Here is a 115,343-nt window from a genome sequence, read left to right as displayed (position 1 = left end):
GACAAATAAAAAAGGCACATCTTGCGATGCGCCCTTGTACTTCGTCACAGACCCCAGTGGGGAAGTCGATCAGTTTACCGCGTCTTTCAGCGCTTTACCTGCACGGAAACCCGGTACTTTAGCAGCAGCGATGGTGATTTCTTTACCTGTTTGCGGATTGCGGCCTGTACGGGCAGCGCGCTCTTTAACAGCAAAAGTACCAAACCCTACCAGCGCAACATCATCCCCAGCCTGCAGAGATTCAGTAACAGAAGCGATTAAAGCATCTAACGCACGTCCAGCTGCGGCTTTAGAAATGTCCGCACCGGCAGCAATCTTGTCAATCAGTTGAGATTTATTCACTGTTCTCTTCCTCTCTTTATAATTTATATCGCACCAGAATCCTTCATGGCGCGACCGCGCAGCAGTTATATCAGGACTGTCATGCCCTTACAACAGAGTTGTAATTGACCCCCTGCCAGCGATCTAAGTTAGCTACACAAAAAAAGGCTGGCAAGTACGAATTTACTCACCAGCCCTATTTTTCTTAGCGCTATTTGCGCGAAATCACTATTTTGCGCCGACGACTTCCATGCCAAACGGCTCGTTCTGCAGTGCAAGTGCCAGAACTTCCTCGATTCGTTTCACCGGATGGATATCTAAATCGGCGATAACGTTATCCGGAATTTCTTCAAGGTCGCGTTTATTTTCGTCAGGAATCAGAACAGTCTTAATGCCACCGCGGTGTGCGGCCAGCAGTTTCTCCTTCAGACCACCGATTGGCAACACCTGACCGCGGAGGGTAATCTCCCCGGTCATCGCCACATCGGCACGCACCGGATTACCCGTCAGGCAGGAAACCAACGCGGTACACATGGCGATACCGGCGCTTGGGCCATCCTTCGGCGTTGCGCCTTCAGGTACGTGAACGTGGATATCGCGTTTTTCGTAAAAGTCTGAGTTGATACCCAGCTTATCCGCACGCGAACGAACCACGGTAAGCGCTGCCTGAATAGACTCCTGCATAACCTCGCCCAAAGAACCGGTGTAGGTCAGCTTGCCTTTACCCGGAACGCAGGCGGTTTCAATAGTCAGCAGATCGCCGCCCACTTCCGTCCATGCCAGACCGGTAACCTGGCCTACGCGATTCTCGCTATCCGCACGGCCATAGTCATAGCGCTGCACGCCGAGGAAATCATGCAGGTTATCGCCGTTAATCTCGATATGTTTCAGTGATTTATCCAGCAGCAGCTGTTTAACCGCTTTACGGCACAGTTTCGAGATTTCACGCTCCAGACCACGCACGCCCGCTTCGCGGGTGTAGTAGCGAATGATGCCGATAATCGCGCTGTCATCAACCGTCAGCTCGCCTTTCTTGAGCGCGTTACGCTCAATCTGTTTCGACAGCAGGTGGCGCTTAGCAATATTCAGCTTCTCATCTTCGGTGTAACCGGAGAGACGGATCACTTCCATACGATCAAGCAGCGGTGCCGGAATGTTCATGGAGTTAGAGGTCGCCACAAACATTACGTCGCTGAGATCGTAATCGACTTCCAGATAGTGATCGTTAAAGGCCACGTTCTGTTCCGGATCTAACACCTCCAGCAGCGCTGATGCCGGATCGCCGCGCATGTCCGAAGACATTTTGTCGATCTCATCGAGTAAGAACAGCGGGTTTTTAACGCCCACTTTGGCCATTTTTTGGATCAGTTTGCCCGGCATAGATCCAATATAGGTACGGCGGTGACCGCGGATTTCCGCTTCATCACGTACGCCGCCCAACGCCATGCGCACGTACTTACGTCCGGTTGCTTTGGCGATGGATTGGCCCAGCGAGGTTTTACCTACCCCCGGCGGCCCTACCAGGCACAGGATTGGCCCTTTGAGCTTATTAACACGGCTCTGCACCGCGAGATACTCAAGGATACGATCCTTCACGCGTTCCAGACCGTAGTGGTCGGTATCGAGGATCTCCTGAGCCTGACGCAGATCTTTTTTAACCTTGCTGCGCGCATTCCACGGTACCTGCACCATCCAGTCGATGTAGCCGCGAACGACGGTCGCTTCCGCCGACATCGGGGACATCATTTTCAGTTTTTGCAGTTCCGCTTCGGTCTTCTCTTTTGCCTCTTTAGGCATTTTCGCCGCGTCGATCTTACGCTTCAGCGCTTCGTTCTCGTCCGGAGCGTCGTCCATCTCACCGAGCTCTTTTTGAATGGCTTTCATCTGCTCATTCAGATAGTACTCACGCTGAGACTTCTCCATCTGCTTTTTGACGCGGTTGCGAATGCGCTTCTCAACCTGCAGCAGATCGATTTCTGACTCCATCATCGCCATCAGATATTCCAGACGCTCGTTAACGTCGGACATCTCCAGCACGGACTGTTTGTCCGCCAGCTTCAGCGGCATATGCGCAGCGATGGTATCCGCCAGACGCGCCGGATCGTCGATGCTATTCAGCGACGTCAGCACTTCCGGAGGGATTTTTTTGTTCAGCTTGATGTAGCCTTCAAACTGGCTGATAGCGGTACGAACCAGCACTTCCTGCTCGCGTTCGTCAATCGCCGGCGATTCAAGGTATTCCGCCTTCGCCGAAAAATGTTCGCCATTATCAGACAGCGCAGTGATGCGCGCGCGCTGCAAGCCTTCGACCAGCACTTTAACAGTACCGTCCGGCAGCTTGAGCATTTGTAAAATAGACGCCACGGTCCCGACGGTGAAAAGATCGTTTACACCCGGCTCATCCGTCGAGGCTTCTTTCTGCGCAACCAGCATGATTTTTTTATCATGGTCCATGGCAGCTTCGAGACAACGGATAGATTTTTCCCGCCCTACAAACAGGGGTATGACCATGTGCGGATAAACCACCACATCGCGCAAAGGCAATACGGGGATTTCAATGCGTTCAGAACGCTCAGGATTCATAGAGCTCTCTCTTAGTTTAAAGTCCGCCAGGTAGCCGACGACGCAACTCAACGACGCGTCGCCGTTAATATGTAATCCAGTATATGGGGATGTATTCCATACATTCAACGGCGGGAATGCATGAAAAACAAAAGGGGAGATAAAATCCCCCCTTTTTGTTAACTGCTTGAGCAAACTGGTTAATTATTCACCAGATGCCTGCTGTGCTTCTGGTTTACCGTAAATCAGCAATGGCTTGCTTTGACCATCAATGACTGAAGCATCGATCACCACTTTTTCGACGTCTTCCATAGATGGAAGATCGTACATGGTATCCAGCAGCGCGGCTTCAACGATAGAACGCAGGCCACGAGCGCCGGTTTTACGCGCCATCGCTTTCTTAGCGATAGCGTCCAGCGCTTCATCACGGAACTCCAGTTCCGCGCCTTCCAGACTGAATAACGCCTGATACTGCTTGGTCAGGGCGTTTTTCGGCTCTTTGAGGATCTGAATCAGCGCTTCTTCGCTCAGTTCGCTCAGGGTCGCCACTACCGGCAGACGACCAATGAACTCAGGAATCAGACCAAACTTGATCAGATCTTCCGGTTCAACCTGAGACAGCAGCTCGCCTTCGCTGGCTTTATCAGACTTCGCTTTAACCGTCGCGCCGAAACCAATACCAGAACCAGTCTCTACGCGATGGGAAATAACCTTATCCAGACCAGCGAACGCGCCGCCGCAGATAAACAGAATCTTTGAGGTATCAACCTGCAAGAACTCCTGCTGCGGATGCTTACGACCACCCTGCGGCGGAACGGCAGCAACGGTACCTTCGATGAGCTTCAGCAGCGCCTGCTGCACGCCTTCGCCGGACACATCGCGGGTGATCGACGGGTTATCCGATTTACGGGAAATTTTGTCGATTTCATCGATGTATACGATGCCGCGCTGGGCTTTCTGCACGTCGTAGTCGCACTTCTGCAGCAGTTTCTGGATGATGTTCTCAACGTCTTCACCCACGTAACCGGCTTCGGTCAGCGTGGTGGCATCGGCCATGGTGAAAGGAACATCCAGCAGACGCGCCAGCGTTTCAGCCAACAGCGTTTTACCGGAGCCGGTCGGCCCGATCAGCAGAATGTTGCTTTTACCCAGCTCAACGCCGTTGCTGGTATCGCCGTTACGCAGACGTTTGTAGTGATTGTATACCGCAACTGCCAGCACTTTTTTCGCCGGCTCCTGGCCGATAACGTAATCGTCCAGATGGTGGCGAATTTCGTGAGGAGTCGGCAATGCACTGCGCTCGCGATGCGGCGCGACTTCTTTAATTTCTTCGCGAATGATGTCGTTACATAAATCAACGCATTCGTCGCAGATATACACGGATGGCCCGGCGATTAGCTTACGCACTTCATGCTGGCTTTTGCCGCAAAAAGAGCAGTACAACAGTTTGCCCGAACCATCTTTGCGTTTATCTGTCATGAGTCCAAACCTCTTATTAAGTTCTTTGTGCCGCACACGACGACGCAAATGCCATTCTCAGGCGCAAACCGCTGGTAAGCGTTGTGCCGCCCTCTTACAAACAAGTATAGCGGCACCCTTGCGCCTGGGGCATCAATTACGATGAGTCAAAATGGAGTCGACGAGGCCGTATTCCACTGCTTCTGAGGCAGACAAGAAGCGATCGCGCTCGGTATCACGCTCGATCTGCTCAAGAGACTGACCCGTGTGATGTGCCATCAGTTCATTCATGCGACCTTTCACTTTCAGAATTTCGCGAGCGTGGATTTCGATATCCGTCGCCTGACCCTGGTAGCCGCCCAGCGGCTGGTGAATCATGACGCGAGAGTTCGGCAGGCAGAAACGCTTGCCTTTCGCACCGGCGGTCAGCAGGAATGCGCCCATAGACGCCGCCTGGCCCATACAAATGGTGCTCACGTCAGGCTTAATGAACTGCATGGTGTCATAGATAGACATCCCGGCGGTAATCACCCCGCCCGGAGAGTTAATGTACAGATAGATATCTTTTTCCGGGTTTTCCGCTTCCAGAAACAGCATCTGCGCCACGATCAGGTTAGCCATGTGATCTTCTACCTGGCCGGTCAGAAAAATGACGCGCTCCTTGAGCAGACGGGAGTAAATATCAAATGAACGTTCGCCGCGTGAGGTCTGTTCGATGACCATCGGCACCAGGGCCATATGGGGTGCAAAGTTGTCTCGTTCGCCACTGTATGACATTTCCGTCTCCTGGATTAATTTGAAAAAAACCGCTGCACTGATTGTAACCTTACGGACGGATTATCAGCCAGAATTTCTGCTGTCGGGCAGAAGTGCATAGATGCACGCTTCGTTACGGCGCATGATTATGCCAATGCAGTTACGTCTCCCGGTTATGGGGATGACGTTGCCATAATTCAAGCATAACAATCTTTTGTCGTAACGCTATCACTGAAATCGCCTTTTCGCATCCATCCTGAGGCTATCATTGCAATAAAAAAACCCGCAGCCTTTCGGCAACGGGTTTTTACTCAAACCTTAAACCTTGAGGCGAGATTACGCCTGCTGGTTCATCAGCTCGCTGAAGGAAGTGGCTTTTTCAGACACTTTAGCTTTCGCCAGCACGGCTTCAACAGCCTGCTCTTCCAGCGCAACGTTGCGCATGTTGTCCATCAGCTCTTTGTTTTTGCTGTAGAACTCAACCACTTCTTTCGGATCTTCGTACGCGGAAGCCATCTCTTCGATCAGGCCTTTTACGCGCTCTTCGTCAGCTTTCAGCTCGTTGGTACGAATCACTTCGCCCAGCAGCAGACCAACGACAACGCGGCGCTTAGCCTGCTCTTCGAACAGCTCACGCGGCAGTTCCAGAGCTTGTTTCTCGTTACCACCGAAGCGCTGAGCAGCCTGACGGCGCAGAACGTCGATTTCGCTGTCAATCAGAGCGGCCGGAACGTCGATATCGTTAGCTTTTACCAGACCTTCGATAGCCTGGGACTTAACGCGGTTACGCACGGCGCCTTTCAGCTCGCGCTCCATGTTTTTACGTACTTCAGCGCGCAGACCCGCTACGGAACCATCTTCAACGCCAAAACGTTTGATGAACTCTTCAGTCAGCTCTGGCAGCTCGCGTTCTTCAACTTTCTTCAGGTTGATAACGAACTTCGCCGCTTTACCTTTCAGGTTTTCAGCGTGGTACTCTTCCGGGAAGGTCACGTCGATGGTGAACTCTTCGCCAGCTTTGTGGCCTTTGATACCGTCTTCAAAGCCCGGGATCATTCGACCCTGACCCATCGCCAGTACGAAGTCAGTCGCTTTGCCGCCTTCGAACTCTTCGCCGTCAACGGAACCGGTGAAATCAACGGTAACGCGATCTTCTGCATCAACAGCGCCGTCTTTGTCTTTCCAGTTAGCCTGCTGCTTACGCAGGGTTTCCAGCATGGTGTCAACGTCCGCGTCGGTCACTTCAACAACCGGTTTTTCAACTTCGATCGCTTCCAGACCCTGCAGCTCAACTTCCGGATACACTTCAAACTCTACCGCATAGGTGAAGTCTTCACCCAGCTTGTATTCGCCCGGAACGTAGTTCGGCGCGCCGGCCGGATTAATTTTTTCTTTGATGATCGCGTCAACGAAGTTACGGCTCATCAGGTCACCCAGCACGTCCTGGCGAACAGATGCGCCATAACGCTGAGCAACAACATTCATCGGCACTTTGCCTTTGCGGAAGCCGTCAATGCGAACTTTTTTCGCTACGTTGACCAGCTCGCTTTTGACAGCATTCTCGATGCTGTCAGCGGCGATAGTAATCGTTACACGGCGCCCAAGGCCCTGAGTGGTTTCAACTGAAACTTGCATCTTGTTACCTCAAAAAAATCACAGTGCTCGGTCAACTCTGGAAGCGCGAACAGGTTGCTTCGCAGAACCGGGATGCCCTCTTCAAATCAGAAACACATTCCCTGTCGTCAGAATCATCCCGAAGACATTCATAATAAAAGACGCGGCATTATAGCGGCATCACTTTTATGAGTCGAGAACGGTTGTCACCCACTGCTGCGGCTTTTTTCACATTTCCCGAGCAAATTTGCCTGTAAAAATGCGCGAAACGCATATTTTTCAGACAAAACAAAACGGCCCGCAGGCCGTTTTCTCATAAATCTTCACGCAACATACTGGAAAAGCTCCAGCGGTTGCAAATGCGATTTCTACGCGATGCTTCCTGCTCCGCGACAAGGAGGAGAAGCAAAGACGGTATCCTGTAGCCCTTCCCACTCTTTGCTTGTGTAGGTATGCAGCGCCAGAGCGTGCACGGTGCTTGCCAGTTCCTCACTCAATGTTCCGTAAATCATACGGTGACGATTAAGAAAACGCTCGCCGAGGAAGCGATCGCTCACCAACACCACTTTAAAATGACTTTCAGAGCCCGCAGGAACGTTGTGGCGATAACTTTCATCCACGACTTCAAGATACACCGGGTCGAACGCTGCCCTAAGTTTTGCTTCGATCTGTTCACGTATCATCATGAATTTTCTCCTCCGACAACGCTGTATTGCCGCCATTCCCTTTAAATGTTAGCCGCTTTTACCGCTTCCATCGGGCGAAAACAACAAAAAATTAGCATTCCTCCGATATTTTCGTACAAAAGCATCGGCTTTACTGATTCTGCGTTCCGTAAGCTCCGCCTGAATTGCGAGAACAGATGCTGCAAGGACAGAAAACGCACAAGACGATGAATTTACATGCGTTGCCACTTCCCCTTGCCGTTGGCGATGTTATGATGGCGGGAATTTTCCTCATTATTACTCCCATGCGTTGAGACCCTGAATATGTTTAAGAAAATTCTTTTTCCTTTGGTCGCGCTGTTTATGCTGGCCGGATGCGCCACTCCGCCGACCACGATTGATGTTTCACCGAAAATCACCCTGCCGCAGCAGGACCCAAGCCTGATGGGCGTTACGGTCAGTATTAACGGCGCCGATCAGCGTCCGGATCAGGCGCTGGCAAAAGTGACTCGCGATAACCAGCAGGTCACCCTGACCGCCTCCCGCGATCTGCGTTTTTTACTGCAGGAAGTGCTGGAGAAGCAGATGACCTCGCGCGGCTATATGATTGGTCCGAACGGCGCCGTTGATCTGCAAATTATCGTCAATAAACTCTACGCCGACGTATCTCAGGGCAACGTACGCTACAACATCGCGACCAAAGCCGATATCGCCATCATCGCCACCGCCGCAAACGGCAACAAGATGACCAAAAACTATCGTGCCAGCTACTCTGTTGAAGGCGCTTTCCAGGCTTCAAACAAAAATATCGCCGATGCGGTTAATAGCGTTATGACCGACACTATCGCCGATATGGCCCAGGACACCAGCATTCACGATTTCATCAAGCAAAACGCTCGTTAATATGAGTAGCAGACCCGGCCTCGCGTCGGGTCTGCACGACATGACATGCCCAATCATTACTTACGCATTTTTACGCAGCCAAAATCAGCCATTCTGCTGATCCTCGGTTTTGCCTCTGGATTACCGCTTGCCCTGACCTCAGGTACGCTGCAGGCGTGGATGACCGTTGAGAATATCGATCTGAAAACCATCGGTTTTTTCTCACTGGTCGGTCAGGCTTACGTCTTTAAATTCCTCTGGTCACCGCTGATGGACCGCTACACGCCGCCGTTTCTTGGCCGTCGTCGCGGCTGGCTGCTGGCGACTCAATTCCTGTTGCTTATCGCCATTGCGGCAATGGGATTCCTTGAACCCTCGACTCAATTGCGCTGGATGGCGGCGCTGGCGGTCGTTATCGCCTTCTGTTCCGCGTCTCAGGATATCGTATTTGACGCCTGGAAAACTGACGTGCTGACCGCCGAAGAGCGTGGAACCGGAGCGGCCATCAGCGTCCTGGGCTATCGTCTGGGGATGCTGGTTTCCGGCGGGCTGGCGCTATGGCTGGCCGACCGCTGGTTAGGATGGCAGGGAATGTACTGGCTGATGGCCGCGCTGCTGATCCCCTGCATTATTGCAACGCTGCTGGCCCCGGAACCCAGCGACGTCATTCCGGTGCCGAAAACGCTGGAACAGGCGGTTGCCGCGCCCCTGCGCGACTTCTTTGGCCGCAACAACGCCTGGCTCATTCTGCTGCTAATCGTCCTTTATAAGCTTGGCGACGCTTTTGCCATGAGCCTGACCACCACGTTCCTGATTCGCGGCGTCGGTTTCGACGCTGGCGAAGTGGGGATGGTCAATAAAACGCTCGGCCTGTTCGCCACCATCGTCGGAGCGCTTTATGGCGGCGTGCTTATGCAGCGCCTGACCCTGTTCCGCGCGCTACTGATCTTCGGTATTCTGCAAGGGGTCTCCAACGCCGGGTATTGGCTGCTATCTGTTACCGATAAGCACCTTTTCTCTATGGCAACGGCGGTGTTTTTCGAAAACCTGTGTGGCGGGATGGGTACCGCGGCGTTCGTCGCGCTGCTAATGACGCTATGCAATAAATCATTTTCAGCCACCCAGTTTGCTTTACTCTCGGCGCTTTCCGCCGTCGGGCGGGTTTACGTCGGGCCAATCGCCGGATGGTTTGTTGAGGCTCACGGCTGGCCAGCCTTCTACCTCTTTTCCGTAGTCGCCGCAGTACCAGGCATTGTGCTGTTGTTAATTTGTCGACGTACCCTGGAGCACACCCAAAGATCTGAGAGCTTTATGCCGCGTACGCTTTTTCCTCAGTCTTACGGGGTAGCATTAATCATTCTGGCCGCTGGCTGCCTGATGCTGGCGATTTGGCTGCTACTGCTGGTGCTGAACGCGCTGGATTACACCAACTTTTCCTTCCTTGCCAGCCTGCTGGAAATCGGCGTATTCACCGCCGTTATGGGTATTTTACTCGGGGCCATTCTCGACTATCTGGCTTTACGCAAAACTGAGCTGATTTAAATCACGCCGAAACGTTAGTGGGCGTTGTAATTACGAAACGTAATTATAACGTCTTATTAACGTTTTTATTTTCCCCAGCACAGTTTTGTTGTTTTGTGCGTTTTAGATTTCTGGAAATTATTGGCATTTTTAATTCGAATCTTTAAATAATTTAACCGATTCAGCTCAGCTGATTTTATTTTCCATTTTTATAATGTCTGTTATTTGATAATTAATTGTTAATTAATTGTGTTGTTTTACGGGCCGTTATGCTCTTTCTCTTATAAACACTTTCGTTCTTATCCCTTTCGGGATGGATCCCGCGCAAATCAAGGTTTGCAAGCGATTACGTCATACTTAGTAACATATGTGACAAACCAAGCAGAAGCCGCTAACACAGAACAGACACAGCTCCAACGATGTTTACAGTAATGCAACCTTCCCGTAAAATGCCCGTACACTTTAAGCGCCACCAAATTCCGTGGAATTGAGGTCGTTCAATGAGACTTAGGAAATACAATAAAAGTTTGGGATGGATGTCATTAATCGCAGGAACTGTATTACTCAGTGGCTGCGATTCTGCGCTCCTCGACCCAAAAGGACAGATTGGACTGGAGCAACGCTCTCTGATTCTGACGGCTTTTGGCCTGATGATGATCGTCGTTATTCCAGCCGTCTTGATGGCAGTAGGATTTGCCTGGAAGTATCGTGCGAGCAATAAAGATGCGAAGTATAGCCCGAACTGGTCACACTCCAACAAAGTTGAAGCGGTGGTCTGGACGGTTCCTATTCTGATCATTCTGTTCCTGGCCGTTCTGACCTGGAAAACAACTCACGCATTAGAGCCGAGCAAACCCCTTGCTCACGATGAAAAACCAATTGTTATCGAAGTCGTTTCGATGGACTGGAAGTGGTTCTTCATCTATCCGGAACAAGGTATTGCTACCGTCAACGAAATCGCCTTCCCGGCGAACGTACCGGTACACTTTAAAGTGACCTCCAATTCCGTGATGAACTCGTTCTTTATCCCACGTTTAGGCAGCCAGATTTACGCAATGGCCGGGATGCAAACTCAGCTGCACCTTATTGCGAACGAACCTGGTACTTACGACGGTATCTCCGCCAGCTATAGCGGCCCGGGCTTCTCAGGAATGAAGTTCAAAGCTATCGCCACGCCGGATCGTGCAACCTTCGATCAGTGGGTAGCGAAAGCCAAACAGTCTGCGAATGCCATGGACTCTATGGATACATTCGACAAACTGGCTGCGCCTAGCGAATACAACAAAGTGGAATACTTCTCTAACGTGAAGCCTGATTTGTTTAAAGATGTTGTTAACAAATTTATGTCTCACGGCGAGAGCATGGATATGTCCCAACCGGAGGGCGAGCACTCAGCGCACGAAGGAATGGAAGGCATGAACATGAGCCACGCGGAAACCGCTCACTAAGGGGCCGAGGAAGAAAACGATGTTGGGAAAACTTACACTGGATGCAGTGCCCTACCATGAACCCATTATTATGGTCACGGTGGCTGCAATTATCATTGGGGGACTGGCGCTTGTGGCTGCCATCACTTACTTCGGTAAGTGGTCCTACCTTTGGAACGAGTGGCTGACTTCGGTTGACCACAAACGTCTCGGTATCATGTACGTCATCGTAGCAATCATCATGTTGCTGCGTGGTTTTGCTGACGCCATCATGATGCGTAGCCAGCAGGTGCTGTCATCAGCCGGGGAAGCAGGCTTCCTGCCGCCTCACCACTACGATCAGGTCTTTACCGCCCACGGCGTTATCATGATCTTCTTCGTAGCGATGCCATTCGTTATCGGCCTGATGAACCTGGTGGTTCCACTTCAGCTCGGCGCGCGAGACGTTGCTTTCCCGTTCCTCAACAACCTGAGCTTCTGGTTCACCGTTGTGGGCGTGATCCTGGTTAACCTTTCTCTGGGCGTCGGTGAATTCGCGCAGACCGGTTGGCTGGCCTATCCGCCGCTATCGGGAATTGAGTACAGTCCGGGAGTCGGGGTCGATTACTGGATATGGGCTATACAGCTATCCGGTATTGGTACAACGCTAACTGGTATTAACTTCTTTGTAACGATTATCAAGATGCGTGCCCCTGGCATGACGATGTTCAAGATGCCGGTATTTAGCTGGGCATCTCTGTGCGCCAACATCCTGATTATCGCCTCCTTCCCAATTCTGACCGTCACCGTCGCGCTGCTGACCCTGGACCGCTACCTGGGCACCCATTTCTTTACCAACGATATGGGTGGCAACATGATGATGTACATCAACCTGATTTGGGCCTGGGGTCACCCTGAAGTGTACATTCTGGTTCTGCCGGTATTCGGGGTCTTCTCTGAAATCGCTGCAACCTTCTCGCGTAAGCGTCTGTTTGGCTACACCTCGCTGGTATGGGCAACAGTATGTATTACCGTTCTGTCGTTCATCGTTTGGCTGCACCACTTCTTTACTATGGGTGCGGGCGCGAACGTAAACGCCTTCTTCGGTATTACTACCATGATTATCGCTATCCCGACCGGGGTTAAGATCTTCAACTGGCTGTTCACCATGTACCAGGGCCGCATCGTCTTCAACTCCGCAATGCTGTGGACGATTGGCTTCATCGTGACCTTCTCCGTAGGTGGTATGACCGGCGTTCTGCTGGCGGTACCGGGCGCAGACTTTGTACTGCACAACAGCCTGTTCCTGATCGCGCACTTCCATAACGTCATCATCGGCGGCGTGGTATTCGGTTGCTTCGCGGGTCTGACCTACTGGTGGCCGAAAGCCTTTGGCTTCACCCTGAACGAAACCTGGGGCAAGCGCGCTTTCTGGTTCTGGATCGTCGGCTTCTTCATCGCATTTATGCCGCTGTACGTGCTGGGCTTCATGGGTATGACCCGTCGTCTCAGCCAGCAGATTGACCCGCAGTTCCACTCGATGCTGGTTGTTGCAGCCTGCGGCGCAGCGCTGATCGCGTGCGGTATCCTCTGCCAGCTGATTCAGTTCTACGTGTCTATCCGCGATCGCGAGCAGAACCGTGACCTGACCGGCGACCCATGGGGCGGCCGTACTCTGGAGTGGGCAACCTCTTCACCTCCGCCATTCTATAACTTCGCTATCGTTCCTGTCGTTCACGAGCGTGACGCGTTCTGGGAAATGAAAGAAAAAGGCGAAGCGTATAAGAAACCGGCTGGCTATGAAGAGATTCATATGCCGAAAAACAGCGGCGCGGGCATCGTCATTGCTGCTTTCGCAACGGTGTTTGGTTTCGCAATGATCTGGCACATCTGGTGGATGGCGATTGCTAGCTTCGCCGGTATCCTGGTGGCCTGGATTATTAAGAGCTTTGACGAGGACGTGGATTACTACGTGCCGGTTGCAGTAGTCGAAAAACTGGAAAATCAGCATTTCGATGAGATTAACAAAGCAGGGCTGAAAAATGGCAACTGATACTCTTGCGCATAACGCCCACGCGCACGAACACGGGCACCATGATACAGGACCGATGAAGGTTTTCGGTTTCTGGATCTACCTGATGAGCGACTGCATTATCTTCGCCACTCTGTTCGCTACCTATGCCGTTCTAGTGAACGGCACGGCGGGCGGTCCGACTGGTAAAGATATTTTCGAACTGCCGTTCGTTCTGGTTGAAACCGCGCTGCTGTTATTCAGCTCCATCACCTACGGCATGGCGGCTATCGCCATGTACAAAAACAACAAGAGCCAGGTGGTTTCCTGGCTGGCGCTGACCTTCCTCTTCGGGGCAGGCTTCATCGCGATGGAACTCTATGAATTCCATCACCTGATTGTTGAAGGTATGGGCCCGGATCGCAGCGGCTTCCTGTCAGCGTTCTTTGCGCTGGTCGGTACCCACGGTCTGCACGTGACCTCAGGTCTGATCTGGATGGCAGTGTTGATGGTACAGGTTTCTCGTCGTGGCCTGACCAGCACCAACCGCACCCGTATCCTGTGCCTGAGCCTGTTCTGGCACTTCCTGGACGTCGTGTGGATCTGCGTGTTCTCTGTTGTTTATCTGATGGGGGCGATGTAATGAGTCATTCTACCGATCATAGCGGCGCTTCTCACGGCAGCGTGAAGAGCTACATGACAGGTTTCATCCTGTCGATCATTCTGACGGTTATCCCGTTTGCAATGGTGATGAGTGGCTCCGCATCGCATGCGGCTATCCTGGGAACCATCCTGGTCACTGCGGTTGTGCAGATTCTGGTGCACCTTGTGTACTTCCTGCACATGAACAGTAAATCGGACGAAGGCTGGAACCTGACCGCATTTATCTTCACCGTAATCATCATTGCTATCGTAGTTGTCGGTTCCATCTGGATTATGTGGAACCTGAACTACAACATGATGATGCACTAAGAGCGGCGAGTATGTTTAAGCAATACCTGCAAGTAACGAAACCAGGCATCATTTTTGGCAACCTGATCTCCGTAATTGGCGGTTTTCTGCTGGCCTCCAAGGGCCATATAGACTATCCGCTTTTTATCTGGACGCTCCTCGGAGTATCCCTGGTGGTCGCCTCGGGTTGTGTTTTCAACAACTATATCGACCGCGATATCGATCGTAAGATGGAGCGGACGAAAAACCGGGTGCTGGTCAAAGGGCTGATCTCGCCAGAAGCTTCGCTGGTATACGCCACCTTGCTGGGTATTGCTGGCTTCATGCTCCTGTGGTTTGGCGCTAATCCCCTGGCCTGCTGGCTGGGGGTGATGGGGTTCGTGGTTTATGTCGGCGTTTACAGCCTGTACATGAAGCGCCACTCCGTCTACGGCACGCTGATTGGTTCTCTCTCCGGCGCTGCGCCGCCGGTGATTGGCTACTGTGCGGTAACCGGCGATTTTGACAGCGGTGCCGCTATCCTGCTGGCTATTTTTAGCCTGTGGCAGATGCCTCACTCTTACGCTATCGCAATTTTCCGCTTCAAGGATTATCAGGCGGCGAATATTCCGGTACTGCCGGTAGTGAAAGGTATTTCAGTGGCTAAAAACCATATTACCGTCTACATCATCGCCTTTACCGTTGCGACGCTGATGCTCTCTCTGGGCGGCTACGCTGGATATAAATATCTGGTTGTCGCTGCGGCAGTGAGCGTCTGGTGGCTGGGGATGGCGCTGCGCGGTTACAAAGTGGCCGATGATAAAGTCTGGGCGCGTAAGCTGTTCGTCTTTTCCATCGTCGCCATTACCGCGCTGTCGGTGATGATGTCCGTCGACTTTATGGTGCCGGATTCACATAATCTGCTGACGATGGTCAGATAAGACCACCTTCTGCAAACGCTCAGCAGCCTCCGCTCGCAAGACCGGGGGCTGTTTTTTTTATTACGCAGCCTATTGTCCCTCCCCTCCTCCAGGTTCACTTCAGATAAAATCATCTTTATCGCTTCATCTCCAGTCCGGCGTTATTAACCATTCACGGATGTGTTCATATAAAAATGATAAAGAAATCAGCATCCTGAGACGGTCGCCGTCTGGTTTGCCTCTATTTAGCAATGTTAGCCTTTCGCGGTGAGTACGGTGCTCACTGATAACAATCCGTTAAATAAAGGAATAAAAATGAAAGAGTTAACTTTTAACGAAATGGAATACATTTCCGGGGGTTTTAATCTGCTGAATGCGGTTACTGGCTTTACCAGCTTTGTCGTCAACTCCGGGCTTGGCTTCGGATCTTTTGTCGCTACCTCAGGAGCCTCTTTCGCCAACTTTGTGATTGACAGCGCTGTTGAGTTTGGCAAGTTCGTTATCGGTCAGTCTAACTGGAACACCTTTGTGTCTGCGGGGTTAGATAACTGGAACGGCTTTGTGAACACTGCCGCCAATAGCTGGTCAAACTTCGTGAACAACGCTGGAGCGGACTGGAATAGCTTTATCGACGGCGCGAAAGCCTGATATATCGGGCAGGTTCCGTTCAGAACCTGCCCGCCTCTTCCGGGGCTACCCAACCAGCATCGCCTGAGCGCTGTACAGCAAATCCAGATGATCGCGACACAGTGCCTCAATTGAGGTTCTTGACTGATGACTGGTTAAACTCAGCGCTCCCCAATAGAGCCCTTCTCTGTCTGACAGCGGCACCGCCAGTACCAGCATGCCAATCTCAAATTCCTGCTCAATCACGGCATAACCCTGACGACGCACCAGGGCAATGTTATCCATCAGCGCTGGTACGTCCGTTACCGTATAAGGCGTACGCTGTTCGCGGCGGATCCTCCACAGCACCGCTTCACACTCCGCTTCAGGTAATGAAGCAAGCCAAAGCCTCCCCCCGGCAGTACAATAAATCGGTACCCTCTCCCCCAGCCGCACTGAGGTCGAGTTAAACGGCGTGTGCCTACTGCGGGCGATATAAACCAGTTCATCTTCGTCGATCACGCCAACAGAAGCATGCTCTTCCGTCCTGCTGGCAATGTACTCCACGATCGGCCGCACCATGCGCGGAAACTGTGCCGAATCAACATAGGCCTGCCCCAGCCTGAGCGCTTTAGGCGTCAGCCAGTAGTGGCGGCCGTCGGTTTGCAAATAGCGCTCATGCAGCAGCGTAAGGAAAAAGCGTCGCGCAGCGCTCTGCGTCAGACCGCTCATTTTTGCCGCCTGCGGCACCGTCAGCCTTGGGAACTCTTTTGAAAATAACTGGATCAGCGCCAGCCCCTTTTGCAGGCCGACGATCAGATCGCGGGAATGAATCTGGTTTTGCATAGTTGTTCACACTTTTGCAACAATACAATCAGTTTAACGCGATTATCGCAGTGATGGTGCGATTAACAACCAGTATGGCCGAATTCTGCGTTGTCGCTCCCGGCTCCCACTGAAATACTTTCACAACATTCATTTAACAAAATGAGGTTTGAAATGGTCAGTGGATTCACTCAGGTCGTCGCCGTTATCGGTCATCCGATTACCCAGGTTAAATCGCCGGAAAATTTCAACCGCTACTTTGCCGATCGGCAGATGGACAGCGTTATGATCCCGGTGGACATAGCTCCGCAAGCCGTTGCTGACTATCTGCAGGCGCTACGCGGCTGGCATAACATGAGCGGTGTGCTGGTCACCGTTCCGCATAAACAGCGGGCCGCCGCCCTGGTCGATGAGCTGACCCCGCGTGCTCAGCACCTGAATGCCGTCAACGTCATTCGTAAGCTGGCCGACGGCCGTTTACAGGGTGATATGCTCGATGGCGTCGGCTTCCGGCTTGCCGCAGAGGCGCATGGATTTAGCGCCGCGGGAAAAAAAGCGCTGCTCTCCGGATGCGGCGGCGTCGGCAGCGCAATCGCCTGGGAGCTTTGCGAAGCAGGCATCAGCCAGCTGGCGCTTTATGACCAGAACTCCGCGACTCTTCAGCTCCTGCATAATCGGCTGGCAACCCATTTTCCGCAGGTTCATCTCATCGAGCTGCCCGCTACGCTTAACGGCATGGATTTAGTGGTCAATGGTTCTCCGGCGGGAATGGCCGGTTTTGCCCCTTTACCGCTGCCGCAGGCGCTGCTGGAAACGCTTCAGGCATCGACACATGTCGCGGATGTCGTAACCGCACCGGTTATCACCCCGCTCCTTTCCTTCTCCCGGGAGCGCGGCTGCACGATCCAGACCGGACCTGAAATGGCGCTGGCGCAGATGAAACTGATGGGTCAGTTCATTGGCGCAATGGCGCAGGAACAGGGAGCGGCGGCATGAAAAGCTGGGATGTCATCGTTATCGGCAGCGGCGCCGCAGGCTTTGCCGCGGCGGTAACCGCCTGCTGCAAGGGGCTATCGGTGCTGATGCTGGAAAAAGCCCCGCAGTTTGGCGGTACCTCGGCCATTTCCGGCGGCGCGGTGTGGATCCATGATAGCGATCAGGCGCGCAAAATGGCCAGCAGCGGCCCCGCGAAGGATATCGAAACCTATCTGCGAACCATTATCGGTGAAGCCAACTATCGTCAGGATCTGGTCAGTGCCTTCATTCATTCTGGCCGCGAAGCGCTGGCGTTTCTTGAAAAAGAAGGAGCGGTGAAATATAGCCTGCGCCCGCTCTCTCCGGATTATTACCCGGATGAGCCCGGCGCGGTCGATTCCGGGCGAGCGCTGGAAGCGGTGGAGTTTGACGGCCGGGAGCTGGGAAAACATTTTCGCGATCTCCGCTCTCCCCCGCCGGGAATGCTGCTGTTCGGCGGGATGATGGTTAACCGGGTTGATATTCAGCACTTTCTTGATATGCGCCGTTCTCTGCGCTCGATGGCACACTGCAGCAGGCTGCTGCTGCGCTACGGTCGCGACCGCATCAGGCACCATCGGGGAACGCGTCTGGCGATGGGCAACGCGCTGATCGCCCGCATGGCGACGCTCGCCTTTCGCAAAGGCATGCAGCTTCAGCTCAACGTCAACGTGCTTTCGCTGACCGAACGCAACGGCGAGGTGACCGGCGTTGAAATTGAGCATGCAGGGCAGACACAGACTCTTGAAGCACGCTGCGGCGTAGTGCTGGCAGCAGGAGGTTTCGCTGCCGGTAAGCTGGCTGAACGCTATCGGCCCAATACTCGTGAGCACTACACCATGTCGCCCGCCGCTAACGACGGCATCGCGCTGCGTCTTGCCGCCGCGGTCAACGCCCGCACGGGCGCTGACCTGCCGTCCAACTTTTTCTGGGCGCCGGTCTCGGTTTTACGTCGTCATGACGGCACGCAGGAGCGCTTCCCTCACCTGGTAACCGATCGCGCCAAACCCGGCGTAATTGCGGTCAACCAGCGCGCGGTGCGCTTCGTGAATGAATCAAACTCTTATCACCATTTTGCCAGCGCCATGCAACGCCGGGCAGAAAACGCCCCCTGTTTTCTGATTTGCGACGCGCAGGCCATCAAGCGCTACGGTCTCGGTCTGGCGCGCCCTGCCCCGGTAAATAACGACGCGCTGGTAACAGCAGGCTATCTGCACAAAGCCGGTACCCTGGCGGAGCTGGCAAAGCAGCTCGGGCTGGACCCGCATACGCTCGAAGACACGGTGGCCCGCTATAACCGTGATGCCGTGGCGGGTCTTGATCCGGCGTTCGCCAAAGGCGGCAACAGCTACAACCGCGCGATGGGCGACCCTGGCCATCGGCCCAACGCCTGTAACGCTCCGCTGACCAGCGCGCCGTTTTATGCCGTCACTCTCTATACCGGCGATCTTGGCACCTCGCGCGGCCTGGTCACTACCGCCAATGCCCAGGTTATCAACTCGCTGGGTGAACCAATTAAAGGGCTCTACGCCGTGGGTAACGATATGGATTCGATGATGGCCGGAACCTATCCCGGTCCGGGAATTACCCTCGGCCCGGCGCTGACCTTCGGCTATCTCTCAGCCAGCCACATGGCGCAACAACACGCACTGTAAACAGGAGAACATCATGATCTATGAAAAACGCACCTACACCATCAACCCGCTGAAAATGGCCGACTGGCTGGCGCTGTACAAAAGCGATGCCTACGCCGTCCAGACCGAGCATCTCGGCAAACTCATCGGCTTCTTCTTTACCGAAATTGGCGTGGTCAATCAGGTGGTGCACATCTGGGCCTACGAGAGCCTCGACGATCGTCTGGTACGCAGGGCGCGTATGGCGCAGGACGAACGCTGGCTGACGTTTTCGCGCAAAAATCGCGAGCTGGCCGCCGTAGAGCGCCTCGAATCAGTTCTTCTGCGCCCTACCGATTTTTCACCATTGCAATAAGGAGTCAGGCATGAGCGGGCAGATGAACGTGGATGTTCTGGTAGTCGGCTCCGGCGCGGCGGGGCTTTCTGCCGCCGTCACCGCCGCGCTGGGCGGCGCCAGCGTGCTGGTTGCGGAAAAAGAATCGGTGATTGGCGGCACCAGCGCCTGGTCCGGCGGCTGGCTGTGGATCCCGCATAATCCGTTGGTCAGAGAAGAAGGTATCAACGAAGAGCCTCACGCGCCGCTCACCTATTTACAGCATGAAATGGGCGGTGAGCCTGCCGATGCGCGGCTGCTCGCTTTCTTAAAGTACGGGCCGGAGATGATCGACTTTTTTCGTCGCCACACCGCAGTGCAGTTTCTTTCCGGCAGTAAAATGCCCGATTTTCACCCTTCACCGGGCTCTGCGCAGGGCGGCCGTTCGGTGACGGCGCAGCCTTTTAACGGAAGCCTGCTCGGCGACTGGCTGCACCGGCTGCGTCCGCCGCTGGAAACCATTAGCCTCGCGGGTATGGGCATTGCCGGCGGCACGGACATGGCGCACTTTTTCAACGCGACCCGCTCACCGCGCTCGGCGCTGTATGCCACCCGCCGCCTGCTGCGCCACGGCTGGCAGCGGCTGCGTGCCGGGCGCGGACACCATCTGGTTAACGGCAATGCGCTGGTCGCCCGTCTGCTGCGCTCGGCGCTGGACGCTGGCGTCAATTTTCAGCTTAACGCGCCGGTAGAACGGCTGCTCACCGCCGATAACGGCATTACTGGTGCGATATTACGCGGCGACAGCGGCACACTGGAGATTCGCGCCGGGGCGGTGATCCTCGCCTGCGGCGGCTTTCCTCACGACAAACAGCGTCTGGCGGAAAATGTCCCGCACGCCGCCAGCGGCTACGGCCACTTCTCCGCCGCGCCTCCGGGTAATCAGGGGGATGGTATTCGGCTCGGCGAAGCGGTCGGTGGACGGTTTGATACTTCGCTCAGGCACGCAATGGCCTGGGCGCCGGTGTCGCGCGTTACCCTCGCCAGCGGCCTGCAGCTGGCCTTCCCGCACCTGGTAGAGCGAGCCAAGCCGGGCTTTATTGCCGTTTTACCCAACGGTAAGCGCTTCACCAATGAGGCCGACTCTTATCACGATTTTATTGCCGCGCTGCTGGAAGCCACCCCGCCGGGCGAAACGCCGCAGGCATGGCTGATTGCCGATAGCCGTGCGCTGCGGCGCTACGGGTTAGGCCATGCTCGCCCCTTCCCTTTTTCCCCCGAGCCCTGGCGACGCACTGGCTATCTCTACGCCGGCGAGACGCCGGAAGCGCTGGCGAAAGCCTGCGCTATCGATTCGCAGCAGCTGGCGGAAACGATCGCCCGTTTTAACGGTTTTGTAGACCAGGGGGAGGATAAGGATTTTCAGCGCGGCGCCTCAGCCTACAACCGCGCGCAGGGGGACTCCAGCCGTTCCCCTCATCCTACGCTTGGGAAACTCAGCCAGCCGCCTTTTTATGCCGTGCGCATTCTTCCCGGCTCGCTGGGCTCGTTTAGCGGATTAATTACCGATGAATTTGCCCGGGTTCTCGATGCACAGCAGCAGCCGATTCGGGGCCTTTACGCCATCGGTAACGATATGTCGAGCGTGATGCGGGGATTCTATCCCAGCGGCGGTATCACGCTCGGTCCGGCGATGACCTTTGGCTATATAGTCGGTAAAAAACTGACAGAAAACATAAATAAAACAATGCAGTAAAAGCATTCCACCAGGGACGGCAATACGCATAACAACAATCACCTGCAACTGTAATGGAGTCCTTTATGAACATGCGAACCCTGTCACTCGCCGCGCTTACCCTGCTCGACGTCCCGCCGCCGGAACAGGTGCGAATTGCGGCCCAAACCGGATTTACCCACGTCGGCCTGCGCCTGCTCCCCGCCACGCCGTCTGACCCGGATTATGACATGCTGGGCGATACCGCTGCCGTCCGCGATACCCTGGCGGCGCTAATGGAGACCGGCATCCGCGTCTCGGACGTTGAAATCGTCCGCCTGACGCCGGATTTTTCACTGGATTCCCGTTTACAGCTCTTCCTCGACACCGCCGCGCGCCTTGGCGCAAAACAGGTTTTAGTCGCTGGAAACGATGATAACCGGGCGCGCAGCGCGGATAACCTCGCGCGCCTTGCCGAAGCGGGTCTGCAATATGGTTTAACCATGAACCTGGAGCCCATGCCCTGGACCCATCTGCGCACCATCGCCGAGGCCCGGGCGCTCATTACCGCCAGCGGCCGCAACGATATCGGTATTCTCATTGACGCCATTCACTTCTGGCGGGCAGGCGAATCCCTCTCCACCCTCGCCGCATTACCGCAAAGCTGCCTCAACTACATGCAGCTTTGCGACGCTCCGCCGCAAATACCCGCCGATGAACAGGAGTTGATTTACCAGGCACGCGCGGCGCGCCAGGTGCCTGGCGAAGGCGGACTCGACCTGTACGGCCTGATGGCGGCGCTGCCGGCCACGCTGCCGGTCTCTGTAGAAGTTCCGCTAAGCGGCCCTCGCGGCGCGCTGCCTGCGCTCGCCCGCGCCCAGCTGCTGTTCAACGCAGCGCAGTCCTACCTGCGCCCTTGCGCATAAGGAGCCCCCCATGACACAGACTCAACGCCTGGACGTCAGGGAGTTAATTAACGCTAATCCGCTGAGCCGCTTCCAGAAGCTGGTGGTGCTTTTAGGCTTTTGCGTGATTGCGCTGGACGGTTTTGATATCGCCATCATGGGATTTATCGCCCCAACGCTCAAGCAGGAATGGGGAGTAAGCAACCATGAGCTCGGCTTCGTCATCAGCGCTGCACTGATAGGCCTGGCGCTGGGCGCTATTTTCTCCGGACCTCTCGCCGACTGGCTGGGACGGAAGAAAATTATCATCAATAGCGTCTTTTTCTTTGGCTTCTGGACCATTGCTACCGCCCTCTCACAAAACATTGAGCAAATGATGTTTTTTCGTTTTATGACCGGTCTGGGGTTAGGCGCGGCCATGCCCAATATCGGCACTCTGGTGTCAGAATATGCGCCGGAGCGCCAGCGTTCGTTTCTGATTACCATTATTTTTTGCGGTTTTACCTTTGGCGCGGCGGCCGGAGGATTCTCCGCCTCCTGGCTGATCCCACAGTTCGGCTGGCACTCGCTGATGCTGCTCGGCGGTATCCTCCCGCTGCTGTTCGCTCCGGTTCTGATCTGGCTGTTGCCCGAATCGGTGCGTTTCCTGGTGGTTAAGCGGGCGCCTGCCGAACGTATACGAAGGATTTTGCAGCGCCTCTATCCCGGACAAATCGCCGATGACGCTGAGTTCAGCCTCCCGACGCAGCCCGTCCAGACAAATGCGATGCGCATCGTGCTGTCGCGTCACTATCGTTTCGGTTCATTAATGCTCTGGCTGGTCTACTTTATGGGACTTTTTTTGGTTTATCTCCTCGGCAGCTGGTTACCGACGCTGGTAAAAGAAGTCGGCTTAACGGTCAGCCAGGCGGCAGTGATGACCGCGATGTACCAGGCGGGCGGAACCCTTGGCTCACTGTTTGCCGGCTGGCTGATGGACCGGATCAACCCCCATCGGGCGCTCGGACTTATTTACGCCGTTGGCGGACTGTTCACGATGGCGATGGGCTATGCAGCAGCAAGCTTTGCGCTCATCTGCCTGCTGGCGTTTATCAGCGGAGCCTGCCTGAACGGCGCCAATACCGGCATGAACGCGCTCTCCGCCCGTTATTATCCTACCGAAGCGCGGGCGACGGGCTCCAGCTGGATGCACGGTGTTGGCCGTCTGGGCGCTATCCTTAGCGCCTTTGCCGGGGCTGAAATGCTGGCGCTGAATATCAGCTTCGAAAGCGTTTTCCTGCTCCTTGGCGTTCCCGCCGCTATCACCGTCGCCGGGCTGGCGGCCAAAGGTATTTTTGCCGCTGGTTCGACGCTAAAAACGGCCTCGTCACCAACGCCAGTCACAAATTCGCTTTAATTCCTGAGGTTTCGGCGGGCATGATTCAAAACATGCCCGCCGAAAAAGAAAAATTAATTTCATTTTAATGATTAATGAAAAAATAAAAATCCGCGCCTTATCGATTCACTTCACACATTCATTACGCATCCCGGCAAAATAAATACAAAAAACTAATCAGAGAAGCCTTCATAAAAGCAACTAATCGCCTTATTAATCAGAATGGCTTGATAGCACCGCCATTAAATTCAACGGATCAATTTTGTCATTTTTCGATCCGCCTCTCATATACAGAAATTAAATTTCAAATCTATATTGAAATGAAATAAATATTTCCATATGTTCTGGCTGACATTCAGGATAAGGTAGTGCCGGTGGAACTGGCGCTGAGGTCCTTACTTGTCCTCCCAGACAAAGGAATTGACCATGAGTGAACAGCAGCTCCTCCTCTCTCCCGCAGCAGCTCGCGGCGATAAGCTAACCTGGACTACCCGAATAGCTTACGGCGGCGGCGATACCGCCTGTAACGTTGTTTTCGGTATGATAGGCACGGTTCTAACCCTGTTTTATACCGACTATGTCGGCATCAGCATCGCTACCGTTGGGCTGGTCATGCTGATCTCGCGTCTGTTTGACGGCGTTTCCGATGTGATAATGGGTTTGATGGTTGAACGCACAAACTCTAGCTGGGGTAAATCACGCCCCTGGCTATTGTGGATGAGCGTTCCCTACGCCGTCTCGGCGATTCTGCTGTTTACCGTCCCACAGACTACTGGCACGCTGCAGTTTCTCTATCTGCTGGTGGCCTATAACTTCTGCACCACCGTATGCTACACCGCTATCAACCTGCCCTATGGCAGCCTCTCGGCCATGATGACCCGAGCCTCCTGGGAACGAGATATGCTCAGCATCACCCGAATGTCGATGTCGCCATTTGGCCGCATTCTCGCCGTGGCCTGTACCTTGCCGCTGGTGAAATACTTTGGCGACGATCAGGCCGCGTGGATCAAAACGATGTCCATTTGGGCTTTTCTGGCGCTGCTATTGCTGCTGTTTTGCTTCTACAAATGTGAAGAGAAAGTAGTCATCAAAGCGCGAGAAAAACAGGGAAATTTGCCGGTAAAAACCCAGCTTTCCGCACTCTTTCGTAACCAGTACTTCTGGGCCAGCGCGATCCTGTGGACCGCGCAGAGCGTCTACTACACCGTGGTCGGTATCGCGCTGCCATACTACTGCCGCTACGTACTCGGCGACGATACCTTCTACAGCTCTATTTTCGTTGCTGAGACCGCCTGTATTATTATTTTTACCTTCCTCAGCTCCGTCCCTATCCGCAAATACGGTAAACGTAACGTTGCCCTCTGCGGCATTCTACTGGCTACCATCGGCCAAGTGCTGTTTATGTTCAACTCCAATGACTACCACTGGGCGCTGGCAAACGCGATTATCCGCGGTATTGGCTTCGCCCCGCTCAACGCCGTGCTGTTCGGCTTCTGCGGCGATGCGGTTGAATTCGGCCAGTGGAAAACGCGCGTCCGGCAGGAGGGGATGATCTTTTCCGCCGGTTCAGTCGGCACGAAACTCGGCGCAGGCGTTGCCGCCGCGGTGATCTCCGGCCTGTTAAGCATCTCAGGTTACGTGAGCTCCAGCAGCGGCTCCGGCGTTCAGCCGCAAAGCGCTATCGATATGATTAACAACGTTTATCTCTACGGCTCTTTCTTCCTGTGGATTGTGGTCATTATCACCCTGCTGTTTTACCGGCTGGATAAACAGTACCCACAGATTATGCGTGAGCTGAAAGAACGCGAAGCGCGCGGAGAGATGTAAAGCCCAATTACCACTCCCGCGCTCGCCGAGCACGGGTATTCAGAAGAACATCTGAAATCCGAAGTATCTCTATAATTAAGGAGAGCATCATCATGTTAAACGGCATGAAACCCTTATCCCGCTCCCTGCGTTGGGGCATGGTCGGCGGCGGCGGTACCAGCCAGATTGGCTATAGTCATCGCTGTGCGGCGCTGCGCGACAATGTGTTTACTCTGCTGGCGGGCGCGCTCGATATAGATGCCGAACGCGGCCGTCAATTCGGCGAACAGCTGGGAATCGCTCCAGAACGCTGCTACGCCGATTATCAAACGCTATTTGCAGAAGAGGCCAAACGCCCTGACGGTATTGAGGCCGTATCGGTGACGACGCCGAACAATACCCACTTCGCCATCACGAAAGCGGCGCTGGAAGCCGGGCTGCACGTTATCTGCGAAAAACCGCTGTGCTTCACCGCCGACGAAGCCCGCGAGCTGGTCGCGCTGAGTAAAAAGCAAAATAAAATTATCGGCGTCACCTACGGTTATGCCGGACACCAGATGATCCAGCAGGCACGGCAGATGATTGCCGACGGCATGCTTGGCGAGATCCGTATTATCAATATGCAGTTTGCTCACGGCTTTCATAATGAAGCCGTCGAACTGCAGGCGGAATCCACCCGCTGGCGGGTTACGCCGAAATATGCCGGCCCTAGCTATGTACTCGGAGATCTGGCTACCCACCCTCTGTTTATCGCGGAGACAATGGTACCAAACCTTAACATTACCCGACTGATGTGCGCGCGTCAGAGCTTCGTTAAATCTCGCGCGCCGCTGGAAGATAATGCTTTTGTCTTGATGGAATATAACAACGGGGCCGTCGGTTCACTGTGGACCAGTGCGGTCAACAGCGGCGCGATGCACTCGCAAAAAGTCCGCGTCATCGGCGAAAAAGCCAGTATCGAATGGTGGGATGAACGCCCAAATCAGCTGAACTACGAGGTGCAGGGCGAACCGGCGCGCGTACTGGATCGCGGTATGCCCTATCTGAGCCAGCAGGCGCTGGCGGACGATCGCATCGGCGGCGGACACCCGGAAGGGCTGTTCGAAGCATGGGCCAACCTCTATCGCCGCTACGCCATCGCTATTGATGCGATGGATCGCGGCGACCATGCGTTCCTTGAAACCTTCTGGTATCCGGATGTTGAAGCCGGTCTTCACGGCGTCTACTGGGTCGAGCAGTGCGTTAAATCCGCCGATGCCGGCGGCCAGTGGGTTGACTTTAACTGCCAATAATCTCTGCGTACCGGTGGGGGCCACTCCACTGGTTTCTTTCTATCAACCACACTCACCTCTTCATGCAACACAGTCGTAATATCTGCTAAACAAACATTTATTTACGCTTCTGGTTCCCCCCACTACACTAGGCGCAGTTTTTATATTGAGGTGGTAATGAACGATAATAAAATGACGCCAGGCGAACTGCGCGCGACCTGGGGTTTGGGGACCGTATTCTCTTTGCGCATGCTCGGCATGTTTATGGTTCTGCCGGTTCTGACCACTTATGGCATGGCATTACAGGGCGCAAGCGAAGCCCTCATCGGGCTGGCAATTGGCATTTACGGGCTGGCCCAGGCGATATTCCAGGTACCTTTTGGCCTGCTTTCTGACCGCATCGGTCGTAAACCGCTAATCGTCGGCGGCCTGTTTATCTTCGTTATTGGCAGCATTATCGCTGCGCTTTCCGACTCAATCTGGGGCATTATTCTCGGTCGTGCGCTGCAGGGCTCCGGGGCGATTGCCGCCGCGGTTATGGCGCTGCTCTCCGATTTGACCCGCGAACAGAACCGCACCAAAGCCATGGCGTTTATCGGCGTCAGCTTTGGCGTCACCTTTGCTATTGCCATGGTTCTTGGTCCAATTATTACCCATCAGCTGGGACTGCACGCTCTGTTCTGGATGATTGCTGTCCTGGCGACGCTCGGTATTTTGCTCACGCTGTGGGTGGTGCCAAACAGCGAAAATCACGTCCTGAACCGGGAATCCGGGATGGTGAAAGGTTGCTTCAGCAAAGTGCTGGCAGAGCCAAAACTGCTGAAGCTTAACTTTGGCATTATGTGCCTGCATATCATGCTGATGTCCACCTTCGTTGCCCTACCGGGTCAGCTGGAGGCCGCCGGTTTTCCGGCCGCCGGGCACTGGAAAATTTACCTGGTCACCATGCTGGTCTCTTTTGTTGCCGTGGTGCCGTTTATTATTTACGCCGAAGTGAAGCGCAAAATGAAACGCGTCTTCCTGCTATGCGTTGCCATCCTGTTGATTGCTGAAATCGTGCTCTGGGGCGCTGGTGGATATTTCTGGGAACTGGTAGCGGGCGTTCAGCTGTTCTTTCTCGCCTTTAACCTGCTGGAAGCGCTACTGCCATCGTTAATCAGCAAAGAATCACCGGCCGGCTATAAAGGCACAGCCATGGGAATTTACTCCACCAGCCAGTTTCTCGGCGTGGCTATTGGCGGCTCGCTCGGCGGCTGGGTAGATGGCTTTTTTGATTCACAAACCGTCTTCCTGCTTGGTGCCCTGCTGGCGATGCTGTGGCTGCTGGTCGCCAGTACGATGAGCGAACCGCCGTACGTTAGCAGCCTGCGGGTCGAAATACCCGATGGCATCGTGGCGGATAAATCGCTCGAAGAGCGCTTACAGGCTAAAGAGGGCGTAAAAGAGGTTCTGGTGATTGGCGAAGAGCGCTCTGTCTATATCAAAATTGACAGCAAACTCACTAACCGCTTCGAAATTGAGCAGGCGATTAAAGGGCTCTGAAAATGAAGAACTCCGCTTCAGGCAGGTGGTGAACGCCAGGATTATTTTGTGCCGGGCGGCGGCTAATGCCGCACCCGGCATGTAAAAAAGTGCGATGGCACTATTTTAATCACGGAAGTTTTTGAACTGGAACGGCTGGCCTAAATCACCGCCGCGCACCAGCGCCATAACCGCCTGCAGGTCGTCGCGAGATTTACCGGTAACGCGAATCTCTTCGCCCTGGATCTGCGCCTGTACTTTCAGCTTGCTATCTTTAATAAGTTTGACGATTTTTTTCTGCGTCGCGCTCTCAATCCCCTGCTTCAGCTTCGCATCGACAAACCAGGTTTTACCGCTGTGCACGAATTCATCCGGCACTTCGATAGAACTGCCCTCAATTCCGCGCTTCAGCAGCTTGGCGCGCAGAATGTCCAGCAGCTGGTTAATCTGGAAATCAGACTCGCTGAGGACCTTGATGGTCTCGTTTTTTTCGTTCAGCTCAAAGCTCGCTTCGACGTTACGAAAATCAAAACGCGATTCAACTTCACGGGTCGCGTTCTCTACGGCGTTTCGAACTTCCTGAAGATCGACTTCAGAGACAATATCGAAAGATGGCATCTTTTCCTCTCCTTCCGTTTCTTTTGCGATGCATAATACCCGCACCGCGACATAACTCAACTTGTTATCCCGAAAGGATAACTGATAACGCTATACTTTAGCCATGAGCACCTGATGCAGCACTTACAGGTGAGGAGGAACAATGAAAGTAACCGTACTCGGATGCGGTGCACTGGGACAGTTATGGCTAACTGCGCTGTACAAACACGGACATGAGGTCCAGGGCTGGTTACGCGTCCCGCAGCCATTTTGTAGCGTTAATGTGATTGAAACTGACGGCAGCGTGTTTAATGAATCATTTACCGCTAACGATCCTGATTTTCTCGCCAGCAGCGAACTGCTGCTGGTCACGCTAAAAGCCTGGCAGGTTTCAAATGCGGTGAAAAATCTCAGCGCCATTCTGCCCTCGTCAGCGCCCATTCTGTTAATGCATAACGGTATGGGTACCGTCGATGAACTTAAAACCATCAAACAGCCGCTGCTTATGGCATCGACAACCCAGGCGGCCCGCCGCGACGGCAACGTTATCGTCCACGTCGCTAACGGCACCAGCCATATTGGCCCGGCGAAAGATTACCCTCAGGATTATAGCTATCTTGCCGATGTACTGCAGAATGTACTGCCCGACGTCGCCTGGCATAACAATATCTACCCCGCGACCTGGAGTAAGCTGGCGGTAAACTGTGTGATTAACCCGCTGACGGCGCTAAAAAAATGCCGGAACGGCGACCTGCGCGAATACCCGCAGGAAGTTGCCGCTATTTGTTATGAAGTTGCTGCGGTGATGGAGCGCGAGGGAATGCATACCTCTCCGGAAAACCTGTTATTCTATGTTCATCAGGTTATTGAAAGTACGGCAGAAAATACCTCATCAATGCTGCAGGACATTCTCGCCCAGCGCCATACGGAAATCGACTACATCACCGGTTTCCTGTTAAAGCGCGCCCGAGTCCATGGTATCGCCGTACCTGAAAATACCCGTCTGTTTGAACTGGTAAAGCGTAAGGAGAATGAATATGAGCGCGTCGGCACTGATTTGCCTCGCCCCTGGTAGCGAAGAGACCGAAGCGGTCACCGCCATTGATCTACTCGTTCGCGGCGGCGTAAAAGTCACGACCGCCAGCGTTGCCAGCGATGGCAACCTGACGATTGTCTGCTCGCGCGGCGTCAAGCTGCTGGCCGATGCGCCTCTGGTAGAGGTGGCCGACGGTGATTTCGATATCATTGTCCTGCCCGGCGGCATTAAGGGCGCGGAGTGCTTTCGCGATAGTCCGCTGCTGGTTGAAACGGTACGCCAGTTCCACCTTTCCGGACGCATCGTCGCGGCTATCTGCGCCGCGGCGGCTACCGTGCTGGTACCGCATAACCTGTTCCCCATCGGTAACATGACCGGGTTTCCGGCGCTAAAAGATCAAATTCCCGCCGAGCAGTGGCAGGACAGGCGCGTGGTCTGGGATCCGCGCGTTAATCTGCTTACCAGCCAGGGGCCTGGGACATCCATTGATTTCGCGTTGAAGATGATCGATCTGCTGGTTGGACGTGAAAAAGCTCACGAAGTCGCTTCGCAGCTGGTGATTGCGGCAGGAATTTATAACTACTACGAGTAAACGAAAAACGGCAACCCTGGGTTGCCGTTTGAAACATTAATACCCTCACCTCTGGGGCTACGGGCGATATACCTTCACGTTCTCAAAGCCCTGCTCGCGTAGATACAGCGCCTGCAAACGGCTCATCACCCCGCGTTCGCACCACAGCAGCCAGGTCTTACTCTGGTCGAGATCGCCAAATTTAGTGCTGAGCTTATAGAACGGCAGAGAAACCACGTCCACGCCTTCCACCTTCAGCGGCTTATCGTCCTGTTCGTCGATAGAGCGAATATCCAGGACAACGTCGTTGGGGCCAAAGCCGCTGACGGTTTCCACTTCCACCACGGCCTGTTCTGTCTGCTGAGCAATATCGCGGATATCGATATTCGTCGCTTCCGCTACCACTCTTTCCAGGATGTCGAAATCGAAGTGCTCTTCTTCCGCCTCGATCTTCGCCTTTACCGCTTTGATGGTCGGGCTCTTCGAGATAACGCCGCAGTATTCCGGCATGGTACGGGCAAAATCTTCGGTACCGATTTCACGCGCCAGGTTAATAATGTGCTCTTTATCGTGCGAAATCAGCGGACGCAGAATCAGGGTATCCGAGACGTTGTCGATCAGACGCAGGTTGGTCAGGGTCTGGCTGGAAACCTGGCCTAACGCTTCACCGGTCACCAGCGCCTGCACGCCGTAGCGCTCGGCCACTTTTGACGCCGCGCGCACCATCATACGTTTAAGCACGACGCCCATCTGGCCATCATCGACTTTTTCCAGAATCTCGCCAACCACCGGCTCGAAGTTAATCGCCACGAAACGCACGCGGTGCGAGCTGCCGAAACGGTTCCACAGGTAATGCGCCACCTGACGTACGCCGATTTCATGCGCTGCGCCGCCAAGATTAAAGAAGCAGTAATGCACGCGGCAGCCGCGACGCATCAGCATATAGCTGGAAACGCCGGAGTCAAAACCGCCGGAAATCAGCGACAGCACATCTTCCTGGGTGCCGATGGGGAACCCGCCAATGCCTTCATAGCGCCCTTTTACCAGCAGCAGGCGATCGTTTTCGATTTCGAGATTCACCGTCACATCAGGGTCGGTCAGCTTCACCCGAGCCGTTTCAATATGCTGGTTCAAACCGCCGCCGACGTAGCGTTCCACTTCGATAGAGGTAAACTCATGCTTACCGCGACGCTTAACGCGCACGCAGAAGGTTTTGCCTTCCAGCGCTTCGCGCCACAGCGGCAGAGTCTGCTCAAAAATGTCATGCAGGGAGGTAAAAGGAACGTCTTCGACCTCCAGAATATGATGAATGCCGGGAATACGGGTCAGGGCATCGCGAATCACCGGGCGCTGATTTTCATCTTTCGCCCGGACTTCGATATGATCCCAGTGACGAACGACGGCAAGCGTCTCATCATAGTTTTTGAGAACGTTACGAATGTTCCCGGTTAAAATTTTAATGAAGCGCAATCGCACAGATTGGCTTTTGATGGTGATTTCCGGGAACAATTTAATGATAAACTTCATGGCGACAATATTCGTTGGCAAGCCCGACGGGGCTTTAAGCATAAAAAGTTGTACAGGCGCAACCGGCGTCTGCATCCAGGGCGCGGAGTATACCACTATTGGACGCTTTTCACCTGGCATTGCGCGTTATTTGATTAACCGCGCGACTTCGTTACCATATTGATAGCCATCGAGACATAACAAGAGTCTATATTCACTATGCCAAAGAAAAATGAGGCCCCGGCCAGTTTTGAAACCGCCCTGGGCGAGCTGGAGCAGATTGTTAATCGTCTGGAAAGCGGCTCGCTGCCGTTAGAAGAAGCGCTCGGCGAATTTGAGCGCGGAATACAGCTGGCGCGCCAGGGGCAGGCAAAGCTGCAGCAGGCCGAACAGCGCGTCCAAATTCTGCTGGCGGATAGCGAAGACGCGCCGCTTACGCCTTTTACGCCGGACGCTGAATAAATGGACTTCCCGCAACAGCTACAATCGTGCGTTGAGCAGGCTAACGAAGCACTGCGCCGTTTTATCGAGCCGCAGCCCTTTCAGAACACTCCGCTGGTCGAAGCCATGCAGTATGGCGCATTATTAGGCGGTAAACGCCTGCGCCCTTTCCTGGTTTACGCGACGGGCGATATGTTCGGCGTCAGCCGGGCAACGCTGGACGCCCCTGCCGCCGCCGTCGAATGCATTCATGCTTATTCCCTGATGCACGACGATCTCCCGGCGATGGACGATGATGATTTACGCCGCGGACTGCCGACCTGCCATATTAAATTTGGCGAAGCAAACGCAATTCTTGCCGGAGATGCCCTACAAACGCTGGCGTTTTCTATACTCAGCGATGCGCCAATGGCAGAAGTACCGGATCGCGATCGTCTGGCGATGATTTCTGAGCTGGCGCAGGCCAGCGGTATCGCCGGTATGTGCGGCGGCCAGGCGCTGGATTTGGAGGCGGAAGGTCATCAGGTCGATCTGCAGGCGCTGGAGCGCATTCATCGCCATAAGACCGGAGCGCTGATTCGCGCAGCGGTACGCATGGGGGCGCTGAGCGCGGGTGAAGCCGGGCGCAGCGCGCTGCCGGTCCTCGATCGATACGCAGAAAATATCGGTCTTGCCTTCCAGGTGCAGGATGACATTCTCGACGTGGTAGGGGATACTGCCACACTTGGCAAACGTCAGGGAGCCGACCAGCAGTTGGGCAAAAGTACCTACCCCGCCCTTCTGGGACTTGAGCAAGCCCGGAAAAAGGCTCATGACCTGATTACCGATGCCCGCCAGTCGTTACGTGAGCTGGCCGCGCAATCTCTGGATACTACAGCACTGGAAGCGCTCGCGAATTATATAATTCAGCGTGATAAATAAACAATAAATGAGTCTCAGATGAGTTTTGATATTGCCAAATACCCGACCCTGGCGCTGGTGGACTCCACCCAGGAGTTGCGTTTGTTGCCGAAAGATAGCCTGCCGAAACTGTGCGACGAACTGCGGCGTTACCTGCTGGACAGCGTCAGCCGTTCCAGCGGGCATTTTGCCTCTGGCCTCGGCACGGTAGAACTGACCGTGGCGCTACACTACGTCTATAACACGCCGTTCGATAGACTAATCTGGGACGTCGGCCACCAGGCTTATCCGCATAAAATTCTGACCGGACGCCGCGACAAGATCGGCACCATCCGCCAGAAAGGCGGACTGCATCCCTTCCCGTGGCGCGGGGAAAGCGAGTATGACGTCCTGAGCGTCGGCCACTCGTCTACTTCTATCTCCGCCGGGATCGGTATCGCCATCGCCGCGGCGAAAGAAGACAAGCAGCGCCGCGCGGTCTGCGTGATTGGCGACGGAGCAATCACCGCCGGGATGGCGTTTGAAGCGATGAACCACGCTGGCGATATCAAACCTGACCTGCTGGTGGTGCTCAACGACAACGAAATGTCGATTTCCGAAAACGTCGGCGCTCTCAACAACCATCTGGCGCAGCTGCTTTCCGGCAAGCTCTACTCCACGCTGCGCGAAGGCGGCAAAAAGGTGTTCTCCGGGGTACCGCCGATTAAAGAGCTGCTCAAACGCACCGAGGAACACATCAAAGGGATGGTGGTTCCGGGGACGCTGTTTGAAGAGCTGGGCTTTAATTACATAGGGCCGGTGGACGGGCACGATGTAATCGGTCTGGTTAATACGCTGAAGAATATGCGCGACCTGAAAGGGCCGCAGTTTCTGCACATTATGACCAAAAAGGGCCGCGGCTATGAGCCGGCGGAAAAAGACCCGATTACCTTCCACGCGGTGCCTAAATTCGACCACACCAGCGGCGTCCTGCCGAAAAGCAGCGGCGGCCTGCCCACTTATTCTAAAATCTTCGGCGACTGGCTGTGCGAAACTGCGGCTAAAGATGACAAGCTGATGGCCATCACTCCGGCAATGCGCGAAGGTTCGGGGATGGTCGAGTTCTCAAAAAAATACCCTGACCAGTATTTTGACGTCGCCATCGCCGAGCAGCATGCGGTAACCTTCGCCGCCGGGCTGGCGATTGGCGGCTATAAGCCGGTGGTGGCGATTTATTCCACTTTCCTGCAGCGCGCCTACGACCAGGTGATTCACGATGTCGCCATCCAGAAGCTGCCGGTGCTGTTTGCTATCGACCGCGCGGGAATTGTCGGCGCCGATGGACAAACTCACCAGGGCGCGTTTGATATCTCGTTCCTGCGCTGCATCCCGGATATGGTCATCATGACGCCAAGCGACGAAAACGAATGCCGCCAGATGCTGTATACCGGCTATCACTATGGCGACGGCCCAAGCGCGGTGCGCTATCCGCGCGGCAGCGGAACCGGTGCCGTATATGAACCGTTGTCCTCGCTGCCTATCGGCAAAGGCGTGGTGAAGCGCGAAGGCGAGAAAATCGCAATCCTCAACTTTGGCACTCTGCTGCCGCAGGCTGCCAAAGTGGCGGAAAAGCTTAACGCCACTCTGGTGGATATGCGCTTTGCCAAACCGCTGGATGAGGCGCTGGTGCTACAGCTGGCTGCTGAACATGAGGTGCTGGTCACTCTGGAAGAAAACGCCATTATGGGCGGCGCTGGCAGCGGCGTGAATGAGCTGCTGATGTCGCGCCGTCGTGCGGTTCCGGTGCTGAATCTTGGTCTGCCTGATTTCTTTATCCCCCAGGGAACCCAGGAAGAAGTTCTTGCCGATCTCGGCCTCGACGCCGCCGGAATAGAAGCCAAAATCAACGCCTGGCTAGCATAATTCCGCTGACCGCTCCTGCTATGCTTAAGGGATACCCTTTATCCGTAGCAGGAGCGCACTATGCACTACATCCCTCTTGGCGATACCGATCTGCGCGTTTCCCGACTTTGCCTCGGCTGCATGACATTCGGCGAACCGGACCGCGGTAACCATGCCTGGACTTTACCGGAAGAGAGCAGCCGCCCGCTGATTAAATACGCCCTCGAAGGCGGCATTAATTTTTTCGACACCTCTAATAACTATTCAGACGGCAGCAGCGAAGAGATCCTCGGTCGCGCGCTGCGCGAATATGCCCGACGCGATTCGGTGATTGTCGCGACCAAGGTTTATCATCAGGTGGGCGATCTGCCGCAGGGACTGTCGCGGGCGCAGATCCTGCGTTCGATTGACGACAGCCTGCGCCGTCTCGGCATGGAGTATGTCGACCTGCTGCAGATCCATCGCTGGGATTACACCACGCCCATTGAAGAAACCCTCGAGGCGCTAAACGACGTGGTCAAGGCGGGAAAAGCCCGCTATATCGGCGCATCGTCGATGCATGCGCGCCAGTTCGCCCAGGCGCTGGCGTTACAGGAACACAATAACTGGGCCCGTTTTGTCACCATGCAGGATCACTACAATCTGATTTACCGTGAAGAAGAGAACGAGATGCTGCCCCTGTGCAGCCGCGAAGGCGTCGCGGTGATGCCGTGGAGCCCGCTGGCGCGCGGTCGCCTGACGCGCCCGTGGGGGGAAACCACCGCCCGTCTGGTATCAGACGAATTCGGTAAATCGCTCTACAATGCCATGGATGCAAATGATGAACTGATTGCGACAAACCTGGCCGAAGTGGCGGAAGAGCTTGATGCCAACCGCGCTCAGGTTGCGCTGGCCTGGCTGCTGAGCAAACCCGGCGTAGTCGCGCCGATAATCGGCGCTTCACGACAGGAGCAGCTGGATGAACTGCTGCATGCGGTCGATTTAACGCTTACGCCACAGCAGATTGAAAAGCTGGAGAAGCCATATAAACCTCACCCGATTGTGGGGTTTAAGTAACGCACTATTGCCCGTAAAGCCCCGGCTCGCGCTACGCTTAGCCGGGCTACAGGTTCACCAACATCTGCGAACGACGGGTTCACCGATGCCTCCGGAAAATGGTGCTACTCTGCCCCCGGGAAACGCTGGCTTGCGCGATCTCCTGGCGGTACACACCACTTTAGAAAAACCCAATCGGCCAGTGGTGGCCAATAACGTACAGCACCCCGGCGGAAATCACCCCGGCAACGATATCATCCACCATGATCCCCATCCCGCCATGAATATTACGGTCGAACCAGCGGATAGGCCACGGCTTCCACATATCAAAAATGCGAAAAATCACGAATCCGGCGGCAACCCACTGCCAGTCCATCGTCGGCAAAGCCATCAGGGTTATCCACATGCCGACGAACTCGTCCCAGACGATACTGCCGTGATCGTGGGTACCCATATCTTTCGCCGTACGGTGGCAAATATACACCCCGATGCAGATACTCATCATCACTACCAGCGAATAGAGCTGCCAGGGGAGTAAGGTCAACAGATACCAGAAAGGGATCGACGCCAGCGACCCCATCGTACCGGGGACGACGGGGCTAAGGCCGCTGCCGAATCCCGTCGCCAGCAGATGCCAGGGGTTACTCATCTTCAGGCGACTTTTCGCCACATCTCTACTACGCGCCAAAATGATCGTATCCCTTAAAATCGAATGTCACAGGCTTACCTTCACGGGTGAACTGCAGGCCTTCCGATTGCGGAACAATCTGGCCAATACAGGTAAAACGCGCGCCAAGATTAGCAAGCGCCACGTCCAGCGCCCCGCGATTGAGCTCAGGCACGGTAAAGCACAGCTCATAATCTTCGCCGCCGGAGAGCGCCCAGCGCAGCGCCTGTTCCGTCTCAACCTGGCGAAGCATCGCATCGGAGAAAGGCATTGCATCAAGATCGACGCGCGCGCCGCAGCCGCTGGCTTTGAGGATATGTCCAAGGTCGGAAATCAGACCGTCGGAAAGATCGATGGCGGAATTCGCCAGATCGCGCAGCGCCTGCCCCTGCAGAACCCGCGGCAACGGACGCAAATGGCGCGCCAGGAAATAATCCGCATCGGTGGCATCTGCCACCTGCAGCCGATCCTGCAAAATCGCCAGGCCGGCAGCGCTGTCGCCGGGGGTGCCGGTAACGTAAATCCAGTCGCCCGGCTTCGCTCCAGAACGCTTCAAACCGCGTCCAGTCGGTACAAAGCCGTGAATACCCAGCGTCATCGACAGCGGTCCGCGCGTGGTATCGCCGCCAATGAGCTGCATATCGTAATAGTTGAGCTGGACGAACAGGCTGTCGCTAAAGGCTTCGAGCCAGGCTTCGTCCGCCTCGGGCAGGGTCAGGGCCAGGGTTAACCACGCAGGCTCAGCGCCCATTGCCGCCAGGTCGCTCAGATTCACCGCCAGCGCTTTATAAGCGAGGTCGGCAGGGTCGATGTCGGGTAAAAAATGGTTTCCCGCCACCAGAGTGTCGGTGCTGATTGCCAGCGTTTTTTTCTCGGGGATGTTCAGAAGCGCGCAGTCGTCGCCAATGCCGGTTTCAACATCAAGACGAGCGCTTTTTACGCGATCAAAATAACGGGCAATCAGGGAAAATTCGCCGCATGCCATACGTTATGCCTCAGCAAAAGAAAAGAATAAGGCCGGCTTGCAGGAGTGAAACTCTGCAAAAACCGGCCCTGGAGTTTACTTTTTGTTGGGACGAATTACCGGGGCAGCTTTGTCCAGCACGCCGTTGACAAACTTGTGGCTATCTTCAGCGCCAAAGGTTTTAGCCAGTTCAATGGCTTCGTTAATCGCCACTTTGTACGGAACATCGCTACGCTTTGACAGCTCAAACAGCGCGATACGCAGCACCGCTTTTTCCACCTGACCCAGCTCGTCGAGCTGACGAGAAAGATAGGGCTTCATCAGGCCGTCAAGATACGCGCTGTTAGTCGCCACTCCGGACAGCAGTTCACGGAAATACAGAACGTCTACATCTTTCACATCCTGTTCCGCCAGGAACTGGTATTCAACATCAGCGATGTCGTTCTGGGACAACTGCCAGGAGTAAAGCGCCTGGACAGCACACTCACGGGCGCGGCGACGAGCAGCAGGTTTCACGGAATTCCCCTTACAAAATTCAGGCCTTGATGGCTTTCAATACGTTAATCATTTCCAGCGCGGTCAGCGCTGCTTCAGCGCCTTTGTTTCCGGCTTTAGTGCCGGCACGTTCGATGGCTTGTTCAATACTTTCTGTGGTCAGAACACCGAAGGCTACCGGGATTCCGCTGTCCTGAGCGACGTGCGCCAGGCCATTGCTTGCACCGCCAGCCACATATTCAAAGTGCGCAGTGCCGCCACGGATAACGGTACCCAGCGCAATCACCGCATCATATTTACCGGTTTTCGCCAGTGCATCAGCCGCCAGCGGCAGTTCATACGCGCCTGGAACCCAAACAACGGTAATGTTTTCATCTTTTACCTGACCAATACGCTTCAGGGCGTCAACCGCACCTTCCAGCAGGCTGTCATTGATAAAATTGTTGAAACGCGCAATGGTGATGGCGACGCGAGCGTCCGGGGTAGCAACGTTAGCTTCAATAATGTTCATACTCTTCCTTCGGGTTCGGTTCATTTGGCCCCGCAAGGGGGGCGGATTCTATCATAATTATCGGCGCACTGCTTTCCCTTTTAACCGGGGAAATCAAGCATTCACTAAATGCAGGCACAGATCCGGGCCTACATGACGTATCTCATTGAATTTGAAATGGGGTGCTTGCTCAAGTTTCTCAAGCCCGGGCAGCGCACATAATCCACGCGCATCGCTGCCTAACAGTTTAGGCGCAATATAGACGATAAGCTCGTCCACTAACCCGGCCTGCAGTAGCGCGCCAGCCAGGGTTGGCCCAGCTTCTACCCAGATACTATTAATTTGCTGTTTACCCAGCTGCATCATCAGTAAAACCAGATCCAGATGTCCTTTATGCTCCGGCACCAGCAGAGAGCGTACGCTCTCCGGCCACTGACGTTCATCTTCACGGGTGCGGGCAAACAGCGTTTCCCCCGCCTGCTGCACGATACGATGCTGCGGCGTGACGCGATTTTGACTATCGATGACGACACGTAAAGGCTGTCGCAGGTTTTCCTGCGAATACAGCGCCTGGGTTTCAGCGTTTAGCTCGTCCCAGCGCACGGTAAGCGCCGGATCGTCCGCCAGCACCGTCGCGCTGCTGGTAAGAATAGCGTGGCTTTGCGCCCGCAGACGCTGCACGTCGCGTCGCGCCTGCGCTGAAGTTATCCACTGGCTCTCGCCGCTAGCCATCGCCGTACGGCCATCCAGCGATGCGCCCATTTTAAGCTGAATATAGGGGAAACCGGTACGCATCCGCTTCAGAAAGCCTTTATTCAGCGCTTCGGCTTCGTTCATCATCAGTCCGTAGCTGACCTCGACGCCTTCCTGCTGTAAACGGTATAAACCTCGCCCGGCAACCTGCGGGTTTGGATCCTGCATTGCGGCAACGACGCGGGATACGCCCGCGTCAATCAGCGCTTCGCAGCACGGCGGCGTACGCCCGTGATGGCTACAGGGCTCCAGCGTCACGTATGCCGTCGCACCTTTGGCTTTTTTGCCAGCCATGCGCAGCGCGTGCACTTCCGCGTGCGGTTCGCCAGCGCGATAGTGAAAACCTTCGCCGACGATCTCGCCGTCTTTGACAATCACGCAGCCGACATTCGGGTTGGGATGAGTCGTAAAGCGTCCGCGCGCCGCCAGCTTAAGCGCTCGCGCCATGTACATTTCGTCCTGCATGTCTCAGTCCTGTAAGCGGGCGATCTCTTCGCCGAACTCTTTGATATCTTCGAAGCTGCGATAGACGGAAGCAAAGCGGATATAGGCCACTTTATCGAGCTTTTTCAGCTGCTCCATCACCAGATTGCCGATCATTTTGCTCGGCACTTCACGCTCGCCGGTCCCGCGCAGGTGGGTTTTAATGTGATTAACCGCCATTTCGACGTCATCCGAGCTCACAGGACGCTTCTCCAGCGCTTTCAGCATTCCGCTGCGCAGTTTGTCCTCATTGAAGGGCTCACGTACATCGTTGCTTTTCACTACCCGCGGCATCACCAGCTCCGCCACTTCAAACGTCGTAAAACGTTCATTACAGACCAGACACTGGCGGCGACGGCGCACCGAAGAGCCCTCGCCCACCAGACGAGAATCGATAACTTTGGTATCTACGGCGAAACAGAAAGGGCAATGCATAGCGCATCCTGACATGTAGTTAAACTAACGGATAGTTTACCGCGAAGTGACCCGACAACAAAGAAAGAGCTTTTGAGACAAAGGATCTATGGTGCGCTTAGCCGAACGATCTACCATTAAGCATCCTCTGTTAACGGAATCCCGACTATGACAAGACGTTATTTAAAACTGGCCATTGTGGGTAGCATTTTCACCCTCAGCGCCTGCGCGCAGCAAAGCGAAATCCGCCAGATGAATCAGAGCGTGAGCACTCTGAGCAAAGAGATGACCCAGCTTAATCAGCAAACGGTAAAAATCACCCAGCAAAACCTCCTGAATGCGAAATCAAGCAGCGGCGTTTACCTGCTGCCGGGAGCGAAAACGCCGGCCCGTCTGAAAAGCCAAATTGGTACCCTGCGTATGTCGTTGCTCAATATCTCCCCGGATGGCGACGGTACCCGTTTGACGCTACGCATTCAGGGAGAATCCAACGATCCGCTGCCGGCCTTTAGCGCAACCGTGGCCTCCGGGCAGATCAGCGGCACAACCGATAGCTATCAGGAAGTAAACGTGCAGAATCAGCTCATTAGCGCACCGGCAAGCGTTCTGGCGCCGAGCGATGTCGATATTCCGCTGCGCCTGAATGGCGTTACGCCCGAGCAGGTTGGTTTTATCCGCATTCATGATATCCAGCCCGCACAGATGCAATAATCTCCCCAGCCGGATGCCCTGAACATCCGGCTTTACCTGCCCGGTTTATCTCTCTCACGCAAATCCACTTACAGATTTCCCATTCAGTTCACTAAAAATTGACAGCATTTATGAATTTCAGTGGCATTCTGTCAGGAAATGCATAAAATCGTGAACGCAATCGATTACGCAAATGTTCGTTATGTGAAACAACACATATTTTTGTGAGCAATGATTCCTATAATAGACGCCACAGAAATACGAAATATTTAGAAACGCTCCGGCAATTCTTTTAACGCCTTCAGGCTTAATTTTAAACAGTGGCATCATTATGAAAAAAACATTACTGGCAGCCGGCGCAGCTCTGGCGCTCTCCGCATCTTTCTCTGTCAGCGCGGCAGAAAACGACAAACCGCAATATCTGTCTGATTGGTGGCACCAGAGTGTGAACGTGGTGGGCAGCTACCACACTCGTTTTGGGCCGCAGATCCGTAACGATACCTATCTGGAATACGAAGCGTTCGCCAAAAAAGACTGGTTTGATTTCTATGGTTATATGGATGCGCCGGTATTCTTCGGCGGTAACACCGACGCGAAAGGTATCTGGAACCACGGTTCTCCGCTGTTTATGGAAATTGAGCCGCGTTTCTCTATCGACAAACTGACCGGAACCGACCTCAGCTTCGGCCCGTTCAAAGAGTGGTATTTCGCCAATAACTACATCTACGATATGGGCCGCAACAAGTCCGGCCGCCAGAGCACCTGGTATATGGGTCTGGGTACGGATATCGATACCGGCCTGCCGATGAGCCTCTCACTGAACGTTTATGCTAAATATCAGTGGCAAAACTATGGCGCCTCCAACGAGAACGAGTGGGATGGCTACCGCTTCAAAGTGAAATACTTTGTCCCACTGACCGACCTGTGGGGCGGCTCGCTGAGCTATATCGGCTTCACCAACTTTGACTGGGGTTCCGATCTGGGCGATGACAACTTCTACGATCTGAACGGCAAGCATGCTCGTACCAGCAACTCCATTGCTTCCAGCCACATCCTGGCGCTGAACTACGCGCACTGGCACTACTCCATCGTGGCGCGTTACTTCCATAACGGCGGCCAGTGGGCGGATGACGCTAAGCTGAACTTCGGCGATGGCGATTTTAACGTCCGTTCTACCGGCTGGGGTGGTTACTTCGTGGTCGGCTACAACTTCTAAACTGCTCTGATTTTCCCCGGCGGATGCGCCGGGGATACCTCATCATTAACGCTCTTCGCATTTCACCTTTCGCAAAAAATCGCTCAATGAACGGTCGGCTCTTTCACTGAAATGGCGCCCGGTCGCGGCAATATCCAGACAACGGTCGAGACGAAAACAGCGATAATCTTCCCGCAATTCGCACCAGGTCACCAGCAGCCAGCGCTCTCCCCAGAAAAAAAGCCCCAGCGGCAGCACTTCACGCTGCGACACGTTTCCCGCCTCATCACGATAGTGCAGCGCCAGCGCCTGCTGGGCGGAGACGGCCCGATGCACTAAATCAAAGCGATCTTTGCTATAGCCCTGAGAGCCGAAGTCCGGTGCGAACAGGCGCGACTGCTCCGCTTTGCGTCGGCTCTCGGCGGGCAGGATAGCCAGCACTTTTTCCTGGGCAGACTCCAGCGCCAGAGACAACGAGGCGCCGCCCCAGGTCTGTAGCAGCCGAATAGCGGCCACCAGCGCTTCCGATTCCTGGGTTGTCAGCATCAGGGGCGGCAGATCATAGCCCGCCAGCAGCCGGTAGCCGCTTCCGGCCTCGCCCTCAACCGGAACGCCAGAGAGCGAGAGGTCGCGAATGTCGCGGTAGATCGTCCGCTCCGATACCCCGAGCCGCTCGGCCAGCAGCCCGGCGGTGGTTAATCTTCTCCCCCGCAGGATCTGGACGATTTGAAAAAGGCGGTCGGCGCGTCGGCTCATTTTTGTTATCTCATTTATGCGGGTTGATGCAAACCAATCCGATTCCCCTCACTATCGATAAACAGGGCAATCGTGCCGATATCGTCCGCCAGAGCAAAGGGGCCAAAAACGCAGCTTCCGCCCGCAGAGTTGACGCGTTCTAGCGTGGCCGTCAGATTGTCGGTATGCAGATAGATAATGCATCCCTGATCGGAGGGGTTAACGCTATCAAACTTTGCCAGCGCGCCGCCGGGAGCCGGGTCCTGATAAGGAAATACAGCCATTTCGGCACACTCCATATTTTCCCGTTTCAGCGTGACCTGCATCACCGGCTCGTAAAACGCCACGGCACGATCCATATCCGCAACCGGAATCTCAAACCAGTTAATAACGTTGTTCATACATCCTCCTGTCCATTGTTTGGGTTCAGGAGGAGTGTATGACAGGCCTACTGACAGCATTATGTCAGCATGGTGCGCAGACCAGCGCGCGCTCCGGGCTAAGCAGCCACGGACGCAGGTAGCCGACGATACTGGAGAAAGGCAGTACCTCTTCAGGAAGCGTAATACCAAGCCGTTCGCTGATATACGAGCGTCGGGTAACAATGCGCTGCCAGAGTTCGGGATAGCTTTGCGCCAGCTCCTGACGTAACGCGCTATCGGCAAGCGCCACGGTATCTTCGATGCTTGCGCCGCCGTAGCCCGATCGGGAAGGAATAATGTCGATTTGCAGTATCATCCCGCTCTGCAGACAGGCGGCTGAGTCAGGGCCAATGGGCGAACAGAGCCACTCCTCATCCGCCACCAGGTGTCCTGGATTAAGATGCCAGTGATAATCCGCCTTCGGCAACACTTGCTCAATCAGCGCATACATATCGCCGCCGCGCGTACCGATGCGCAGATTTTCCAGCCAGTTAACCACGGCGTTAAAATAGGGTTTCGCCACCACTTCAAGATAATCAGCTACCTCGGGCGCCAGTTCGCTTTCGTCGGCCACCACGTAGGCGGCGCGGCTGCTCAGACCGCCTTTGAAGCTGGTGGTCAACGAGAATTTATCTCCGCGCCGGATAACCTTATCGCCCGGATAAAGCCCGGCATTGGCAAAGCGATCGCCGGTGGCGGCAATCATCACCACGCTATTTGGCTGGCCTTCCGCCGCCAGCAGCGCGCCGATTTGCTTTTCCGTTTTACCCGGCGCAATAGCGTTCAGCGCGGTCAGAATGGCGGTTGAGGCCAGATTAGCGCCGTACTCATAGTGCGCCAGCTCATTGGCATTGTTGGTGACTCGCGCCCCGTCTGCCGGGTCGATAAAAATACCGGTGGCATTAGTCATCTTCGCCTGGGGCCCTGCGGCCTGGCGAATGGCGTCCACAATAAAAGCAGGGAGATCGAACATGTGCGAACGGTCGTCAGCCGCGCCGGTAAAGAGCTTCCAGCCAGCCAGGCCAATGCTTTTCCCCGCCGCTACGCCTGCTTCCTGAAGCAGCTGAGCCAGCGTTTTGCTGGTTTCCATCGGCTGATTAGGCAACGAAAACCACGGCGCGTGAATCACCCTGTTTTCCAGCCGGGCATAGCCTGCCAGCTTGAGGTTCTCGTTACCCAGTACCAGCACCGCCTCGCCGTCCCGATGCAGCACCAGCAGGGCCTCTTCAAAACGGGGAATAAAGCCGGTGAGATACTCAAAATTACCGCCATGTTCTTTATCGGCATAGACGATAAGGGTGTCTAAGCCCTGCTGATGCATATTCGCCAGCACTTTCGCCTTGCGCCGACGCAGAGTGTCGTCGTTAAGCGTAACGGAAGGCACATCGTGCCAGAGAGGGGGTTGAGCAACGGTGGAAAGAGTTACGACAGCCATCGGGCATTTCTCCATGTCATTTAACGCTGATACTGGAGAGTAACCAAAATCCGCCCGGCTGTAATAAAAAAAATCCCGGCCTTGCGACCGGGATTCGTTTATCAACATGCTATTGTCTTACGGCAGAATTGACGGCTGATCCGCCCCTTCTTTCTCAACTTTCTGCTGCAGCATATGCTCACGCTTCATGCCCAGCTTCAGCGCCAGCGCGGAGGCGACGTAGATAGAAGAAGCCGTACCGATAGAAACACCGATAAGCATGGTCAGCGAGAAGCCAGCCAGAATCGGGCCGCCGAAGAGATACAGCATCAGGATAACCATCAAGGTTGTCCCGGAGGTGATCAAGGTACGGTGCAGCGTCTGCGTCAACGACACGTTAAAGATTTCATACGGCGTACCGCGGCGAATCTTACGGAAGTTTTCACGAATACGGTCAGATACCACGATACTGTCGTTCAGCGAGTAGCCGATAACCGACATCAACGAGGCCACGATGGTCAGGTCAATCTCGATATGCAGTAGCGACAGCACGCCCATGGTGATCACCACGTCGTGCGCCAGGGCGATAACCACCCCAGCAGCAAGACGCCACTCAAAGCGAATACCAACGTAGATCAGGATACACACCAGCGCGGCGATCAGCGCCAGCGCACCGGTTTGCGCAAGATCGGCACCGACGCTCGGCCCGACAAACTCAATGCGCTTGACCGTCGCGCTCTGGCTGGTCGATTCGTTAATTACGCTAACGACTTTACTACCCAGCTCCTGGCTGCCGTTGACGTCATGCACAGGCGGCATACGCACCATGATGTCGCGGCTGCTGCCGAAGTTTTGCAGCTGCGGCTCTTCAAAGCCCGCCTTCTGCAGCGACTGACGCACCTGGTCCATATCGACAGGTTTTTCGAGGGTGATCTCAATCACCGTTCCGCCAGTGAAATCCAGACCCCAGTTAAACCCGCGTACGCCAATAATAATAATGGACAGAATCAGCAAAAAACCTGAAATGCCGAAGGCCCAGTAGTCCCAGCGCATAAAGTCCCAGACTTTACGGCCGTGGTTCAATTGTTCAACAGTATATTCCTGTGCCACAACGCACTCCTCAGATAGACAGCTTTTTAACGCGCTTGCCGCCGTACAGCAGGTTCACGATGGCACGGGTGCCGACGATAGCGGTAAACATTGAGGTCGCGATACCGATACCGGTAGTAATCGCAAACCCTTTAATGGCACCGGTACCGACCGCGTACAGGATAATCACTTTGATAAGCGTCGTAATGTTGGCATCAAAGATGGAGCTGAACGCGCCGGCGTAGCCTTCGTGGATAGCCTGCTGCACGGAACGGCCGTTGCTCAGCTCTTCTTTAATACGTTCGTTAATCAGAACGTTCGCATCAACCGCTACCGCAAGGGTTAACACGATACCCGCAATCCCCGGCATGGTCAGCGTCGCCCCAGGAATCAGGGACATGATGCCGACGATCAGCACCAGGTTAGCAATCAGCGCAGAGGTCGCAATCAGGCCGAACTTCTTATAGAAGAAGATCATAAACAGGATAGAGACCACCAGACCGGCCAGACACGCTTCCAGACCCTGCTGGATATTCTGCATACCCAGAGTTGGACCAATGGTACGTTCTTCAACAATCTGAATCGGCGCAATCAGCGCACCCGCACGCAGCAGCAGAGAGAGCTGACGCGCTTCGGTCGCGTTGCTGATACCGGTAATACGGAAGCTATTACCCAGACGAGACTGGATATTGGCGATGTTAATCACCTCTTCCTCTTTCGCCAGAATCGCACGGCCGTTGGCATCTTTCTTACCGCTGTCTTTGTACTCCACGAACAGGGTCGCCATCGGTTTACCGATGTTGTCCTTGGTGAAGTTAGACATGATATTGCCACCAGCGCTATCCAGGGAGATGTTAACCTGCGCCTGGTTGTACTCATCCATGCTCGACGTCGAGTCGGTGATGTGGTCACCGGTGAGGATAACGCGCTTGTAGAGCACTACCGGCTGGCCTTCACGGGTAAATTTCACTTCTGAATCGCCCGGAACGCGGCCGGAAGCCGCAGCGGAGCTATCAACGTTAGTGTTAACCAGACGGAATTCCAGCGTCGCGGTCGCGCCAAGAATCTCTTTCGCACGCGCGGTATCCTGAATACCCGGCAGCTCGACCACAATACGGTCGGCACCCTGACGCTGAACCAGAGGTTCGGCTACGCCCAGCTGGTTTACACGGTTACGCAGGATATTGATGTTCTGCTGAACGGCATATTCGCGGGCTTCTTTCAGACGCTCATCGGTCATCACGGCTTTCAGGCCGGTGCTGCCCTGAGTGGAAATAACCAGATCGCGGTGACGTGGGCTGAGGTAAGCAATCGCCTGGTCGCGCGCGCCGCTATCGCGGAAGGCGATGCTCAGGCCATAGTTATCTTCTTTGCGCACGGTCGCATAAGGAATGCCTTTATCACGCAGCTCGCTGCGCAGGCTATCGATGTTTTGTTCCTGCAGCTTGCCCAGAGCGGTGTCCATGTCAACTTCCATCAGGAAGTGCACGCCGCCGCGCAGGTCAAGACCCAGCTTCATCGGCTCGGCGTAAAGGGCCGCCAGCCAGCGTGGGGTTGCCGGAGCAAGGTTAAGCGCCACGACGTATTTGTCACCCAGCACGCTAACCAGCGCTTCACGCGCGCGCAGCTGGATATCGGTGGTGTCGAAGCGCGCAAGAATTGCGCCCTCTTCCAGTGCCACAGACTTCGCGGTTATTTTTTCTTCTTGTAGTGTTTTCTGGACCTGGATCAGCGTTTGCTCACTGGCGGCGACTCCGCGCGCGCCAGTGATTTGAACAGCCGGATCCTCACCATACAGGTTGGGAAGCGCATACACCAGGCCGACGACGATAACGACGACCAGCATGATGTACTTCCACAAAGGATAACGGTTTAACACGGCAGTTCCCTTAGGGAAAATGGGTAATTACAGCGCCTTCATGGTGCCTTTCGGCAGAACGGCAGCTACGAAGTCACGTTTGATAACCACTTCAGTGGTATCGTTCAGCGCGATAGCGATATATCCGGTTTCCGCAACTTTAGTGACGCGCCCAACCAGACCACCGTTGGTCAGAACTTCGTCGCCTTTGGCAATGGAGTTCATCAGGTTTTTATGTTCCTTGGTGCGTTTCTGCTGTGGGCGCAGGATCATGAAGTAAAAAATCAGACCAAACACCACCAGCATCAGGATCAGAGACATCGGGCTGCCCTGCGCCGCGCCACCGGTTGCTGCTACCGCATCAGAAATAAAAAAGCTCATTGAAATTCCCTCATTATTAAAATTAGTCAACGTTCAAAGGTGGAACGGTTCGACCCTGACGTTGGTAAAAATCGGCCACGAAGCTCTCTAATTTACCCTCTTCGATAGCCTTGCGTAAACCAGCCATTAAGCGCTGATAATAACGCAGGTTATGAATGGTATTGAGGCGCGCGCCCAATATTTCGTTGCAACGGTCGAGATGATGCAAGTAAGCGCGTGAATAGTTGCGACACGTGTAGCAATCGCACTCCGCATCCAGCGGCGAAGTGTCGCTCTTGTGCTTCGCGTTGCGGATTTTCACCACGCCATCGGTGACGAACAGGTGGCCGTTACGCGCGTTGCGCGTTGGCATGACGCAGTCGAACATATCAATTCCGCGGCGCACCCCTTCAACCAGGTCTTCCGGCTTACCGACGCCCATCAGGTATCGCGGTTTGTCGGCCGGGATCTGCGGGCAGACGTGCTCCAGAATACGGTGCATATCTTCCTTCGGCTCACCAACAGCCAAACCGCCGACAGCGTAGCCATCAAAGCCAATCTCTACCAGACCTTTAACAGAGATATCACGTAAATCTTCGTAAACGCTGCCCTGAATAATACCAAACAGCGCGTTTTTATTGCCCAGACCGTCAAAACGATCGCGGCTGCGCTTCGCCCAGCGTAGAGACATTTCCATCGAGCGCTTAGCGTAATCCCAGTCCGCCGGGTATGGCGTACATTCGTCGAAGATCATCACGATGTCAGAACCGAGATCGTACTGAATCTCCATTGATTTTTCCGGATCGAGGAAAATCGGATCGCCGTTGATCGGATTACGGAAATGCACGCCCTGCTCGGTGATCTTGCGAATATCGCCCAGGCTGAAGACCTGGAAACCGCCGGAATCAGTGAGGATCGGCCCTTTCCACTGCATAAAGTCGTGCAGGTCGCCGTGCAGCTTCATGATCTCCTGACCCGGACGCAGCCACAGGTGGAAAGTATTGCCGAGAATGATTTGCGCACCGGTCGCTTCAACTTCCTCCGGCGTCATCCCTTTTACGGTGCCGTAGGTGCCAACCGGCATAAAGGCGGGCGTTTCAACCACGCCGCGCTCAAACACAAGACGGCCGCGACGAGCGCGACCATCGGTGGTATCTAACTCAAATTTCATCATCACTCCTGCGTCAGAAAAACAGTCTGACGTTTAACAACTCGCTACGGAATGATTCCATAGCTAATAAATTCCCTGGGGCGTCACGGCGGCTGGTGAGATAGCCTTCTTACGGACGCTCAGAAATAGCCTGCGGATTGTACGTGATAAACATTGCATCCCCGTAGCTAAAAAAGCGATATTTTTGCTCTACCGCAGCCTTATAGGCGTTCATCGTGTGCTGATAGCCGGCAAACGCCGAAACCAGCATAATCAGCGTTGATTCAGGCAGATGGAAGTTAGTTACCAGCGCATCTATCACTTTGTACTGATAGCCGGGATAGATAAAAATCTGCGTATCATCGAAGAAAGGCTCAATCAGCTCTTTTTTCGCCGCCTGCGCCGCGCTTTCCAGCGAACGCACCGACGTGGTTCCGACGGCAATCACCCGATTGCCGCGCGCTTTCGCCGCCAGCACCGCGTCAACCACTTCCTGTGGCACTTCCGCATATTCAGAGTGCATGATGTGGTCTTCAATACTGTCTACGCGTACCGGCTGGAAGGTTCCTGCCCCGACGTGCAGCGTGACGAAGGCCATCTCGACGCCTTTTTCACGCAGCTTCGCCAGCAGCGGCTCGTCAAAATGCAGACCGGCGGTTGGCGCGGCGACGGCGCCCGGCTTTTCGCTATACACGGTCTGGTACAGCTCACGGTCAGCATCTTCGTCCGGGCGGTCAATGTACGGCGGCAGCGGCATATGGCCGATAGCGTTGAGAATATCCAGCACGCTGCGCGCGTCGTCGAACTCAACTTCAAATAGCACATCGCGACGCGCGACCATGGTCGCTTTAATACTTTCATCGTCGCCGAGCAGCAGCTCAGCGCCGGGCTTTGGCGCTTTAGAAGCGCGGATATGTGCCAGAATACGTTTATCATCGAGCATGCGCTCAACCAGCACTTCAATCTTGCCGCCGCTGGCTTTACGGCCAAACAGGCGGGCCGGGATCACGCGGGTATTGTTAAAGACCAGCAAATCTCCAGGGTTGAGCTTATCGAGCAGATCGGTGAAAGTACCGTGCGTCAGCGCGCCCGTCGGCCCATCCAGCGACAGCAAGCGGCAGCTACTGCGCTCCGGCATAGGATAGTGGGCAATCAGGGACTCGGGTAATTCAAAGGAAAAATCGGCAACGCGCATGACGGTAACTCAGACTTAATAAAGAGGCGGGTAGTCTAGTGCCGGCAGGGTCTTCCTGCAACCGTTACCCTATTCAACGCCGGATATAATAACTAAACACAATGATTAACCTGCAACAACGGCAAATCGGTCAGTGACCGTGTGAAGGATTGAAGTCGATATGAATTTTCTCGCGCATTTACACCTCGCCCACCTTGCGGAGAGCTCGCTGCCGGGCAACCTGCTGGCCGATTTTGTCCGCGGTAATCCGCAGGGCGAATATCCCGCGGATGTCGTTGACGGTATTTATATGCATCGGCGTATAGACGTGATGACTGACAATCTGGCGGAGGTCAAAACGGCGCGCGCATGGTTTCGCCCCGAGACCCGCCGCGTCGCGCCAATTTCACTCGACGTGATGTGGGACCATTTTTTGTCACGCCACTGGGCGCAGCTGTCTCCGGAACTGCCGCTGCCGGAGTTTGTACACTATGCGCATGCCCAGGTGACGCAGATCCTGCCTGATTCTCCGCCGCGTTTTGTCAATCTTAATGAATACCTGTGGTCAGAGCGCTGGCTAGAACGCTATCGGGACATGGATTTTATTCAGCGCGTGCTGAACGGTATGGCCAGCCGCCGCCCGAAGCTTGATGCCCTGCGCGACTCCTGGCAGGATCTGGACGTCCACTACGATCGGCTTGAACAGCAGTTCTGGCGCTTCTATCCGCAGATGATGGCTCAGGCAAAAAAACGCGAGCTCTAAATGATTGCGCTTTTTCCGGAAAAGGATATTCTGAAAAGCTCTTTTAAATAGCAAACGATAGACAAAACCTATCTCATCGATTGTCAACGTCACGTTGAGTTCCCCCGCCCCTCTCCCTATACTTGCCCGCGTTGCGTTCCAATTAACCTTAGTATTAACAGGAGAATCATATGGTTCTGGTTACTCGTCAGGCTCCGGACTTCACCGCGGCAGCAGTTTTAGGTAACGGCGAAATCGTTGAGAAATTCAACTTCAAACAGCACACCAGCGGTAAAGCCACCGTTCTGTTCTTCTGGCCGATGGACTTCACCTTCGTTTGCCCGTCGGAACTGATCGCTTTTGACAAGCGCTACGAAGAATTCCAGAAACGCGGCGTAGAAGTCGTTGGCGTTTCTTTTGACTCCGAGTTCGTACACAACGCATGGCGTAATACCCCGGTAGACCAGGGCGGTATCGGTCCGGTTAAATATGCAATGGTTGCTGACATCAAGCGCGAAATCCAGAAAGCGTACGGTATTGAGCACCCGGATGAGGGCGTTGCCCTGCGCGGTTCTTTCCTGATCGACGCCAACGGCGTTGTTCGTCACCAGGTGGTTAACGACCTGCCGCTGGGTCGTAACATCGACGAAATGCTGCGTATGGTTGACGCGCTGCAGTTCCACGAAGAGCACGGTGAAGTTTGCCCGGCACAGTGGGAAAAAGGAAAAGAAGGTATGGCTGCTTCTCCGGAAGGCGTAGCTAAATACCTGACCGAGAACGTATCCAGCCTGTAATCGGCATACGTTCGACAAAAGGCTCGCGAATGCGAGCCTTTTTTGTTTTATACGCCGCCGCTTTTTTTCACTTCACGCCAGATTCTCCACGCCATCAGCGCCAGAACCACGACGCCCGCGATCAGCGCTCCCCACACCAGCAGCGTTTTCCAGCTGCTCTGCTGTTCCGCAGCCGAAGTCGCCGCTAATCGCGCCTCGCCGCCCAATGTGACGCTTTCTTGCACGACGGCAAGAGGCAGGTCATTCACGGACTGCGTTTTCTGCAGCGACGCCGGGATCAGCATGTCGAGGTCGAGATCTGCCTTTTGCGCCGCCCGGTTTCCCCATGCCAGCATATAAGGCCCTTTTCCCTGGGTATTAAAGACCACCAGGTATTCATCGCGCCCGCCGCTTATCTCGGGCAGCGACTCTGGCAATCTGGCGTTAATCGTCTTCATCCGTACAGCTTCAACCAGTTGCCCATCAAGATGAATATCTTCAGAACGCTTGCCGTCCAGCTGATACAGCACGGTTTTCGCCAGCGGCTGCCAGGGCTCTTTTTCGCCACTGCGCCAGGAAAGCTCCACCGGCAAAACCCCTTCACTCTCCATGGATATCCTGAGCGAGCTCAGCGGTTGAGGCTGGCTCCAGTGCCAAACGGCTTCATCGTCAGAGATTTTTCGCCCCTGGGCATCGAGCCCAATGCGCGAAGACTCAGGCTCTCTGCGTTCGGCCAGGGCTTGCACGCCATTCAGCGCTATCGCCTTGCTTTGTGCATCAAAGATCACCAGCAGGTAACGATTACCCTCTGCGGAGAGCGTCAGGTTGGTGCCGATCGTGTCCATTTGCAAACGATCGCTACCGCGCGCCAGATCCATCAGCGGCGCGTCCTCCTGCAGAGTGCGCCAGTATTTCAAGTCACGACTGGAGTATAGCGACGCTTTCCCCTGCCAGTTCTCCGTCGGTGAGTCCCAGTTCAGCTTCAGCTGATCCAGCGTAAAAGCGTCCATTTTATCTTCAGGCAGAGTTAATAAGTAGCTCTTCCCGAGTGAACCTGGATTATCACTCTCCAGACGAATTTCGATCCCCGTCGCTGAACGCAACACCAGCGATTCTCCGCTGCGGCGCCCTTCCTCAGGTGGCGGAACCAGCGACATGTCCAGAGGGAAAAGCCGTAGGGCCATCGCTTTAGGCGTAACGGGCGGCGTCTTCTGCACCAGCAAAGAGAACGGCACGGTGTCCCCCTGATGGTTGAATACGCGCACATCGCGTAAATCGGGCCATGCGGTTCCCTGATATATCGACTGAGAGAGCTCAACGCGATACCAGGGCGATGTGCCCGTGGTTTTCAGCATCACTCCCTGCGTATAGTCCATGGGCATTTCTCGCACGTTATCGCTACTTGCCGCACTTCCCGCCACGCCCAGTAATACGCTGCATAGCACCGCTTTCATCCATTTCATTTCTCTTCTCCTGCTTTAGGCGGCAACGGTGAAAAATACCCGACGATCAACACCAAAATAGCCACGCCGATAAATGCGATAGCTCGCGCCAGCCCGCCACCGCGTGCGCTATCGACCAGCATCAGTTTCACAATGACAACGCCCAACAACGTGGCGCCGCATAGCCATTCGCGGCGTGAAAGACGTCGCGTCGCACGCAGCATCACCGCCAGCGCCACCAGCGTCCAGACCAGCGCGAAAGTGGTCTGAATCAAGCGTGAATGCCACAGCGACTCAATGCTCCATGCCACCTCACCGAACCAGGCCAGGGCGCGCAGCAGCAGGCCGTTCAGCCACCAGAAACCGAGCGCCAGTAAAGCGACGGCGGGCCATGGGCGGTATACGGCCGACTGTTCTGGAAAATAGCGCCGCGAGCTACGATAAAAGATTGTCAGTCCGAGCAGCGCGAAAGCGGCCCCCTCTTCAAGTGGGTTGATAAACGGCAAGTAAGTCTGACCATAGACCGTACCATCCTGCAGGTTCGCCAGAGTTAACAAGCCCCCCAGAACAATAGCTACCGGTATCATCGCCAGAGAAGCATACAGCGCAGGCCATACCCGGAATGGCCAAATTTGCCGACGTACGGCTTCAGAGACAAGGAAGATCAGAACTCCGCCTGCCGCCATTATTAATCCGCTCGCCCACGCCGCCATGCCCCACGGCAAATCCTGCGTAAACCAAAACAGTTCCATTGCCAGCGCCAGCAAAATCATCCAGAACAGCGACAGATGGGCAAGCATATTTATGCGCGGCGGTAGGCTGTGCCCATCACGCCAGAGCAGGGCCATCGCCGCCGGAAGCGCAGCGCACCAGGCCAGATTTTGCCAGCCCGCAAAGAATACCTGCTGCTGGGATAGCTGATAAAACAGCGCCATCAGCATCATTGGCCACAGCAGCCATTTGCTCAAATCCAGCTCACGCCAGGCCAAACGAGCCGCAGCCGCTCGCCAGCACCACGCCGATGCCGCCAGGGTTGCCAGGACGCTAAATAAAATGTGCGCGTCTTTACTCAACGCCAGCCGCGATGCGCCGACAAGCGCCACTATCCAGAACAGCAGCCCGCCTGTCAGCAACGCCCAGCTGCCCTGAATCTGAATGTTTCTCCACAGCCATGCCGCTATCAGCCAGCTAAGGCTGAGCACGGCGAAAATCAGCATTAAAGACAGTGGAGTGGCATCATTCACCTGCGCCCATAGCGCACTGCAAACCGCGAAAACCAGTAACGCAGTACCGCTGTAGCTCATCCGTCGCTGCTGCTGTTGCACGCCCAGCCAGAGGATCCCGAGGCCTTCCAGCGACCAGGCCATCGCGGTCCAGCGGGCGGAAAGCGCCAACGGGATGGCAAGGGTGGTAAATACGCCGCCGAGCGCCAGCGCAGCCAGCACCAGCAGCTTGCCCGCAGAGGGATAACGACGCAGCGCCAGCCAAGCCAAAGCCAGGTAGAAGCCACCGTAGCCCAACGCGCTGAGCGCCGGTCCATATTCGAAATGTCGGGTGATGGCGTACTGCATCGCAAAGCCGATCAGCGGCGGCGCAAACAGCAGCACGCCGTCAATAATCTGCTTACCTTTTTCCTGGGCCCGCAGCGATAGCGCCACGCACAGCACGCCAAAAATAATCGTGTTGGCGATCAAGAACAGCTGGCAGCTCAGGTAATACTCTGGCCGATAACCATTCAGTCCCCACAGGCCACCGACGCCAAAGGTAAATAACAGCCCAAGCAGGTTCAGCTCCCGCCAGTGCTGCCAGATACTGATAGCGAGAATGCCGACCGACAGCAGAAGATAGAATGAGAACAGGGCGACATGACTGCCGCCGCCGGTAGAGAGCAGCAGCGGCGCAAGATAACCTCCCAGGCTCGCCAGCATCGCCAGGCTTAGCGCTTTTTGCAGAATCGCCAGCCCTACGCTCGCCGCGCAAATCACCACCAGCAGCGCAAACGCCAGGGTCATCGGCAGCATCTGCCACAGGCGAAACGCGCCAAAAACGGTGAGATAGAGCGCTCCCGTTGCCCCGCCCTGTAAGATCAGCGCATACATCGGCTGTTTATGCCGCAATCGCCATCCCACCGCCAGCAGAACGATCGCGAACAGCGCCGCCGCAACCAGACGTAGCTCGAGGGGGAAAAGAGCGTGTTCAACGGTATAGCGCAGCAGAAATGAGAGGCCAAGAAACAGCAGCAGAATACCAAGCTTCGCCAGCGGGTTGCCCTGCATAAACCAACGAACCAATGACGATACCATCCCGCCAAACGCGGAAGGTTGTTCGGTTTCAGGAGCCGATTTCGCCATCTGCTCCGGCTTCGGCGTTGGCTTCGGCTGCGAGAGCCACGGGTCAACGGCTTCCGCCACGGGCGCCGGTGATGGCTCGTGTTCTACCAGCGCTATTGCGTCAACAGAGGCAACGACTTCCGGGGCAGTCGGCACGACGCCACTAGCCTCCGCCACCGGTGCTTGCGCAACACCGCGCAGCTCAAGCTCCTCAACCCGACGCTGCAAAGTCGCCAGTTCCAGCCGGACCGCCGCGCTGCGCCTGAGCGCGGCAATAGCGATGAGGGGTCCCCCCACCAGCCCAAATAATAAAATAATACAGCCGAAGACCAGCAGATCGTCCATGCTCCCACCTTCACTCTTTGAAGAGGGAGCAGAATGACATAAATTGTCTTATCAGCGCTATCCGTGCGAGGTGAAAAACGCAAATGAGGGCATCAATGCCCTCACCAGCCAGGCACCAGCCGCGTTAAAACGCAAAGCAGGAACAGCCAAGCACGCCCCAGAACGCCTGCTCATCGGCAACCGGAATCGACGATTTGCGCGCAATATCATGCTGATGTCCATGAACCCCGCAGCTGCCGCAGCACTGATGCATCTGGACTATTGCGCCAATTTTCGCGGCCGTCGGCGGCGCGGACCGATAGTGGCCCGGTACCTTCACCACCGGCGACCACTCGGGCAGAACCGGAACAGGCGGCGGCGCCAGCGGCGAGAAGTGTCCGGCGGCGTATACCACCTTGCCGTCAACCACCGTCAGCACCGACTCAATTCCCTTAATCTCTTCTTCCGCAACGCTAAAGTAGTCTCTGGAGAGCACGACCAGGTCAGCAAGCTGGCCCTGTTCAATGCGCCCTTTCTTCCCCTGTTCGCTGGAAAACCACGCGCTTCCTGCGGTCCACAGCTCCAGCGCCACATCGCGCGGCAGGCGGTTGCTCTCGTCATACATCGCCATTCCGCCAACCGTACGTCCGGAAACCAGCCAGTAGAGCGCGGTCCACGGGTTGTAGCTCGCCACGCGGGTAGCATCCGTCCCCAGCCCCACCGGAACTTCCAGCTCAAGCATTTTCGCGACCGGCGGGGTATGTTTGACCGCATCTTTGCCGTAGCGGTCGACAAAGTATTCGCCCTGGAAAGCCATACGGTGCTGAACCGCAATACCGCCGCCCAGCGCTTTGACGCGTTCAATATTGCGCTCGGTGATGGTTTCCGCGTGATCGAAAAACCAGTGCAGGCCGTTAAACGGAATATCACGATTAACCTTTTCAAAGACGTCGAGCATGCGGCTGATGGACTCATCATAGGTCGCATGCAGGCGGAACGGCCAGCGGTGTTCAACCAGATGGCGCACCACCCGCTCCAGCTCATCTTCCATCCCTTCCGGCAAATCCGGACGCGGCTGGAGGAAATCCTCAAAATCCGCCGCCGAGAAGACCAGCATCTCTCCGGCGCCGTTGGCGCGGTAAAAATCGTTCCCCTGTCCCGGTTTGAGCATATCGGTCCAGCGCTCAAAATCCTCCAGCTCCTGCTTCGGACGCTGGGTAAACAGGTTATAGGCGATGCGTACGGTCATCTGCTTTTTGGCGTGCAGCTGCTCAATAATTTCATAATCTTCCGGGTAGTTCTGGAAACCGCCGCCGGCATCGATAGCGCTGGTCAGCCCCAGGCGATTGAGCTCGCGCATAAACTGGCGCGTTGAGTTGACCTGAAGCTCCAGCGGCAGCTTCGGCCCTTTGGCCAACGTGGAGTAGAGGATCATGGCGTTAGGTTTGGCGATCAGCATCCCGGTCGGATTGCCGTTGCCGTCGCGCACGATCTCGCCGCCCGCCGGATCCGGGGTCTCTTTGGTGTAGCCCACCGCCTTCAGCGCCGCGCGGTTTAGCAGGGCGCGATCGTACAGATGCAGGACAAACACCGGAGTATCCGGCGCAGCATCGTTCAGTTCTTCCAGCGTCGGCATTCGCCGTTCGGCAAACTGGAATTCGCTCCAGCCGCCGACCACCCGCACCCACTGCGGCGACGGCGTGCGATCGGCCTGCTCTTTAAGCATCCGTAGCGCGTCCGCCAGCGAGGGAACCCCCTCCCAGCGCAGCTCCAGATTGTAGTTCAGCCCACCGCGGATCAGATGCAGATGGGAATCGTTGAGGCCGGGGATCACCGTGTGGCCCTGAAGATCGATAATTTGCGTTCCTTCCGCGGCAAAGCTCATGATTCGATCGTGACTACCGGCAGCAAGAATTTTGCCATCGGCGATGGCGATAGCATCGGCCAGCGGATTTTGACGATCGAGAGTATGAACCCGACCGTGGGTCAGGATCAGTGTGGCAGTTTGCGACATAGCGCGCTCCTTGAAGAGACTGGCTCAGCTTTTCTTTAACCAGCCAGCAAACAGACGGGTCACGATGGGCATCCAGAACCAGACCACCAGGGCGACCACACAGGCATCGTTAATCAGGTGCAGCAGCAGGCTTCCCTTCAGCGAGGGCAACAGCGCGCCGGTTATCGAAGGCACCAGGTTAGTGCTGGGGAAAATCACCAGCAGGGTGATTAAAAATTGCTTCCAGCGTCGCGGCTGGCGCACGTTGGCCGCAGGCGGCGTAAACCAGAAGTCCGGTTCGGTACGCACTTCGGTACGATCGCCTTCGCTGAGCAGCGGCGCGATTTCCGCCACCAGCTGGCGGCGGGTCTCCGACTGCGTCCAGGCGTAAAGATGCTCAATGGTGTCGAAGCGAATGATAACGCTCCATAAATTCTGCCCGACGGCGGGACGAATCACGTTTGCGCCAAGATGGCCGGGAAACTCTGCCGCGATCGGCATAATTTTGCCCAGCCACTCTTCATACCGTTGGCCATGTTCGGGGTCGAGCACATGGCTGATAACCAGGGTCACCGATTTCTGCTGCGCCATTAAGAGTTCCTTGCTGCTGGCTAATGGCGGGATTTCTCCGCCATTAGCCATAAATGACAATGATAATGACAATGCACAAAATCATTCATGCGGCATCGAGGCGGCAAGGTTGTTCGTCCCCGGGAGCTGACATCAGTCAGTGACCGGGGCGGACAAACGAAGCCAACAAAGAGGCAGCGTGAAGGATGATGCTAATACACAAAATCATTCATGCTGCGTCGAGGCGGCAAGGTTGTTCGTCCCCGGGAGCTGACATCAGTCAGTGACCGGGGCGGACAAACGAAGCCAACAAAGAGGCAGCGTGAAGGATGATGCTAATACACAAAATCATTCATGCTGCGTCGAGGCGGCAAGGTTGTTCGTCCCCGGGAGCTGACATCAGTCAGTGACCGGGGCGGACAAACGAAGCCAACAAAGAGGCAGCGTGAAGGATGAAGTGTATTTAAGCTTTACGCTCTGGCGCGCCATGCACCATGGTATAAGCGTAATCCACGCCCATCCCGTAAGCGCCGCTATGCTCGCGGACCAGGTCCATCACCGCGTCATAGGTCTCTTTACGCGACCAGTCGCGCTGGTACTCAAGCAGTACCTGTTGCCAGGTCACCGGAACCGCCCCGGCTTGCACCATACGGTCAATGGAACGTTCGTGGGCATCAACTGAGGTACCGCCGGAGGTATCGGTCACCACGTAAACTTCATAGCCCGCATCCAGCGCCATCAGCGCCGGGAAAGTCAGGCACACTTCCGTCCATAGTGCGGAAATAATTAATTTCTTACGCCCGGTCGCTTTTACCGCGGCAACAAAAGCCGCATCTTCCCAGGAGTTCATCGAGGTACGTTCAATAGGCTTCACATCAGGATGCACGGCCAGCAATTCCGGCCAGATATAGCCGCTAAAACTTTTTGTTTCTACTGATGTATAAATGACCGGAACATTAAAAATCTTGCCCGCTTTGGCTAAAGCCACGGTATTATTTTTAAGGGTCTGGCGGTCAATATTAGCGACGCCAAAAGACATTTGCGGCTGGTGATCAATAAAAATAAGAGCAGAATTAGAGGGATCGATCAGTTCACGAATAGACATAACTTATCCTGTTAATCAATGAGTTAAAAAGACATTACCGTTACTGTTGTGCTGTCCTGATCCTGACTGATAAAGCATGATGAGTATAGTCAGTTATTTCTAACGAGTTATTAAAGATTTTTTTCTAATTTATTTCTAAAGCGAAAAGTTATGGCTATTCGATTAACCATTACAATATTAGCTAAAAGCGTTTATCAAATTTTTACGGCTAACCGTTCTAAATTATTCACTGGAATTGAACCAGGACCTCCGGTAAAACAGTGGCTCTTTTTTAGCGGAAATTGACTCATGCGCTTAAACCTTGATGTTCTCTTGATTCTCGACGCGCTGGATAAACATGGCTCTTTTGCCACCGCCGCTGAATCGCTATTTAAGACGCCGGCGGCGCTGAGCTACATGATTCAAAAGCTGGAAAACGATCTCAACATTACTCTGCTGGATCGATCAGGACATCGGGCGAAATTTACCGATACAGGCAAAATGATGCTTGAGAAGGGGCGATTGCTGCTTAATGCCGCTAAAGATCTGGAAAAACAGGCGGTTCAGCTCAGCGCCGGATGGGAGCGAGATCTGGCTATCGCCCTGGATGATTCTTTCCCGTTTAGCTCGCTGCTGCCGCTGATCGACGAGTTCTATGCCCAGCATCCGCAAACCCGACTTAACTTTACCCACCATACACTCGCAGGCTCCTGGGAAGAGCTTACCCACAACGGCGCGGATATCATTCTTGGGGCGATCAATGAACCGCCTACCTCCGCAGAATGGTCGTGGAAAATGCTCGGCGCAATGGACAATATTTTCGTCATCGCGCCGGAGCATCCGCTGGCGGAAACAAGCCAACCGCTAACCAACAAGCAGCTAAGCCTGCATCGCGCGGTGGTGATCAGCGACAGCTCCCGCTACTGCCATCCGCTCAACAGCAACCTGCTCGACGAGCAACCGCAAATTCGCGTTGATGATTTCGCCAGTAAAGTTGAACTATTGCGCGCCGGGCTGGGCTGCGGCTTTTTGCCGCGCCATATCGCCCGGCCGTGGCTGGAGAGCGGCGAACTGGTAGAAAAGGCCGTCATCTCATACCGCGTAAAAGATATCACCTATATGGCCTGGCGCAGCGGCAATGACGGACTGGCCCAGCGCTGGTGGCGCGAGGCCATATTACACAGCGAACGTCTGAGCCAGCTCTATGACTAACGGCTAAACCATACGCTGGCGGAGATCGCTGGTAGCGCCAGCACGCCATCGTGCAGCGCCGCCGCTCCCTCTTTCAGCTGCCAGCCGTTAACATCAAGCAGCGGCGAATCCTCAACCACCACTTCGCAGGCTTCGCCGCGGTTGATCGCCACCAGCACGCGCTGCAGTTTATAAACCCGCACGAACACCACCACGTTATCTTCAGCATAAATCACCTGACAGCCGCCGTAGCGCAGCGCCTGATTAGCCTTACGCAGTTTGCTCATCCGTTTGTACAGGTCGAGCAGATCGCTATCCTGCAAAGCCGGATCCCACGGGAACGGTTTGCGACAGAACGGATCGTTATTGCCGTCAACGCCCACTTCATCGCCATAGTAAATGCACGGTACCCCCGGCCAGCTGAATAGCCACACTACCGCCAGCGGCAGGCGGGCAACATCCTTGCCTAACAGCGATTTAAAACGCGCGGTATCGTGACTATCGAGCTGGTTGAACATCCGCAGCTGCTGCTGATGCGATAGACCAGCGCGGTAGTTGTCCATCCATGCCATGCAGGTTTGCGCATCAATTTTCTGCGGATCGTAGGAAATATCGGTGTTGGCGAGAAAGCCCCACAGCGGAAAGGTAAAACCGCGGTAGTTCATCGCCGAATCTTCCACGTCGGCCTGTAGCCACTGGCGCGCGTCGCCGAAATGCTCTCCGAAGACAAAAGCTTCCGGTTGTTCCAGCTTCGCTGCCTGGGTGATTCCGGCAATATGGCGCAGATTGTTGCGTGCTCCTCCGCCTTCACCCAGCATATGCACCACGTCCAGCCGCCAGCCGTCCATACTCCACGGCGCTTTCAGCCAGTGGCGCACCACGCTATCTTCTCCGCCATAAATTTCATTGACCAGCGTCGCCGAGCGGTAATCCAGCTTAGGCAAACTGGCATATCCAAGCCAATCGTGGGCTACGCCCTCGGGGGAAAAATTATACCAGTCGCGCCACGGCGAATCGGCGTTGTGGCAGGCGCCGACGCTATCGCGCTGGTGGCGATCGAACCAGGCGTGCGAATCGCCGCTATGGTTGAACACGCCGTCCAGGATCAGACGCATCCCCTCTTTTTGCGTGTTGTGGCGCAGGCGCAGCAGCGCCGCATCGCCGCCAAACTGCGGGTCAACGCGGCGGTAATCTTCGGTATCGTATTTATGCACGCTGGGCGCGACAAAGACCGGATTGAGGTACAGCGCCGTTACGCCAAGCTGCTTCAGATACGGTAATTTTTCGCTAATGCCATCCAGATCGCCGCCGTAAAAGGTAGAACCGCCCGCCTCACCGGTTAACGGTTCATCCCAGGCTTTGCGCACGATATCGTGACCAGCTGCGTGGTGGTAATAAACGTCATCCTGCCCGGCTTCACGGGAGTGGCTGCGGGCAAAACGGTCAGGAAAGATTTGATAAAACACCTGATCGGCCACCCACTGCGGCCCGCTGTCCGGCAAATCAACCGCAAACTGCTCCAGCCTCGCCGGCGGAAAGCGGTTAAATCCCTGCGGCGTGAACCACAGCTGGCGGTCAGGCCACAACAGCTTGAAGCTATAGCGACGGCGCGGCTGTCCGTTGACCAGATTGATTTCTCCGCGCCACGCCACCACGCCCGGATGCGGCTCCTGCCGTAAACGGTGCATCGGCAGCGACAGCTCTTCGTTATCTTCTTCCCCGCGTAGGGTCACCCGCGGCGGCAGATCGTCGCCGCTTAACCATAGCGTAATAAATAGTCGGTCCTGCTGTTCCTTAATAAACGGAGCAACCGGGAGGTGCCATGCCTTCAACATCATTATTCCTCTCTTTGCAGAATGGGCACACCTTGCCACAGCGTACTGGCGTATGACTCATCATCGGCACAATTATTGGGGGAGGATGGCGGGGGCGGAGCTAGCGCTTGCCGGATAGCCTGAGCGTATCCGGCAAGAAGAGAACGAAATGACTACGCTTTCGCCAGTTTTCGCTCGCGGCGGGATTTAAACTGCCAGCCGATCAGCAGCAGGACAATCCACGCAAAGCCGACGTACAGCGAAATGCGGGTATCAGGATGGTAGCCGATCAAACCGATAATAAAGACGAGGAATATCAGGCCAATCACCGTCGTCGTTACTCCGCCGGGAACCCTGAACTTCAGCGCCTTAGCCTCTTCCGGCGGCAAACGGCGGCGAAAGGCGATCTGCGACAGCAGGATCATAATCCACACCCAGACGGTGGCGAAGGTCGCCAGCGAGGCGATAACCAGGAAAACGTTCTCCGGCATGATGTAGTTAAGATAGACCGCAAATAGCAGGGCGATTGTCATCACCATCACCGTCACCCACGGCACTCCGCGGCGGGAGGTTTTGGTAAACATCTTCGGCGCGCTGCCCTGCTCCGCCATACCGTGCAGCATACGCCCCACGCCAAAGACGTCGGAGTTAATCGCCGACAGCGAAGCGGTCAGCACCACAAAGTTGAGAATGCTGGCGGCAAAGGTGATGCCAAGATGCTGGAAGGTCAGGACAAACGGGCTGCCGTTGGTTCCAACCTGGTTCCACGGATAAATAGACATAATCACAAACAGCGTACCGACGTAAAACACCAGGATACGCATCGGCACCGAGTTAATGGCGCGCGGAATGGATTTCTCCGGGTCTTTCGCTTCACCGGCGGTAATACCGATAATCTCAATGCCGCCGTAGGCGAACATCACCATCTGCAGCGACATCACCATCCCCAGCCAGCCGTTGCTGAAGAAGCCGCCGTTGCTCCACAGGTTATGGATGCCGGTCGGCTGGCCACCGTTGCCGATCCCCCAGATGATGATGCCGAAGCCGGCGAGGATCATGATGATAATGGTGGCGACCTTGAAGAAGGAAAACCAGAACTCCAGCTCGCCGAAGACCTTCACGCTCATCAGATTGACGGCGCAGATAATCAGCACCACGCTGAGCACCCAAATCCAGTGCGGGACTGCCGGGAACCAGACGCCCATATAGATACCGAAAGCCGTGACGTCGGCGATGGCGACGATCAGAATTTCAAAACAGTAGGTCCAGCCGGTGATATAGCCCGCCAGCGGGCCAAGATAATCCTGCGCGTAGCGTGAGAACGAACTGGCGGCCGGGTTATGCACCGACATCTCGCCCAGCGCGCGCATAATAATGTATGCCGCGACGCCGCCGATAATATAAGCCAACAGAACGCTCGGGCCCGCCATTTTAATCGCGTCAGCCGAGCCATAGAAAAGGCCGGTACCGATTGCCGACCCCAGCGCCATAAAGCGAATATGCCGGGTACTTAGCCCGCGCTTAAGCTTGTTACTACTTTCCATCGTGTTCCATGCCGTTTTTCTCCTCTGACCATCGCGGGAGCAGTGTCCAAAGGAGCATGACCAATAAAACAAAAAACCACGGAACCTGAAGTCCCGTGGTTAAACACCAGTTTAAAACGTCGGTTAATGCGCGCTGGATGTCACCTGCCGCCCTGCCGCGCGATCCCAGATAACGGCCAGAATCACCATCACGGCGGTTGGCATCAGCCAGGCCAGCCCCTGCTCTGCCAGCGGCAGACGCGCGGTCCAGGACGGCATAATTTCGGCAAACGCCGACGCCTTAATGCCGTCAATGATACCAAACATCAGGCTGATAAACATTGCCGGGGCGATAACGCGGGACGAATTATGCCACCAACCGCGGGTAAAGCTTAATACCACCAGTGCGATACACGGCGGATAGATAGCCGTCAGCACCGGAATTGAAATCTGAATCAGATGGCTCAGACCGAGGTTGGAGACCGCCATCGAGAACAGGCCAAGAATAAAGACCAGCGTACGATAGGAGAACGGCAGATACTGGGCAAAGAACTCAGCGCAGGCGCAGGTTAAACCTACCGCCGTCACCAGACAGGCGATAAAGATCAGCGCCGCCAGCATAAAGCTTCCCGCACCGCCGAAAGTATGCTGGACGTAAGCGTGCAGAATCGCCGCGCCGTTAGCGGATTGCTCAACCAGCGTGCCGCTGTCCGAACCTAAACGGAACAGCGCCAGGTACAGCAGCGTCAGGCCCACGCCGGCCATCAGGCCAGCCCAGACGGTGTAGCGGGTCAGCAGACGAGCTTCAGTGACCCCGCGGGAACGCGCGGCGTTGACAATCACGATACCAAAGACCATCGCCCCAAGGGTGTCCATAGTCAGATAGCCGTTGACGAAACCGTTGGAGAACGGCGCGGTGCGGTAGGCTTCCATGGCATAGCTCAGCGGACCGGCGGGCCAGACGATCGCCGCAATGGCAAGAATAATCAGGGCGATAATTTTCAGCGGCGCGAGGAAATTCCCTACGGTGTCCAGCAGCTTACCCGGATAGAGCGAAACGAGGATCACCAGCGCAAAATAGATAACGCTGTAAATCAGCAGCGGCAGCGGACCGTCGCCGGTCAGCGGGGCAATCCCTACTTCAAAAGAGACGGTGGCGGTGCGCGGCGTGGCGAACAGAGGCCCAACGGCGAGATAGCAAACCACCGCCAGCAGGATACCGGCAACTTTACCAATCGGCGTGCTCAGGCTCTCTACGCCGCCGCCGACTTTCGCCAGCGCCACAACCGTTAGCACCGGCAGACCCACGGCGGTAATCAGAAAGCCAATAGCCGCGGTCCAGACGTGTTCGCCGGCCTGTAAGCCAACCATCGGCGGAAAGATAATATTGCCTGCACCGACGAACAGCGCGAAGGTCATAAAGCCCAACGCAATGATGTCGCGAGATTTTAACTGATGGGTCATAAATTCATTACAGCCTGTGGATGTGGTGTTGTAAAAACGGATTAATACCGCGCCTTTCCCCTGGGGATGATACAGCGGCCATTATCATTAAACTCAGCGGGATATGCTCCCAAAGCGGCGTGGAAAAGAATTGTTTTTTGAATTACCACGCAAAAACAGTCTGTCTGCGACCGTAGGCGGGCAATTTAAACGCTTATAACGTTTTAAAGCAAGGAGGGATCGCAAAAGCAGATGATTATGCTAACTCTATTTTTATAAGTAGAATTATTTACCTGATTGATGGAAAACCTCTGGCTTATCATGCGAACAAAAAAGCAGCTAACGTTCGTTAATTACGCAGCTTCGATTTAACAGCAAACGAAAATGACCAGCCGAAGCTGGTCATTGGCAAGTAAAGCTGACACCCACGTATCAGGGGTCAATTTTTGGCAATCAAACGTTCCGGTAGCAGAAAGCTAAAACGGGTACCTTTACCCGGCGTACTCGCGATCTCAAGACGGCTGTCATGGTGGCTAACGGCATGTTTGACAATCGCCAGCCCCAGCCCGCTGCCGCCGGTTTGCCTGGATCGTGCTTTATCGACCCGATAGAAACGCTCCGTCAGGCGCGGAATGTGCTCCGGCGCGATCCCCGGTCCGTTATCCTCAACGCTAAACAGCGCGCCGTGCGGCGCCCGCTGCCAGCTCACGGTAATTTCCGTTCCCGGCGGCGTATGGTTGATCGCGTTATACACCAGGTTGGAAATGGCGCTGCGCAGCTGTTCTTCATTCCCCAGCACTTTTAACGACTCATCCACCGAAAAATGCAGGACGTGCTGCTGCTGGCTCAGCGTTTGCGCTTCGCGCTCGACGACCCGCAGCATCATCGGAACATCAATTTTGTCATTCATTGCCAGAGCCGGTGCGGCTTCAATCCGCGACAGCGTCAGCAGCTGTTTCACCAGGCCTTCCATCCGCTGGGTCTGCTCGCGCATGGTGTGCAACGCTTTTTCACGCGTCGCGCCTTCCAGAACCGCCTCCTGCATCATCTCCAGGTATCCCTGCAGCACCGTCAGCGGGGTTCGCAGTTCATGGCTGACGTTGGCAAAAAAGTTGCGCCGAGCGCCCTCAAGCTGATGCATCTGGGTAACATCGCGCGCCACCATCAGCAGCTGTTTGTCGCTGTAGGGCATCACGCGAATCTCCAGATGGCGACCGTTATTGAGCACCAGATTTAGCGGTTTAGAGAAATCTTTAGCTTTGAGGTAATTAGCAAATTCCGGATAGCGTAGAAGGTTAAGGATATTCTGCCCGTTATCGTCCGGCCAGCGCAGATTAAGGATCTGCTGGGCAAGGCCATTACACCAGAACATGACGCCTTCTTCGGTGGTCAACACCACCGCATCCGGCAGAGACTCCGCCCCGCTGCGAAAGCGTTTGATCAAACTGCCCAGCTCACGACGGCGCTTTTTATTACGCATCTGCATCTGGTGCAGACCGTACAAGAGGGGTTCCCAGCTGCCGCTGCCCGGCGGCGGCGTCATACTGCGGTCAACCCACAGCCACCACGACAGGCGCATCAAATTCCAGAAATGCCAGATAAGCAGACCGGTCACCGCCGCCAGCAGAAACCACGGCAGGTGACCTAAAAACGCCCCGAGGATCAGGGCCGGGATACAACACAAGAAAAGCTCAAGCGCCAGCCTTTTCCATGACAGCCGTTCCAGCACGGTTCACACTCCTGTCAACATTCAGAAACGGGCGGAGAAACGATATCCCGTACCGCGAACCGTTTGTACCATCCGGTCATGGCCGCTATGTTCCAGCGCTTTACGCAGACGACGAATATGCACGTCCACCGTTCTGTCTTCTACATATACGTTAGTTCCCCAGACGTGATTCAGCAGCTGCTCGCGGCTATAGACTCGTTCCGGGTGCGTCATGAAGAAGTGTAATAATTTAAATTCCGTCGGCCCCATATCCAGCGGATTTTCGCCGGTCATGACGCGATGCGAAGAAGGGTCGAGGCTCAGTCCCTGCATCTCAATCACCTCTTCTACCGCCATTGGCGAAATGCGCCGCATCACGGCTTTAATTCGCGCGACCAGCTCTTTTGGCGAAAATGGCTTAGTGATGTAATCATCCGCGCCGGTCTCCAGGCCGCGAACGCGATCTTCCTCTTCACCGCGGGCGGTCAGCATCACCACCGGAATCTCGCGGGTCATCGCTTCACGCTTGAGCTGTTTAATAAACTGCAGACCCGACCCACCCGGCAGCATCCAGTCAAGGAGGATCAAATCAGGCCAGGGTTCATTGAGCTGATTGACCGCGCTGTCAAAATCTTCCGCCTCGACGGGCTGAAAGCCGTTTTGCTCCAGAACAAAGCAAACTATTTCGCGGATTGGAGCTTCATCTTCAACGACCAGAATTCTTCTCGCCATTATTTACCCTGTATTTTTTAGCCATCAGTATAGAAGTGCGCGGCCATTATGCGTCAGATTTATGACAGATTTATGAAAAACATGACCGCCAGATGAACGCGGATTTCGAATTGTGACACGGACTTAACGCATCGGAGGGCGGTGTTATGCCCGCCATACTTCAAGTTGCTTGTGCGTTGGCTGCGAATTACGCGGCCCATCCATCGGCCTCGCCCCCAAGGGGCCTGTTCAAGGCGTGTCCTGTCCTGCAACTCAAATTATTTAGGGTATATAATGCCGTTTCTGCTTTTCTCTATGGGACGATTATGCGCATCCTTCACACGTCTGACTGGCATCTTGGCCAGAATTTTTACAGCAAAAGCCGTGCCGCCGAACACCAGGCGTTTCTCGACTGGCTGCTGGCCAGCGCGCAGGAGCATGACGTTGATGCCATTATTGTCGCCGGCGATATTTTTGATACCGGCTCACCGCCGAGCTACGCGCGCGAGCTGTATAACCGCTTTGTCGTACAGCTACAGCAGACCGGCTGTCAGCTGGTGGTGCTGGCGGGAAATCATGATTCGGTAGCTACCCTCAATGAGTCGCGAGACATTCTGGCGTTCCTGAAAACAACGGTGGTGGCTAATGCCGGTCACGCGCCCTTTATTCTTCCGCTACGCGATGGTTCGCCCGGGGCGATTTTCTGTCCGGTACCGTTTCTGCGCCCCCGTGAGCTGGTGAGCAGCCAGGCCGGGCACTCCAGCGGCGAAAAGCAGCAGCAGCTCCTCAGCGCCATCAGCGACTATTACCAGCAGCAGTACCAGCAGGCCTGCGAGCTGCGCGGCGACCGACCGCTGCCGATTATCGCCAGCGGCCATTTGACTACCGTCGGCGCCAGTAAAAGCGACGCGGTTCGCGAAATCTATATCGGTACTCTCGACGCCTTCCCGGCTAATCGCTTTCCTCCCGCCGACTATATCGCGCTCGGCCATATCCATCGGGCGCAGATTGTGGGCGGCTGCGAGCATATTCGCTACAGCGGCTCCCCCATTCCGCTCAGTTTTGATGAAACCGGGAAAAATAAAAGCGTAAACCTGGTGACCTTCAGCGCTGGCCGCCTGACGGACGTCACGCCGCTCATCGTCCCCATTACCCAGCCGCTGGCGGTACTAAAAGGCGATTTTGCCAGCATTAGCGAGCAGTTAAACCAATGGCGTGACAATCATCAGCAACCCGCCGTCTGGGTCGATATTGAAATCACCAGCGACGAATATTTGCATGATATCCCGCGCAAAATTCAGGCGCAGACCGAAACGCTGCCGGTAGAGGTGCTGCTGGTGCGCCGCAGTCGCGCCCAGCGCGAGCGCATACTGGCGGGTGAAAAGCGGGAGACCCTCAGCGAACTGCAGGTAGAGGACGTATTCGCCCGTCGCCTGGCGCTGGAAACCCTGGAAGCGGCGCAGCAGCAGCGCCTGGAACAGCTGTTTAATGAAACGCTGCATAGTCTGAACGGTGAGGAACACCTGTGAAAATCCTGAGCTTACGCCTGAAAAACCTCAATTCATTAAAAGGCGAGTGGAAAATCGATTTCACCGCCGAGCCGTTCGCCAGCAACGGGCTGTTCGCTATCACCGGGCCAACCGGCGCCGGAAAAACCACGCTGCTGGATGCCATCTGCCTCGCGCTGTATCACGAAACGCCGCGCCTGAGCAGCGTGTCGCAATCGCAGAACGATCTGATGACCCGCGACACCGCCGAATGCCTCGCCGAAGTGGAATTTGAGGTAAAAGGCACCGCCTACCGTGCGTTCTGGAGTCAGAATCGGGCGCGGAACCAGCCGGACGGCAACCTGCAGGTACCGCGCGTCGAACTGGCGCGCTGCGAAGACGGCAAAATCCTCGCCGATAAGGTCAAAGATAAGCTGGAAATGACCGCTTCGCTCACCGGACTGGACTACGGCCGCTTCACCCGCTCTATGCTGCTGTCACAGGGGCAGTTCGCCGCCTTCCTGAATGCCAAACCGAAAGAGCGCGCCGAGCTGTTGGAAGAACTGACCGGCACCGAAATTTACGGTCAGATTTCCGCTCAGGTCTTTGAAAAACATAAGCAGGCCCGCGTCGAGCTGGAAAAAATTCAGGCGCAGGCATCCGGCGTTGTGCTACTGAGCGATGAACAGCAGCAGGCGCTCCAGCAAAGTTTGCAAGCGCTCACTAATGAAGAAAAACAGCATCTTAGCGAACAAACTCATCTGCAAATCGCCCGTCAGTGGCTGACACGCCGTGAAGAACTCACCGCTGAAGAGAGGCAGGCTCAAGCCGCGCTACGCGAGGCGCAGTCTGCGCTCGAACAGGCGCAACCGCAGCTTTCCGTACTGCTGAATGCGCAGCCCGCAGAACGCCTGCGCCCGCAGTGGCTGCGTCTTCAGGAGCAGACCACCGCTCTGGCGCAGACCCGTCGTCAGAGAGAAGAAGTAAATACTCGCTTACATGAGAGATTACGGCTGCGGGCGGGTATTCGCCTTGCCGCCCAGCGGCAGTCAGAGCAGCTGTCTAATCATCAGCGAACGCTTTCCGCGTGGCTAAAAGAGCACGACCGCTATCAGCGATGGGGCAATGCGCTGGCGGGCTGGCGGGCCGCTTTCCAGCAGCAGGCTCGCGATACGCAACAGCTATCGGTTCTGCAACAGCGTCTGACGGACACCAGCCGCAGGCTGGCCGAACTGCCTCCTGAAGCGCTGACGTTGAACGCTGACCAGGTAAGCGCCGGGCTGGCACAGCACGCTGCAGCTCGCGCTCTGCGTCAACAGCTCTCTACCCTGCATGGTCAACTGCAGCCGCTGGGCCAGCGATTATTGCAGCTTAATGCCGCCGAACAGGCCAGTAAGCTGGAGCAGGAGAAACTGGAAGCCACGCTGGCTCAGCGCCGCCAGGCCTACAAAGAGAAGAACCAGCAGTTCAGCGATGTCAGAGCCCTGTGTGAAATGGAGGCGCGCATCGCTGGCCTTGAGGCGGAACGAGCCCGCCTGCAGCCCGGCTCGCCCTGTCCGCTGTGCGGATCTGCACAACATCCGGCCGTCGCCGAGTATCAGGCTCTGGTGCCCGGCGTGAATCAGGCGCGGCGCGATAGCCTCGAGCGCGAGGTTAAACAGCTGGCGGAGGCCGGAGCGCTGGTGCGCGGCGAGCTGGACGCGCTTCTTAAGCTGCGGCAAAAAGAGGCCGCCGAGAGAGCATCTATTCTCCAGCAGGAGCAAGCACTTACATCGCGCTGGCAGGAAACGATTAACGGTTTAAATATCCGCCTTCAACCTGAAGATGATGTCCAGGGGTGGCTAAACGCGCAGCATGAACATGAACAGCAGCTCTATCAGCATCAACAGCGTTTAGCCTGGCAGGCTCAGCAACAGGAGTGCCAGCAGCAGTTTCAGCAGCTCCAGCAAGAACAAGAACAGCGCAACACCGCGCTGACCGCGGAACTGGTCGCATTTGAGCTGAACTTACCGATAGCCGATCGGGCCGCAGAGTGGCTGGCGCAGCGGGAAGATGAGACCCGCGGCTGGCAAGCTAAACAGACCGAACTGCTCGCCCTTCAGGAGCAGATTCAACAGTTAGCCCCGCTGCTGGAATCCTTACCGGAAACGAATTTGCCCGCGGAACCTGCATCGCTGGAGGGCTGGCGCCGGGTGCACGACGACTGTCTGGCGCTCGAAAGCCAGTGGCATACCCTGGGACAGCAGGAGAACCAGCAGCAGGCTCAGTTGCTCGAAACCGAAGCCCAGTTCAGCGCCGCGCTGGCAGCAAGCCCGTTCGCCGACAGGCAGGCGTTTCTCGCCGCGCTGCTTGATGAAGAGACGCGCCAGCGCCTTGAAAGCCTGAAGCAAACGCTGGAAAACACGCTACAGCAAAATCAGGCGCTGGCGCTGCGGGCCCGGGAAGCGCTGGCTAATCATAGCCATCAGCCTCCGGCAGAGACAGACATCAGCCAACCCCTTGAGCAGGTACAAGAAAAGCTACAGAAACTGGCGTCCCTGCTGCGGGAAAATAGCGCCCGTCAGGGAGAGATTCGTCAGCAGCTGAAGCAGAATGCCGAAAACCAGCAGCGCCAGCAGTCGCTACGTCAGCAGACAGAACGCGCCGCTCAGGAGGTGGAGGACTGGGGGTGGCTGAACTCGCTTATCGGCTCCAAAGAAGGCGACAAATTCCGTAAGTTTGCCCAGGGCCTGACGCTGGATAATCTGGTGTGGCTGGCCAACCATCAGCTTAACCGCCTGCACGGTCGCTACCTGTTGCAGCGTAAAGCCAGCGAAGCGCTGGAGCTGGAGGTGGTTGATACCTGGCAGGCGGATGCGGTGCGCGACACCAGAACGCTTTCCGGCGGCGAGAGCTTCCTCGTGAGTCTCGCCCTGGCGCTGGCGCTCTCCGACCTGGTCAGCCATAAAACGCGGATAGACTCTCTGTTTCTCGACGAGGGTTTCGGCACGCTGGATAGCGAAACCCTCGATACCGCGCTGGACGCGCTGGACGCGCTTAACGCCAGCGGCAAAATCATTGGCGTCATCAGTCACGTAGAGGCGATGAAAGAGCGCATTCCGGTACAAATTAAAGTCAAGAAAATCAATGGACTGGGCTATAGCCGCCTGGATAAAACCTTCGCCGTTGAGTAACTTTCTTCATCCGTTTCATCCCTGATGGCCTCCTCCCGACAGGGGGTCATCACTCTCCTCTCAGCTCTCAATTCACGATTTATCTTGATAATGCACAAATATGCATGATAGGTTAACATCACTTTCTAATTCGGTAATTAACAGGCAGTTTCATGAGCATTAAATGTCAATTCATTCTCATGAAACGCTCAATTCGTGCAAATTCGTGCAATTAGCTTTCGCACTGGCAAAGCATGTTACGGGAAAGGATGTCCGCAACTGCATTGCCCCACATTCACCTGCAACGCATCAAGAAGGTCCCGAAAAATGAAGAAGTTACTTATTTTGATCGCCGGCCCGGTACGCAGCGGTACCCAGAATCGCCCGGAATTAATCGAAGCTAACCTGAACAACATGGCCCAGGTTGCGCTAAGCGTGTACAAAAAAGGTCATATTCCGGTCGTCGGCGAATGGCTGGCTTTGCCCATAGCCAAAGCCGCGGGTTCCACGCAAATTGGCGATGAGATTAGCGAAGCGTATCTCTACCCCGTCGCCCACCGGTTAATTAGCCGCTGTGACGCTATTTTACGCCTGCCGGGCGAGTCGCGCGGCGCGGATCTGGATATTGAGGAAGGCAAAAAAATGGGGCTGTCGATTTACTATGCCCTGGAAGAGATCCCTGACTGTCAGGCACGATAACTATTATCCATCCGTGGATAAAAGATAAAATACAGGGCGCAAACGCTCAACACCTCGTGGTGATGAGACGATATCCATGCGCCCTCAGAGAAGTCGATTAGCAACGTTATCCGACCCTGTCAGGTCACTTTTCCCATCTTATTCTGCCGGACGCAGAGGAAAAAAGGTGTCGAAACGCCGCGCAAAAAGAGACCATTTTGACCTACGCGAAATATTTCCAGGTTAAATCGATGGCTATATATCTTTTCCATCAGTGACTCCGGAGCTTTATCGGTTTCCGTTTTAACGTCAACTCGTTGAATAATAATATCATACAGACTCCCGTTCAGCTCATCGCGCCAGTCAAACCAGATTTTACGATTAACCTGCCATAATTCTTTCTGGTCAGTCAGGGTACCGTAAAGATTCACGAAACCCTTGCCGTTCTCCATCATAAATAGTGATGCAATAATATCCAGCGTGAGTTTACTTTCTTGCTTTTCAACGGTATGTAACACTTCAGCCTCACAGCGAACGCCCAGTTCTGAGGAAGGTTTACCCATTACCATTAATATGCTTACCACAACCATAAACATAGCTATCAGATAATATTTCACACCCTTCTCCATGATACTTTCTTGATATTTTCACAGCGCGTATATTTCCCATTATCATCACGCTGGCACCAGGCAAAAAATGTCATAACCCGGCGTTTACCGGTCTCATCATAATGGGTGACAAAAACATCGCGCGGATAGCTATCGCAATTCAGGCTGATATCATATTTATCCATAATGGATAGCACTTCATTTTGACTCAGCGGCGTATCCTGTATCAGATAAAAGCGACATTGGGAAAGGGTAAAAAGATGGCGTTCAGACATAACGGGTAAAGATGTGGGGAAAAACGACCAGATGGCAGCAGAGAAAAGTAACCCAATGCTGGCAAAAAGAACAATTTTTGGGGTTATTTTTCGCCATTTCGGCAAAAGAGCCGCTCCAGTCTCTGGTTCTGACTCCGGTTCAGGGGTTGGCTCAGGCTCTTCATATTCAATAATCGCCGTGCTTTCAGCGGGCTCATTCTGATGTGTGTTAACTGAGCATTCTTCAATATTAGCCTGAAAAACAATACCTTTTTTAGGTAAAGTTGTTATCAATATCGTTTGTGGTAATAAAGATGTTAGGCTCCGGCGCAATATGCTCAAATAATTGTTCAGATTACTATTAGATGCCCGGTAACCATAGTCCTCCCAGACCCGTACCAATAATTCCTCTCGCGTGACCATAGTTCCGTTAGTTTTTATAAGCTCACTAAGTAATCGCGCTGAGGGGGCGGGTAATATAATGGTGTTTTCTTGCTCACCGTTAATAGAAAGCGCCATTGCTTGCTCATCAAAATAAATACAACCCTCAAGAATATATAATTTATTCATTGCTCATCACATCTACCTGCAGTGTTGGATGTATAAAAAAACAACTGCCGCAAACTTTTAGTCCCAGTTTTTTATCTTGCGGGTTAAAACCTATTTTATCGGACATAGCAGCAACAACAAAAGAATTAAACACCATAATATTAAATAAAAACCCAATAAATCAGAATAAAAAACTATGTTTTTATCTTAAATCCAATTAATAACACCACGAAAAGGCGAAACAAATAGAATATTAGTTCAAATAAAACCTGGAGATACCAAAAGAGTAATGGACGGAATAAAAAGCATTCGCCTGCAGCCAATATACGATCTACACAATGCACAACTCTATGGATATGAAGTACTGTCTGAAATTTCCCCGGCAACCGATAATGAACGGTGGTTTCACCAGCAATCCGCAAATCAGCTACTGGCTCTGCATCAATGGCAGATACAGCAGTTGCAGGCACTATCAATAAAAAACAAATTATTTTTGAATCTCCCTTTAGCCGCATTACAGCTACCAGAAATCGACAAACAACTCGTTGAAGGTACTCGCGATACAATCATCGAGCTCCAGGATCCAGAGACGCTCCTGACGATGAATGCCGTCCAGATTTTGAAATTTCGTCAACAGCTGGCAAAACTCAGCATCGCGGGGTTTACCATCTGGCTTGATGACTATCGCCCTGAATACAGCTCCATACTTAACCTGCTCAACTGGCGATTCGGCGGAGTTAAAATTGAAAGGCAAGTTTTTCAGATGCACCGAAACTCGCCGGATATGCTCATCGACCTGGTGAGTCACGCTCGCCGCTATGGCAAAAAAATAGTAATTGAAGGGATTGAAACGGAGGAGGATCTGTTCACCGTCCTACAGTCATCTGCGGATTTGGCACAGGGTTTCTTGTGGTCAGAATTACGTATTCCTGTTAGCGATTAAGAGAGCCGGCCAGCACCATGACTGGCCGGTAACAGAATCACTAATCGTAATTAAACATCAGCTGTGCTGTCCCCAGCACGCTGCCGGTTGAGAGCACGGATCTGTCGTAGACTTGATAGTAGGCAATAAGTTTTATCGAGGTACGCGGGGAAACTTCCTGCCCTTCAGAATAGCGCATCAGCTCCGTCACGCCTGGCGCAGTCCCGATCCCATTAGCCATAGCGACCTTTGCCCCTCCCGGGAGACGCAACCCAATCCCGACGCCTAAGGCATCGCTGTCATCATTCACCATCACGTAGCCGATATCACCATTATCAATTAAATCGTTGCTCGCCAGCCACGCTGAGATATTGCGAGTCACCTGGGTACCGCCTTTCAGGTTGACGCACTCCACGGGAATGCTAAACGCTCGTTCGCCGGCCGTGTTTTTTTCCTTAAGCTCATCAATCGAAATGGGATTCAGGCTGATTGTCATATCATGCGGAAGATCGCAGGTTGTGTCGTTTGGCGCAAACTGAATCGACAAATTTTCAAAAGCGATAAAGTGATCGGTATTCCATCCTGATGCCGGTGTGCCCTGTTGAACATAACCCATGACCTCATCGCCGTAGGTATATTTATTCCCGGTGATGCCGCCATATCCGTTATCCGCTCCGCCATGACCGCTCATCACCATAACCGGAAGATTGAATATACCGTTAATCACGGTAGTAAATCGCCCTTCAGCATCCTGCGGCTTTTCTTTTAATAGCTCCGCGGTCACGACATAGCTGGTTTGATAACGAGCGATACTGTAAACCCCCGGCAAACCGCGGATTTTAGTTTTCGTTGGGCCGGTAACCCTGACGCTGAATTTAATCCAGTTATAAGAGTCATCTCTGGAGCTGGTGAATAACGCATAATATGGCCCATCACCAATTGCGCTAAAAAAGAAGGCGTTATCCGATGTCCCCAGGCAGTTCATTTTCCCTGACCAGCTGGTATCCCAGGTAAATGAAACTTTATTGGTATTGAGGAAGGCCGTCGATAAGTTTATTGACTTTAAAGATTCCTGGACACGTTTCTTTTTCAGCACAAAACCGTAAGGATCGCAGGTATTCACAACGACCCCCTTATCCATATCCATATCCATATCCGCCCTGACGTTAGTCGCGAATCCGGAAATAACTAACACCAATAGCAACCATAACTTAAACATAAAACTAAACCTTTGTTGGTTTACAAATATTAATTAATTTCTCTGTTGGCTGGTTGATAACACAGCTGTTAGCGCGCGTTTTATTTCCGATCCGTAGCTGAGTGGGTAATACCTCGGCTTTAATAAACGCCTGACTCCCCTGAGCAACATAGCCTACCTGTTCTCCAGCCTCGTTATAAATTGTTGAACCAAAAGACACGGGAGAGCTGTTTTCACGGCGAACTTTGAGGACAAATAGTTTTCGGGTATCGGTTTTATACTTGATGAAAGAGATACTCCCTTCATAGGGAGCAAGGTGCGCCACATTACCAATAACGTCCACATCCGGATTTTCGCTGCTGGAAGTATCAAGCCAGAACTGATTCATGCGGTAGGCAACGGCACCGGAGACCAGCGCCTGACCGCGGCTGTTCGTCCTCTGCGCGCTATCGCTATTAATCACCGCCCCTTCAATACCCGGAGCCTCAATAATGACAAAGTTATTCCCGGCATCCGGTCCGGCCAGCACGCCACCGCTCCACGCCAGAACCCCGCCGCTGGCACCTACCGCCAGCTGCCGATAATCGCTGGAATTCGCGACACCCGCATTCAAACGCATCCACGGTGTTTTCCAGCCGGCATACAAGTCGCTGGACACGCCGCTACCTTCACGGGTGTGCGTAATATCGGCACTGTAATCAACTTCGTTGGCCGAACCGCTAAACCCAAGGCTCGTGGAATCATAGTGGCCATTATTAATGCGGGTACGTGAGTTGATGCTACCAGGCGAATCAAATATAGAGAAAGGAACCGTCAGCGAAAATGTCACATTCGTTTCACTGCTCATTTTATTCCGATCGATAACGCCGGTCGTTCGGCTATATTCACTGCGTCCCAGAGATAAGGTGTAATTCACCTTTTGAAAACGATTACTGTAGGTAAGATTATATTGCCGGGTACTATCACGATCGCCGCGATATTTTCTGAACCAGGCATCAAGCGCCAGTCTTCCCGCATCCTCTCCCAGCGGCTGGCTCAGAGAGACACTAAACGCCTGCTTACTTCCCCAGGCGGTATCCGTTTGCTGCTGGCTGCCATGATTAGCCAACTCCTGTAAAGTGGCGTAATCTCGGGTACGGTAATACCACGTCGCCAGTGCAATGTTGGTTCTGGTTGGGAGATATTTACTCCATGCCAGCGAATACTTTTCCCCACGATGACGCCGCTCATCGCTCCAGCGCGTTTGCTCCGCACTGGCGCTAACGGAACCCAGCCAGGGAAACGAGATCGCGCTGCCCAGCATAAGGGCGTGATAACGATGGCTGACGGTCAAGCCATTAAACCAGGTCAGATAATTATTCAGGCCCTGCGTATAGTCCATCTGCCCAAACCATGAACGATCGCCTTCGCCCGATGAGCGCAATTTCCCCATGTTGAAACGAAAATCCGACGTTCCCGGCCGCAGCATGGATGACATCGTGGCAAAAGGAACGGTAAATCGCTCGGTCAGTCCGCCACTATTGCGTACCTCAACCTTAAGGTCCTCTCTTGACCCCGTCGGCATCAGATCGCGAATCGCAAATGGGCCTGCCGGTACCGTCACCTGGTAAATTAATTTATTACCCTGAGAAATGCTCACCGTGGCATTCGATGTCGCATTACCGCTAATCACTGGCATATAGACCTGATCTTTATCGGGAAGCATCTGCAGGTCTTTATTCAGGGTGATCCCACGAAAAGCGAGCGTGTCGAAGTAATCAGAGGAGGTATACATATCCCCCGCGCGCATCATCATCGTTAATGGCGCGATAGGTTTTTCAAGATAGCGACTGGAAGTAAACCATCGGGAGCGATTACTGTCGTCCGTCTGCCATGAAGAGTTATCAACCAAACGCCAGCCAAACATATTCAGGCCATTGTGCAAATTCAAAAAAGCAGAGCGTGAGGTATTATTTTGGGCGCCTTTATCTCGCCCGTTATAAGCATTAAAGCTGTAGTTAGTATACAGCCCATTAATGCCTTTATCCCAGAGCGCTGGAGCAACCCAGTTCTTATCATTATAAATGACATAAGCCTGGGGAATTTCGAGATCAAGGCGCAATTCACCGGTACGTAAAATACTTTTACCGCCATGCAAAATCTCATTCAGAATAATATCATCGCTATCTTTTTTAGCTTCGAGATGCTCGATACCGCTGATGCCTAACAAAAAGACATCTTTTTTCTTCATTGTTATTTGATAACTTTCAACCCCATTTATCGTTACTGCATATTTCCCCTTCCACTCGTCATCAACAAAAACATCAAGGTCATAGCTACCCGGTGAAATAATAGGCGCACTGCCGCCCCACTCCTGCTGAGAAGAGTCGCCGACCAGCAAACTACTATTAAAGGATTTTGCATCACCGTAATATGGCCATAAGGCAAGGGTTATTGCATTCAGCAGTAATCCTTGCCTGACTTTACTGGCAATATTCATTTTCATATCAAACTCGATTTTACATATTAAAGCGTGGTGGAAATTACTGCATAGTGTTTGCTACCAAAGTCATTCATACGCGCGATTCGATATTGTGAATGACCATTCACCGCCACAGGTAGAGCATGGCAGTTAAATGGAGCAATAAATGCGGTATCGGAAAGTAGATTAGCTTTTGCGGCTTTTTTTAAGTCTCCGCCCTGCCAGGGAGAGATTTCCATCACAGTGACATAATAAGGAGAGGCATTATTTAAGCACAGTTTACCATCCTGATTACGAACAGAGAGATGCGTATCAATATCTTCTGACTTAATTTGTAGAGCTTTGGGCCGATAAAACAGCTTTATTCGACTACGCAGCGCGACCTGCAGATAATTCGCTTTATCTTCGTTAACTTCAGGTACAGGCGGCACATCCAGAACATTCAGCCAAAAAACTGACTCCCGGTCGGCCGGTAACGAATCAGCATTACGCGCCATCACTTTTAAAATTTGTCCCTCATTAATCCCTATCTGGACAACAGCAGGCGCCACGGAAAACGGCACGTCTATTTTTTCTGGTGAAACATCCGGCCTGCCGTCATCAATCCAGCTTTGAACCAAATGAGGTGTCGTACTTTTATTAACTAACTGTACATTTACAACTTTGGTATCTTGCGGATAAATCACGCGGGTGGCATTAATTACCACGCTGGCGGCGGCAGACCACGTGCAGCAGAGCATGGTCAATAGCGTAAAATAACGTAACATTATCTCACTCACTCTATTTATAAAAAAACGGGGGGAAGCCCCCCGTGAGATATTATTCGTAATTAAACGTGTAGGTCGCCGTGGTCACAATGCTACCGGTAGCAATATCGTTACCACCGTAGTTATAGTAGTTGGCGAAGAAACTCACGTCCGCGCCGGCTTCGCTGCCCGCAGCATCCGCTTTGACGCCGGTATCGATGGCTTTATCAAACTCAATGGCGTTAGAGCCATCTTTAGTCAGGGCAATACCCACGCCCTGCGCAGTACCCGTTGAGTTCTTCAGATACAGCTCATCGTCGGATACGTGCGGGCTGGAAAAGGTAATTTTAAGTGCCGATGCATTCTCTTTTGAGCTCTTACAGCCGGAGACGTGCATGGTGAATTTTTGCGCGTTGTGGGTTACCAGACCTTGCTTAACCCCAACCTGCTCGGTAGTGACCGGCGACAGATCGACGGTAAAGTCAGCGCCTTTATTGGTGGTCACATTACACGTTGTATCAGTTACCATCCCGCTAAAAGTAATCGTACCACCCGCGACGCCTGCGTCGGTCACAGCCATTGCCTGGCCTGCGGTCAGCAGCAGAGAAGCTGCAATTATGCTTTTTTTGAACATCATAATATCCTGATTAATATAAAGATAATTTTCGTTCTGCCGGCATATAACCACTCTCCGTGAACACTTTTTCAGTTCCATTCACTTTCGCCTACAGAACGTGATCATCATCACACACCAGAAAAAATGACGACAGTTAACACTGACAATTAACACGTATATAGATTTTTATTTTGAAAAATAAATTCAAATTAGTTTTAAATTTTAGTAAATAGATTCTCAGACCAAATTCTGATTTACAGAGAACCGGTAAATTAACGGGCCTGCGCATATGAAAGCGAATACAGAAGTGCTGGAGGTAAAGCGGCGGGGTTTTATTAAGAGATTCGCTGGAGGGACATTTGCTCGGAAAGCAAAAAACGAGGGATGTATAACGAGTCGTTAGCGGCCCCTTCCTGAACGGAAGGAGCCATTATTTTACAGTGGCCACAGCCAGGCGGCACCGCGCACGCCGCTGGAATCACCGTGTACCGCTTTGCGTATCGGCGTTTCGCATTCGCCGCCGAATACCCACGGTTTTAGCAAATTCGGCACCGTCTGATACAGCCGGTCAACGTTGCTCATTCCCCCGCCCAGTACAATAACGTCCGGGTCGAGAATATTCACCACATGTGCCAGAGACTTCGCCAGCCGCATCTCGTAGCGGCTCAGCGCCAGTTCTGCCACCGGATCCTGCTCGCTGACGCGCTGCATAATCTCGCTACCCTTTAACTGGTGGCCGCTCAACCGCTGGTAATCGATAGCAAAGCCGGTGCCGGATATAAAGGTTTCGATACAGCCCTGCTTGCCGCAGTAGCAAGGAACTTCAGCGCGATAGCGCAGTTCGTCTTCATCCATCCACGGTAGCGGATTGTGCCCCCACTCGCCCGCCGTGCCGTTACCGCCAATATGGGCACGACCGTTAAGCGCCACGCCGGAACCGCAGCCGGTGCCGATAATCACCGCAAATACCGTTTGCGCCCCAGCCGCCGCGCCGTCTACCGCTTCCGACACAGCCAGACAGTTGGCATCGTTGGCCAGACGCACTTCTCGCGCCAGACGCTGACTTAAGTCTTTATCAAACGGCTGGCCGTTTAGCCAGGTTGAATTGGCGTTTTTGACCACGCCGGTATAGGGCGAAATCGAACCGGGGATGCCGATGCCGACCGTGCCGTTCTGCCCGGTAGCCTGCTCGGCCATGCCGACTAGCGCGGCAATCGTCTCTATGGTCTGGTGATAATCGCCCCCGGGCGTGGGCAGACGATGGCGAAATAACTGCTCTCCCTGGTCGCTCAGCGCGATGACTTCCGTTTTAGTCCCGCCTAAATCAATCCCAATGCGCACTGTGAATTCCTCTCCCGATTAACAATGCAAGCATAGCGACAATTCGCTATCATGCCCGCTGGATTTAACGACAAAGCCGTGGAAATTATCATGCTGTGGTTCAAAAATTTAATGGTTTATCGTCTCAGCCGCGACATTTCTCTGCGCGCCGAGGAGATGGAAAAACAGCTGGCCGAGCTGACATTTACCCCTTGCGGCAGCCAGGATATGGCCAAAACCGGTTGGGTTTCGCCGATGGGATCGCACAGCGATGCGCTGACGCATACGGCAAATGGCCAGATAGTTATCTGCGCACGTAAAGAAGAGAAGATCCTACCGTCTCCGGTCATCAAACAGGCGCTGGAAGCAAAGATCTTTAAGCTGGAAGCTGAACAGGGCCGCAAGCTGAAGAAAACGGAAAAAGATTCGCTGAAAGATGAAGTCCTGCACTCGCTGCTGCCGCGCGCCTTCAGCCGTTTCAGCCAGACCATGCTGTGGATAGATACCGTCAACGGACTGATCATGGTGGACTGCGCCAGCGCTAAAAAAGCGGAAGATACCCTGGCGCTGCTGCGTAAAACCCTCGGCTCGCTGCCCGTTGTCCCGCTGGCGCTGGAGAACCCAATCGAACTGACGCTGACCGAATGGGTTCGTTCCGGTACCGTCGCCCAGGGCTTCCAGCTGCTGGACGAAGCCGAGCTGAAAGCAATGCTGGAGGATGGCGGCGTGATCCGCGCGAAGAAACAGGATCTGGTCAGCGATGAGATCGCCGTACACATTGAGGCTGGTAAGGTCGTCACCAAGCTGGCGCTCGACTGGCAGCAGCGCATTCAATTCTTAATGTGCGATGATGGTTCGATAAAGCGCCTGAAGTTCTGCGATGAACTGCGGGACCAGAATGAAGATATCGACCGGGAAGATTTCGCTCAGCGCTTTGACGCGGACTTTATTCTGATGACCGGCGAACTGGCCGCGCTGATTCAGAATCTGGTTGAAGGGCTAGGCGGCGAAGCGCAGCGCTAGTCTGATAAACTCCTTCCTGCATGCGCAGGAAGGAAACTGCCATTACAGATAGCGGCACAGATAAGACGTTGGCTCAGCCACCTGCATATGAAACTCGCTATTTCCCGGAACGTTGAATACTTCCCCGGCGGCATACACTTTCCACTCGGTTTCGCCCGGCAGAAGTACGTTCAGCGCACCGCTGATAACGGTCATCTCTTCTGGCTGCGCGGTGCCAAAGGTATATTCCCCTTCCGCCATCACGCCAACGCTCGCACGACCGGTGCTGCTGCTGGTGAAGCCGATAGATTTTACTTTTCCGTCAAAGTATTCATTGCTTTGAAGCATAAACTCGCCCTTATGATCTTGTGTTGAAGGCACAATATAGGGGGCGCTCCTTGCCCCTGTCACGTAAAATTAACCCGTTATATCAGGTTAAACTAATAGTTCTGCCGCCAGTCGCGAAACCAGCACATTTGACAACAAAACCGGGATATCCAGCGCCTTTTGTAATACATCCCGATGCTGCTGGTGGTAACAAAGACAATCCAGCATCAATACGTCCGCTCCCTGCTCAATCAACTCTCTGCCCGCGGCGAGTAGATCCTCTTTACTACCGCTAACCGGGTTTGAGATGGAATATAGAGGAGTATTTTCTAACACCCGCCATTTATCCCGCTGGAACGGTAATATCTCTTCAACCGGAACAATCACCCCCACCTGATGACCATCAACTATCGAAGCCACCAGCGGGGGAATAATTCTTTGTGGCTCAAGCAGGATCGCATTATTCGCCGTAAATCCGCTAAAAGGATGGGTACTCATCAGTAAAATAAGGTCGTAGTTTTGTTTATCGAGCATCGCAATGACGCTGCGTAAATCACGCTCCACCTTTTGCCGTGAGACCTGCGCTATTTCATTATCGTTAAGCAGAGTTAATAGCGTCTCATCGCCGGGCTCAACGCTGAAGTCCCGCATAACGTCTTCACGCGCCATTTTGCCTAACAGACTAATATGGACGATTTGTTCTTCCCTGATATGTTCAGTTAAAAGCGGTAACATCTCCGCCACCGGCACTACCCCAATGGTCAGAATTGCCATCGATGCACTACTCATATCATGTACCTTTTCACTACCGCTGTTTCAAAACAGGCTTCTATTTACGACTTCTGCCCCCCTGGTGATGAAAAATCAACCGACGAGAAGCGTAGCAGGTTACGACTGCCGTGGAATGTAAAGATTCCAGAAGCGTCAAAAACGCTCCTGAAAATCCGTAACTTAGGTAATCATTAGTACTGTCAATAGATTAAAAATGTGATACATGCCCGGTAATGAACTTTTCAGAACGAATCCCGGACATGAACAGGTCATCATGATTTATCGGGATCTTCGTAACGCCGTTTAGCATCCAATGCTTCCTGTTCAGAGGGATGCTCACTGATGAGTGAGTTCGGCGTCGGATGGTCAGCGCGCAGTTCATACCAGGTGACCGTTTGACCCTGTAGGCCTTTTTCAACAGCGACAACACGCGCTTCCCGTGGATATGGAGGTCTGGTCGGCATAGCGTTTCCTTTTTTTACCTTAAGAATTTTAAAGTATAGGCGCTGCCGATCCGTTTACCCCAGGCAAAGTCTTAACTGGTATAGGTTGCACCACAGACTGTCGTCATAATCTGTTCAACAACTTCATCCGGCGTCACGGTGGCGTTAATAATATGATGCGCGGCGGCACGATACAGCGCTTCCCTCTGCGCCAGAACCTCACCCACTTCATCGCGGATGGGCTTGCCGGTCAGCGTCGGACGCTGTTCCGCCTTCGGATAGGCTTCAAGACGGCCAATCAGGGCGGAAACGGTGGCCTCAAGATAGATCACCACGCCATTTTCCCGCATAAACTGACGATTATATTCGCTGAGAATAATGCCGCCGCCGGTAGCAATGATCGTCGCCGGCTGAGCGACTCTTTCTAACGCCTGGGTTTCCAGGGCGCGAAAGCGTTCCCAGCCTTCCTGCTGAACGATGGTCGCCACGCTCCGCTGTTCATGCTCCTGAAGCTCATGGTCGGTGTCGGCGAACTGGAAACCGCGAGCTTTAGCCAGCGCGTGACCAATCGTCGTTTTACCGCAGCCGCGAGGCCCGACAAGAAAAATTAGCTGTGTCATTACCGAAGACCCCTTGGTTCCGCGTTTTGCGGAAAAATGAAAGCGAAAAGAGAAACAATGGTACCGCAAACTTACCCAACGATAACCGTAAAATAAACGTTACACACCATCTATAAACCCTTTTACCTTAGTATTAGAAAGGACTTTAAATGTAAACTTATCATTGCATTTAGTGTTATGCCAGCTTTACTTTTGTACAAAAGTTATTTTTTGTGCGCAGTCTGGCGTAAACAGTAACACATTTCCGCACAGCTTTACGCTGCCACATATTTACAACATGAGTGGTTCGGAGCGAATCTGAAGCTCATTAATCAGTATGACAGAGGAATGTAGTATGCAATCTGAAGAGCAACGCCTAATCGATGGACTGTTTTCCCGGCTCAAAGAGGCCGAGACGCGCAGCGCATCGCGCGATGCCGGCGCCGAGGAGCGGATTGCCGGGCACATCAAAGAACAGCCTTTTGCCCCCTACTATATGGCGCAAACGATCCTGATCCAGGAAGCCGCTATCAAACAGCTTAACGACCGTATTCAGGCGCTGGAAAGCGAGGTCACCCAGCTTCAGGCCGCGAAGCCGAGCAGCGGCGGATTTCTCTCTGGCCTGTTTGGCGGCGGACAGTCCCGCGGTTCCGACCCTATTCCTGGCGCAGAGCAGTATGGCCGACCGCAGGCTAACGCCCAGCCTCAGTATGTGCCGCAGGCGCAGCAGCCGAACTATGCGCCTCAGGCCTCGCGCAGCGGCGGTAGCTTTATGGCCGGGGCGCTACAAACGGCGGCAGGGGTCGCTGGCGGCGTAGTATTGGGTAACATGTTGACCAATATGTTTAGCGGCTCGCACCCGCAGGAGATCGTTAATATTATCGAAGAAAAACCGCAGCAGGATCTTAGCCAGGCGCAGGACAATAACGTTCCCGACGACCCCCTCCGCCAGGACGATAGCCAGTTCCTGGCCGATAACAATGACTATGACTCCGACTTTAACGCCGGTTTTGGTAACGACGATTTCGGCAGCGACGACGACAGCTGGGTCTAACCCTGCTGACGCTTGACTTCCAACAGCCACTTTTCCAGCGCAGCGGCAAACAGCTGTCGATCGCGCTGGGATAAGCTATCCGGGCCGCCGGTCTGCACGCCGCTGGCCCGCATCGTTTCCATAAAATCGCGCATCGTCAGACGCTCGCGAATAGTTGCCTCGCTATAACGCTCACCGCGCGGATTCAGCGCCGCGCCGCCTTTTTCCAGCACCTCCGCCGCCAGCGGGATATCGGCGGTAATCACCAGATCTCCCGGTTCGCATAAACGGACGATTTCATTATCCGCGACGTCGAACCCCTGCGCCACGCGCAGCGTGCGAATAAAGCGCGACGGCGGCACGCGCAGCGGCTGGTTAGCGACCAGCGTCAGCGGTATTTGCGTGCGCTCGGCGGCGCGGAATAAAATATCTTTAATGACGTTCGGACACGCGTCCGCATCAACCCAAATAGCCATTGCGGCTCCTGTCGACGAAAAGAGATGCCGTATTGTCTCCTGCTTTTGCCTTCCGTGAAAGCGACAAGATGATAAGCTATACACGTCATCCTGCAAGCTGCCTCGGCGTTGGCCACGAATGACTCGGCCCATCCATGGGCCTCGCCCTTCCGGGCCGCCGTAAGCGACGTTCAAATCTGCTCCCGGCAGATTTGTCCCCCCAGTCACTTACCAGAGTAAGCTCCTGGGGATTCGCTCACTTGCCGCCTTGATGCAACTGGAATGATTTTGTGTATATGTAGCTAACGATAAAACAAACAAGGGGATTGGTGATGGAGAAGAAAATCGGCTTTATCGGCTGCGGCAACATGGGCAAGGCCATTCTCGGCGGCCTGATCGCCAGCGGACAGGTTCAGCCGGGACAAATCTGGGTCTACACGCCGTCGCCGGACAAAGTGGCGGCCCTGCACGACCAGTACGGCATTAATGCTGCGCAAAGCGCACAGGAAGTCGCCCAGATAGCGGATATCGTTTTCGGCGCCGTAAAGCCCGGAGTGATGACTAAAGTCCTCAGCGACGTCGCCTCCAGCCTGAATAAAGACTCGCTGGTTGTCTCTATTGCCGCTGGCGTGACGCTCGACCAGCTGGCGCGCGCCCTCGGTCACGATCGCAAAATCGTCCGCGCAATGCCCAACACGCCTTCTCTGGTCAACGCGGGAATGACCTCAGTCACGCCGAACGCGCTGGTTAGCGCCGAAGAAACCGCGGATATCCTGACCATTTTCCGCTGCTTTGGCCAGGCGGAACTCATTGCTGAGCCAATGATCCATCCGGTAGTCGGCGTCAGCGGCTCCGCGCCGGCCTACGTCTTTATGTTTATCGAAGCGATGGCTGACGCCGCCGTGCTTGGTGGAATGCCGCGGGCTCAGGCTTATAAATTCGCGGCTCAGGCGGTGATGGGCTCGGCTAAAATGGTGCTCGAAAGCGGCGAACATCCGGGAGCCCTGAAAGATATGGTGTGTTCACCCGGCGGCACCACAATTGAAGCCGTACGCGTACTGGAAGAAAAAGGCTTCCGCTCCGCCGTTATTGAAGCGATGGTGAAATGCATGGAGAAATCAGAGAAGCTAAGCCGCTCCTGATTAAAAAGAGTGAATTACGGGTGAGGCTACCCTCACCCGTTTATTTCTTAGACCTGTTTTTTCAGGCAGGCGCTCATAAATTTGCTGCGATCGTCCCCTTTCAGAGACTGCTGGGTCGCCTGACCGTTGCACTCGCGCATTTTCAGCTGCTGAGGCGTCAGCCCCTTGCCATCCTGCACGGCACCGTCTTTCTTAAGGCAGTTACTCATAAACGTTTTACGCTCATCTCCCTTCAGCGATTTCGATGATGCTTCTTTATTACAGACGCTCATCTTTTGCTGCTGGGGAGTTAACGTTTTTTCCGCGGCACCGACCGCTGTCATAAATACCAGGCCAAAAAGTAGGGTCACAAATAATGTTATTTTCATCGCACCATCCTTCTATGAGTGGATCTCTGTAAGTCTGGTCGCTGATTGAGAAAAAACCAGCCGCTAACGAAAATTCGTCACCGGCATCAGGTTATTTCAGATTAAGTGCAGCCTTCATGGTGTAAAACAGGTCGGTTTGATCGGTTAAACCAACCACGTTGGCCGCGTGCGGACCGTAGGCGGCAATGCGCAGCTGCGTTCCGGTATGTTCCATCGACGCTTCTTCAGAGTTACCGTAGCTTATCGCCATTACCGAACCGTCTTTGGTGTTCAGCGCCTGCGTCAAGCCCGGAGCTTTGGTATCTGCCGGGATAATCTGGCTGGCGTGCGCGTGATCGGCAGTGACGATAACCAGGGTATTGCCATCTTTTTTAGCAAACTCCAGCGCCTTCTGTACTGCCTCATCCAGATCGACGGTTTCGCCAATCTGGCCGCACGGATTCGCCGCATGATCCTGTTTATCAATAGAAGCGCCTTCCACCTGCAGGAAGAAGCCCTTCTCATGACTGCTCAGCAGGTCGATGGCTTTTTCAGTCATTTGCGCCAGCGTCGGTACCGATGCATCGCGCTCAGGGTTCGGCGTACAGGTGACGGCCGCTTTATCGATATTGCCGTGATAAGACGCCTTTGGCCCTTCCCAACGAACCGGCATATTGCCTTCCGAGAAAAGACCAAGCAGCGGTTTGTCCTGATTGGCCTGGCTGATAGCGGCAAGAGCGCTGGCGTCGGAAACAATCTGATAGCCACGGGCAACCGCCTGTTCGCGCAGCGTTTTACCCTGCCATTCGCCGGCGGTCGCGCTTTCAGCGAACGTTTTCGCCCCGCCGCCCAGCGTCACGTCGGCGCGAGCATTCAACAGCTGTTCAGTAATGGAGCCCTTACCTCCTTGTTCCAGCGCGTTGCTGGCGCATTTTTCGCTGGTCACGCTCGGGCCGTAGCATTTACGCGACGTAACATGCGCCACCAGCGCAGCGGGAGTCGCATCCTGCAGTTCCGCCGTTGAAACGTTACCGGTTGCTAAACCTGCCGCTTTCGCCAGCTCGAGGATAGTCTGATGATCTTTTTCATGGATATCTACGCCCAGCGCGCCGTTATAGCTTTTCACGCCAGTGGTCCAGGCCGTGGCTGAAGCGGCTGAGTCGGTCACATAATTCGGTTTGCCGGTTTTCTTATCCAGTGAATAATGGGTGTACTGGCCAGTCAACGGCAGCGCATCAATGCCTTTAAAGAAGCCACCCGCCCCTTCGGCATAATTTCGCGCGGCGGTAATTTCAGAATCACCCATTCCGTCGCCAATCAGCAAAATAATATTTTTAGCCGGCTTGTTGCTTAACGAAGCACGCAGCGCCTCGGTCTGGTCGCCGCTTAAACGACGAGCGCCGCCCGGCGTGGTGATATCGCCCTGAGCAGCGCGATTTTCCAGAACTGGCGCGATTGTGGTTTCTGCGTGAATAATCGGGGAGCCCAGCAGAGGTAACAGGGCAATAACCAGGGCGCTTAATTTCACTTTTATCGTCTCCGTGTAAAAAATACTTTAAAAAACAAAACGAGGAAGACTGTATAAAAGTGACGTGACAGTAAAATGACAGCATCCAGACATTGTCACACAACTAACTACGAGGATGCCGTAACAGCTTCTTTATATATTGCTGCAATAAAAGAGTATCTCGATCGTCTACTAGCGGGCCGGGGCTGGCCTCATTGATGGCTTGCTCAATATCGTTGAATAGCGCCTGCTGGACGTCTTGTGCCATATGGCGTAACAGGGCGGTTACCACCACTTCCAGCGCTTCAACCTGGGCCGTCAGTTCCTTTGATTCTTCTTCCTTTTGGGCGAGTTTAACCAGTAGCTCAGCAATGAGATTCTTCACAGCACTTTATCCTTATGCGAAGTCCGTAGTCTGCTATTTATGTCATACATTAGCCGTCGGATACCAGAATTATTTTTGAAAATAGATCCCTCCGTCAATGAATAACAAGCGAAACGTTTTGCTCCTTGCTTTTTTAGCCATCAGGATTAACTCAATAGCAGATTAATAAGCCTCATAACCAAATTTAACAATTAAGAATAAAATGGAATATTGCTATTCAATCGATAGTTATAACGTATCACCATAATATATCTGACGGGTCAGATTACCGCCGTCCAACGCGACTTTACCGGTCAGTCATCCACCTGATGCACCATACAAGCGCTGCGGATCATATTCGTATTGGCAATCAGAGTCTGGCCCTGGTGCGCAGATCTAACCGACTCGATTCCGACAACTACATCGAGCGATTTACCACAACCCAGAGTCCGCCAGCACACCGCCTACAAGCATCGTCACCTCAATCACGCCATGAGGATCGGAATATTACTGATAAACCCGGTGACCGCCGCACAGAATTTCCCTTAAATAAGGGCTGAACAAAATGATTCTCCGTACGTCGCGTTTTACCACCTATATAACACCGGGAACCTTGATGAAGAAATAACCAAGAAAATAACGCCTCAATAACTGACGCAGCGCTTTTCGTAATAGCCAACCACCTTCAATATTAATCAAAGCAGCCATCGTCCATCCTCCTTCTCGGGGCGGACCTTCATCTGTCCGACGTTCACCGCCCGAGTAACATCAACCGCATGAAAACTCTGCGTTGCCGGACCCGGTCGCTCCAGAGTGCAATCGTTAATGATTATCTCTATCCCGTCAGGCCGCAGCGCGGCGGCTACGGCGCAGCATGATAGCCAGCTGCCAGATATTAATGAGGACAATAACCGCAGTCGCCATAAACACCCAGCGGAAACCGGCCATCGCCGATACCGATGCGCCTATCAGCGGCCCGGCTACGTTGCCAAGATACATAAACGACTGGTTATAACCGAAAATACGTCCGGTGACGCTGTCGCTACAGTATTTCAGCAGCAGGGTCTGAACCGCTGGCAGCATTGCGCCATCGGCAAAACCGAGCAGGAAACGCAGTACCCCTAGCTGGAACGGTGTGGTGACGAACGACATGGCAAAGAACATCACCACCGCGCAGCACAGCGTCGCCAGCAGGATCCGCGAAGTGCCAATCCTGTCGCCCAGTTTCCCCAGCCGCGGAGCCGAAATAAGCGCCGAAACGCCAGGTACGGCGGCAATCATCCCGGCGAGAAAAGCGATGTTATTGCTATCCGGCGCCATCGACTTGATAAACAGCGCCAGAATCGGGCCGATAGAACCGTTGCACAGCTGAATAACCAGCGTGGTAAAAAACAGGCTAATAACCAGACCCGGATAGGGCAACGAGGCAAATACCGCCTTACCGCTCAGCCGCTCCGCTTTGCTGACCTGTGGACGAGCGCCCTCTTTGATCAGAAATAGCGTTACCAGAAAGCTCACTGTCAGCAAAACAGCGGTAATAATAAATACGGCCCTCAGTCCGACGTGATCGGCGAGGAAACCGCCGAGCAGCGGGCCACCGATCACGCCGCTGATTTGCGCCGTCGACAGGGTGCTAAGGGCCCAGCCGCTACGCTCGCGTGGCACCTGCGACGCCACCAGCGCCATCGCGTTGGGAATATACCCGGAAGTCAATCCCATTACCGCGCGCAGGATAAACAGCTGCCAGACGTTAGTGGCAAACGCCTGTAATAAAATAGCGATGGCCATACCCAGCGAGGCGCGTAGCAGCATCAGCTTACGCCCTTTGCGATCGGCGAGGCTCCCCCACATCGGCGAGACAATCGCCGAGACCAGGAAAGTGACGCTGAAAGTCAGCCCCGACCACATGGATAACGCTTCGTGCGAGGTCACGCCCAGTTGGGAAACGTACAGCGGTAAAAAAGGGAGAATTTGGCTGATAGCCAGTCCGGTGAAAAAACAGCCGAACCAGACGGAGATGAGATTAACCTTCCAGGATTCCATAACTACGCGTATTCATTAGTTTTTTGTTAATTATTAACTAGCTTAGCAATTTCCCCTGGACGACGTACTACCAGAGATGCGCTGGCGGCGAGTTTGGTGTTTTATGGTATCGGATCGCCCCGCTGTGAATAATTTCGTGGGGAAATGCCCTGGATACAGCGAAATATGCTCAAAAACAGAAGCGCTGGCCGCGCATCCCGAGATGAAAATGATTGGCATGGGCTGCGTTATAGTCCGGCCCCAAAGCGCTGCCGTAGTAGCTGCAGCTGCTCGCCAGCAGCCCCTGTAGCCAGGAATGATACTGCGGGTCGGGCCAGCCTTTCAGCACGCTTATACGTCGGCCATCGGATAAACGAAAGCCGCTGATATCCAGCGCTTCCGCCGTGGCGTGTTCGCTACGACGCGCGTTCTGACGATGATAAATATTACGGCAGGCAAAACTGCCAAAATGATCCACCTGAAGGAGCTCTTGCCCCAGCATCCGACGGGTCAACGGTTTTGCCTGCTGCTGCAGATACAGCGCGCTGCTCAACGCCAGCGGACAGCTGGCGAGGAAGCTGCTGCTGAGCTTTACCGTACCAAAATCGCGCACCCGAACCACGCTCTGCAGAGGGCACTCTCCCCGGCTATCGGCAACCGCCCCGCTGGTGATGAGCTTACGCCGGTTGGCCTCCTCCAGCAGGTCAGCGCACTGCGCGGGCGTTAATCGCCGCAGCTTATAGTGGCTGATAAATCCCGGCGGATCCTCCAGGCGCAGCGGCACAAACGGGTTATATTGTGCTGGAAGATAACGATATCCGTAATATCCGGCCGCCAGCAGCGCCAACAGAACAATTGAAGCTTTTCCTTTCACGCGCGGCCTCCCACTCCTTTATCTGGTGAATATTATGGCAGCCATGCGGCTGTTTCACATGCTATGTTATGCCCTTTGATGTAATCATGATGGAAGTTGAAATGGCTAAGATGAGGGTTGGGATCGTTTTCGGCGGTAAGTCGGCAGAGCATGAAGTATCGCTACAGTCAGCGAAAAATATCGTGGAAGCGATCGATAAAACGCGCTTCGACGTGGTGTTGCTGGGGATTGATAAGCAGGGGCAATGGCATATCAACGATGCCAGCAACTATCTGCTCAATCCTCAGGATCCCGCCCGTATTGCTCTGCGCCCATCCGATATTACGCTGGCGCAAATTCCCGGACGCGAGGCGCAGCAGCTGATTAACGCCGATAGCGGCCAGCCGCTGGCGGCCATCGACGTCATCTTCCCGATAGTCCACGGCACCCTGGGTGAAGATGGTTCTCTGCAGGGCATGCTGCGTATGGCCAACCTGCCCTTCGTCGGTTCCGACGTTCTCGGCTCCGCCGCCTGCATGGACAAAGACGTCACCAAGCGTCTGCTGCGCGATGCCGGACTGGCAATAGCTCCCTTTATTACCCTGACCCGCGCCAACCGTAATCAGGTGAACTTTGCCGACGTACAGGCAACGCTGGGACTGCCGCTGTTCGTTAAACCGGCGAACCAGGGCTCCTCGGTAGGCGTCAGCAAAGTCAACAACGAGCAGCAGTACCAGCAGGCCGTCGCTCTGGCCTTCGAATTTGACCATAAGGTCGTAGTAGAACAGGGAATTAAAGGGCGCGAGATCGAATGTGCGGTACTGGGCAACGATAATCCGCAGGCCAGCACCTGCGGCGAGATCGTCCTCAATAGTGAATTCTACGCCTATGACACCAAGTACATTGACGATCAGGGCGCGAAGGTGGTGGTTCCGGCGGCAATTGACAGCGATGTAAACGATAAAATTCGCGATATCGCCGTTCGTGCCTACCAGACCCTCGGCTGCAGCGGCATGGCGCGCGTGGATGTGTTCCTGACCGCCGATAACGAAGTCGTTATCAACGAAATCAACACCCTGCCGGGGTTCACCAACATCAGCATGTATCCAAAACTGTGGCAGGCCAGCGGCCTGGACTACACCAGCCTGATTAGCCGCCTGATTGAGCTGGCGCTGGAACGTCACGCCGCCGATCGCGCGCTGAAAACATCGATGAATTAATCACGGCAACGGCTTCACCGCCGTCTGCGGATCGGTAACCCGGGTAAGGCGTTTACGCCACGACCCGGGAAGTGTGCCGAAGTTGATCTATCAGCTCGGCCTCTTCCCGGCTCGCGCTGCGCTTAGCCGAGCTACCGGTTCACCGCCGTCTGCGGATCGGTAACCCGGATAAGGCGTTTACGCGCGACCCGGGGAGTGTGCCGAAGTTGATGTGTCCGCTCGGCCTCTTCCCGGCTCGCGCTGCGCTTAGCCGGCCGCCGTCGGCAGATCGGTAGCCCGGACAGGTGCGTCAGCACCGCCTCCGGGATGCAGCACCCAATACGGCTTCAGGTTATTTCTCCGCTTTACGCTTCCTCTGGCGGGCGGCGGCGAATGATAAACCCGGCGATCCAGAAGCAAATCACCCACGTCACCAGCCCAACCGCGTATGAACGCCAGCCTTCGGTTTCATACCCGAGCAGCCCGACTACGCCATTCATAATAAAAATCAACCCCAGCGCAACCGCGTAGTAGTGCCAATCGCGGCGGATTTTTTCAGTGAGTTTCATCATCGCTCCAACAACAAAAAAAGCATCTTCGCATAGCCGCCACCGCCGGTCTGCAGCCATGAGGAGAATTGTCGCACATTGCGATAGCGGTCTAAATTTCCCCTGTTTGCAGCAAACTCACATACCGGTGAAATCAGGAATATTCCTGGGCAGAAATTACCAGCAATCTGATACTGGAACCTCCTCCCCGTTGCCAGAATAACGTCTATGTAGCCGTTGCAAAACGGTAAGTTAGCGAAGTACGGAGGTCAAAATATGGCTGAGTTCACCTTTGCAAAAGCCGGCAACGGCGGCAAAAAAAGGCGCGCTATCACCAGCAGCAACATCGCTTATGCCCTGTTTGTGCTGTTTTGCTTCTGGGCCGGAGCGCAAATGCTGAGCATGCTGATCCACGCGCCGGGCGTGTTTGAGCACCTGATTCAAATGCAGGACAGCAGCCGCCCGCGTATTGAAATTGGCCTGATGGTAGGAACATTATTTGGCCTGATTCCTTTTCTGGCCGGCACGCTGTTGATTGGCGTCTTAGGACTGCTTTTTCGCTGGCGCAGCCACCGCTAGCGGCGCGCCATACAGCTGGCTCGCCTGTCGTCAACGCGTTTGGCAAACCAGGCGGTCGTCAAATTACGGGTGATTTTCGGACTCTCAAGTTGAATTCCCGGCAGCACTTCTCGCGGTAGCGTTTTGCCAACCTTCTTGTCGGCGATACGGAACACTTTTTTATACAGATCGCTCTCCTCAAACGCCAGCGTATCCCCCTTCTTCAACTGCCGGTGGATATCCTCATCGCTCATCGCCAGCTGAGAAGACAGGCGGCGCACCGCCAGTTCAGTGGTTCCGGCTTCGTCGCTGTCGTAGCGAATTAAATCACCATCCAGCGCCAGCTTGACGCCCGTCGCCTTAGAGACGGCATTCTGGAAAGCGGCATTGCGGCTGGCGTACCATCCGGCGTTGAAGTCGGCAAAACGATACAGCGGCACGCTGTAGCTAGCCGGATAGTTCAACAGATGATAGGTGCCAAACCACAGCCCGCCGCGCAGGCTGAACACCTCCTGGCGCACGGTACCGTCGATTTTCCACGGATAGCCGTCGGTATGCTGCTCGGCGAAAGCTATACTGACCTGCATCGGACCGCCGGTATGCACCGGATTTAGCGAGCCGAACAGCTTCTGCCCCATCGGCACCATACCGATAAAATCATCGAAAATTGCGCTCAGCTGCTTTTCCGTTTTCACGCTATCCAGGCGTTCGCTATAGCTCTTACCGTTGGGTGATTTGATTTTCAACGCGGTATGCACCAGAAAAACCGGAATGTGCATTTTCTCCGCCCGGCGGTCTATCTCCTGCCAGGCGATTTTATTCAGCCCCGGCACCGCAGGGTCCGCCTGATAGTTGGACTCCTGCTGTGCCACCGCCAGCACCGAACACACGTTCTCTTCCGTCGGCGCCAGCTTCTGGCTTGCAAAGGTTTTAGCGATGGCCTGCGCCCATTCTTCACGATCTTTTACGCTGGCGGGCATTTTCTGCCGCACCACGGCTGCAACATCAATCGGCTTTTCGCCTTCTTTTAACACCGGCTCCGGCTTGCTGGAACAGGCGCTGAGAACCATCCCGGCCAGTAGCGTCAGGGAGAGCGAAACAAAATGAGATGATGCTACGGCCATGGTTCTTCCTTGCGATCGTTAACTTAGCGTTTGGGTAACTTCCAGCAGCTCTTTACCGTCCAGCTCGCGTTCAAAGCTGCGCAGACGTTTGTAAATAGACATCAGCTCAACCAGTGTAGTCCACGAGCTAATCAGATACTGGAACGAGCCGCGAACCTGACCAAAGACGTTGGTTATCTGAGTCATCAGGCCCAGCGTAATCGTACCGGCAACAATCGACGGAAACAGCAGGAACAAACCGAAAACGTTATCCACCTGGAGATAAAGAATACGGGCGATGTTGAAATACATATAGTGGAAATAGAGGCGGAAATAGTTGCGGCGCACGGCGCTGAACAGCTCACGCACCGTCGGCGGCGTCGCGCGGTTAGCGTCATCCTCACCGTAAACCAGCTCTTTACGATAGGCGGCCTCAACGCGCTGGTTTTTGAACTCCAGCCCGGGCAGCTTAATCCCCACCACCGCCAGCAGGCCTGTCCCCATTAACGACCAGACGATCGCGGCGATAACCAGACCGTACGGTATATGGCCGACAAACGGTAAATCCGGTACGTGCGCGGAGAGCGTCACCAGCACTGGCAGGAAGGCGATAAGGGTCATCACCGCATTGAGAAAACTGACCCCCATGCTCTCCAGCGTAGAAGCAAAGCGCATAGTGTCTTCCTGCACACGCTGGGCGGCGCCTTCGATATGGCGCAGGTGCTGCCAGTGCGCCATATAGTGTTCGTTCATGGCGGTACGCCAGCGGAAAACGTAGTGGCTGACGAAGAAATTATTCATCACGCCGATCAGCACCGCGATAATCGCGATGCCGAGAAATACGCCAATTTCCTGATAAAACTGATTAATACTGACTTTATGCGGCGTCGCCAGCGCGGTCTGAATCAGATCGTAGAACGGCGCGTACCAGGCGTTTATCGCCACTCCCACCTCCACCAGAAACCAGGTGACGAAAATAATCAGCGAGGTGCCAAGGATCGACCAGTACTGCCAGCGGTGCGGGCTGTAAATAAACCAAAAAAGGGCAAATACCCCCACGCAGAACATGTAGTAGGCGTAGAACACCAGATAGTTGAGCGACCAGAAGCGCGCTGCGCTAATCGCGACATCCTGGGATGCGCCGGTTACCCGCAGCAGCCAGTCGCCGCCGCCCGCCTGCCAAAAAATCACCGCCAGCAGCGACCAGATAAAGGCAGAAATAAAAAACGGCCCCGGTTTGGGGAAAAAGGATTTAAACATCATGCTCTCCTGCTAACTTCTTTTTCATTTCGCTGTGCTATGTCATACAAAACGCCCGCCGCAAAGCCGTCGCAGCGAAGCAAAGTGGGCGGATGATGAGACCGGGTATCAGTAGCTTAGTTCGGCTGCCACTCGCTAAGAATTGTTTCTGTCGGTTTCACGTGTAAAGGATTGCCCGGAACCGTCAGCGAACGCCAGACGTCGTTGTGGTGGGCTATTAACGTGGTGGCCTGAGCCGCCGGACGGTTGGCTGTAGTATGGGCATCTTCAGCGACGGTAATCGCGTAGCCACGGCTGGCGCCGTTCTTGATGGTGGTATCAACGCAGTAGTCGGTGGCGCAACCGCAAATCACAAACTGCGTAATGTGATGTTCGCGCAGCACTTCTTCGAGGGGAGTGCGGTAAAAGGCATCGCAGGCGGTCTTCGTAACGTATAGCGCGCCTGCGGGCTGCTGTATTTCGGGCAACAAGGCAAAACCTTCGCTTCCCTCTTCGAGGCCGCCCTCCTCACAGTGCTGAATGAAGATAACGGTATCCGCAGCGTTTATCAGGCGATTAATTTGCGCCGCGCAGCGCTCGCGCTCGAAACGCGGCGTCGCGAAAACGCCGTTTTGCATATCCACTACCATTACTACCCGTTGTACAGCCATCGTCTCCGCCACTCGTTATTAACCAAAACGATCATCATACGCGCCCGCGGGTAAATGCCGCTATCCGAAAGCATAAAAAAGGTTTTTTTACGCCAGGTTACGTTTTTCCGCACAGAATCGCTTCATTAGCGCTTTGCTCGGCGGCGCTTCGTAGTATAAATACGCTCTGTATTTTTTCTTCACCATGATGGATGCCCCCGTTGAAACGTAGTCTGCTCATTTTTGCTGCGCTGTGCGCGGCGTCATTGACATCGGTCCAGGCCGCACAGCCGAGCGTCGACCCGGAATTCGCCGCCGATGTTGTTGACCGTTACGCGAATCATATTTTCTACGGCAGCGGCGCGACCGGTATGGCGCTGGTGGTTATCGACGGTAACCAGCGCGTATTCCGTAGCTTTGGCGAGACCAGGCCGGGCAATAATGAGCACCCGCAGCTCGATTCGGTGATCCGCATTGCCTCTATCAGCAAATTGATGACCAGCGAAATGCTTGTCAAACTCCTCGATCAGGGCGTAGTGAAGCTTAACGATCCCCTGAGCAAATACGCGCCGCCGGGCGCGCGGGTGCCAACTTACCAGGGCGCGCCTATCACGCTGGTGAATCTGGCGACGCATACCAGCGCGCTGCCGCGCGAGCAGCCCGGCGGTGCGGCGCATCGTCCGGTTTTCGTCTGGCCGACCCGCCAGCAGCGCTGGAACTGGTTATCCACCGCAACGCTAAAAACCGCCCCCGGTTCGCAGGCCGCCTATTCCAATCTGGCCTTCGATTTGCTGGCCGATGCGCTCTCTACCGCTGCGGGCAAACCTTATCCGCAGCTGTTTGAAGAGCAAATCACCCGTCCGCTGGGGATGAAAGACACCACCTTTACGCCATCGCCGGATCAGTGCCGACGGCTGATGATCCCGGAGAAAGGGGCCAGCCCGTGTAACAATACCCTCGCGGCTATCGGCAGCGGCGGCGTGTACTCCACGCCCGGCGATATGATGCGCTGGATGCAGCAGTTCCTCTCTTCTGATTTCTTCACCCGCGGCCAGCAGGCGGACCGGATGCAGACGCTGATTTATCAACGTAGCCATCTGACAAAGGTGATCGGTATGGACGTGCCGGGCAAAGCCGATGCCCTCGGCCTCGGCTGGGTTTACATGAAGCCGAAAAACGGCCAGCCGGGCATTATTCAGAAGACCGGCGGCGGCGGCGGTTTTATCACCTATATGGCGATGAACCCGCAGGCTAACGTCGGCGCCTTCGTGGTGGTGACCCGTTCTCCGTTGACGCGTTTCAATAATATGAGCGACGGCATCAACGAGCTGGTTAGCGAACTCAGCGGCTTCCGTCCCACGATTGAGACCGTCAGTCAGTAAACTATCGGGATGTTTTGCCATCGATTGATAAGGATCATTTTGGCGAAACATCCCACCGCCAATTCAGGTAAACTAGCTTTTTTCATTTCACAAAATCAGGCAAACCATGACAGATTTAATCACTCGCCCACGCCGCCTGCGTAAGTCCGCTTCGCTACGTGCCATGTTTGAAGAGACAACACTGAGTTTGAACGACCTGGTGTTGCCGATCTTTGTTGAAGAAGAAATTGACGATTACAAAGCCATCGAAGCTATGCCCGGCGTAATGCGTATTCCGGAAAGACACCTGGCGCGCGAGATTGAGCGCATTGCCAACGCCGGCATCCGTTCGGTGATGACCTTCGGGATTTCCCATCATACCGATGCCGTTGGCAGCGATACCTGGAATGAAAACGGTCTGGTAGCGCGCATGTCCCGTATCGCCAAACAGGCGGTACCGGAGATGATCGTGATGTCCGACACCTGCTTCTGCGAATACACCTCTCACGGCCACTGCGGCGTGCTGTGCGAGCACGGCGTGGATAACGATAAAACCCTGGAGAACCTCGGCAAACAGGCAGTGGTTGCCGCTGCCGCAGGCGCGGATTTTATCGCCCCTTCCGCCGCAATGGACGGCCAGGTGCAGGCCATTCGCCAGGCGCTGGACGCCGCCGGATTTAGCGATACGGCGATCATGTCCTACTCCACGAAGTTCGCTTCATCGTTCTATGGCCCGTTCCGTGAAGCCGCGGGTACCGCGTTAAAAGGCGATCGTAAAACCTATCAAATGAGCCCAATGAATCGCCGTGAAGCGATCCGCGAGTCGCTGCTCGACGAAGCCCAGGGCGCCGATTGCCTGATGGTTAAACCGGCCGGTCCGTATCTTGATATCCTGCGCGATCTGCGCGAGCGCACCAACCTGCCGCTGGGCGCGTATCAGGTGAGCGGTGAATACGCGATGATTAAATTCGCCGCCCAGGCCGGCGCTATCGATGAAGAGAAAGTGGTGCTGGAAAGCCTCGGCGCAATTAAACGCGCCGGTGCGGATCTGATTTTTAGCTACTTCGCTCTCGACCTCGCCGAAAAGAAAATCCTGCGTTAATTCGGCTATCGCCCCTCCCCCGGTCGCGCTGCGCTTACCGGGGCTACGGCCTGCTCCGGTAGCCGGGTAAGGCGCCAGCCGCAACCCGGGGTTATCCCGGTTTTTATATTCGGCACCATGTTTTCCCCGGTCGCACTGCGCTTACCGAAGCTACGGGCCTGCTCCAGTAGCCCGGGTAAGGCGTTAGCCGCAACCCGGGGTTATCCCGGTTTTTATATTCGGCACTATGTTTTCCCCGGTCGCGCGCGCTTACCGGGGCTACGGCCTGCTCCGGTAGACGGATAAGGCGCCAGCCGCAACCCAGGGTTATCCCGGTTTTTATATTCGGCACCATTTTTTACCCGGTCGCGCTGCGCTTACCGAAGCTACGGGCCTGCTCCAGTAGCCCGGGTAAGGCGCCAGCCGCAACCCGGGATTGCCCCGGAGACGAAATTTTGCGAGCCTCTTTCCGCCGTCATTATTGAACTCTTGCCTGATTTTATCCCATCTATACCCTGATGCTTCAAAAGATGTGTTTGCAAAGGAGCGCTCCGTGGTGGCCTATCGTCGTTATTATCTGAAGGGTGGTACCTGGTTTTTTACGGTCAATTTGCGAAACCGGAAGAGCAGGCTTCTAACCGAGCATATCGGGGAATTACGTCATGCTATCTTCACCATCAAACAACGAAAACCCTTTTACATTAATGCCTGGGTTATCCTTCCTGAACATCTTCATTGCATCTGGACATTACCCGAAGAAGATAGCGATTTCTCCGCCAGATGGAGGGATATAAAAGGTTGCTTTAGCAAAGCATTAAAACAGGAAAATGTCTGGCAACCTCGCTTCTGGGAACATGCTATCCGCGATGAAGCAGACTACCGCCGACATATCGATTACACGTATATAAATCCGGTCAAGCATGGTTGGGTAAGACAGGTTTGTGATTGGCCCTTTTCAACCTTTCACCGGGATGTCCGCCACGGGTTATATCCCGATAATTGGGGCAGCGAAATTCACGATTTTTTGTGCGGCGAACGCCAGTAATTCCCCGGTCGCGCTGCGCTTACCGGGGCTACAGCCTACTCCGATAGCCCGGGTAAGGTGCCAGCCGCAAACCGGGATTACCCCATTTTTTACATTCGGCACCATGATTCCCCCCCGGTCGCGCTGCGCTTACCGGGGCTACGGCCTGCTCCGGTAGCCGGGTAAGGCGCCAGCCGCAACCCGGGGTTATCCCGGCTTTTATATTCGGCACCATGATTCCCCCCGGTCGCGCTGCGCTTACCGGGGCTACAATCAGTTCCGGTGGCCTTAAATCTTCACTCAACTGTAATCTGAGCGACATCTGCACCTTCTACTGTCGGGGCAAGACGGAGGAGGTGCCGCTATGTTTAGTCTCGACAATGTACTCGATGACCTGTGGCCTCAGGCGAAGCCAGCTCCCTGGCAGAAAAAGGTGCTGAAAAAGCTCCTGCATGAGGAAGAGTTTCAACAGTTTGCCGCGCGCCATCATCACCTGAAAGGGCTGGATACAGTCGAACAGGTGCTCGACCATCTCAATATCCGCTGCGCTATCCCGGCGCACGACCTCGAACAGATCCCCGAGTATGGCCCGCTGGTCATTTTCGCCAACCACCCTACCGGTACCCTCGACGGCCTGGCTCTGCTCTACGCGGTCTCCCGCGTGCGCCGCGACGTCAAAGTAGTCACCAACCGCATGCTGACTCACCTTGAGCCGCTGAGCTCGCTGTTTATCCCGGTCGATAATATTAATGGCCGCGCCGCCAGAACGGCGCTGCAGCAGATGGAGCAGCAGCTGCAAAACGGCGGAGTGCTGATTTTCTTTCCGGCAGGCGAGGTTTCACGCCTCACCCGGCGCGGTATCCGCGATAAAAAATGGCACTCTGGATTTATTAAGCTGGCGGCAAAATACCGCGCCCCGCTGCTCCCCGCGTGGATCCGCGCGCGCAACGGCGCGCTGTTTTACGCCAGCACGCTGGTCTCGGATAACCTTCCGCTGCTCCTGCTGATGCAGCAAATGTTCCGCCGCCGCAACAGCAGCCTGCCGGTGAATCTCGGCCAACGGATCGCCTGGTCAACCTGGTTCGATCCGCAAAGCTCTTCGCGCGAGCTGACCGAGCGCTGTTACCGCCACCTGGAACTGCTCGGCAAAGGGCTTCCGGGCGTGTTCAAAACCGAAAGCGCTATCGCCCGCCCCGAAGACCGCGCCCTGCTGAAACGTGAGCTGGCTACCGCGGAAACGCTGGGGCGTACGGCGGATGGCAAAGTCATCTATCTCTGGCAGCGCCGCGGTCAGGAGGACGCGCCGGTACTGCGCGAGCTGGGCCGCCTGCGGGAAATCGCCTTTCGCGCGGTGGGTGAAGGCAGCGGCAAACGCCGCGATGTCGATAGCTACGATGATGACTACCTGCACCTGATTTTATGGGATGAAGCAGACCTTGAGATCGTCGGCGCTTACCGTTTTATTCCGACCGCAATGCAGCTGGCAAAGCGCGGCCTGGAGGGGATCTACAGCTACAGCCTGTTCCACTATGACGCACGGATGGAGGATATTCTGCAACATGGTATCGAACTGGGGCGCAGCTTTATCCAGCCGCGCTACTGGGGTCGCCGCGGACTGGACTATCTGTGGTCCGGCATCGGCGCATATCTGGCGCGCTATCCGCACTATCGCTATCTGTTCGGTCCGGTGTCGATTTCCGGCGGGCTGCCGCCGTCAGCGCGCGATTTGCTGGTGGCGTTTTACCGGCTGTGGTTTCCGGCGACGCATCCGTTGGCGGAGTCGCGCCGGCCTTATCCGGCCTCGCTGCCGGATGTACTGGCGCAGTTTAGCGGCGAGGATTACAACGACGACCTGGCGCGGCTGAAGTCCCTGCTCGACAATCTCGGCTGTGCGATCCCGCCGCTGTATAAACAGTACTCAGAAGTGTGCGTACCAGGCGGCGTGCAGTTTATCGATTTCGGCAGCGATCCGGATTTCAACAACTGCGTGGATGGGCTGGTGCTGGTGGATTTGACCTATCTGAAGACCAACCGCTATCAGCGCTATATTGGGGTACACCTGGACGCGCAAAAATCGGCATAACTCGCTGAAAACAACCTACCCGGTGCAGAGGATTGATCCCCTCACCCCGGCCCTCTCCCACAGGGAGAGGGAGAAAACCGACCTGCCCGGCGCAGAGATTACTCCGCCCGGTAATACGGTTTATCCCCGAGAATCGTCGCCCGGTGCATAATGCGCCGCTGCGGCAGATAATCGGCGTTGGCGTAATGCTGGGTGACGCGGTTATCCCAAATCGCTACGTCGTTCGGTTGCCAGCGCCAGCGCACCTGGAAATCGGGTTTAGTGACGTGGGCAAACAGGAAGCCGAGCAGCGCCTCGCTCTCTTTCTCCGTCACGTCGACGATGCGGGTGGTAAAACCCTCATTGACAAACAGCGCCTGTTTCCCGGTCACCGGATGGGTGCGCACTACCGGATGCAGCAGCGGCGGGTTCTTCGCCACCGCCTCCAGCCAGCGTTGATGCTCCTCTTCGCTCTTACGGTATTTATACTCCGGGAACGATTTACGGAAATCGTGCTCCGCCCGCAGGCCGCTTAGCAGCTGGCGGAAAGGTTCGGAGAGCGCCTCATACGCCGCAATACCGCTGGTCCACAGGGTGTCGCCGCCGGTTGAAGGTAGCTCTTTTGCCGCGAGGATCGCCCCGGCGGGCGGCGTCTCAATAAAGGTGACGTCGGTGTGCCAGTTGTCGTTATCCGGCGGGTTATCGTCATGAGTATCAAGGACGATAATTTCATCAACGCCGGGCGCGTGCGGATAGACCGGATGAATATGCAGGTCGCCAAAGCGCAGGGCAAGATCCCGTTGCTGCTCGGGAGTGATATTCTGCTCGCGCAGGAACACCACCTGATGACGCAGCACCGCGTGATACAGCTGCTCAAACTGGTTGTCGCTTAGCGGGCGGGAAATGTCGACGCCGGATACCTGCGCGCCAATATACGGCCCCAGCGGGGTAATGCTTAAACGTTCGCTCATTGTACTTCTCCATGCCAGGGCGTCAGGCGACGCTGCAGCGCGCGCAGCCCCAGTTCCAGTAAAAAGGCGATGATGGCAATCACCGCGATACCGGCCAGCACCACATCGGTGGCGAGGAACTCACCGGCGGACTGCACCATAAAACCTAACCCGCGGGTGGCGGCAATCAGCTCCGCGGCCACCAGCGTCGACCAGCCGACGCCGAGCCCAATACGCAGGCCGGTGAGAATTTCCGGCAGCGCGCCGGGCAGGATCACCAGCCACAGCACCTGCGCCCGGCTGGCGCCTAAAGATTGCGCGGCGCGAATGCGCACCTGCTGGGCGCTCTTAACGCCCGCCAGCGCCGACATCGCCACCGGCGCGAATATCGCCAGATAGATCAGCAGGATCTTCGAGGTCTCGCCGATGCCGAACCAGATCACCATTAGCGGTAAATACGCCAGCGGCGGTACCGGGCGATACAGCTCGATCAGCGGGTCGAGGATCCCGCGCACCGTCGGGCTCAATCCCATAGCGATCCCTACCGGTACGCCGATTACCACCGCCGCCAGCAGCGCAATGACGATACGCGTCAGGCTCGCCGCCAGATGCTGCCAGAGGGTGGCATCCATAAAGCCCTGCGGGCCGGCAATGGTGATAAGTTTCTGCAATACCTGTCCCGGCGGCGGCAGAAATAGCGGGCTAATCAGCTGTAGGGCGGCAACGGCCCACCAGATAAACAACAGCACCGCCAGGGTCGCCACGCTCAGGGTAAGCTGCCGCGAAAACGGCCAGCGCCACTTCAGCGTCCGCTGACGCGGTTTATCATTGATGACCACGCTCATGAGAAAGCCTCCCGTTGTTCAAATACCCGGCTGAGGACGTATTCGCGCTGTTCGATAAACCGCGGGTCCGATTTGATGCTGCGGCAGGATTCCCCGGCGACAAAGCGGCGGCCAAAATCGAGCGGCAGCCGCTCGAGCACCCGCCCCGGCCCCGGCGAAAGCAGCACCAGCTCGGTAGCCATAAATACCGCCTCTTCAATATCGTGGGTAATCAGCAGCACCTTCTTACCGGTCTCATGCCACAGGCTGAGCAGCAAGGTTTGCATCTGCTCGCGGGTAAAGGCGTCCAGCGCGCCAAACGGCTCGTCGAGCAGCAGCAGCTGCGGATTGGCTGCCAGCGCGCGGGCAATCCCTACCCGCTGGCGCTGGCCGCCGGAGAGCTGCCAGATAAAGCGCTTTTCCGCGCCCTCAAGGCCCACTTTTTTCAGCATCTGCGCGGCAGTTGCCCGGCGCTGCGCTTTGTCGACGCCCGCCAGCTGTAGCCCGAGCGCGACGTTATCCTGCACGTTGCGCCACGGCAGCAGCCCTTCATTCTGAAAGACCACGCCGCGATCGGCGCCCGGCCCTTCAACCCGCTTGCCTTCAAGAGTGATGCTGCCGTGCTGATAAGGCACGAATCCGGCAATCAGGTTCAGCAGCGTGGTTTTACCGCAGCCGGAAGGCCCGAGAACCACCAGCAGTTCGCCGCTGTCCAGCGTCAGGTTAATATCCGTCAGCGCTGGTTTACCGCCGTAGTCGGCGGAAAGATGCGAGATTTGCAGCATCATGGCCTCCTTTACTTCACGAAACGATCGGTAACGAACTGGCTATAGTCGCTGACGGCAGCGGGAACTTTGCCCTGCTCTTTAAGGAACTTCGCGGTATCAACGATGGCTTTATTCACCGGTCCGTTTAGCTCCTGCGCCTGCTGGGCGGCGGTCAGATAGGTATTGCCTTTCACCAGACCCGGCACGTCGGCTTCCGGTACGCCGCTTAAGCGCGCCAGCTTACTGATGTTATCCGGCTGCTTCAGCCACTCGTCAGGATTAGCGATATAGGGCTGCTGCGCGTCAACGGCGCTTTTGGCAAAGGCTTTCACAATGTCAGGATGCTTTTCAGCAAAATCTTTGCGTACCACCCACACGTCCAGCGTCGGCGCGCCCCACTCGCCCACCTGCGCCGAATCGGTCAGGACCGTGCCGTCTTTTTCCAGAGCGTTGACCGCTGGCGCCCAGACGTAGGCGCCGTCAATGTCGCCGCGCTGCCAGGCAGCAATGATCGCCGGCGGCTGCAGGTTGAGGATCTGCACCTGCCCCGGTTTGATCCCCCAGTGCTTCAGCGCCGACAGCAGGCTATAGTGCGTGGTGGAAATAAAAGGTACGGCGATGCGTTTGCCGATCAGGTCTTGCGGTTTAGTGATGTTTTTCTTTACCACCAGCGCTTCGGAGTTACCGAGCTTTGAAGCCAGCAGGAACACTTCAATCGGCACCTGCTGGGTGGCGGCGACCGCCAGCGGGCTTGAGCCGAGGTTACCAATTTGTACGTCGCCGGACGCCAGCGCCCGCACGATGCTCGCGCCGCTGTCAAACTTGCGCCAGTCGACGGTGGCCCCGCTCTCTTTAGCGAAGGTGTTGTCCGCCTGGGCGACTTTCGCCGGTTCGGCGGAAGTCTGGTACGCCACGGTGACGTTCACCGCCTGGGCCTGGAATGCCGCGAGAGCGAGGGCGGCAATGAGTGTGATACGCGATTTTAGTGCCATAGTGTCTGCTTCCCGTAGTTGTTATGGGTGCAGTATTTCCGGCGCGATGGGTTTGATGAAGTAATTAAAAATTCTTGCTAATAGCCAATCGTCATTAGAAAAAAAGCGGCAATGGTTAGCTATTTCACTCATTACGGATGAACCCCGCAGGCGCTGCGCTTATCCGGCCTGGCGCACCCGGCAAATTATTAAGATTTCGTTACATTCGTTACATATCCGCACCCCGACGATTGCCAGCGCGGCGGCAGCAGGCATCATAGAACCATGATGCGCTTAGAGAGAAGAAACATGATTCGAGTGGTGCTGGTCGATGACCATGTGGTAGTACGTTCAGGCTTTGCGCAATTACTCAGCCTTGAAGAGGATCTTGAGGTTGTTGGCCAGTTCAGCAGCGCGGCGGAGGCGTGGCCGACGCTATTGCACGATGACGTCAACGTGGCGGTCATGGATATTGCCATGCCGGATGAAAACGGCCTGAGCCTGCTAAAGCGCCTGCGCGCGCAGAAACCGCAGTTTCGCGCCATTATTCTCAGCATTTACGATACCCCCACCTTCGTGCAGAGCGCGCTTGATGCCGGGGCCAGCGGCTATCTGACCAAACGCTGCGGCCCGGAAGAGTTAGTGCAGGCGGTACGTTCGGTCGGCATGGGCGGACACTACCTGTGCGCCGATGCGCTACGGGCGCTGCGCGGCGGCGGACAACCGGCGCAGGTGCTGGAGATACTCACCCCGCGCGAACGCGAAGTGTTTGATTTACTGGTCAAAGGCGATAGCGTCAAGGAAATCGCCTTTAAGCTCGATCTCAGCCACAAAACGGTGCACGTCCATCGCGCCAACGTACTGGGTAAACTGCAGTGCAGCAGCACAATTGAGCTGGTGCACTTTGCTCTCGACCACCAGCTGCTGGCGGGTCATTAATGTCGCGTAGTCTTCGCTACTGGGTCATATCATTGTTTATCGTGCTGGCCTGGGGTACCGGCAGTCTGATGTTGTGGACGCTCGGGTTTTATCTGACCCACAACGGTCAGCAGGCGGCGCTGTTCCTGCCGCACGGCGTTTATCTGGCGCTCCTGATCCTGCTATCGCGCCGCTACTGGCCCGCGCTGGTGCTGCCTCCCGTTCTGAGCGTCTTCTGGCTGCACAGCGAACAGCTGCTCAACGGTTATGTTCTGCTTGTCGCGCCGCTGATCAGTCTATTTCCCGCCGGGCTTGCGCAACTGTTCTGGCACCGCTTTCCTCTTTACTGGCAGCGGCTGACGCTGCTGCTGGCAACGGTCACCGCCAGTTCATTACTCAACACCGCGCTGCTCTCGCCGTTTGTCAAAAGTCCGGCGATGATGCTCGGCCTGGCTTCGTTTACCGGCGGCGTCCTGCTGACGCCGTTTGTCTATCTGATTTTTGAGTTTCTGCGCCAGCAGCACCGCTACCAGCTGCTGGGGCTGGATACCAATAACCCGCCGCTGCGCACGTCGTTAATTATCTGGTGCAGCCTGTTCTTTATCATCGGTATCGGCACCCAGATGGTGCTATCGCCGGAGCTCGAGCGCCTGCTGCTGATAGTGGTGTTTCTGCCCAACGTGGTGATGGCGTGGAAGTTCGGCTGGCAGGGCGGCGTGCTTTCCGGCCTGCTGGGGAGCATGATGATCACTATTGCCCGCCAGGTGGGCGTTGGTTTCAGCAATCTGGTTGAGCTGGAGATTTTTCTGGCGACCCAGGCGCTGCTCGGCATCGGTCTGGGAATTGCGATTAGCCGCCAGCAGCACCTGGCGCAAAATCTCCACCATTACCGCCAGCGGCTGGAAGCGGAGCTGGCGGCGCGGCGGGCGCTAACCGAAAAGCTAATCCATACCGAAGAGGATACGCGCAAAAACCTGGCGCGCGAGCTGCACGACGAAATCGGCCAGAATATCACCGCCATTCAGATCCAGTCACAGCTGGTGAAGCGGGCGCGCGATCCGGCGCAAACCCAGGCCGCCGCCAGCCAGATAAACGATCTCGCCAGGCGTATCCACCACTCCACCCGCCAGCTGCTACGCCAGCTGCGCCCACCAGCCCTTGATGAGCTGTCGTTCAAAGAGGCGCTGCACCACCTGCTCAACGAGTTTGCCTTTGCCGAGCGCGGTATTCGCTGCCGCTTTGACTACCAGCTCACCGCTACGCCGGAGAGCGAAACGGTGCGTTTTACCCTCTATCGGCTGCTACAGGAGCTGCTCAATAACGTCTGCAAGCACGCCGACGCCAGCGAGGTCGACATTAGCCTGTTTCAGCAGGAGGAGCGGTTGCGCCTGGAAGTGAAGGATAACGGCATCGGCATCCGCTCCGACAAAATGGCCGGATTTGGGATTCAGGGTATGCGTGAACGGGTCAGCGCCCTGGGCGGAGAGCTATCGCTGGAATCGCAGCACGGTACGCGCGTAATTGTTAACTTGCCCACAAATTTGCAACAAATAGCCCGGTAACCAGGAAAAAGTCTTAGCCACTCCGGACTTTCTCTCATCCCCTTTCGATTTCACTTTCTTATAGTCAGCAAAACGGAGACGGCCATGGACGCACGCTCAGCAACCGACATCAATCGACATTACCAAACGCTACGTCCGCAGCTGCTGATGTGCATGGTGATTGGATATGCCGCGTTTTACCTGACGCGCAAAAGCGTCAACTACGTACTGCCGGCGCTGCAAACGGATTTGGGGCTCGATAAAGGCGATATCGGCCTGCTGGGATCGCTGTTTTATCTGGCCTATGGCCTGTCGAAGTTTACCGCCGGACTGTGGCACGACAGTCACGGACAGCGCTGGTTTATGGGGGTGGGTCTGTTTGCCACCGGCCTGCTGAACGTGGTGTTCGCCTTTGGCGAATCGTTGACGCTGCTGCTGGCGGTCTGGACGCTGAACGGATTTTTTCAGGGTTGGGGATGGCCTCCTTGCGCCCGCCTGCTGACCCACTGGTACTCGCGCAACGAACGCGGTTTCTGGTGGGGCTGCTGGAATATGTCTATCAATATCGGTGGGGCAATTATCCCCCTGATTAGCGCCTTTGCCGCCCATTGGTGGGGCTGGCAGGCAGCGATGCTGACGCCAGGGATCATCAGCATGGCATTAGGCATATGGTTAACGCTACAGCTGAAAGGAACGCCCCGTGAAGAGGGATTGCCATCAGTAGGAACGTGGCGTAACGACCCGCTTGAGCTGCGTCAGGAGCAGCAAAGCCCGCCGATGGGGCTATGGCAGATGCTGCGCACCACGATGCTGAAGAATCCGATGATTTGGCTGCTGGCCGTCTCCTATGTGCTGGTCTACCTGATTCGCATCGCGCTCAACGACTGGGGCAACATCTGGCTGACGGAGAGCCACGGCGTCAATCTGCTCAGCGCCAACGCGACGGTGATGTTGTTCGAAGCGGGCGGTCTGCTCGGCGCGCTGTTCGCCGGATGGGGCTCGGACCTACTGTTCAGCGGCCAGCGCGCGCCGATGATTTTACTGTTCACCCTGGGGCTGATGGTCTCCGTCGCCGCCCTATGGCTGGCCCCGGTGCATCACTACGCGCTGCTGGCGGTCTGTTTCTTTACGGTGGGCTTCTTTGTTTTTGGCCCGCAAATGCTGATTGGCCTCGCGGCGGTAGAGTGCGGACACAAAGCGGCTGCGGGTTCAATCACCGGATTTCTCGGCCTGTTCGCCTATCTGGGGGCAGCGCTGGCGGGCTGGCCTCTGTCGCTGGTCATTGAACGCTACGGCTGGTCGGGCATGTTCAGTTTGCTTTCGGTCGCCGCGGTACTGATGGGTTTATTACTGATGCCGCTACTGATGGCGAGCATTACTACCTCTCCTGCTCAAAGGATAAAATAATGAAAAAAACTCTGGTCACTACCCTGATTGCCTCCGGCATTGCGCTGGCGACGTTAAGCGGAGCGGCGCACGCCAAAGGTCGTCTGGTGGTCTACTGCAGCACCACTAACGAAATGTGTGAAGCGGAAACCAAAGCCTTCGGCGAAAAATACGATGTCAAAACGTCGTTCATCCGCAACGGTTCCGGCAGTACGCTGGCAAAGGTTGACGCCGAGAAGAAAAACCCGCAGGCGGACGTCTGGTACGGCGGCACCCTCGATCCTCAGTCCCAGGCAGGTGAAATGGGCCTGCTGCAAGCCTATAAATCGCCGAACCTTGAGCAGGTGATGGAGCAGTTCCGCGATCCGGCGAAGCTGAAAGGCAACTACTCCTCAGCGGTCTACGTCGGTATCCTCGGCTTTGGCGTAAACACCCAGCGTCTGAAAGAGAAAAACTTACCCATACCAAAATGCTGGAAAGATCTGGTTAAACCGGAATACAAAGGCGAAATTCAGATTGCCGACCCGCAGAGCTCCGGCACCGCCTACACCGCGCTGGCGACCTTCGCCCAGCTGTGGGGAGACGATCAGGCTTTCGATTACCTGAAACAGCTTAACGCCAACATCTCCCAGTACACCAAATCCGGTATTGCCCCGGCGCGCAACGCCGCCCGCGGTGAAACCGCCATTGGCATCGGCTTCCTGCACGACTATTCGCTGGAAAAAGAACAGGGCGCGCCGCTGGAGCTGATCTCTCCGTGCGAAGGTACCGGCTATGAAATTGGCGGCGTCAGCATCCTGAAGGGCGCGCGCAACCTCGATAACGCGAAGCTTTTCGTCGACTGGGTGCTGTCGAAAGATGCTCAGGAACTGGCATGGAAGAAAGGCAAGTCGTATCAGATCCCGAGCAATACCACCGCCGAAAGCTCGCCTAACTCGCTGAAGCTTGATGACCTGAAGCTTATCAACTACGACATGGATAAATACGGCTCTACCGATGTCCGCAAGCAGCTCATCAATAAGTGGGTTAGCGAAGTGAAGATGGGTAAATAAACCCACATTTTGCGGTTAATGCCCGGTGGCGCTCACGCCTGCCGGGCCTACACACAACACCGGAAAACTTATGTCACACACACTTGCACTCCATCCCGTGAAAAAACGGGATGCGATATTCCTTTGGGTTTTGTTCGGCTGGCTGGCGTTCGCCGTGCTGCCGAGCTGGAGCCTTGATTACGGCCTGATGGAGTCCACGAGCGATGAAATTCTCGCGGCCTACGGCTGGTCACAGTTCAATATCAGCTGGCTGTGGTATCTGTTGCCGAGCCTGCTGCTGATTCGTCCACTGCAGGAAGCCAGGCTCGAACAGCGCGGCCGCCACTATCTCGATGCAGGCTGGTCGTTTTTATGTATGGCGTTTATCGTCATCAGCGCCACCGTTGAAGGCCGCGGGTTAGGCTACGCCACCATCGTGCTGTTTGTGGCGCTCGGGGCGATCATGACGCTGGCGCTGACCCGCCTGGAATGGCTGGGCGGCGACCGCTTTGTGATTGGTTCGCTGGTCACCATCGTGGCGTTAATCGGCGTATTTATCGTCTGGCCGAGCATCGCTATTTTCATCCCGATGTTCACCAACGACGCGGGCGAATTTGCTCCGCTGGCGTTTATGGCCGTGCTGTCGCAGACGCATATTGTTCAGGTCATTATTAACTCGATCGGCCTGTCGATCGCGGTAGGCATCGGCTGCACCTTCTTTGGCCTGGTGCTGGCTATCTACACCACCCGTATCGCTAAACGCAGCGCCGTCATTGGCCGCGTTTTCTCCATTCTGCCGATCGTCACTCCGCCGTTTGTCGTCGGTCTTGGCGTAACGTTAATGATGGGCCGCTCCGGCTACGTGACCGAATTAATGGTCGACTGGTTCGGGCTGACCAACACCAACTGGCTGTACGGGTTTACCGGCATCTGGCTGGCGCAGGTGCTGGCGTTCACTCCGATGGCCTTTATGATCCTCGACGGGGCAATCAAAACGATTCATCCGTCGCTGGAAGAAGCGTCCTACACCCTGCGCGCCAGCCGCTGGCAGACCTTTAACGGCGTCTTCATTCCGCTGCTGAAACCGGCGCTGGCGAACGCGTTTTTAATCGTCATCGTGCAGTCGCTGGCTGACTTCAGTAACCCGCTGGTGCTCGGCGGCAACTTCGACGTGCTGGCGACGCAGATTTACTTTTATATCACCGGTTCGCAGCTCGATTATCAGGCCGCCAGTACCCTGGGCGCGTTCCTGCTGCTGTTCTCGCTGCTGGTGTTCTGTATTCAGTATATGTGGATCGGCAAGCGCTCTTACGTCACGGTTTCCGGAAAGTCCTACCGCGGCGACGTACAGCCGCTGCCGGTGACCCTGGTGTGGAGCGTGATCGCTATTCTGGCAGTATGGATCGCCTTTAACGCCCTGCTTTACGGCAGCATTTTCTACGGCAGCTTCACCGTCAACTGGGGCGTGGACTACACCCTGACGCTGGATAACTTTATCAAGCTGTTCGGCCAGGGAATGAGCGACGGAGCATGGCCTTCTCTGCTCGATACCCTGCTGTATGCCGGGATTGCCGCGCCGATCACCGCCGCCTTCGGCCTGCTGATCGCCTGGATCGTGGTGCGCCAGCAGTTTAAAGGTAAAAAGACCATCGAGTTCACCACCATGCTGTGCTTTGCTGTACCGGGTACCGTAGCGGGCGTCTCGTATATCCTCGCCTTTAACAGCGCCCCGGTATATCTGACCGGCACCGCGGCAATTGTGATTATCTCGATGGTAATGCGTAACGTACCGGTGGGGATTCGGGCAGGTATTGCCGGTTTAGGCCAGATCGACAAATCGCTGGATGAGGCGTCGCTCAGCCTGCGTGCCGGTTCTCTGCGCACCATCACGCATATTCTGCTGCCGCTGCTGCGCCCGGCGATCCTGTCGGCGCTGATCTACAGCTTTGTGCGCGCCATTACCACCGTCAGCGCCATTGTGTTCCTCGTCACGCCGGATACCCGCGTAGCAACAGCCTATATCCTCAACCGCGTGGAAGACGGCGAATACGGCGTGGCGATCGCCTACGGTTCAATTCTGATCGTAGTCATGCTGGCGATTATTTTCATCTTTGACTGGCTGATCGGGGAAGCGCGTATCTCCCGTTCAAAAGCTAAAAACCAGGCGTAATGGAGCGCACTATGAGTCAGAAAAATTTTGTTGAGCTGCGCAACGTCACCAAGCGATTCGGCAGCAATAAGGTTATCGACAATATCAATCTCACCATCCCGCAGGGAGAAATGGTGACCCTGCTCGGCCCTTCAGGCTGCGGCAAGACCACGATCCTGCGTCTGGTGGCCGGGCTGGAAAAACCGAGCGAAGGGCAGATTTTCATTGATGGCGAAGACGTCACCCATCGTTCTATTCAGCAGCGCGATATCTGTATGGTGTTTCAGTCGTATGCTCTGTTCCCGCATATGTCGCTGGGGGATAACGTCGGCTACGGTCTGAAAATGCTTGGCGTATCGCGCAGCGACGTGAAATCGCGGGTGAAAGAGGCGCTGGCGATGGTGGATCTGGAAGGATTCGAAGACCGCTATGTCGATCAGATCTCCGGCGGACAGCAGCAGCGCGTGGCGCTGGCGCGCGCCCTGATCCTCAAGCCGAAGGTGCTGCTGTTTGACGAGCCGTTGAGTAACCTCGACGCCAACCTCAGACGCAGCATGCGCGATAAGATCCGCGAACTGCAAAAGCAGTTTGATATCACCTCTCTGTACGTAACTCACGATCAGAGCGAAGCCTTTGCAGTTTCCGATACCGTACTGGTAATGAATAAGGGACATATCATGCAGATCGGCTCGCCGCAGGATCTTTACCGTCAGCCCGCATCGCGCTTTATGGCGAGCTTTATGGGCGACGCCAACCTGTTCCCGGCGACCTTCAGCGAAGATTATGTCGATATCTATGGCTATCGACTGCCGAGACCGCTGCATTTTGCCGCCCAGGGCGAAGGCAGCGTCGGCGTACGCCCGGAGGCGATTACCCTGAGCGATCGCGGCGAAGAGAGCCAGCGCTGCGTGATCCGCCACGTAGCGTATATGGGACCGCAGTATGAGGTGACGGTGGAGTGGCACGGGCAGGAGATCCTGTTGCAGGTCAACGCCACCCGCCTGCAGCCGGATGTCGGTGAGACGTACTATCTGGAAATCCACCCGTACGGCATGTTTGTTTTAGCGGACGCCGGGTGATTGATACCGGGTGGCGCTTACGCTTACCCGGCCTACGCTTCGCGCACG

The 115,343-nt window shown here is 54.9% G+C and carries 105 protein-coding genes; 47 read left to right on the top strand and 58 right to left on the bottom strand.

What is annotated here, in order from left to right:
- Nucleotides 1–69: 69 nt before the first annotated feature.
- The 6 genes from hupB to bolA all read right to left on the bottom strand — a co-directional run bounded on the left by hupB (nt 70) and on the right by bolA (nt 7,397).
- A complete protein-coding gene (gene hupB, locus GJ746_RS06150; RefSeq protein WP_002444653.1) occupies nt 70–342 on the bottom strand; it encodes a nucleoid-associated protein HU-beta in 273 nt (90 codons plus the stop codon).
- A 207-nt stretch (nt 343–549) separates the two neighbouring features.
- On the bottom strand, nt 550–2,904 hold the full coding sequence (lon, locus tag GJ746_RS06145; RefSeq protein WP_154679390.1) for an endopeptidase La: 2,355 nt from the start codon (nt 2,902–2,904) through the stop codon (nt 550–552).
- 183 nt (nt 2,905–3,087) lie between these two features.
- Nucleotides 3,088–4,362 (bottom strand): ATP-dependent protease ATP-binding subunit ClpX, encoded by a 1,275-nt coding sequence (gene clpX, locus GJ746_RS06140; RefSeq protein ID WP_004099538.1) that lies wholly within the window; start codon nt 4,360–4,362, stop codon nt 3,088–3,090.
- A 132-nt stretch (nt 4,363–4,494) separates the two neighbouring features.
- A complete protein-coding gene (clpP, locus tag GJ746_RS06135) occupies nt 4,495–5,118 on the bottom strand; it encodes an ATP-dependent Clp endopeptidase proteolytic subunit ClpP (protein WP_003021624.1) in 624 nt (207 codons plus the stop codon).
- A 315-nt stretch (nt 5,119–5,433) separates the two neighbouring features.
- Nucleotides 5,434–6,732, bottom strand: a complete 1,299-nt coding sequence (gene tig, locus GJ746_RS06130) for a trigger factor (RefSeq protein ID WP_154679389.1) — start codon at nt 6,730–6,732, stop codon at nt 5,434–5,436.
- Nucleotides 6,733–7,079: 347 nt separating this feature from the next.
- Entirely contained in the window at nt 7,080–7,397 is a 318-nt protein-coding gene (gene bolA / locus GJ746_RS06125; protein WP_154679388.1) for a transcriptional regulator BolA, read from the bottom strand.
- A gap of 303 nt (nt 7,398–7,700) precedes the next feature.
- On the opposite strand from bolA, the gene GJ746_RS06115 reads away from it, so the two are divergent.
- The 8 genes from GJ746_RS06115 to GJ746_RS06080 all read left to right on the top strand — a co-directional run bounded on the left by GJ746_RS06115 (nt 7,701) and on the right by GJ746_RS06080 (nt 15,694).
- Entirely contained in the window at nt 7,701–8,279 is a 579-nt protein-coding gene (locus GJ746_RS06115; RefSeq protein ID WP_154679386.1) for a lipoprotein, read from the top strand.
- Between the two features lie 45 nt (nt 8,280–8,324).
- Nucleotides 8,325–9,800 carry a muropeptide MFS transporter AmpG gene (ampG, locus tag GJ746_RS06110; RefSeq protein ID WP_154679385.1) on the top strand — a complete coding sequence of 492 codons (1,476 nt, stop codon included), beginning with the start codon at nt 8,325–8,327 and terminating at the stop codon, nt 9,798–9,800.
- Between the two features lie 479 nt (nt 9,801–10,279).
- A complete protein-coding gene (gene cyoA / locus GJ746_RS06105; RefSeq protein WP_154679384.1) occupies nt 10,280–11,227 on the top strand; it encodes a cytochrome o ubiquinol oxidase subunit II in 948 nt (315 codons plus the stop codon).
- Nucleotides 11,228–11,246: 19 nt separating this feature from the next.
- Complete coding sequence (gene cyoB, locus GJ746_RS06100) at nt 11,247–13,238, top strand: cytochrome o ubiquinol oxidase subunit I (protein ID WP_154679383.1); 1,992 nt, start codon at nt 11,247–11,249, stop codon at nt 13,236–13,238.
- Entirely contained in the window at nt 13,228–13,839 is a 612-nt protein-coding gene (locus GJ746_RS06095; protein WP_154679382.1) for a cytochrome o ubiquinol oxidase subunit III, read from the top strand. Before cyoB ends, GJ746_RS06095 begins: the two co-directional genes overlap by 11 nt.
- Complete coding sequence (locus tag GJ746_RS06090; protein WP_154679381.1) at nt 13,839–14,168, top strand: cytochrome o ubiquinol oxidase subunit IV; 330 nt, start codon at nt 13,839–13,841, stop codon at nt 14,166–14,168. The genes GJ746_RS06095 and GJ746_RS06090 overlap by 1 nt, the downstream gene beginning before the upstream one ends.
- An 11-nt stretch (nt 14,169–14,179) precedes the next feature.
- Nucleotides 14,180–15,067: a heme o synthase gene (cyoE, locus tag GJ746_RS06085; protein WP_004133451.1), complete on the top strand. Its 888-nt coding sequence runs from the start codon at nt 14,180–14,182 to the stop codon at nt 15,065–15,067.
- Nucleotides 15,068–15,361: 294 nt separating this feature from the next.
- Nucleotides 15,362–15,694, top strand: coding sequence for a hypothetical protein (locus tag GJ746_RS06080; RefSeq protein ID WP_154679380.1), 333 nt, complete (start codon nt 15,362–15,364; stop codon nt 15,692–15,694).
- A 45-nt stretch (nt 15,695–15,739) separates the two neighbouring features.
- Here the strand turns inward: GJ746_RS06080 and GJ746_RS06075 are convergent, their stop codons facing one another.
- A complete protein-coding gene (locus GJ746_RS06075; protein WP_154679379.1) occupies nt 15,740–16,498 on the bottom strand; it encodes an IclR family transcriptional regulator C-terminal domain-containing protein in 759 nt (252 codons plus the stop codon).
- Nucleotides 16,499–16,651: 153 nt separating this feature from the next.
- Here GJ746_RS06075 and GJ746_RS06070 point away from each other — a divergent pair, with 153 nt between their 5' ends.
- The 9 genes from GJ746_RS06070 (at nt 16,652) to GJ746_RS06030 (ending at nt 28,051) form a co-directional block, all read left to right on the top strand.
- A complete protein-coding gene (locus tag GJ746_RS06070) occupies nt 16,652–17,473 on the top strand; it encodes a shikimate dehydrogenase family protein (RefSeq protein WP_154679378.1) in 822 nt (273 codons plus the stop codon).
- The gene (locus tag GJ746_RS06065; RefSeq protein WP_154679377.1) at nt 17,470–19,146 is read left to right on the top strand and encodes an FAD-dependent oxidoreductase; all 1,677 of its coding nucleotides are present in this window, start codon (nt 17,470–17,472) and stop codon (nt 19,144–19,146) included. The genes GJ746_RS06070 and GJ746_RS06065 overlap by 4 nt, the downstream gene beginning before the upstream one ends.
- A 13-nt stretch (nt 19,147–19,159) precedes the next feature.
- Nucleotides 19,160–19,480 carry an NIPSNAP family protein gene (locus GJ746_RS06060; RefSeq protein WP_004099512.1) on the top strand — a complete coding sequence of 107 codons (321 nt, stop codon included), beginning with the start codon at nt 19,160–19,162 and terminating at the stop codon, nt 19,478–19,480.
- 10 nt (nt 19,481–19,490) lie between these two features.
- Nucleotides 19,491–21,194: an FAD-dependent oxidoreductase gene (locus GJ746_RS06055; protein ID WP_154679376.1), complete on the top strand. Its 1,704-nt coding sequence runs from the start codon at nt 19,491–19,493 to the stop codon at nt 21,192–21,194.
- 65 nt (nt 21,195–21,259) lie between these two features.
- A complete protein-coding gene (locus GJ746_RS06050; RefSeq protein ID WP_154679375.1) occupies nt 21,260–22,078 on the top strand; it encodes a sugar phosphate isomerase/epimerase family protein in 819 nt (272 codons plus the stop codon).
- A 10-nt stretch (nt 22,079–22,088) separates the two neighbouring features.
- Nucleotides 22,089–23,453, top strand: a complete 1,365-nt coding sequence (locus GJ746_RS06045; RefSeq protein WP_154679374.1) for an MFS transporter — start codon at nt 22,089–22,091, stop codon at nt 23,451–23,453.
- A 405-nt stretch (nt 23,454–23,858) separates the two neighbouring features.
- Entirely contained in the window at nt 23,859–25,259 is a 1,401-nt protein-coding gene (locus tag GJ746_RS06040) for an MFS transporter (protein WP_154679373.1), read from the top strand.
- A 92-nt stretch (nt 25,260–25,351) separates the two neighbouring features.
- Nucleotides 25,352–26,530 (top strand): Gfo/Idh/MocA family protein, encoded by a 1,179-nt coding sequence (locus GJ746_RS06035; protein WP_154679372.1) that lies wholly within the window; start codon nt 25,352–25,354, stop codon nt 26,528–26,530.
- Nucleotides 26,531–26,686: 156 nt separating this feature from the next.
- Complete coding sequence (locus tag GJ746_RS06030; protein WP_154679371.1) at nt 26,687–28,051, top strand: MFS transporter; 1,365 nt, start codon at nt 26,687–26,689, stop codon at nt 28,049–28,051.
- A 105-nt stretch (nt 28,052–28,156) separates the two neighbouring features.
- Here GJ746_RS06030 and GJ746_RS06025 read toward each other — a convergent pair whose 3' ends face one another.
- Nucleotides 28,157–28,648 carry a YajQ family cyclic di-GMP-binding protein gene (locus GJ746_RS06025; RefSeq protein ID WP_004129715.1) on the bottom strand — a complete coding sequence of 164 codons (492 nt, stop codon included), beginning with the start codon at nt 28,646–28,648 and terminating at the stop codon, nt 28,157–28,159.
- 142 nt (nt 28,649–28,790) lie between these two features.
- Between GJ746_RS06025 and panE the strand changes: the two genes are divergently transcribed.
- On the top strand, nt 28,791–29,702 hold the full coding sequence (gene panE / locus GJ746_RS06020) for a 2-dehydropantoate 2-reductase (RefSeq protein WP_154679370.1): 912 nt from the start codon (nt 28,791–28,793) through the stop codon (nt 29,700–29,702).
- Nucleotides 29,665–30,255 carry a protein deglycase YajL gene (yajL, locus tag GJ746_RS06015; protein WP_154679369.1) on the top strand — a complete coding sequence of 197 codons (591 nt, stop codon included), beginning with the start codon at nt 29,665–29,667 and terminating at the stop codon, nt 30,253–30,255. The genes panE and yajL overlap by 38 nt, the downstream gene beginning before the upstream one ends.
- Nucleotides 30,256–30,312: 57 nt before the next feature.
- Here yajL and thiI read toward each other — a convergent pair whose 3' ends face one another.
- Nucleotides 30,313–31,761 (bottom strand): tRNA uracil 4-sulfurtransferase ThiI, encoded by a 1,449-nt coding sequence (thiI, locus tag GJ746_RS06010; protein WP_154679368.1) that lies wholly within the window; start codon nt 31,759–31,761, stop codon nt 30,313–30,315.
- A 198-nt stretch (nt 31,762–31,959) separates the two neighbouring features.
- On the opposite strand from thiI, the gene xseB reads away from it, so the two are divergent.
- The 4 genes from xseB to GJ746_RS05990 are packed head-to-tail and all read left to right on the top strand — an operon-like array spanning nt 31,960 to nt 36,018.
- On the top strand, nt 31,960–32,202 hold the full coding sequence (gene xseB / locus GJ746_RS06005) for an exodeoxyribonuclease VII small subunit (RefSeq protein ID WP_004099468.1): 243 nt from the start codon (nt 31,960–31,962) through the stop codon (nt 32,200–32,202).
- Nucleotides 32,203–33,102, top strand: coding sequence for a (2E,6E)-farnesyl diphosphate synthase (gene ispA, locus GJ746_RS06000; RefSeq protein WP_154679367.1), 900 nt, complete (start codon nt 32,203–32,205; stop codon nt 33,100–33,102).
- An 18-nt stretch (nt 33,103–33,120) separates the two neighbouring features.
- On the top strand, nt 33,121–34,983 hold the full coding sequence (gene dxs / locus GJ746_RS05995; protein ID WP_154679366.1) for a 1-deoxy-D-xylulose-5-phosphate synthase: 1,863 nt from the start codon (nt 33,121–33,123) through the stop codon (nt 34,981–34,983).
- 60 nt (nt 34,984–35,043) lie between these two features.
- Nucleotides 35,044–36,018, top strand: a complete 975-nt coding sequence (locus GJ746_RS05990; RefSeq protein WP_154679365.1) for an aldo/keto reductase — start codon at nt 35,044–35,046, stop codon at nt 36,016–36,018.
- A gap of 160 nt (nt 36,019–36,178) precedes the next feature.
- On the opposite strand, the gene pgpA is transcribed toward GJ746_RS05990, so the two are convergent.
- From pgpA to nrdR, 6 genes are all read right to left on the bottom strand, one after another.
- Nucleotides 36,179–36,685 (bottom strand): phosphatidylglycerophosphatase A, encoded by a 507-nt coding sequence (pgpA, locus tag GJ746_RS05985; protein WP_154679364.1) that lies wholly within the window; start codon nt 36,683–36,685, stop codon nt 36,179–36,181.
- Nucleotides 36,675–37,649 carry a thiamine-phosphate kinase gene (gene thiL / locus GJ746_RS05980; RefSeq protein ID WP_154679363.1) on the bottom strand — a complete coding sequence of 325 codons (975 nt, stop codon included), beginning with the start codon at nt 37,647–37,649 and terminating at the stop codon, nt 36,675–36,677. Before thiL ends, pgpA begins: the two co-directional genes overlap by 11 nt.
- 75 nt (nt 37,650–37,724) lie before the next feature.
- On the bottom strand, nt 37,725–38,144 hold the full coding sequence (gene nusB, locus GJ746_RS05975) for a transcription antitermination factor NusB (protein WP_154679362.1): 420 nt from the start codon (nt 38,142–38,144) through the stop codon (nt 37,725–37,727).
- Nucleotides 38,145–38,163: 19 nt separating this feature from the next.
- Nucleotides 38,164–38,634, bottom strand: coding sequence for a 6,7-dimethyl-8-ribityllumazine synthase (gene ribE / locus GJ746_RS05970; RefSeq protein ID WP_154679361.1), 471 nt, complete (start codon nt 38,632–38,634; stop codon nt 38,164–38,166).
- A 93-nt stretch (nt 38,635–38,727) separates the two neighbouring features.
- Nucleotides 38,728–39,831, bottom strand: coding sequence for a bifunctional diaminohydroxyphosphoribosylaminopyrimidine deaminase/5-amino-6-(5-phosphoribosylamino)uracil reductase RibD (gene ribD / locus GJ746_RS05965; protein WP_154679360.1), 1,104 nt, complete (start codon nt 39,829–39,831; stop codon nt 38,728–38,730).
- A 3-nt stretch (nt 39,832–39,834) separates the two neighbouring features.
- Nucleotides 39,835–40,284 carry a transcriptional regulator NrdR gene (gene nrdR, locus GJ746_RS05960; protein ID WP_014228162.1) on the bottom strand — a complete coding sequence of 150 codons (450 nt, stop codon included), beginning with the start codon at nt 40,282–40,284 and terminating at the stop codon, nt 39,835–39,837.
- Between the two features lie 147 nt (nt 40,285–40,431).
- Between nrdR and GJ746_RS05955 the strand changes: the two genes are divergently transcribed.
- Both GJ746_RS05955 and GJ746_RS05950 read left to right on the top strand, forming a co-directional pair.
- Entirely contained in the window at nt 40,432–40,974 is a 543-nt protein-coding gene (locus GJ746_RS05955) for a DUF3251 domain-containing protein (protein WP_154679359.1), read from the top strand.
- Between the two features lie 310 nt (nt 40,975–41,284).
- Nucleotides 41,285–42,169 (top strand): nucleoside-specific channel-forming protein Tsx, encoded by an 885-nt coding sequence (locus GJ746_RS05950; protein ID WP_154679358.1) that lies wholly within the window; start codon nt 41,285–41,287, stop codon nt 42,167–42,169.
- 45 nt (nt 42,170–42,214) lie between these two features.
- Here the strand turns inward: GJ746_RS05950 and GJ746_RS05945 are convergent, their stop codons facing one another.
- The 8 genes from GJ746_RS05945 to queA all read right to left on the bottom strand — a co-directional run bounded on the left by GJ746_RS05945 (nt 42,215) and on the right by queA (nt 50,371).
- Complete coding sequence (locus GJ746_RS05945) at nt 42,215–42,904, bottom strand: helix-turn-helix transcriptional regulator (protein ID WP_154679357.1); 690 nt, start codon at nt 42,902–42,904, stop codon at nt 42,215–42,217.
- A gap of 14 nt (nt 42,905–42,918) precedes the next feature.
- On the bottom strand, nt 42,919–43,284 hold the full coding sequence (locus GJ746_RS05940) for a VOC family protein (protein ID WP_154679356.1): 366 nt from the start codon (nt 43,282–43,284) through the stop codon (nt 42,919–42,921).
- A gap of 64 nt (nt 43,285–43,348) precedes the next feature.
- A complete protein-coding gene (locus GJ746_RS05935; RefSeq protein WP_154679355.1) occupies nt 43,349–44,740 on the bottom strand; it encodes a M24 family metallopeptidase in 1,392 nt (463 codons plus the stop codon).
- 117 nt (nt 44,741–44,857) lie between these two features.
- Nucleotides 44,858–45,829 carry a protein translocase subunit SecF gene (gene secF, locus GJ746_RS05930; protein ID WP_154679354.1) on the bottom strand — a complete coding sequence of 324 codons (972 nt, stop codon included), beginning with the start codon at nt 45,827–45,829 and terminating at the stop codon, nt 44,858–44,860.
- A gap of 10 nt (nt 45,830–45,839) precedes the next feature.
- Nucleotides 45,840–47,687, bottom strand: coding sequence for a protein translocase subunit SecD (secD, locus tag GJ746_RS05925; protein ID WP_154679353.1), 1,848 nt, complete (start codon nt 47,685–47,687; stop codon nt 45,840–45,842).
- A gap of 27 nt (nt 47,688–47,714) precedes the next feature.
- Nucleotides 47,715–48,047: a preprotein translocase subunit YajC gene (gene yajC / locus GJ746_RS05920; RefSeq protein WP_154679352.1), complete on the bottom strand. Its 333-nt coding sequence runs from the start codon at nt 48,045–48,047 to the stop codon at nt 47,715–47,717.
- A gap of 22 nt (nt 48,048–48,069) precedes the next feature.
- Nucleotides 48,070–49,197 (bottom strand): tRNA guanosine(34) transglycosylase Tgt, encoded by a 1,128-nt coding sequence (gene tgt / locus GJ746_RS05915; RefSeq protein ID WP_154679351.1) that lies wholly within the window; start codon nt 49,195–49,197, stop codon nt 48,070–48,072.
- 109 nt (nt 49,198–49,306) lie between these two features.
- Nucleotides 49,307–50,371, bottom strand: a complete 1,065-nt coding sequence (queA, locus tag GJ746_RS05910; RefSeq protein ID WP_154679350.1) for a tRNA preQ1(34) S-adenosylmethionine ribosyltransferase-isomerase QueA — start codon at nt 50,369–50,371, stop codon at nt 49,307–49,309.
- A 160-nt stretch (nt 50,372–50,531) separates the two neighbouring features.
- On the opposite strand from queA, the gene acpH reads away from it, so the two are divergent.
- Nucleotides 50,532–51,113 (top strand): ACP phosphodiesterase, encoded by a 582-nt coding sequence (acpH, locus tag GJ746_RS05905; protein ID WP_154679349.1) that lies wholly within the window; start codon nt 50,532–50,534, stop codon nt 51,111–51,113.
- Nucleotides 51,114–51,283: 170 nt separating this feature from the next.
- A complete protein-coding gene (locus tag GJ746_RS05900; RefSeq protein WP_004099418.1) occupies nt 51,284–51,886 on the top strand; it encodes a peroxiredoxin in 603 nt (200 codons plus the stop codon).
- Between the two features lie 47 nt (nt 51,887–51,933).
- Here GJ746_RS05900 and GJ746_RS05895 read toward each other — a convergent pair whose 3' ends face one another.
- From GJ746_RS05895 to GJ746_RS05875, 5 genes are all read right to left on the bottom strand, one after another.
- Nucleotides 51,934–53,328: a DUF3999 domain-containing protein gene (locus GJ746_RS05895; RefSeq protein WP_154679348.1), complete on the bottom strand. Its 1,395-nt coding sequence runs from the start codon at nt 53,326–53,328 to the stop codon at nt 51,934–51,936.
- Nucleotides 53,325–55,982, bottom strand: coding sequence for a DUF2339 domain-containing protein (locus GJ746_RS05890; RefSeq protein ID WP_154679347.1), 2,658 nt, complete (start codon nt 55,980–55,982; stop codon nt 53,325–53,327). The genes GJ746_RS05895 and GJ746_RS05890 overlap by 4 nt, the downstream gene beginning before the upstream one ends.
- A 124-nt stretch (nt 55,983–56,106) precedes the next feature.
- Nucleotides 56,107–57,975: an amidohydrolase gene (locus GJ746_RS05885; protein WP_154679346.1), complete on the bottom strand. Its 1,869-nt coding sequence runs from the start codon at nt 57,973–57,975 to the stop codon at nt 56,107–56,109.
- Between the two features lie 24 nt (nt 57,976–57,999).
- On the bottom strand, nt 58,000–58,545 hold the full coding sequence (locus GJ746_RS05880; protein WP_154679345.1) for an antibiotic biosynthesis monooxygenase: 546 nt from the start codon (nt 58,543–58,545) through the stop codon (nt 58,000–58,002).
- 442 nt (nt 58,546–58,987) lie between these two features.
- Entirely contained in the window at nt 58,988–59,629 is a 642-nt protein-coding gene (locus tag GJ746_RS05875) for a hydrolase (protein WP_004129647.1), read from the bottom strand.
- A gap of 288 nt (nt 59,630–59,917) precedes the next feature.
- On the opposite strand from GJ746_RS05875, the gene GJ746_RS05870 reads away from it, so the two are divergent.
- Entirely contained in the window at nt 59,918–60,820 is a 903-nt protein-coding gene (locus tag GJ746_RS05870) for a LysR family transcriptional regulator (protein ID WP_154679344.1), read from the top strand.
- Here the strand turns inward: GJ746_RS05870 and malZ are convergent.
- The 5 genes from malZ to phoB all read right to left on the bottom strand — a co-directional run bounded on the left by malZ (nt 60,817) and on the right by phoB (nt 68,019).
- Nucleotides 60,817–62,634, bottom strand: a complete 1,818-nt coding sequence (gene malZ / locus GJ746_RS05865; RefSeq protein WP_195908842.1) for a maltodextrin glucosidase — start codon at nt 62,632–62,634, stop codon at nt 60,817–60,819. The two genes, GJ746_RS05870 and malZ, sit on opposite strands and share 4 nt — an antisense overlap.
- A 152-nt stretch (nt 62,635–62,786) precedes the next feature.
- Nucleotides 62,787–64,157 (bottom strand): proline-specific permease ProY, encoded by a 1,371-nt coding sequence (gene proY, locus GJ746_RS05860; protein ID WP_154679342.1) that lies wholly within the window; start codon nt 64,155–64,157, stop codon nt 62,787–62,789.
- 123 nt (nt 64,158–64,280) lie between these two features.
- Nucleotides 64,281–65,600: a branched-chain amino acid transporter carrier protein BrnQ gene (gene brnQ / locus GJ746_RS05855; protein WP_154679341.1), complete on the bottom strand. Its 1,320-nt coding sequence runs from the start codon at nt 65,598–65,600 to the stop codon at nt 64,281–64,283.
- 418 nt (nt 65,601–66,018) lie between these two features.
- On the bottom strand, nt 66,019–67,308 hold the full coding sequence (gene phoR, locus GJ746_RS05850; RefSeq protein WP_154679340.1) for a phosphate regulon sensor histidine kinase PhoR: 1,290 nt from the start codon (nt 67,306–67,308) through the stop codon (nt 66,019–66,021).
- A gap of 21 nt (nt 67,309–67,329) precedes the next feature.
- Entirely contained in the window at nt 67,330–68,019 is a 690-nt protein-coding gene (phoB, locus tag GJ746_RS05845; protein ID WP_154679339.1) for a phosphate response regulator transcription factor PhoB, read from the bottom strand.
- 305 nt (nt 68,020–68,324) lie between these two features.
- On the opposite strand from phoB, the gene sbcD reads away from it, so the two are divergent.
- From sbcD to GJ746_RS05830, 3 genes are all read left to right on the top strand, one after another.
- Nucleotides 68,325–69,527: an exonuclease subunit SbcD gene (gene sbcD / locus GJ746_RS05840; RefSeq protein WP_154679338.1), complete on the top strand. Its 1,203-nt coding sequence runs from the start codon at nt 68,325–68,327 to the stop codon at nt 69,525–69,527.
- The gene (sbcC, locus tag GJ746_RS05835; RefSeq protein WP_154679337.1) at nt 69,524–72,658 is read left to right on the top strand and encodes an exonuclease subunit SbcC; all 3,135 of its coding nucleotides are present in this window, start codon (nt 69,524–69,526) and stop codon (nt 72,656–72,658) included. Before sbcD ends, sbcC begins: the two co-directional genes overlap by 4 nt.
- A gap of 306 nt (nt 72,659–72,964) precedes the next feature.
- Nucleotides 72,965–73,336: an NUDIX hydrolase gene (locus GJ746_RS05830; RefSeq protein WP_154679336.1), complete on the top strand. Its 372-nt coding sequence runs from the start codon at nt 72,965–72,967 to the stop codon at nt 73,334–73,336.
- 119 nt (nt 73,337–73,455) lie between these two features.
- Here the strand turns inward: GJ746_RS05830 and GJ746_RS05825 are convergent, their stop codons facing one another.
- Together GJ746_RS05825 and GJ746_RS05820 are read right to left on the bottom strand one after the other, a co-directional pair.
- The gene (locus GJ746_RS05825; RefSeq protein ID WP_154679335.1) at nt 73,456–73,932 is read right to left on the bottom strand and encodes a hypothetical protein; all 477 of its coding nucleotides are present in this window, start codon (nt 73,930–73,932) and stop codon (nt 73,456–73,458) included.
- Nucleotides 73,929–74,747 (bottom strand): winged helix-turn-helix domain-containing protein, encoded by an 819-nt coding sequence (locus GJ746_RS05820; protein WP_154679334.1) that lies wholly within the window; start codon nt 74,745–74,747, stop codon nt 73,929–73,931. The genes GJ746_RS05825 and GJ746_RS05820 overlap by 4 nt, the downstream gene beginning before the upstream one ends.
- Before the next feature lie 268 nt (nt 74,748–75,015).
- On the opposite strand from GJ746_RS05820, the gene GJ746_RS05815 reads away from it, so the two are divergent.
- Nucleotides 75,016–75,669 carry an EAL domain-containing protein gene (locus tag GJ746_RS05815; protein WP_154679333.1) on the top strand — a complete coding sequence of 218 codons (654 nt, stop codon included), beginning with the start codon at nt 75,016–75,018 and terminating at the stop codon, nt 75,667–75,669.
- 40 nt (nt 75,670–75,709) lie between these two features.
- Here the strand turns inward: GJ746_RS05815 and GJ746_RS05810 are convergent, their stop codons facing one another.
- The 5 genes from GJ746_RS05810 to mak all read right to left on the bottom strand — a co-directional run bounded on the left by GJ746_RS05810 (nt 75,710) and on the right by mak (nt 82,010).
- Nucleotides 75,710–76,867, bottom strand: a complete 1,158-nt coding sequence (locus GJ746_RS05810; protein ID WP_154679332.1) for a fimbrial protein — start codon at nt 76,865–76,867, stop codon at nt 75,710–75,712.
- 4 nt (nt 76,868–76,871) lie between these two features.
- Nucleotides 76,872–79,331 (bottom strand): fimbria/pilus outer membrane usher protein, encoded by a 2,460-nt coding sequence (locus tag GJ746_RS05805; protein WP_154679331.1) that lies wholly within the window; start codon nt 79,329–79,331, stop codon nt 76,872–76,874.
- A 20-nt stretch (nt 79,332–79,351) separates the two neighbouring features.
- A complete protein-coding gene (locus GJ746_RS05800) occupies nt 79,352–80,074 on the bottom strand; it encodes a molecular chaperone (RefSeq protein WP_154679330.1) in 723 nt (240 codons plus the stop codon).
- A gap of 52 nt (nt 80,075–80,126) precedes the next feature.
- Entirely contained in the window at nt 80,127–80,690 is a 564-nt protein-coding gene (locus GJ746_RS05795; protein ID WP_227852756.1) for a fimbrial protein, read from the bottom strand.
- 414 nt (nt 80,691–81,104) lie between these two features.
- Nucleotides 81,105–82,010, bottom strand: a complete 906-nt coding sequence (mak, locus tag GJ746_RS05790) for a fructokinase (protein WP_154679329.1) — start codon at nt 82,008–82,010, stop codon at nt 81,105–81,107.
- A 90-nt stretch (nt 82,011–82,100) separates the two neighbouring features.
- Between mak and rdgC the strand changes: the two genes are divergently transcribed.
- Nucleotides 82,101–83,012: a recombination-associated protein RdgC gene (rdgC, locus tag GJ746_RS05785; RefSeq protein WP_154679328.1), complete on the top strand. Its 912-nt coding sequence runs from the start codon at nt 82,101–82,103 to the stop codon at nt 83,010–83,012.
- 42 nt (nt 83,013–83,054) lie between these two features.
- Here rdgC and ppnP read toward each other — a convergent pair whose 3' ends face one another.
- The 4 genes from ppnP to aroL all read right to left on the bottom strand — a co-directional run bounded on the left by ppnP (nt 83,055) and on the right by aroL (nt 85,152).
- The gene (gene ppnP, locus GJ746_RS05780; RefSeq protein WP_154679327.1) at nt 83,055–83,339 is read right to left on the bottom strand and encodes a pyrimidine/purine nucleoside phosphorylase; all 285 of its coding nucleotides are present in this window, start codon (nt 83,337–83,339) and stop codon (nt 83,055–83,057) included.
- Between the two features lie 87 nt (nt 83,340–83,426).
- Nucleotides 83,427–84,107, bottom strand: a complete 681-nt coding sequence (locus GJ746_RS05775) for an AroM family protein (RefSeq protein WP_195908803.1) — start codon at nt 84,105–84,107, stop codon at nt 83,427–83,429.
- 254 nt (nt 84,108–84,361) lie between these two features.
- Nucleotides 84,362–84,553 (bottom strand): YaiA family protein, encoded by a 192-nt coding sequence (locus tag GJ746_RS05770; RefSeq protein ID WP_154679326.1) that lies wholly within the window; start codon nt 84,551–84,553, stop codon nt 84,362–84,364.
- 71 nt (nt 84,554–84,624) lie between these two features.
- On the bottom strand, nt 84,625–85,152 hold the full coding sequence (aroL, locus tag GJ746_RS05765) for a shikimate kinase AroL (protein WP_154679325.1): 528 nt from the start codon (nt 85,150–85,152) through the stop codon (nt 84,625–84,627).
- Nucleotides 85,153–85,486: 334 nt separating this feature from the next.
- On the opposite strand from aroL, the gene GJ746_RS05760 reads away from it, so the two are divergent.
- Nucleotides 85,487–86,185, top strand: a complete 699-nt coding sequence (locus GJ746_RS05760; protein WP_154679324.1) for a DUF2076 domain-containing protein — start codon at nt 85,487–85,489, stop codon at nt 86,183–86,185.
- Here the strand turns inward: GJ746_RS05760 and GJ746_RS05755 are convergent.
- Nucleotides 86,182–86,640, bottom strand: coding sequence for a YaiI/YqxD family protein (locus tag GJ746_RS05755; protein ID WP_154679323.1), 459 nt, complete (start codon nt 86,638–86,640; stop codon nt 86,182–86,184). The genes GJ746_RS05760 and GJ746_RS05755 overlap by 4 nt on opposite strands.
- Before the next feature lie 311 nt (nt 86,641–86,951).
- Between GJ746_RS05755 and proC the strand changes: the two genes are divergently transcribed.
- Nucleotides 86,952–87,761: a pyrroline-5-carboxylate reductase gene (gene proC, locus GJ746_RS05750; protein ID WP_154679322.1), complete on the top strand. Its 810-nt coding sequence runs from the start codon at nt 86,952–86,954 to the stop codon at nt 87,759–87,761.
- Between the two features lie 47 nt (nt 87,762–87,808).
- On the opposite strand, the gene psiF is transcribed toward proC, so the two are convergent.
- The 5 genes from psiF to GJ746_RS05725 all read right to left on the bottom strand — a co-directional run bounded on the left by psiF (nt 87,809) and on the right by GJ746_RS05725 (nt 92,875).
- A complete protein-coding gene (gene psiF, locus GJ746_RS05745) occupies nt 87,809–88,129 on the bottom strand; it encodes a phosphate starvation-inducible protein PsiF (RefSeq protein ID WP_154679321.1) in 321 nt (106 codons plus the stop codon).
- Nucleotides 88,130–88,220: 91 nt separating this feature from the next.
- Nucleotides 88,221–89,660 carry an alkaline phosphatase gene (gene phoA / locus GJ746_RS05740; RefSeq protein ID WP_413773432.1) on the bottom strand — a complete coding sequence of 480 codons (1,440 nt, stop codon included), beginning with the start codon at nt 89,658–89,660 and terminating at the stop codon, nt 88,221–88,223.
- 79 nt (nt 89,661–89,739) lie between these two features.
- Nucleotides 89,740–90,000: an anti-adapter protein IraP gene (gene iraP / locus GJ746_RS05735; protein WP_154679319.1), complete on the bottom strand. Its 261-nt coding sequence runs from the start codon at nt 89,998–90,000 to the stop codon at nt 89,740–89,742.
- 822 nt (nt 90,001–90,822) lie between these two features.
- Nucleotides 90,823–92,022, bottom strand: coding sequence for a multidrug efflux MFS transporter (locus GJ746_RS05730; protein ID WP_154679318.1), 1,200 nt, complete (start codon nt 92,020–92,022; stop codon nt 90,823–90,825).
- A 169-nt stretch (nt 92,023–92,191) separates the two neighbouring features.
- A complete protein-coding gene (locus tag GJ746_RS05725; protein WP_154679317.1) occupies nt 92,192–92,875 on the bottom strand; it encodes an extensin family protein in 684 nt (227 codons plus the stop codon).
- Between the two features lie 101 nt (nt 92,876–92,976).
- On the opposite strand from GJ746_RS05725, the gene ddlA reads away from it, so the two are divergent.
- The gene (gene ddlA, locus GJ746_RS05720; RefSeq protein ID WP_154679316.1) at nt 92,977–94,074 is read left to right on the top strand and encodes a D-alanine--D-alanine ligase; all 1,098 of its coding nucleotides are present in this window, start codon (nt 92,977–92,979) and stop codon (nt 94,072–94,074) included.
- 344 nt (nt 94,075–94,418) lie between these two features.
- On the opposite strand, the gene GJ746_RS05715 is transcribed toward ddlA, so the two are convergent.
- Nucleotides 94,419–94,622 (bottom strand): DUF2754 family protein, encoded by a 204-nt coding sequence (locus GJ746_RS05715; RefSeq protein WP_154682654.1) that lies wholly within the window; start codon nt 94,620–94,622, stop codon nt 94,419–94,421.
- Between the two features lie 255 nt (nt 94,623–94,877).
- On the opposite strand from GJ746_RS05715, the gene GJ746_RS05710 reads away from it, so the two are divergent.
- The gene (locus GJ746_RS05710) at nt 94,878–95,180 is read left to right on the top strand and encodes a DUF2755 family protein (RefSeq protein ID WP_154679315.1); all 303 of its coding nucleotides are present in this window, start codon (nt 94,878–94,880) and stop codon (nt 95,178–95,180) included.
- On the opposite strand, the gene GJ746_RS05705 is transcribed toward GJ746_RS05710, so the two are convergent.
- The 3 genes from GJ746_RS05705 to GJ746_RS05695 all read right to left on the bottom strand — a co-directional run bounded on the left by GJ746_RS05705 (nt 95,177) and on the right by GJ746_RS05695 (nt 98,151).
- Nucleotides 95,177–96,283, bottom strand: a complete 1,107-nt coding sequence (locus tag GJ746_RS05705; RefSeq protein ID WP_154679314.1) for a DUF1615 domain-containing protein — start codon at nt 96,281–96,283, stop codon at nt 95,177–95,179. The two genes, GJ746_RS05710 and GJ746_RS05705, sit on opposite strands and share 4 nt — an antisense overlap.
- A gap of 18 nt (nt 96,284–96,301) precedes the next feature.
- Nucleotides 96,302–97,522, bottom strand: a complete 1,221-nt coding sequence (sbmA, locus tag GJ746_RS05700) for a peptide antibiotic transporter SbmA (protein ID WP_154682653.1) — start codon at nt 97,520–97,522, stop codon at nt 96,302–96,304.
- A gap of 116 nt (nt 97,523–97,638) precedes the next feature.
- Nucleotides 97,639–98,151 (bottom strand): cysteine hydrolase family protein, encoded by a 513-nt coding sequence (locus GJ746_RS05695; protein ID WP_195908840.1) that lies wholly within the window; start codon nt 98,149–98,151, stop codon nt 97,639–97,641.
- Between the two features lie 221 nt (nt 98,152–98,372).
- On the opposite strand from GJ746_RS05695, the gene ampH reads away from it, so the two are divergent.
- The 4 genes from ampH (at nt 98,373) to GJ746_RS05675 (ending at nt 103,700) form a co-directional block, all read left to right on the top strand.
- Nucleotides 98,373–99,533 (top strand): D-alanyl-D-alanine-carboxypeptidase/endopeptidase AmpH, encoded by a 1,161-nt coding sequence (gene ampH / locus GJ746_RS05690; protein ID WP_154679312.1) that lies wholly within the window; start codon nt 98,373–98,375, stop codon nt 99,531–99,533.
- 106 nt (nt 99,534–99,639) lie between these two features.
- Entirely contained in the window at nt 99,640–100,614 is a 975-nt protein-coding gene (gene hemB / locus GJ746_RS05685; protein ID WP_154679311.1) for a porphobilinogen synthase, read from the top strand.
- A 532-nt stretch (nt 100,615–101,146) separates the two neighbouring features.
- Nucleotides 101,147–101,638 (top strand): REP-associated tyrosine transposase, encoded by a 492-nt coding sequence (locus GJ746_RS05680; protein WP_154679310.1) that lies wholly within the window; start codon nt 101,147–101,149, stop codon nt 101,636–101,638.
- Nucleotides 101,639–101,981: 343 nt separating this feature from the next.
- The gene (locus GJ746_RS05675) at nt 101,982–103,700 is read left to right on the top strand and encodes a lysophospholipid acyltransferase family protein (protein ID WP_154679309.1); all 1,719 of its coding nucleotides are present in this window, start codon (nt 101,982–101,984) and stop codon (nt 103,698–103,700) included.
- Between the two features lie 98 nt (nt 103,701–103,798).
- On the opposite strand, the gene tauD is transcribed toward GJ746_RS05675, so the two are convergent.
- The 4 genes from tauD to tauA are packed head-to-tail and all read right to left on the bottom strand — an operon-like array spanning nt 103,799 to nt 107,212.
- Nucleotides 103,799–104,650 carry a taurine dioxygenase gene (tauD, locus tag GJ746_RS05670; protein ID WP_154679308.1) on the bottom strand — a complete coding sequence of 284 codons (852 nt, stop codon included), beginning with the start codon at nt 104,648–104,650 and terminating at the stop codon, nt 103,799–103,801.
- Nucleotides 104,647–105,474 carry a taurine ABC transporter permease TauC gene (gene tauC / locus GJ746_RS05665; RefSeq protein ID WP_154679307.1) on the bottom strand — a complete coding sequence of 276 codons (828 nt, stop codon included), beginning with the start codon at nt 105,472–105,474 and terminating at the stop codon, nt 104,647–104,649. The genes tauD and tauC overlap by 4 nt, the downstream gene beginning before the upstream one ends.
- Complete coding sequence (gene tauB / locus GJ746_RS05660; protein WP_154682652.1) at nt 105,471–106,238, bottom strand: taurine ABC transporter ATP-binding subunit; 768 nt, start codon at nt 106,236–106,238, stop codon at nt 105,471–105,473. The genes tauC and tauB overlap by 4 nt, the downstream gene beginning before the upstream one ends.
- Before the next feature lie 11 nt (nt 106,239–106,249).
- Entirely contained in the window at nt 106,250–107,212 is a 963-nt protein-coding gene (gene tauA, locus GJ746_RS05655) for a taurine ABC transporter substrate-binding protein (protein WP_154679306.1), read from the bottom strand.
- 288 nt (nt 107,213–107,500) lie between these two features.
- Between tauA and GJ746_RS05650 the strand changes: the two genes are divergently transcribed.
- The 6 genes from GJ746_RS05650 to fbpC all read left to right on the top strand — a co-directional run bounded on the left by GJ746_RS05650 (nt 107,501) and on the right by fbpC (nt 115,295).
- On the top strand, nt 107,501–108,130 hold the full coding sequence (locus GJ746_RS05650; protein WP_154679305.1) for a response regulator transcription factor: 630 nt from the start codon (nt 107,501–107,503) through the stop codon (nt 108,128–108,130).
- Nucleotides 108,130–109,671 carry an MASE1 domain-containing protein gene (locus tag GJ746_RS05645; protein WP_154679304.1) on the top strand — a complete coding sequence of 514 codons (1,542 nt, stop codon included), beginning with the start codon at nt 108,130–108,132 and terminating at the stop codon, nt 109,669–109,671. The genes GJ746_RS05650 and GJ746_RS05645 overlap by 1 nt, the downstream gene beginning before the upstream one ends.
- 60 nt (nt 109,672–109,731) lie before the next feature.
- Complete coding sequence (gene uhpC / locus GJ746_RS05640) at nt 109,732–111,057, top strand: MFS transporter family glucose-6-phosphate receptor UhpC (protein ID WP_227852794.1); 1,326 nt, start codon at nt 109,732–109,734, stop codon at nt 111,055–111,057.
- Nucleotides 111,057–112,088 carry an ABC transporter substrate-binding protein gene (locus GJ746_RS05635; protein WP_154679302.1) on the top strand — a complete coding sequence of 344 codons (1,032 nt, stop codon included), beginning with the start codon at nt 111,057–111,059 and terminating at the stop codon, nt 112,086–112,088. The genes uhpC and GJ746_RS05635 overlap by 1 nt, the downstream gene beginning before the upstream one ends.
- Before the next feature lie 70 nt (nt 112,089–112,158).
- On the top strand, nt 112,159–114,237 hold the full coding sequence (locus tag GJ746_RS05630; protein ID WP_154679301.1) for an ABC transporter permease: 2,079 nt from the start codon (nt 112,159–112,161) through the stop codon (nt 114,235–114,237).
- Between the two features lie 11 nt (nt 114,238–114,248).
- On the top strand, nt 114,249–115,295 hold the full coding sequence (fbpC, locus tag GJ746_RS05625; RefSeq protein WP_154679300.1) for a ferric ABC transporter ATP-binding protein: 1,047 nt from the start codon (nt 114,249–114,251) through the stop codon (nt 115,293–115,295).
- The last annotated feature ends 48 nt before the right edge of the window (nt 115,296–115,343 follow it).

The organism is Klebsiella oxytoca (assembly GCF_009707385.1).
Taxonomy (GTDB): domain Bacteria; phylum Pseudomonadota; class Gammaproteobacteria; order Enterobacterales; family Enterobacteriaceae; genus Klebsiella; species Klebsiella oxytoca_C.
The sequence above is the reverse complement of the archived record's forward strand: the minus strand, read 5'-3'. Positions and strand labels throughout refer to the sequence as shown.

What these genes read in the sequence shown, in the direction of transcription:
- GJ746_RS05810 (WP_154679332.1), bottom strand. Translation starts at nt 76,867, where the DNA reads ATGTTTAAGTTATGGTTGCTATTGGTGTTAGTTATTTCCGGATTCGCG.
- GJ746_RS05935 (WP_154679355.1), bottom strand. Translation starts at nt 44,740, where the DNA reads ATGGCTGTCGTAACTCTTTCCACCGTTGCTCAACCCCCTCTCTGGCAC.
- tgt (WP_154679351.1), bottom strand. Translation starts at nt 49,197, where the DNA reads ATGAAATTTGAGTTAGATACCACCGATGGTCGCGCTCGTCGCGGCCGT.
- ppnP (WP_154679327.1), bottom strand. Translation starts at nt 83,339, where the DNA reads ATGCTTCAAAGCAATGAATACTTTGACGGAAAAGTAAAATCTATCGGC.
- clpP (WP_003021624.1), bottom strand. Translation starts at nt 5,118, where the DNA reads ATGTCATACAGTGGCGAACGAGACAACTTTGCACCCCATATGGCCCTG.
- sbmA (WP_154682653.1), bottom strand. Translation starts at nt 97,522, where the DNA reads ATGTTTAAATCCTTTTTCCCCAAACCGGGGCCGTTTTTTATTTCTGCC.
- brnQ (WP_154679341.1), bottom strand. Translation starts at nt 65,600, where the DNA reads ATGACCCATCAGTTAAAATCTCGCGACATCATTGCGTTGGGCTTTATG.
- proY (WP_154679342.1), bottom strand. Translation starts at nt 64,157, where the DNA reads ATGGAAAGTAGTAACAAGCTTAAGCGCGGGCTAAGTACCCGGCATATT.
- GJ746_RS05940 (WP_154679356.1), bottom strand. Translation starts at nt 43,284, where the DNA reads ATGAACAACGTTATTAACTGGTTTGAGATTCCGGTTGCGGATATGGAT.
- GJ746_RS05775 (WP_195908803.1), bottom strand. Translation starts at nt 84,107, where the DNA reads ATGAGTAGTGCATCGATGGCAATTCTGACCATTGGGGTAGTGCCGGTG.
- nrdR (WP_014228162.1), bottom strand. Translation starts at nt 40,284, where the DNA reads ATGCATTGCCCTTTCTGTTTCGCCGTAGATACCAAAGTTATCGATTCT.
- GJ746_RS06080 (WP_154679380.1), top strand. Translation starts at nt 15,362, where the DNA reads ATGAAAGAGTTAACTTTTAACGAAATGGAATACATTTCCGGGGGTTTT.
- proC (WP_154679322.1), top strand. Translation starts at nt 86,952, where the DNA reads ATGGAGAAGAAAATCGGCTTTATCGGCTGCGGCAACATGGGCAAGGCC.
- dxs (WP_154679366.1), top strand. Translation starts at nt 33,121, where the DNA reads ATGAGTTTTGATATTGCCAAATACCCGACCCTGGCGCTGGTGGACTCC.
- tauA (WP_154679306.1), bottom strand. Translation starts at nt 107,212, where the DNA reads ATGGCACTAAAATCGCGTATCACACTCATTGCCGCCCTCGCTCTCGCG.
- lon (WP_154679390.1), bottom strand. Translation starts at nt 2,904, where the DNA reads ATGAATCCTGAGCGTTCTGAACGCATTGAAATCCCCGTATTGCCTTTG.
- GJ746_RS05895 (WP_154679348.1), bottom strand. Translation starts at nt 53,328, where the DNA reads ATGAAATGGATGAAAGCGGTGCTATGCAGCGTATTACTGGGCGTGGCG.
- GJ746_RS05715 (WP_154682654.1), bottom strand. Translation starts at nt 94,622, where the DNA reads ATGAAACTCACTGAAAAAATCCGCCGCGATTGGCACTACTACGCGGTT.
- cyoA (WP_154679384.1), top strand. Translation starts at nt 10,280, where the DNA reads ATGAGACTTAGGAAATACAATAAAAGTTTGGGATGGATGTCATTAATC.
- GJ746_RS05695 (WP_195908840.1), bottom strand. Translation starts at nt 98,151, where the DNA reads ATGGTAGTGGATATGCAAAACGGCGTTTTCGCGACGCCGCGTTTCGAG.
- tauB (WP_154682652.1), bottom strand. Translation starts at nt 106,238, where the DNA reads ATGCTGCAAATCTCGCATCTTTCCGCCGACTACGGCGGTAAACCAGCG.
- GJ746_RS05755 (WP_154679323.1), bottom strand. Translation starts at nt 86,640, where the DNA reads ATGGCTATTTGGGTTGATGCGGACGCGTGTCCGAACGTCATTAAAGAT.
- malZ (WP_195908842.1), bottom strand. Translation starts at nt 62,634, where the DNA reads ATGTTGAAGGCATGGCACCTCCCGGTTGCTCCGTTTATTAAGGAACAG.
- aroL (WP_154679325.1), bottom strand. Translation starts at nt 85,152, where the DNA reads ATGACACAGCTAATTTTTCTTGTCGGGCCTCGCGGCTGCGGTAAAACG.
- GJ746_RS05730 (WP_154679318.1), bottom strand. Translation starts at nt 92,022, where the DNA reads ATGGAATCCTGGAAGGTTAATCTCATCTCCGTCTGGTTCGGCTGTTTT.
- thiL (WP_154679363.1), bottom strand. Translation starts at nt 37,649, where the DNA reads ATGGCATGCGGCGAATTTTCCCTGATTGCCCGTTATTTTGATCGCGTA.
- thiI (WP_154679368.1), bottom strand. Translation starts at nt 31,761, where the DNA reads ATGAAGTTTATCATTAAATTGTTCCCGGAAATCACCATCAAAAGCCAA.
- yajC (WP_154679352.1), bottom strand. Translation starts at nt 48,047, where the DNA reads ATGAGCTTTTTTATTTCTGATGCGGTAGCAGCAACCGGTGGCGCGGCG.
- GJ746_RS05705 (WP_154679314.1), bottom strand. Translation starts at nt 96,283, where the DNA reads ATGGCCGTAGCATCATCTCATTTTGTTTCGCTCTCCCTGACGCTACTG.
- GJ746_RS05990 (WP_154679365.1), top strand. Translation starts at nt 35,044, where the DNA reads ATGCACTACATCCCTCTTGGCGATACCGATCTGCGCGTTTCCCGACTT.
- GJ746_RS06060 (WP_004099512.1), top strand. Translation starts at nt 19,160, where the DNA reads ATGATCTATGAAAAACGCACCTACACCATCAACCCGCTGAAAATGGCC.
- clpX (WP_004099538.1), bottom strand. Translation starts at nt 4,362, where the DNA reads ATGACAGATAAACGCAAAGATGGTTCGGGCAAACTGTTGTACTGCTCT.
- sbcD (WP_154679338.1), top strand. Translation starts at nt 68,325, where the DNA reads ATGCGCATCCTTCACACGTCTGACTGGCATCTTGGCCAGAATTTTTAC.
- GJ746_RS06115 (WP_154679386.1), top strand. Translation starts at nt 7,701, where the DNA reads ATGTTTAAGAAAATTCTTTTTCCTTTGGTCGCGCTGTTTATGCTGGCC.
- acpH (WP_154679349.1), top strand. Translation starts at nt 50,532, where the DNA reads ATGAATTTTCTCGCGCATTTACACCTCGCCCACCTTGCGGAGAGCTCG.
- GJ746_RS06030 (WP_154679371.1), top strand. Translation starts at nt 26,687, where the DNA reads ATGAACGATAATAAAATGACGCCAGGCGAACTGCGCGCGACCTGGGGT.
- GJ746_RS06070 (WP_154679378.1), top strand. Translation starts at nt 16,652, where the DNA reads ATGGTCAGTGGATTCACTCAGGTCGTCGCCGTTATCGGTCATCCGATT.
- hemB (WP_154679311.1), top strand. Translation starts at nt 99,640, where the DNA reads ATGACAGATTTAATCACTCGCCCACGCCGCCTGCGTAAGTCCGCTTCG.
- cyoB (WP_154679383.1), top strand. Translation starts at nt 11,247, where the DNA reads ATGTTGGGAAAACTTACACTGGATGCAGTGCCCTACCATGAACCCATT.
- GJ746_RS05805 (WP_154679331.1), bottom strand. Translation starts at nt 79,331, where the DNA reads ATGAAAATGAATATTGCCAGTAAAGTCAGGCAAGGATTACTGCTGAAT.
- GJ746_RS06095 (WP_154679382.1), top strand. Translation starts at nt 13,228, where the DNA reads ATGGCAACTGATACTCTTGCGCATAACGCCCACGCGCACGAACACGGG.
- GJ746_RS05800 (WP_154679330.1), bottom strand. Translation starts at nt 80,074, where the DNA reads ATGTTACGTTATTTTACGCTATTGACCATGCTCTGCTGCACGTGGTCT.
- ispA (WP_154679367.1), top strand. Translation starts at nt 32,203, where the DNA reads ATGGACTTCCCGCAACAGCTACAATCGTGCGTTGAGCAGGCTAACGAA.
- GJ746_RS06050 (WP_154679375.1), top strand. Translation starts at nt 21,260, where the DNA reads ATGAACATGCGAACCCTGTCACTCGCCGCGCTTACCCTGCTCGACGTC.
- GJ746_RS05890 (WP_154679347.1), bottom strand. Translation starts at nt 55,982, where the DNA reads ATGGACGATCTGCTGGTCTTCGGCTGTATTATTTTATTATTTGGGCTG.
- GJ746_RS05820 (WP_154679334.1), bottom strand. Translation starts at nt 74,747, where the DNA reads ATGAATAAATTATATATTCTTGAGGGTTGTATTTATTTTGATGAGCAA.
- GJ746_RS05630 (WP_154679301.1), top strand. Translation starts at nt 112,159, where the DNA reads ATGTCACACACACTTGCACTCCATCCCGTGAAAAAACGGGATGCGATA.
- GJ746_RS05795 (WP_227852756.1), bottom strand. Translation starts at nt 80,690, where the DNA reads ATGATGTTCAAAAAAAGCATAATTGCAGCTTCTCTGCTGCTGACCGCA.
- queA (WP_154679350.1), bottom strand. Translation starts at nt 50,371, where the DNA reads ATGCGCGTTGCCGATTTTTCCTTTGAATTACCCGAGTCCCTGATTGCC.
- GJ746_RS06055 (WP_154679376.1), top strand. Translation starts at nt 19,491, where the DNA reads ATGAGCGGGCAGATGAACGTGGATGTTCTGGTAGTCGGCTCCGGCGCG.
- GJ746_RS05710 (WP_154679315.1), top strand. Translation starts at nt 94,878, where the DNA reads ATGGCTGAGTTCACCTTTGCAAAAGCCGGCAACGGCGGCAAAAAAAGG.
- GJ746_RS06075 (WP_154679379.1), bottom strand. Translation starts at nt 16,498, where the DNA reads ATGCAAAACCAGATTCATTCCCGCGATCTGATCGTCGGCCTGCAAAAG.
- GJ746_RS05870 (WP_154679344.1), top strand. Translation starts at nt 59,918, where the DNA reads ATGCGCTTAAACCTTGATGTTCTCTTGATTCTCGACGCGCTGGATAAA.
- phoB (WP_154679339.1), bottom strand. Translation starts at nt 68,019, where the DNA reads ATGGCGAGAAGAATTCTGGTCGTTGAAGATGAAGCTCCAATCCGCGAA.
- ddlA (WP_154679316.1), top strand. Translation starts at nt 92,977, where the DNA reads ATGGCTAAGATGAGGGTTGGGATCGTTTTCGGCGGTAAGTCGGCAGAG.
- tauC (WP_154679307.1), bottom strand. Translation starts at nt 105,474, where the DNA reads ATGAGCGTGGTCATCAATGATAAACCGCGTCAGCGGACGCTGAAGTGG.
- psiF (WP_154679321.1), bottom strand. Translation starts at nt 88,129, where the DNA reads ATGAAAATAACATTATTTGTGACCCTACTTTTTGGCCTGGTATTTATG.
- GJ746_RS05760 (WP_154679324.1), top strand. Translation starts at nt 85,487, where the DNA reads ATGCAATCTGAAGAGCAACGCCTAATCGATGGACTGTTTTCCCGGCTC.
- GJ746_RS05675 (WP_154679309.1), top strand. Translation starts at nt 101,982, where the DNA reads ATGTTTAGTCTCGACAATGTACTCGATGACCTGTGGCCTCAGGCGAAG.
- ribE (WP_154679361.1), bottom strand. Translation starts at nt 38,634, where the DNA reads ATGAACATTATTGAAGCTAACGTTGCTACCCCGGACGCTCGCGTCGCC.
- GJ746_RS06065 (WP_154679377.1), top strand. Translation starts at nt 17,470, where the DNA reads ATGAAAAGCTGGGATGTCATCGTTATCGGCAGCGGCGCCGCAGGCTTT.
- yajL (WP_154679369.1), top strand. Translation starts at nt 29,665, where the DNA reads ATGAGCGCGTCGGCACTGATTTGCCTCGCCCCTGGTAGCGAAGAGACC.
- GJ746_RS05955 (WP_154679359.1), top strand. Translation starts at nt 40,432, where the DNA reads ATGACAAGACGTTATTTAAAACTGGCCATTGTGGGTAGCATTTTCACC.
- GJ746_RS05645 (WP_154679304.1), top strand. Translation starts at nt 108,130, where the DNA reads ATGTCGCGTAGTCTTCGCTACTGGGTCATATCATTGTTTATCGTGCTG.
- GJ746_RS05815 (WP_154679333.1), top strand. Translation starts at nt 75,016, where the DNA reads ATGGACGGAATAAAAAGCATTCGCCTGCAGCCAATATACGATCTACAC.
- GJ746_RS05885 (WP_154679346.1), bottom strand. Translation starts at nt 57,975, where the DNA reads ATGTCGCAAACTGCCACACTGATCCTGACCCACGGTCGGGTTCATACT.
- GJ746_RS05880 (WP_154679345.1), bottom strand. Translation starts at nt 58,545, where the DNA reads ATGGCGCAGCAGAAATCGGTGACCCTGGTTATCAGCCATGTGCTCGAC.
- ampG (WP_154679385.1), top strand. Translation starts at nt 8,325, where the DNA reads ATGCCCAATCATTACTTACGCATTTTTACGCAGCCAAAATCAGCCATT.
- GJ746_RS06025 (WP_004129715.1), bottom strand. Translation starts at nt 28,648, where the DNA reads ATGCCATCTTTCGATATTGTCTCTGAAGTCGATCTTCAGGAAGTTCGA.
- GJ746_RS05650 (WP_154679305.1), top strand. Translation starts at nt 107,501, where the DNA reads ATGATTCGAGTGGTGCTGGTCGATGACCATGTGGTAGTACGTTCAGGC.
- tauD (WP_154679308.1), bottom strand. Translation starts at nt 104,650, where the DNA reads ATGAGCGAACGTTTAAGCATTACCCCGCTGGGGCCGTATATTGGCGCG.
- rdgC (WP_154679328.1), top strand. Translation starts at nt 82,101, where the DNA reads ATGCTGTGGTTCAAAAATTTAATGGTTTATCGTCTCAGCCGCGACATT.
- bolA (WP_154679388.1), bottom strand. Translation starts at nt 7,397, where the DNA reads ATGATGATACGTGAACAGATCGAAGCAAAACTTAGGGCAGCGTTCGAC.
- tig (WP_154679389.1), bottom strand. Translation starts at nt 6,732, where the DNA reads ATGCAAGTTTCAGTTGAAACCACTCAGGGCCTTGGGCGCCGTGTAACG.
- GJ746_RS05900 (WP_004099418.1), top strand. Translation starts at nt 51,284, where the DNA reads ATGGTTCTGGTTACTCGTCAGGCTCCGGACTTCACCGCGGCAGCAGTT.
- ribD (WP_154679360.1), bottom strand. Translation starts at nt 39,831, where the DNA reads ATGCAGGACGAAATGTACATGGCGCGAGCGCTTAAGCTGGCGGCGCGC.
- GJ746_RS05635 (WP_154679302.1), top strand. Translation starts at nt 111,057, where the DNA reads ATGAAAAAAACTCTGGTCACTACCCTGATTGCCTCCGGCATTGCGCTG.
- panE (WP_154679370.1), top strand. Translation starts at nt 28,791, where the DNA reads ATGAAAGTAACCGTACTCGGATGCGGTGCACTGGGACAGTTATGGCTA.
- xseB (WP_004099468.1), top strand. Translation starts at nt 31,960, where the DNA reads ATGCCAAAGAAAAATGAGGCCCCGGCCAGTTTTGAAACCGCCCTGGGC.
- GJ746_RS05875 (WP_004129647.1), bottom strand. Translation starts at nt 59,629, where the DNA reads ATGTCTATTCGTGAACTGATCGATCCCTCTAATTCTGCTCTTATTTTT.
- GJ746_RS06040 (WP_154679373.1), top strand. Translation starts at nt 23,859, where the DNA reads ATGAGTGAACAGCAGCTCCTCCTCTCTCCCGCAGCAGCTCGCGGCGAT.
- GJ746_RS05830 (WP_154679336.1), top strand. Translation starts at nt 72,965, where the DNA reads ATGAAGAAGTTACTTATTTTGATCGCCGGCCCGGTACGCAGCGGTACC.
- GJ746_RS06035 (WP_154679372.1), top strand. Translation starts at nt 25,352, where the DNA reads ATGTTAAACGGCATGAAACCCTTATCCCGCTCCCTGCGTTGGGGCATG.
- GJ746_RS05945 (WP_154679357.1), bottom strand. Translation starts at nt 42,904, where the DNA reads ATGAGCCGACGCGCCGACCGCCTTTTTCAAATCGTCCAGATCCTGCGG.
- cyoE (WP_004133451.1), top strand. Translation starts at nt 14,180, where the DNA reads ATGTTTAAGCAATACCTGCAAGTAACGAAACCAGGCATCATTTTTGGC.
- fbpC (WP_154679300.1), top strand. Translation starts at nt 114,249, where the DNA reads ATGAGTCAGAAAAATTTTGTTGAGCTGCGCAACGTCACCAAGCGATTC.
- GJ746_RS05950 (WP_154679358.1), top strand. Translation starts at nt 41,285, where the DNA reads ATGAAAAAAACATTACTGGCAGCCGGCGCAGCTCTGGCGCTCTCCGCA.
- GJ746_RS06090 (WP_154679381.1), top strand. Translation starts at nt 13,839, where the DNA reads ATGAGTCATTCTACCGATCATAGCGGCGCTTCTCACGGCAGCGTGAAG.
- GJ746_RS06045 (WP_154679374.1), top strand. Translation starts at nt 22,089, where the DNA reads ATGACACAGACTCAACGCCTGGACGTCAGGGAGTTAATTAACGCTAAT.
- GJ746_RS05770 (WP_154679326.1), bottom strand. Translation starts at nt 84,553, where the DNA reads ATGCCGACCAGACCTCCATATCCACGGGAAGCGCGTGTTGTCGCTGTT.